The organism is Streptomyces sp. NPDC048566 (assembly GCF_043199735.1).
In the GTDB taxonomy this organism is placed as follows: domain Bacteria; phylum Actinomycetota; class Actinomycetes; order Streptomycetales; family Streptomycetaceae; genus Streptomyces.
The window spans coordinates 1-113,915 of record NZ_JBICWL010000007.1 but is presented as its reverse complement, the minus strand read 5'-3'; the positions used below and the strand labels follow the sequence as shown (position 1 = coordinate 113,915).

The 113,915-nt window shown below is 75.2% G+C and carries 92 protein-coding genes and 1 pseudogene (1 of these 93 running past the window's edge); 48 read left to right on the top strand and 45 right to left on the bottom strand.

Going from position 1 to position 113,915, the window contains the following annotated elements:
- Positions 1-96 carry the 3' end of a GreA/GreB family elongation factor gene (locus tag ACGFS9_RS14385; RefSeq protein ID WP_393253224.1) on the top strand. 306 nt of this gene lie to the left of the window's left edge, so 96 of the gene's 402 nt are visible here — the last part of the coding sequence; the start codon falls outside the window, past its left edge; its stop codon occupies positions 94-96.
- A gap of 160 nt (positions 97-256) precedes the next feature.
- Here ACGFS9_RS14385 and ACGFS9_RS14380 read toward each other — a convergent pair whose 3' ends face one another.
- The 3 genes from ACGFS9_RS14380 to ACGFS9_RS14370 form a co-directional block, all read right to left on the bottom strand.
- Positions 257-535 carry a hypothetical protein gene (locus ACGFS9_RS14380; RefSeq protein ID WP_393253222.1) on the bottom strand — a complete coding sequence of 93 codons (279 nt, stop codon included), beginning with the start codon at positions 533-535 and terminating at the stop codon, positions 257-259.
- Positions 536-596: 61 nt separating this feature from the next.
- Positions 597-3,167: an ATP-dependent Clp protease ATP-binding subunit gene (locus tag ACGFS9_RS14375; RefSeq protein ID WP_393253220.1), complete on the bottom strand. Its 2,571-nt coding sequence runs from the start codon at positions 3,165-3,167 to the stop codon at positions 597-599.
- A gap of 270 nt (positions 3,168-3,437) precedes the next feature.
- Complete coding sequence (locus ACGFS9_RS14370) at positions 3,438-3,611, bottom strand: hypothetical protein (protein ID WP_393253219.1); 174 nt, start codon at positions 3,609-3,611, stop codon at positions 3,438-3,440.
- Positions 3,612-3,810: 199 nt separating this feature from the next.
- On the opposite strand from ACGFS9_RS14370, the gene ACGFS9_RS14365 reads away from it, so the two are divergent.
- Positions 3,811-4,200: an NUDIX domain-containing protein gene (locus ACGFS9_RS14365; RefSeq protein WP_393253217.1), complete on the top strand. Its 390-nt coding sequence runs from the start codon at positions 3,811-3,813 to the stop codon at positions 4,198-4,200.
- Between the two features lie 42 nt (positions 4,201-4,242).
- On the opposite strand, the gene ACGFS9_RS14360 is transcribed toward ACGFS9_RS14365, so the two are convergent.
- Complete coding sequence (locus tag ACGFS9_RS14360) at positions 4,243-4,734, bottom strand: PaaI family thioesterase (protein WP_393253216.1); 492 nt, start codon at positions 4,732-4,734, stop codon at positions 4,243-4,245.
- A gap of 99 nt (positions 4,735-4,833) precedes the next feature.
- On the opposite strand from ACGFS9_RS14360, the gene ACGFS9_RS14355 reads away from it, so the two are divergent.
- The 4 genes from ACGFS9_RS14355 (at position 4,834) to ACGFS9_RS14340 (ending at position 8,472) form a co-directional block, all read left to right on the top strand.
- Complete coding sequence (locus ACGFS9_RS14355; RefSeq protein WP_393253215.1) at positions 4,834-5,331, top strand: winged helix-turn-helix transcriptional regulator; 498 nt, start codon at positions 4,834-4,836, stop codon at positions 5,329-5,331.
- 88 nt (positions 5,332-5,419) lie between these two features.
- The gene (locus ACGFS9_RS14350; protein WP_393253214.1) at positions 5,420-6,799 is read left to right on the top strand and encodes a diacylglycerol/lipid kinase family protein; all 1,380 of its coding nucleotides are present in this window, start codon (positions 5,420-5,422) and stop codon (positions 6,797-6,799) included.
- Positions 6,800-7,034: 235 nt separating this feature from the next.
- Positions 7,035-7,826: a polysaccharide deacetylase family protein gene (locus tag ACGFS9_RS14345; protein WP_393253212.1), complete on the top strand. Its 792-nt coding sequence runs from the start codon at positions 7,035-7,037 to the stop codon at positions 7,824-7,826.
- 205 nt (positions 7,827-8,031) lie between these two features.
- Positions 8,032-8,472 carry an SRPBCC family protein gene (locus ACGFS9_RS14340; protein WP_393253211.1) on the top strand — a complete coding sequence of 147 codons (441 nt, stop codon included), beginning with the start codon at positions 8,032-8,034 and terminating at the stop codon, positions 8,470-8,472.
- Positions 8,473-8,620: 148 nt separating this feature from the next.
- Here ACGFS9_RS14340 and ACGFS9_RS14335 read toward each other — a convergent pair whose 3' ends face one another.
- From ACGFS9_RS14335 to ACGFS9_RS14310, 6 genes are all read right to left on the bottom strand, one after another.
- Positions 8,621-9,814, bottom strand: coding sequence for a glycoside hydrolase family 6 protein (locus tag ACGFS9_RS14335; RefSeq protein ID WP_393253209.1), 1,194 nt, complete (start codon positions 9,812-9,814; stop codon positions 8,621-8,623).
- Positions 9,815-10,322: 508 nt separating this feature from the next.
- The gene (locus ACGFS9_RS14330) at positions 10,323-11,477 is read right to left on the bottom strand and encodes an XdhC family protein (RefSeq protein WP_393253207.1); all 1,155 of its coding nucleotides are present in this window, start codon (positions 11,475-11,477) and stop codon (positions 10,323-10,325) included.
- A gap of 42 nt (positions 11,478-11,519) precedes the next feature.
- Positions 11,520-12,977: an NCS2 family permease gene (locus tag ACGFS9_RS14325; RefSeq protein ID WP_393253205.1), complete on the bottom strand. Its 1,458-nt coding sequence runs from the start codon at positions 12,975-12,977 to the stop codon at positions 11,520-11,522.
- 274 nt (positions 12,978-13,251) lie between these two features.
- The gene (locus ACGFS9_RS14320; protein WP_393253203.1) at positions 13,252-15,639 is read right to left on the bottom strand and encodes a xanthine dehydrogenase family protein molybdopterin-binding subunit; all 2,388 of its coding nucleotides are present in this window, start codon (positions 15,637-15,639) and stop codon (positions 13,252-13,254) included.
- Between the two features lie 2 nt (positions 15,640-15,641).
- A complete protein-coding gene (locus ACGFS9_RS14315) occupies positions 15,642-16,244 on the bottom strand; it encodes a (2Fe-2S)-binding protein (RefSeq protein ID WP_393253202.1) in 603 nt (200 codons plus the stop codon).
- Complete coding sequence (locus ACGFS9_RS14310) at positions 16,244-17,134, bottom strand: FAD binding domain-containing protein (protein WP_393253200.1); 891 nt, start codon at positions 17,132-17,134, stop codon at positions 16,244-16,246. The genes ACGFS9_RS14315 and ACGFS9_RS14310 overlap by 1 nt, the downstream gene beginning before the upstream one ends.
- Before the next feature lie 457 nt (positions 17,135-17,591).
- Between ACGFS9_RS14310 and ACGFS9_RS14305 the strand changes: the two genes are divergently transcribed.
- Together ACGFS9_RS14305 and ACGFS9_RS14300 are read left to right on the top strand one after the other, a co-directional pair.
- Entirely contained in the window at positions 17,592-19,265 is a 1,674-nt protein-coding gene (locus ACGFS9_RS14305; RefSeq protein WP_393253199.1) for a PucR family transcriptional regulator, read from the top strand.
- 137 nt (positions 19,266-19,402) lie between these two features.
- Positions 19,403-20,176, top strand: a complete 774-nt coding sequence (locus tag ACGFS9_RS14300) for a hypothetical protein (RefSeq protein WP_393253197.1) — start codon at positions 19,403-19,405, stop codon at positions 20,174-20,176.
- A gap of 482 nt (positions 20,177-20,658) precedes the next feature.
- Here ACGFS9_RS14300 and ACGFS9_RS14295 read toward each other — a convergent pair whose 3' ends face one another.
- Positions 20,659-21,468 carry a GntR family transcriptional regulator gene (locus tag ACGFS9_RS14295; protein WP_393253464.1) on the bottom strand — a complete coding sequence of 270 codons (810 nt, stop codon included), beginning with the start codon at positions 21,466-21,468 and terminating at the stop codon, positions 20,659-20,661.
- Positions 21,469-22,029: 561 nt separating this feature from the next.
- Here ACGFS9_RS14295 and ACGFS9_RS14290 point away from each other — a divergent pair.
- Together ACGFS9_RS14290 and ACGFS9_RS14285 are read left to right on the top strand one after the other, a co-directional pair.
- Positions 22,030-22,800, top strand: coding sequence for a (2Fe-2S)-binding protein (locus ACGFS9_RS14290; RefSeq protein WP_393253463.1), 771 nt, complete (start codon positions 22,030-22,032; stop codon positions 22,798-22,800).
- A 315-nt stretch (positions 22,801-23,115) separates the two neighbouring features.
- Positions 23,116-24,153 (top strand): DUF2637 domain-containing protein, encoded by a 1,038-nt coding sequence (locus ACGFS9_RS14285; protein WP_393253196.1) that lies wholly within the window; start codon positions 23,116-23,118, stop codon positions 24,151-24,153.
- 49 nt (positions 24,154-24,202) lie between these two features.
- Here ACGFS9_RS14285 and ACGFS9_RS14280 read toward each other — a convergent pair whose 3' ends face one another.
- The 3 genes from ACGFS9_RS14280 to ACGFS9_RS14270 form a co-directional block, all read right to left on the bottom strand.
- Positions 24,203-24,616: an ATP-binding protein gene (locus tag ACGFS9_RS14280; protein ID WP_393253461.1), complete on the bottom strand. Its 414-nt coding sequence runs from the start codon at positions 24,614-24,616 to the stop codon at positions 24,203-24,205.
- Positions 24,617-25,607: 991 nt separating this feature from the next.
- The gene (locus ACGFS9_RS14275; RefSeq protein ID WP_393253194.1) at positions 25,608-27,350 is read right to left on the bottom strand and encodes a pyruvate dehydrogenase; all 1,743 of its coding nucleotides are present in this window, start codon (positions 27,348-27,350) and stop codon (positions 25,608-25,610) included.
- 97 nt (positions 27,351-27,447) lie between these two features.
- Positions 27,448-28,437 (bottom strand): protein phosphatase 2C domain-containing protein, encoded by a 990-nt coding sequence (locus tag ACGFS9_RS14270; RefSeq protein WP_393253192.1) that lies wholly within the window; start codon positions 28,435-28,437, stop codon positions 27,448-27,450.
- 1,596 nt (positions 28,438-30,033) lie between these two features.
- Between ACGFS9_RS14270 and ACGFS9_RS14265 the strand changes: the two genes are divergently transcribed.
- Entirely contained in the window at positions 30,034-31,014 is a 981-nt protein-coding gene (locus ACGFS9_RS14265; RefSeq protein ID WP_393253190.1) for a helix-turn-helix transcriptional regulator, read from the top strand.
- Between the two features lie 36 nt (positions 31,015-31,050).
- Positions 31,051-31,533, top strand: coding sequence for a DUF456 domain-containing protein (locus ACGFS9_RS14260; RefSeq protein ID WP_393253188.1), 483 nt, complete (start codon positions 31,051-31,053; stop codon positions 31,531-31,533).
- Between the two features lie 84 nt (positions 31,534-31,617).
- On the opposite strand, the gene ACGFS9_RS14255 is transcribed toward ACGFS9_RS14260, so the two are convergent.
- Positions 31,618-32,895, bottom strand: a complete 1,278-nt coding sequence (locus ACGFS9_RS14255; RefSeq protein WP_393253186.1) for an SGNH/GDSL hydrolase family protein — start codon at positions 32,893-32,895, stop codon at positions 31,618-31,620.
- Between the two features lie 156 nt (positions 32,896-33,051).
- Between ACGFS9_RS14255 and ACGFS9_RS14250 the strand changes: the two genes are divergently transcribed.
- The 3 genes from ACGFS9_RS14250 (at position 33,052) to ACGFS9_RS14240 (ending at position 34,930) form a co-directional block, all read left to right on the top strand.
- Positions 33,052-33,420 carry a PPOX class F420-dependent oxidoreductase gene (locus ACGFS9_RS14250; RefSeq protein WP_393253184.1) on the top strand — a complete coding sequence of 123 codons (369 nt, stop codon included), beginning with the start codon at positions 33,052-33,054 and terminating at the stop codon, positions 33,418-33,420.
- A gap of 95 nt (positions 33,421-33,515) precedes the next feature.
- Entirely contained in the window at positions 33,516-34,256 is a 741-nt protein-coding gene (locus tag ACGFS9_RS14245) for a Type 1 glutamine amidotransferase-like domain-containing protein (protein ID WP_393253183.1), read from the top strand.
- Between the two features lie 110 nt (positions 34,257-34,366).
- On the top strand, positions 34,367-34,930 hold the full coding sequence (locus ACGFS9_RS14240; RefSeq protein WP_393253181.1) for a GNAT family N-acetyltransferase: 564 nt from the start codon (positions 34,367-34,369) through the stop codon (positions 34,928-34,930).
- Between the two features lie 19 nt (positions 34,931-34,949).
- Here the strand turns inward: ACGFS9_RS14240 and ACGFS9_RS14235 are convergent, their stop codons facing one another.
- The 4 genes from ACGFS9_RS14235 to ACGFS9_RS14220 form a co-directional block, all read right to left on the bottom strand.
- Positions 34,950-36,383 (bottom strand): bifunctional transcriptional activator/DNA repair enzyme AdaA, encoded by a 1,434-nt coding sequence (locus tag ACGFS9_RS14235; protein WP_393253460.1) that lies wholly within the window; start codon positions 36,381-36,383, stop codon positions 34,950-34,952.
- 257 nt (positions 36,384-36,640) lie between these two features.
- The gene (gene rsgA / locus ACGFS9_RS14230; RefSeq protein ID WP_393253179.1) at positions 36,641-37,744 is read right to left on the bottom strand and encodes a ribosome small subunit-dependent GTPase A; all 1,104 of its coding nucleotides are present in this window, start codon (positions 37,742-37,744) and stop codon (positions 36,641-36,643) included.
- A gap of 420 nt (positions 37,745-38,164) precedes the next feature.
- A complete protein-coding gene (locus ACGFS9_RS14225; RefSeq protein ID WP_393253178.1) occupies positions 38,165-39,652 on the bottom strand; it encodes a cellulose binding domain-containing protein in 1,488 nt (495 codons plus the stop codon).
- 280 nt (positions 39,653-39,932) lie between these two features.
- The gene (locus tag ACGFS9_RS14220) at positions 39,933-41,255 is read right to left on the bottom strand and encodes a radical SAM protein (protein WP_393253177.1); all 1,323 of its coding nucleotides are present in this window, start codon (positions 41,253-41,255) and stop codon (positions 39,933-39,935) included.
- Between the two features lie 340 nt (positions 41,256-41,595).
- Here ACGFS9_RS14220 and ACGFS9_RS14215 point away from each other — a divergent pair, with 340 nt between their 5' ends.
- Positions 41,596-42,444 carry an alpha/beta fold hydrolase gene (locus ACGFS9_RS14215; protein ID WP_393253176.1) on the top strand — a complete coding sequence of 283 codons (849 nt, stop codon included), beginning with the start codon at positions 41,596-41,598 and terminating at the stop codon, positions 42,442-42,444.
- Positions 42,445-42,529: 85 nt separating this feature from the next.
- Here ACGFS9_RS14215 and ACGFS9_RS14210 read toward each other — a convergent pair whose 3' ends face one another.
- Positions 42,530-43,537 (bottom strand): hydroxyacid dehydrogenase, encoded by a 1,008-nt coding sequence (locus ACGFS9_RS14210; protein ID WP_393253174.1) that lies wholly within the window; start codon positions 43,535-43,537, stop codon positions 42,530-42,532.
- Positions 43,538-43,776: 239 nt separating this feature from the next.
- On the opposite strand from ACGFS9_RS14210, the gene ACGFS9_RS14205 reads away from it, so the two are divergent.
- From ACGFS9_RS14205 to ACGFS9_RS14195, 3 genes are all read left to right on the top strand, one after another.
- Complete coding sequence (locus ACGFS9_RS14205) at positions 43,777-45,027, top strand: FAD-binding protein (protein WP_393253172.1); 1,251 nt, start codon at positions 43,777-43,779, stop codon at positions 45,025-45,027.
- 546 nt (positions 45,028-45,573) lie between these two features.
- A complete protein-coding gene (locus ACGFS9_RS14200) occupies positions 45,574-46,443 on the top strand; it encodes an alpha/beta fold hydrolase (protein ID WP_393253170.1) in 870 nt (289 codons plus the stop codon).
- Positions 46,444-46,504: 61 nt separating this feature from the next.
- On the top strand, positions 46,505-46,999 hold the full coding sequence (locus tag ACGFS9_RS14195) for a hypothetical protein (protein WP_393253168.1): 495 nt from the start codon (positions 46,505-46,507) through the stop codon (positions 46,997-46,999).
- Here ACGFS9_RS14195 and ACGFS9_RS14190 read toward each other — a convergent pair.
- Together ACGFS9_RS14190 and ACGFS9_RS14185 are read right to left on the bottom strand one after the other, a co-directional pair.
- Positions 46,925-48,793: a DUF2264 domain-containing protein gene (locus ACGFS9_RS14190; protein ID WP_393253167.1), complete on the bottom strand. Its 1,869-nt coding sequence runs from the start codon at positions 48,791-48,793 to the stop codon at positions 46,925-46,927. The two genes, ACGFS9_RS14195 and ACGFS9_RS14190, sit on opposite strands and share 75 nt — an antisense overlap.
- Positions 48,794-48,992: 199 nt before the next feature.
- On the bottom strand, positions 48,993-49,595 hold the full coding sequence (locus ACGFS9_RS14185; protein WP_393253166.1) for a nitroreductase family protein: 603 nt from the start codon (positions 49,593-49,595) through the stop codon (positions 48,993-48,995).
- A 228-nt stretch (positions 49,596-49,823) separates the two neighbouring features.
- On the opposite strand from ACGFS9_RS14185, the gene mmuM reads away from it, so the two are divergent.
- Positions 49,824-50,777, top strand: a complete 954-nt coding sequence (gene mmuM / locus ACGFS9_RS14180) for a homocysteine S-methyltransferase (RefSeq protein ID WP_393253164.1) — start codon at positions 49,824-49,826, stop codon at positions 50,775-50,777.
- Positions 50,778-50,942: 165 nt separating this feature from the next.
- Here the strand turns inward: mmuM and ACGFS9_RS14175 are convergent, their stop codons facing one another.
- A complete protein-coding gene (locus ACGFS9_RS14175) occupies positions 50,943-52,643 on the bottom strand; it encodes a carboxylesterase/lipase family protein (RefSeq protein ID WP_393253163.1) in 1,701 nt (566 codons plus the stop codon).
- A 292-nt stretch (positions 52,644-52,935) separates the two neighbouring features.
- Between ACGFS9_RS14175 and ACGFS9_RS14170 the strand changes: the two genes are divergently transcribed.
- Positions 52,936-53,349, top strand: coding sequence for a VOC family protein (locus ACGFS9_RS14170; RefSeq protein ID WP_393253162.1), 414 nt, complete (start codon positions 52,936-52,938; stop codon positions 53,347-53,349).
- A gap of 57 nt (positions 53,350-53,406) precedes the next feature.
- Here ACGFS9_RS14170 and ACGFS9_RS14165 read toward each other — a convergent pair whose 3' ends face one another.
- Together ACGFS9_RS14165 and ACGFS9_RS14160 are read right to left on the bottom strand one after the other, a co-directional pair.
- On the bottom strand, positions 53,407-54,204 hold the full coding sequence (locus ACGFS9_RS14165) for a helix-turn-helix domain-containing protein (protein ID WP_393253161.1): 798 nt from the start codon (positions 54,202-54,204) through the stop codon (positions 53,407-53,409).
- Between the two features lie 401 nt (positions 54,205-54,605).
- Positions 54,606-55,775 carry a YihY/virulence factor BrkB family protein gene (locus ACGFS9_RS14160; RefSeq protein ID WP_393253160.1) on the bottom strand — a complete coding sequence of 390 codons (1,170 nt, stop codon included), beginning with the start codon at positions 55,773-55,775 and terminating at the stop codon, positions 54,606-54,608.
- Between the two features lie 17 nt (positions 55,776-55,792).
- On the opposite strand from ACGFS9_RS14160, the gene ACGFS9_RS14155 reads away from it, so the two are divergent.
- The 15 genes from ACGFS9_RS14155 to ACGFS9_RS14085 all read left to right on the top strand — a co-directional run bounded on the left by ACGFS9_RS14155 (position 55,793) and on the right by ACGFS9_RS14085 (position 71,357).
- On the top strand, positions 55,793-57,427 hold the full coding sequence (locus ACGFS9_RS14155) for an acyl-CoA dehydrogenase family protein (protein WP_393253159.1): 1,635 nt from the start codon (positions 55,793-55,795) through the stop codon (positions 57,425-57,427).
- A gap of 315 nt (positions 57,428-57,742) precedes the next feature.
- Positions 57,743-58,978, top strand: coding sequence for a GAF domain-containing protein (locus ACGFS9_RS14150; RefSeq protein ID WP_393253158.1), 1,236 nt, complete (start codon positions 57,743-57,745; stop codon positions 58,976-58,978).
- Between the two features lie 241 nt (positions 58,979-59,219).
- Complete coding sequence (locus ACGFS9_RS14145) at positions 59,220-60,566, top strand: hypothetical protein (RefSeq protein ID WP_393253157.1); 1,347 nt, start codon at positions 59,220-59,222, stop codon at positions 60,564-60,566.
- Between the two features lie 261 nt (positions 60,567-60,827).
- A complete protein-coding gene (locus ACGFS9_RS14140; protein WP_393253156.1) occupies positions 60,828-61,403 on the top strand; it encodes a GNAT family N-acetyltransferase in 576 nt (191 codons plus the stop codon).
- A 408-nt stretch (positions 61,404-61,811) separates the two neighbouring features.
- Entirely contained in the window at positions 61,812-61,895 is an 84-nt protein-coding gene (locus ACGFS9_RS14135) for a putative leader peptide (RefSeq protein ID WP_309486338.1), read from the top strand.
- A gap of 135 nt (positions 61,896-62,030) precedes the next feature.
- Positions 62,031-63,725, top strand: a complete 1,695-nt coding sequence (locus tag ACGFS9_RS14130; RefSeq protein WP_393253155.1) for a nitrite/sulfite reductase — start codon at positions 62,031-62,033, stop codon at positions 63,723-63,725.
- On the top strand, positions 63,722-63,901 hold the full coding sequence (locus ACGFS9_RS14125) for a hypothetical protein (protein ID WP_393253154.1): 180 nt from the start codon (positions 63,722-63,724) through the stop codon (positions 63,899-63,901). The genes ACGFS9_RS14130 and ACGFS9_RS14125 overlap by 4 nt, the downstream gene beginning before the upstream one ends.
- Positions 63,898-64,617: a phosphoadenylyl-sulfate reductase gene (locus ACGFS9_RS14120; RefSeq protein ID WP_393253153.1), complete on the top strand. Its 720-nt coding sequence runs from the start codon at positions 63,898-63,900 to the stop codon at positions 64,615-64,617. Before ACGFS9_RS14125 ends, ACGFS9_RS14120 begins: the two co-directional genes overlap by 4 nt.
- Positions 64,618-64,676: 59 nt before the next feature.
- A complete protein-coding gene (gene cysC / locus ACGFS9_RS14115) occupies positions 64,677-65,213 on the top strand; it encodes an adenylyl-sulfate kinase (RefSeq protein WP_393253458.1) in 537 nt (178 codons plus the stop codon).
- Positions 65,210-66,148, top strand: a complete 939-nt coding sequence (gene cysD, locus ACGFS9_RS14110) for a sulfate adenylyltransferase subunit CysD (RefSeq protein ID WP_393253152.1) — start codon at positions 65,210-65,212, stop codon at positions 66,146-66,148. Before cysC ends, cysD begins: the two co-directional genes overlap by 4 nt.
- Before the next feature lie 2 nt (positions 66,149-66,150).
- A complete protein-coding gene (locus ACGFS9_RS14105; protein ID WP_393253150.1) occupies positions 66,151-67,506 on the top strand; it encodes a sulfate adenylyltransferase subunit 1 in 1,356 nt (451 codons plus the stop codon).
- Between the two features lie 253 nt (positions 67,507-67,759).
- Entirely contained in the window at positions 67,760-68,881 is a 1,122-nt protein-coding gene (locus ACGFS9_RS14100; protein WP_393253148.1) for an aliphatic sulfonate ABC transporter substrate-binding protein, read from the top strand.
- Between the two features lie 35 nt (positions 68,882-68,916).
- Positions 68,917-69,705 (top strand): ABC transporter ATP-binding protein, encoded by a 789-nt coding sequence (locus ACGFS9_RS14095; protein ID WP_393253147.1) that lies wholly within the window; start codon positions 68,917-68,919, stop codon positions 69,703-69,705.
- The gene (locus tag ACGFS9_RS14090) at positions 69,692-70,603 is read left to right on the top strand and encodes an ABC transporter permease (protein WP_393253145.1); all 912 of its coding nucleotides are present in this window, start codon (positions 69,692-69,694) and stop codon (positions 70,601-70,603) included. The genes ACGFS9_RS14095 and ACGFS9_RS14090 overlap by 14 nt, the downstream gene beginning before the upstream one ends.
- Before the next feature lie 7 nt (positions 70,604-70,610).
- Entirely contained in the window at positions 70,611-71,357 is a 747-nt protein-coding gene (locus ACGFS9_RS14085) for a sirohydrochlorin chelatase (protein WP_393253143.1), read from the top strand.
- 118 nt (positions 71,358-71,475) lie between these two features.
- On the opposite strand, the gene ACGFS9_RS14080 is transcribed toward ACGFS9_RS14085, so the two are convergent.
- Together ACGFS9_RS14080 and ACGFS9_RS14075 are read right to left on the bottom strand one after the other, a co-directional pair.
- Positions 71,476-71,847 (bottom strand): DUF4440 domain-containing protein, encoded by a 372-nt coding sequence (locus ACGFS9_RS14080; protein ID WP_393253141.1) that lies wholly within the window; start codon positions 71,845-71,847, stop codon positions 71,476-71,478.
- Positions 71,840-72,388 (bottom strand): DUF1697 domain-containing protein, encoded by a 549-nt coding sequence (locus ACGFS9_RS14075; protein WP_393253140.1) that lies wholly within the window; start codon positions 72,386-72,388, stop codon positions 71,840-71,842. The genes ACGFS9_RS14080 and ACGFS9_RS14075 overlap by 8 nt, the downstream gene beginning before the upstream one ends.
- A 544-nt stretch (positions 72,389-72,932) precedes the next feature.
- Here ACGFS9_RS14075 and ACGFS9_RS14070 point away from each other — a divergent pair.
- Positions 72,933-75,206 (top strand): MMPL family transporter, encoded by a 2,274-nt coding sequence (locus ACGFS9_RS14070; protein ID WP_393253138.1) that lies wholly within the window; start codon positions 72,933-72,935, stop codon positions 75,204-75,206.
- 57 nt (positions 75,207-75,263) lie between these two features.
- On the opposite strand, the gene ACGFS9_RS14065 is transcribed toward ACGFS9_RS14070, so the two are convergent.
- Positions 75,264-76,358, bottom strand: coding sequence for a CDP-alcohol phosphatidyltransferase family protein (locus ACGFS9_RS14065; protein WP_393253136.1), 1,095 nt, complete (start codon positions 76,356-76,358; stop codon positions 75,264-75,266).
- A gap of 584 nt (positions 76,359-76,942) precedes the next feature.
- Here ACGFS9_RS14065 and ACGFS9_RS14060 point away from each other — a divergent pair.
- On the top strand, positions 76,943-77,806 hold the full coding sequence (locus ACGFS9_RS14060) for a phosphotransferase enzyme family protein (protein ID WP_393253135.1): 864 nt from the start codon (positions 76,943-76,945) through the stop codon (positions 77,804-77,806).
- A 64-nt stretch (positions 77,807-77,870) separates the two neighbouring features.
- Here ACGFS9_RS14060 and ACGFS9_RS14055 read toward each other — a convergent pair whose 3' ends face one another.
- The 4 genes from ACGFS9_RS14055 to ACGFS9_RS14040 form a co-directional block, all read right to left on the bottom strand.
- Complete coding sequence (locus ACGFS9_RS14055) at positions 77,871-78,590, bottom strand: 3'-5' exonuclease (protein WP_393253133.1); 720 nt, start codon at positions 78,588-78,590, stop codon at positions 77,871-77,873.
- A 112-nt stretch (positions 78,591-78,702) separates the two neighbouring features.
- Positions 78,703-79,941, bottom strand: coding sequence for an SAV2148 family HEPN domain-containing protein (locus tag ACGFS9_RS14050; RefSeq protein WP_393253131.1), 1,239 nt, complete (start codon positions 79,939-79,941; stop codon positions 78,703-78,705).
- Positions 79,942-80,089: 148 nt separating this feature from the next.
- Positions 80,090-81,406: a copper amine oxidase gene (locus ACGFS9_RS14045; RefSeq protein ID WP_393253129.1), complete on the bottom strand. Its 1,317-nt coding sequence runs from the start codon at positions 81,404-81,406 to the stop codon at positions 80,090-80,092.
- A gap of 62 nt (positions 81,407-81,468) precedes the next feature.
- On the bottom strand, positions 81,469-82,284 hold the full coding sequence (locus ACGFS9_RS14040; protein ID WP_393253127.1) for a Tat pathway signal sequence domain protein: 816 nt from the start codon (positions 82,282-82,284) through the stop codon (positions 81,469-81,471).
- Between the two features lie 179 nt (positions 82,285-82,463).
- On the opposite strand from ACGFS9_RS14040, the gene glgX reads away from it, so the two are divergent.
- A complete protein-coding gene (gene glgX / locus ACGFS9_RS14035) occupies positions 82,464-84,572 on the top strand; it encodes a glycogen debranching protein GlgX (RefSeq protein ID WP_393253125.1) in 2,109 nt (702 codons plus the stop codon).
- A 198-nt stretch (positions 84,573-84,770) separates the two neighbouring features.
- Positions 84,771-87,230, top strand: a complete 2,460-nt coding sequence (gene treY, locus ACGFS9_RS14030; RefSeq protein ID WP_393253123.1) for a malto-oligosyltrehalose synthase — start codon at positions 84,771-84,773, stop codon at positions 87,228-87,230.
- Here the strand turns inward: treY and ACGFS9_RS14025 are convergent.
- A complete protein-coding gene (locus ACGFS9_RS14025) occupies positions 87,190-88,563 on the bottom strand; it encodes a cytochrome P450 (RefSeq protein ID WP_393253121.1) in 1,374 nt (457 codons plus the stop codon). The genes treY and ACGFS9_RS14025 overlap by 41 nt on opposite strands.
- A gap of 389 nt (positions 88,564-88,952) precedes the next feature.
- On the opposite strand from ACGFS9_RS14025, the gene ACGFS9_RS14020 reads away from it, so the two are divergent.
- Complete coding sequence (locus ACGFS9_RS14020; protein ID WP_393253119.1) at positions 88,953-90,203, top strand: M14 family zinc carboxypeptidase; 1,251 nt, start codon at positions 88,953-88,955, stop codon at positions 90,201-90,203.
- Positions 90,204-90,234: 31 nt separating this feature from the next.
- Here ACGFS9_RS14020 and ACGFS9_RS14015 read toward each other — a convergent pair whose 3' ends face one another.
- Entirely contained in the window at positions 90,235-91,563 is a 1,329-nt protein-coding gene (locus tag ACGFS9_RS14015) for a M14 family zinc carboxypeptidase (protein ID WP_393253117.1), read from the bottom strand.
- A gap of 227 nt (positions 91,564-91,790) precedes the next feature.
- The gene (locus tag ACGFS9_RS14010) at positions 91,791-92,342 is read right to left on the bottom strand and encodes an FHA domain-containing protein (protein ID WP_393253115.1); all 552 of its coding nucleotides are present in this window, start codon (positions 92,340-92,342) and stop codon (positions 91,791-91,793) included.
- 185 nt (positions 92,343-92,527) lie between these two features.
- Here ACGFS9_RS14010 and treZ point away from each other — a divergent pair, with 185 nt between their 5' ends.
- Positions 92,528-94,273, top strand: coding sequence for a malto-oligosyltrehalose trehalohydrolase (gene treZ / locus ACGFS9_RS14005; protein ID WP_393253113.1), 1,746 nt, complete (start codon positions 92,528-92,530; stop codon positions 94,271-94,273).
- A gap of 280 nt (positions 94,274-94,553) precedes the next feature.
- On the opposite strand, the gene ACGFS9_RS14000 is transcribed toward treZ, so the two are convergent.
- The 5 genes from ACGFS9_RS14000 to ACGFS9_RS13980 all read right to left on the bottom strand — a co-directional run bounded on the left by ACGFS9_RS14000 (position 94,554) and on the right by ACGFS9_RS13980 (position 101,647).
- Positions 94,554-95,495, bottom strand: coding sequence for an aminoglycoside phosphotransferase family protein (locus tag ACGFS9_RS14000; protein WP_393253111.1), 942 nt, complete (start codon positions 95,493-95,495; stop codon positions 94,554-94,556).
- 63 nt (positions 95,496-95,558) lie between these two features.
- A complete protein-coding gene (locus ACGFS9_RS13995) occupies positions 95,559-96,683 on the bottom strand; it encodes a M24 family metallopeptidase (RefSeq protein ID WP_393253110.1) in 1,125 nt (374 codons plus the stop codon).
- A 259-nt stretch (positions 96,684-96,942) separates the two neighbouring features.
- A complete protein-coding gene (locus ACGFS9_RS13990; protein ID WP_393253109.1) occupies positions 96,943-97,587 on the bottom strand; it encodes a PDZ domain-containing protein in 645 nt (214 codons plus the stop codon).
- Between the two features lie 538 nt (positions 97,588-98,125).
- Positions 98,126-100,303 (bottom strand): germacradienol/geosmin synthase Cyc2, encoded by a 2,178-nt coding sequence (gene cyc2, locus ACGFS9_RS13985; protein WP_393253107.1) that lies wholly within the window; start codon positions 100,301-100,303, stop codon positions 98,126-98,128.
- Between the two features lie 147 nt (positions 100,304-100,450).
- The gene (locus ACGFS9_RS13980; protein ID WP_393253106.1) at positions 100,451-101,647 is read right to left on the bottom strand and encodes a damage-control phosphatase ARMT1 family protein; all 1,197 of its coding nucleotides are present in this window, start codon (positions 101,645-101,647) and stop codon (positions 100,451-100,453) included.
- A gap of 211 nt (positions 101,648-101,858) precedes the next feature.
- Here ACGFS9_RS13980 and ACGFS9_RS13975 point away from each other — a divergent pair, with 211 nt between their 5' ends.
- A complete protein-coding gene (locus ACGFS9_RS13975) occupies positions 101,859-102,827 on the top strand; it encodes a lytic polysaccharide monooxygenase (RefSeq protein WP_393253104.1) in 969 nt (322 codons plus the stop codon).
- Positions 102,828-103,112: 285 nt separating this feature from the next.
- On the opposite strand, the gene ACGFS9_RS13970 is transcribed toward ACGFS9_RS13975, so the two are convergent.
- A complete protein-coding gene (locus tag ACGFS9_RS13970; RefSeq protein ID WP_393253102.1) occupies positions 103,113-104,546 on the bottom strand; it encodes a YhgE/Pip domain-containing protein in 1,434 nt (477 codons plus the stop codon).
- 705 nt (positions 104,547-105,251) lie between these two features.
- Here ACGFS9_RS13970 and ACGFS9_RS13965 point away from each other — a divergent pair.
- A pseudogene (locus ACGFS9_RS13965) lies at positions 105,252-106,244 on the top strand (YbhN family protein); the annotation flags it as partial.
- Between the two features lie 433 nt (positions 106,245-106,677).
- On the opposite strand, the gene msrB reads toward ACGFS9_RS13965, so the two are convergent.
- From msrB to ACGFS9_RS13945, 4 genes are all read right to left on the bottom strand, one after another.
- A complete protein-coding gene (gene msrB / locus ACGFS9_RS13960) occupies positions 106,678-107,085 on the bottom strand; it encodes a peptide-methionine (R)-S-oxide reductase MsrB (RefSeq protein WP_393253456.1) in 408 nt (135 codons plus the stop codon).
- A gap of 46 nt (positions 107,086-107,131) precedes the next feature.
- The gene (gene murC / locus ACGFS9_RS13955) at positions 107,132-108,520 is read right to left on the bottom strand and encodes a UDP-N-acetylmuramate--L-alanine ligase (protein WP_393253100.1); all 1,389 of its coding nucleotides are present in this window, start codon (positions 108,518-108,520) and stop codon (positions 107,132-107,134) included.
- Between the two features lie 140 nt (positions 108,521-108,660).
- The gene (locus tag ACGFS9_RS13950; protein ID WP_393253099.1) at positions 108,661-109,134 is read right to left on the bottom strand and encodes an indole-3-glycerol phosphate synthase; all 474 of its coding nucleotides are present in this window, start codon (positions 109,132-109,134) and stop codon (positions 108,661-108,663) included.
- 115 nt (positions 109,135-109,249) lie between these two features.
- Complete coding sequence (locus tag ACGFS9_RS13945; RefSeq protein WP_393253097.1) at positions 109,250-110,059, bottom strand: pyrimidine reductase family protein; 810 nt, start codon at positions 110,057-110,059, stop codon at positions 109,250-109,252.
- Between ACGFS9_RS13945 and zapE the strand changes: the two genes are divergently transcribed.
- The 4 genes from zapE to ACGFS9_RS13925 all read left to right on the top strand — a co-directional run.
- Positions 110,058-111,206 carry a cell division protein ZapE gene (gene zapE / locus ACGFS9_RS13940; RefSeq protein ID WP_393253096.1) on the top strand — a complete coding sequence of 383 codons (1,149 nt, stop codon included), beginning with the start codon at positions 110,058-110,060 and terminating at the stop codon, positions 111,204-111,206. The two genes, ACGFS9_RS13945 and zapE, sit on opposite strands and share 2 nt — an antisense overlap.
- Before the next feature lie 189 nt (positions 111,207-111,395).
- Positions 111,396-111,734, top strand: a complete 339-nt coding sequence (locus ACGFS9_RS13935; protein WP_393253094.1) for a hypothetical protein — start codon at positions 111,396-111,398, stop codon at positions 111,732-111,734.
- 256 nt (positions 111,735-111,990) lie between these two features.
- Positions 111,991-113,505, top strand: coding sequence for a SulP family inorganic anion transporter (locus ACGFS9_RS13930; protein WP_393253092.1), 1,515 nt, complete (start codon positions 111,991-111,993; stop codon positions 113,503-113,505).
- A gap of 174 nt (positions 113,506-113,679) precedes the next feature.
- The coding region (locus ACGFS9_RS13925; protein ID WP_393253090.1) for an SPFH domain-containing protein at positions 113,680-113,915 on the top strand (236 nt) is incomplete at its 3' end.

Sequence of the window (113,915 nt, the reverse complement as noted above, 5' to 3'; positions counted from 1 at the left end):
CCCGGCGACGCGGTGACCTTCGACGCCCCGGACGGGGAGGAGAGCGCGGTCGTGGTGTCCCTGGGCGACGGGCCCCCGCCCGCGGGCGGGGCGTGATCCGGCGGGGCGTCCCCGCAGGGCGCCGCCCGGCGCGGGGCATCCGCGCCGGGCGGCGCCCTGCCGGAGGCGTGCCGACCGGTCGCCCGGGCCGCACGCGCGCGTCCGGCGGACCGGCGCGGGACGCACCCCGCCGGCCCGCCGGACGGCAGGCGCCTGTTCAGCGCTCGTAGCGGGTGGGCGGGAACGGGGCGCGGGCCCGCCGGTTGATCCTGCCGGACGGCGTCTCACCGCCGGCCACCTCGCGGTCGATCTCCTCGCGCTCCTGCCGGTAGACGGTCTCGGCGTCCTCGGCGGGACCGCCCGCCAGACCCATCTCGCGCCGGTCGCGCTCCGTGCGCGCCTGGAGCGCGTCCTGGTCGACCCTGCGGGGCATGCCTCTGCCGTGGCCGTGCTCCGGATCGCCTTCGACAGCTCGGTTGGACTTGTGGTGCGCCATGCGCAGCCTCCTCAGATGGACCGCCCGGGAGGGGGCGTCTCCCCGGGCACGCCGTGCGCCGTCAGGAGTCCTCCGTCCCGTCGTGTGCCGCGCCGTCCCGCTCGCCGGCCGGCTCCTCGTTCCCGTCGTTGCCGGGCTCCCCGCTCCGGGCGCCCTCGCCCTTGCGCACGGTGCAGTGGAGGGAGTCGTCCCGGACGTCGGCGACGATCGTGTCGCCGGGGTCGGCCTCGCCCCCGAGCAGCAGGTCCGCGATGCGGTTGTCGAGTTCGGTCTGGATGGTGCGCCGCAGCGGCCGTGCGCCGAACGCGGGTTGGTGCCCGTGGGCGACCAGCAGCTTCCTGGCCGCGTCGGTCACCTCCAGCCGCATGCCCTGGGCGTGCACCCTGCGCTCGCTCTGGCCGAGCAGGTGGTCGACGATCTCGCCGAGGTCGTCCTCGGACAGGCCGTGGAAGATGATGATGTCGTCGATGCGGTTGAGGAACTCCGGCAGGAACCGGCTCCGCAACTCGTCCATCAGCACGTCCTTCAGCTCGGAGACGTCCCCCTGGTGATCGAGGATCAGGTGGGCACCGAGGTTCGACGTCATGATCACGACGCAGTGGCGGAAGTCGACGGTGCGGCCCTGGCCGTCGGTGAGCCGTCCGTCGTCGAGGATCTGGAGCAGCGTGTTGAAGACGTCCGGGTGCGCCTTCTCGACCTCGTCGAACAGGACGACGCCGTACGGCTGCCGGCGCACCTTCTCGGTGAGCTGGCCGGCCTCGTCGTAGCCGACGTAGCCGGGCGGCGCGCCGACCAGACGCGCCACCGTGTGCTTCTCCTGGAACTCGCTCATGTCGAAGCGGGTCATGCGGTTCTCGTCGCCGAAGAGGAGTTCCGCGAGGGTCTTGGCCAGTTCCGTCTTGCCGACGCCGGTGGGGCCGAGGAAGAGGAAGGAGCCCACGGGCCGGTTGGGGTCGCCCATGCCGGCGCGGTTGCGGCGCACCGCCCGCGACACGGCGGTGACCGCCTCGTCCTGGCCGACGATGCGCGCGTGCATCTCCTCCTCCAGCTTGAGGAGCTTCTCCTTCTCGCTGGCCGTGAGCTGCGAGACGGGGATGCCGGTGCGCCGGGAGACGATGTCGGCGATGTCGCGGGCGGTCACGGAGACCACGCCGGCCCGGCGCTCCTCGATACCGGCGAGTTCGCCCTCGGCCTCGGTGATCCGCTGCTTGAGCTGTCCGGCCCGCTCGAAGTCCTCCGCGGCGACGGACTGATCGCGTTCCCGGCGCAGCTTGGCGATGCGGTCCTCGCGTTCGGCGACCTCGGTGGAGCGGCCGGAGCTGCGCAGCCGGACGCGCGCGCCCGCCTGGTCCATCACGTCGATCGCCTTGTCGGGCAGGAACCGGTCGCTGATGTAGCGGTCGGACAGCTCGGCCGCGGCGGCGAGCGCGCCGTCCGCGAAGCGGACCTGGTGGTGGGCCTCGTAGGCGTCGCGCAGGCCCTCCAGGATCTGCACGGTCTCCTCGACGGTCGGTTCGGGGACCATCACCGGCTGGAAGCGCCGTTCGAGCGCGGCGTCCTTCTCGACGTACTTGCGGTACTCGTCGATGGTCGTGGCGCCGACGACGTGCAGTTCGCCGCGGGCGAGGGCGGGCTTGAGCATGTTGCCCGCGTCCATCGAACCCTCCCCGGAGGCGCCCGCGCCGACCACGGTGTGGAGTTCGTCGATGAAGAGGATGATCCCGCCGTCCGACTCCCGTACGTCCTCGATGACCTTCTTCAGGCGTTCCTCGAACTGACCGCGGTACTGGGCGCCGGCCACCATGGCGGACAGGTCGAGCGAGACGACCCGCTTGTCCTTCAGGGTGCCGGGCACGTCGCCGGAGACGACGCGCTGGGCGAGGCCCTCGACGATGGCGGTCTTGCCGACGCCGGGTTCGCCGATGAGGACGGGGTTGTTCTTGGAGCGGCGGGAGAGGACCTCGACGGTCTGCTCGATCTCCTCGGCGCGGCCGACGACCGGGTCGAGTCTCCCCGCGCGGGCCTCCTCCGTCAGGTCCCGTCCGTACTCGTCCAGGGTCGTCGCGGGGGTGTCGGGCTCGGCGGGGCGGCTCTCCCGGTGGGCGGCGCGTTCCGTGAGGCCGGCCAGTTTCTCCGCGTCCCGGCCCTCGGCGCGCAGCATCCCGGCCGCGCCGGTGTCGGCGTCCCCGAGCAGGGCGCCGAGGATGTGCTCGGGGCCGATGTAGGAGACTCCGGCGGCCTGCGAGCGGGCGTAGGCGGCGGCGAGGGTGCGCTTGGCGGCGGGGGTCAGGCCCGGCTCGGACGAGGGCTCGCTGGTCTCCCGCGGCAGGACAGCGGCCAGCTGCCCGGCGAGGTCGTCGGGGTCGACGCCCGCCTGGTCCAGCAGGGAACGCGACGGTTCCACCCGGGTGGCGGCCCACAGCAGGTGCTCCGTGTCGAGGTCGGAGGTGCCGTTCTCCATGGCGCGCCGTGCGGCCAGGCTGAGCAGTTCCTGCGACGACTCGGTCAGCAGGCGCCCGATCGGCACGCGCTGCACCGCCGGCGGCGACGAGGCGGGAGACATTCCGAAGAAGCGGTTCAGCAGTTCTCCGAAGGGGTCGGACGATCCGAAACCGTACGTCGACATCGACATGAGCAGCTCCCGGAGCGGCGGCGAGTACCCTCCAGCTTTTCGCGGGGCCCATGCCTCCGCAACCGGAGCGATGGGGCGGCGGCGAGCGGCCCGCCCGCCCGCCCCCGCGGCCCGGAACACCGGCCCTCGCAGGCGTGAACTCCGCACGATGATCGGCGTGTTGCTGTGGCGGTGGACCGCGTGCCGCGCCGCCAAGACCGTTCCCCCCGGCTCCCGCGCCGGTCCACGGATCGAGCGCGACCACGGCCCCGCGGGTGCGCGCCGGGAACGTCAGGGGCTGCCGGTGCCCGGCGAACCGGGCGCGTCCGCGGGCCCGGCCGCCCGCTCCCCGGGGGCGGCGGGGAGGTCGTCGGTCGGCAGCCCCACGGCGACGCTCACCGCGGCCCCGAGCAGCACCGCCCCGGTGAGCCGCGGCACCGCGTCCAGGAGGAGCTTCGTCCTCACGCCCGGCAAACGTCAGCCCCGCCGCCGGGGCTGGGCCCGGCGGCGGGGAGCGCTCCGGGGCGCTCCCCGTCGCAACGGAGCGTGGAGGTCTGCGGAAAGCCGCCCGCACCGCGTGAAGCGACCCGCGCCGGGTAGGTACGGGTCACCCCGACGGGAGCGGCCCGGAGGGTCGCACGGCGACGGAAGGAACGGTTGGGCCATGGCGCTGGAGCAGACCGCCCGGGACACGGTGGAGGCGGTCGTCGTGGACGACGGCCGGCTGCTGCTCGTCGACGCATCGGGGGGCCGGCGGCTGCCGTCGGGCCCTCCCGAGCTCGCCGAGCGGCCCCAGGCCACGGCGGCCCGCGTGGTCTACGAGCTGACGGGCTACCTCGTGGACGGCTTCTCGCTGCTGGAGCCGGAGGGCGAGGAGCCGTCGGGCCCGGTCGCGGGCCGCTCGACCGTGGTGTGCCGGCTGCTGAGCGACACGCCCTCGCCCGAGGCCCGGCTCACCGCCGAGCAGGTGCACTGGACCCCGTTCGCGCAGGCCGTGGACGCCGGGCTGCCGGCCGGGGTGCCGGAGTACCTGGAGGGCCGGACCTCCCTTTAGCCCCCGTCCGGCAGGGGCCGTCGGACCGCGCCGGACCCTCGCTCAGGCGGTCACCGGGAACAGCAGGCAGCTGCTGGTGGTGTGGGCGAGCAACCGGTCGTCCTCGTCGAGGAGTTCGGCCTGCGCGAGCGCCGTGCGCCGGCCGCTGCTGAGCACGGTGCCGACGGCACGGACCCTGCCGGTGTCCACGGTGACCGGCCGCAGGAACTTCACGCTCAGGTCCAGCGAGGTGTACCCGGTGGCCGGGGGCAGCACGGACTGCACGGCGCAGCCCGCCGCCGAGTCGAGCAGCGTGGCGTAGACGCCGCCGTGGACGCTGCCGATCGGGTTGTAGTGCTCCTCGCCGGGGACCAGGGCGAAGACCGCGCGGCCGTGGTCGACCTCTTCGAGGGTCATGCCGAGGGTGGCCGCGATCGGCGGCGCGGGGAGGCGGCCGGCCTGCACCTCGCGCAGGAACTCCAGGCCGCTGTACCGCCCCACGGCGGCGGCGGAGACGGCCGGGTCCTCCCAGTCGTACGTGCGTGACCTGCCCACGGTTGCTCCCCGCTCGCTCGCTCCACCTGTCTTCTGTTTTCGAAGCTAGCCAGGTCGGGACCTGGCTGTCAATGGCGGAGCCAGCCTACGATGGGGCCCATGACGTGGCTCGACACCAGCACCGAGAACTGCACGGTCCGGCGGACGCTCGACCTGATCGGCGAGAAGTGGTCGATGCTCGTCCTGCGGGACGCCATGAACGGCGTACGGCGCTTCGACGACTTCCGGCGGCACGTCGGGCTCTCCGAGAGCGTGCTGGCCGACCGGCTGCGCAAGCTCGTCGCGGCCGGAATCCTCGACACGGTCCCCTACAGCGAGCCCGGCAGCCGGACCCGCCACGAGTACCGGCTCACCCGCAAGGGCTGGGAGCTGTGGCCCGCCATGATCGCGCTGAAGCAGTGGGGCGACCGGCACACGGCGGACCCGGAGGGCCCGCCGCTGGAGGTCGTGCACGACGGATGCGGCGAGGAGGTCCGCGCGGCGGTCGTCTGCGGGGCGGGGCACGGCGAGCTGGTGCCCCCGCAGGCACGCACCCGGCCCGGCCCCTCCGCGCGGCTCGCGGACCCCGTGCCACCGAAGGCGGCGCAGCGGCGGTGAGCGCACCGGACCGGGTCCACCCGACCGGCGGGGCGCTTCCTCTCGTACCGTGAGCGCAGTGCGCCGGCGACCGAGTGGTGGAGGAACGATGGGGACGGACACCAGGCCGCCGGCCCGGAAGCGGTGGGCCGCGCGGGCGGCCCTGGCCGCGGCGGCCCTGGCGGTCGCCGTGCCGCTGGTCACCGGTGGGCTCCGCGGGGTGCTGCTCATGGTCGCCGCAGTCGTCGGGATGGCCGTGGCCGCGGCCGCCCTGTGGTGGACCCTCTCCCGCCGGGGCCCGGCCCGCTGGATCGCCGGCCTGCTGGCGGTCGCCGTGCCGCTGGGGATCATCGTGGTGCTCGCGGTCACCCTGCTGTGGACGCTGCTGCTGTCGCCGGTGCTGTGGGTCGTCGCGGTGTGGTGCGGCCGGTACGCGCTGCGCGGCACCCGCGGCCGGGTCCGCCCGATGAAGGAGTACCGCACGCCGCGGCCGAAGCGGCCGTTCCTCCTGATGAACCCCCGCTCCGGCGGAGGCAAGGTCGAGCGCTTCGGCCTCGTGGAGAAGGCGGAGCGGCTCGGCGCGCGGGTCGTGCTGCTCGACCCGCGCGCCGAGCAGGACGTGACCGTGCTGGCCCGGCAGGCGGTCGCGGACGGTGCGGACCTGCTGGGCGTCGCCGGCGGCGACGGGACACAGGCCCTGGTCGCGGCCGCGGCGGCCGAGCACGGACTGCCGTTCCTGGTGATCTCCGCGGGCACCCGCAACCACTTCGCGCTGGACCTCGGGCTCGACCGGGACGACCCCTCGACCTGCCTCGACGCCCTGACGCACGGCGTCGAGCTGCGCGTCGACCTCGGCTTCGCGGGCGACCACCCCTTCGTCAACAACGCCTCGTTCGGGGCCTACGCGGCGGTCGTCCAGGACCCCGCGTACCGCGACGACAAGATCGGCACCTCGCTCCAGCTCCTCCCCGACCTGCTGACGCGTCAGCGCGGGCCCCGGCTGACCGCGGAGGCGGGCGGGACGACGCTCGACGCACCGCAGGCGCTGCTGGTGAGCAACAATCCCTACCGGACCAACGACCCGGCCGGCCTAGGCCGCCGCGAACGGCTCGACTCGGGGCGGCTCGGCATCCTCGGCGTCAAGGTCGACAGCGCCGTCGAGGCCGCCGCCCTGCTGCTCGCCCCCGACCCGGACGGCCTCGCGGTGCTCACCGCGCGGGAGGTGGTCGTCGGCGCCGACAGCGACGAGCTGGAGGTGGGCGTCGACGGCGAGGCCATGATGCTGCCGACACCGGTGCGGTGCCGCATCGAGGCGGGCGCCCTGCGCGTGCGCGTCCCGAGGAAGCGGCCCGGCGTCCCCGACGTCCAACCCGCCCTGGACTGGCGGCGGCTGCTGTCGCTGGCCCTGCTCGTCGGCCGCACGGCCGGCGTACGGCGGCCGGGGCACAAGTCGCCGCCGGGCCCGGACACCCTCCGCAAGCTCGTCTGACCCTCGCCCGCGCCCGGCACCGGAGCCCGGAACGCCGGCCGGTACCGCGCCCGCCCGACGCCTGCGCACCCCCGGTTCGCCGCGCCCGGCTCCACCACCGGCGCGGACGGCGCGGACGGCGCGGACGGGCCGAGAGAAGCACGTCACCGCAGGTCACGACCGGTCGGCGCGGCCTTCCGGGGATCGACGAAGTCGACTATACATACCGTGTATACACGTCATGTACAGTCACGCCATGCCTTCTCTGCGCTCGAAGACGACCAAACCCCTGCCCGGGTTCCGTGCCGTGGCCACGCTCTCGGCGGCGCTCGCGCTGGCCCTCCCGCTGACCGGATGCACGACCCTGCACACCACCGCGCCGAGCGCCGCCCGGGCCGGCGCGGGCGACGGGACCGCGCCCGCGGGGTTCGGGGCCGTCGACTGCCGGAAGGCCAAGTGCATCGCGCTGACCTTCGACGCGGGCCCCAGCGAGCACTCGGCCCGGCTCCTCGACATCCTCGCGCAGAAGAAGGTCCCGGCGACGTTCTTCCTGCTCGGCAAGCGGCACATGGAGAAGTACCCGGACCTGGTGCGGCGCATGGAGGCGGAGGGCCACGAGGTGGCCAGCCACACCTGGGACCACAGAATCCTGACCCGGATTCCGCCGGAGGAGATACGCGAGGAACTGCGCCGCCCGAACGAGGAGATCGAGCGACTCATCGGCCGCAGGCCGACGCTCATGCGCCCGCCGCAGGGCCGCACCGACGACACCGTGCACCGGATCGCGCGGGAGGAGGGGCTCGCGGAGGTCCTGTGGAGCGTGACCGCGAAGGACTACGCGACGAACGACTCGGCCCTGATACGGCGACGCGTCCTCCAGCAGTCCTCCCGGGACGGGATCATCCTGCTGCACGACCTCTACCCCGGCACGGTGCCGGCGGTGCCCGGCATCATCGACGCGCTCAAGGAGCGGGGCTACGTGTTCGTCACCGTGCCCCAGCTCCTCGCACCGGGCAGGGCCCGGCCCGGCACCGTGTACCGGCCGTGACGGCACGGGACCGGAGCCCGCACCACGTCGAGCCGGCGGCCGGCGACGGCCGAGCGGTCCGCGCCGGCGCGCCCCTCCGGCCCCGCCCCGCGCGCGACGCCCTCGGCCCGACGCCCTCCGCAGCGGCGTCCGCCGCCGCCCGGACCCGCCGGGCGCGCCCGTCCCGGAGCGCGGACGGCGCGCCGTCCCCCCGTAGGCTCGCCCCATGGTCCTCTTCGTCCTGGAGCGCTCCTCCCGGCACTCCGTCCCCGAGAGCTGGCGCCGGCTCACCGACTGGCCCCGGCACGCGGACGTCGTCCCGCTCACCCGGGTCACCGTGCGGACCCCTCCCCCGACCGGACCGGGCACCGTGTTCGTGGCACGGTCGGGGATCGGGCCGCTGGCGTTCGACGACCCGATGGAGGTCACCGAGTGGCGGCCGCCGCGGGCCGACGGACCGGCGCGGTGCCGGCTGGAGAAGCGCGGCACGGTCGTCACCGGATGGGCCGAGATCGAGGTCCACCCGGCGGCGGCCGGCGGTTCGCGGGTGATCTGGCGGGAGGACGTGACCGTACGCGGACTGCCCGGCCTCGCCGACCGCCCGTTGGGGTGGTCGGCGCGCTGGATGTTCGGCCGGGCGGCCGACGCGCTGCTGCGCCGGGAGTGAGGCGGCGCCCGCGGCGTGCGGGTGCCGTGCCCCCGGACCGCGTCGGCTCCGCCGCCCGCGCGGCAGGGCGCCGGCCCGGCGGGCGGCGCCGCCAAGGGCCTCGGAACGGCGCCGCCCGCCGGCCGCGGCGCACCGGGCCGATGGTGCGTCACCTCAGCGGTGTGATGGGCGGGTTGGCGAACCGGACGAGTTCCAGGGCCTGTTGTGGGAACCACTCCCCCGCGGCCGGGTCGACCGTCCCGCGCTCGGGGTCCTGCGGGCCCGGCGTGCCGCGCAGGCAGAGCCCGTCCGACTCGCCCGGCGTCTTGATCCACAACCGGGCGTCCTGCAGGGGGTCGCGCGTGCGCAGCGTCGGCCGCGCGCCCAGACCGCGGTCCGGCGGGTTGCACCAGTCCTGCGCGTCCGTGTACGTGCCGGCGGGCGGGGTCCAGGGGCCCCGGCCGTTGCGGCTGGAGTCGGTGACGAAGTGCTTCATGTGCGAGGGGGGCGTGTGCACGTGCGCGTCGAGCCATGCCTGCGCCTCGGCCCGCGGTGTGCCCTGGCTCGGGCACTCGGCCGCGTCTCCTCCGTCGCCGACGTAGGCCAGGCAGGACGAGATCAGCTTGCCGTACCAGGAGTCGGCCTCGTCGGTGTGGTAGTTCGAGGCGTTGGTGTAGAAGCCGGAGGCCCGGCCCACGCCCCCCTTGACCAGGCGCGGCACGATGGAGTCGACGGTGTGCCAGCCGGGGTGCCCGGTGTCGAGGTAGACCCGCGTGCCCGGCAGCGGTTCCAGCGCGTCGACCGCGTAGTTGACCTCGGCGTAGCGTGCCGCGGTCTTCGTGCCCTGCGCGTCGTCCTGCCCGCAGTCGGACGGCAGCAGGGCGAGGGCGTCGGGTTCGAGGACGACGATCGTGTCGCCGTGGCCGATCCCCCGCGCCACGGCGTCGATCCATTCCTGGTACTCCGCGGTGTCGGCGGCCCCGCCCGCCGAGTAGTTGGAGCAGTCCCGGCCGGGGATGTCGTAGAGCGCGATCACCGCGGTCGCGTGCGCGCGGCCCGCGTCCCGCACCACGGCGCGGGCCTGCCGCTCCACCTCGGCCGGCGTCTGGTCGCCGAACCACACGGCCTGCGGGGTGTTCACCATGGCCAGGATGCCCGCCGCGTCGCGCAGCCGGCCGGACCGGGCGAGGTCGAGCGCCTGGCGGTAGGCCGCGGGGTTGGCGTCCGGGACGTACAGCGCGGTGCCGTGGCCTCCGCCGCCCGCGGGCGGCACGGCCTGCTCGGCGTGCGCAGGGGGGACGCCGAGCAGCGCGGCGGCGCCCAGCGACAGGGCCGCGAGCCATGTGGGGGTACGTCGTCTCATGCGGATTCCACTCCTGGGTCGCAACGGTCACGAGGGACTTGCGGGAGCGCTCCCACAGGAGACTCGCCGAGCGACATGGCTACGTCAATACACGGGGCGCAACCGAGGCGAGGCGACCGGCGGCGGCTCGGCACGGGCCGCGATGGAGAGGGAGCCCGGCAGGGCGCACGGAGCGCCGGGGCGGGGGCGGGAGCGTGTCCGAGGCGCCACGGTCGCCGCGGGCCGAGGGAGCGCGCCCCGGCACCGGCGGGCGCCGCCGCCCGGACATCGAAAGGGACGTGAGCCGGCCCCGGGCCGCGAGCACCGCCGAGGTCGAACACAGAGCCCTGCACGCCAAGCGGAGGCACGCACGCCACGACCGGACGCGGCACCTGGGCCCGGGACGGGGGGCGGGAGGGTCGTCCGGGGCACGCGAGCTGTTGTGGGCCGGGGGGCAACCCGGGCACGGGGGTCGTTGGGGGCCGGAGCGCCGTCGGCGGCCGAGGGGGCTCCGGGGTGCCTGTGCCGGTCAGGCCACCGAGCCGATGCGGCGGGCCGGGGCCCCGGCCGGGTCGTGGTGGATCGGGGTGTGGGCGCCGGTCAGCGACGTGCCGCTGCCGCCGCGCCGGTTGGCCACGATCTCCGCGGCGATGGAGAGGGCCGTCTCCTCGGGGGTGCGCGCTCCGAGGTCCAGGCCGATGGGCGACCTGAGGCGGGCCAGTTCCAGTTCGGTGACGCCGACCTCGCGCAGCCGCTCGTTGCGGTCGAGGTGCGTCCGCCGGGAGCCCATGGCGCCGACGTAGGCCACCGGGAGCCGCAGGGCCAGCCGGAGCAGCGGCACGTCGAACTTGGCGTCGTGGGTGAGGACGCACAGGACGGTCCGCGCGTCGACGTCGGTGCGCTCCAGGTAGCGGTGCGGCCAGTCCACGACGATCTCGTCGGCGTCGGGGAAGCGCGCCCGGGTGGCGAACACCGGGCGGGCGTCGCACACGGTCACGCGGTAGCCGAGGAACGCGCCGACGCGCACCAGCGCCGAGGCGAAGTCGATGGCCCCGAAGACGATCATGCGGGGCGGCGGCACGGAGGACTCCACCAGGACGGTGAGCGGCGCTCCGCAACGGGAGCCCTGCTCTCCGATCTCCAGGACGCCGGTACGGCCCGCGTCGAGCTGGGCCGCCGTCTCGGCCACCACCGTGCGGTCGAGTTCGGGGTGGCCGCCGAAGCCGCCCTCGTGCGAGCCGTCGGACCGGACGACGATCGCGCGCCCCGTCAGGTCGGCGGGTCCGCTCACCACGCGGGCGACCGCCGCCGCCTCGCCGTCCGCGACCGCGGCCAGCGCCGTGGCGAACAGCGCGCGCCGCGCGGTGTCCCGGGCGCGGACCGGGGTGACGAGGATGTCGATGACGCCTCCGCAGGTCAGTCCGACCGCGAAGGCGTCGTCGTCGCTGTAGCCGAAGCGTTCGAGGACGGTGCCGCCGTCCTCCAGGGCCTGCCGGCACAGCTCGTAGACCGCTCCCTCCACGCAACCGCCGGAGACCGAGCCGACGGCCGTGCCCTCGGCGTCGACCGCGAGGGCGGCGCCCGGCTGGCGGGGCGCGCTGCCCCCGACGGCCACCACGGTGGCGACGGCGAAGTCGCGGCCCTGCTCGACCCACCGGTGCAGCTCGTCGGCGATGTCCAGCATCTCGGTCTCCTTAACAGCGGTTGCGTGGAGCGAGCCGGAGCGTCAGTGGACGCCCATCCAGCTCTCGATCGGGTTGAGCGCGAAGTACACGAAGAAGATCACCGTCAGGCCCCACATGAAGGCCCCGATCTCCCGCGCCTTGCCCTGGGCGACCTTGATGGCCGTGTAGCTGATCACACCGGCCGCCACGCCGGCGGTGATCGAGTAGGTGAACGGCATGATCACCACGGTCAGGAAGACGGGGATCGCGGTGGCGCGGTCGGCCCAGTCGACGTGCCGGGCGTTCATCATCATCATCGCCCCGATGACCACCAGGGCCGCCGCGGCGACCTCGCCGGGCACGATGGCGGTGAGCGGGGTGAAGAAGAGGCAGGCCGCGAAGAACAGGCCGGTGACCACGGAGGACAGGCCGGTGCGGGCCCCCTCGCCGACGCCGGTGGCGGACTCGACGAAGACCGTCTGGCCGGAGGCGCCGGCGACGCCGCCGACCGCTCCGCCCGCGCCGTCGATGAACAGCGCCTTCGACAGTCCGGGCATCCGGCCCTGGGCGTCCGCCAGCCGGGCCTCGGTGCCGACGCCGATGATGGTGGCCATCGCGTCGAAGAAGCCGGCGAGCACCAGGGTGAAGACGATCATGCCGACCGTCATGGCGCCGACCTGGCCCCAGCCGCCGAACTCGACCTTCCCGAAGAGCGAGAAGTCCGGCATGGAGACCGCGCTGCCGTGCAGCTCGGGGGCACCGCTGGCCCACTGCTTCGGGTCGATGACGCCGCTGACGCTGAGCAGGACGGAGACGACCGTGCCGGTGACGATGCCGATGAGGATCGCGCCGGAGACGCCGCGCGCCTGGAGCATGAAGATCAGCAGCAGGGTGGCGGCGAAGAGCAGGACCGGCCAGCCGGCGAGTTCACCGGTGGCGCCGAGACTGACCGGGGTCGCCTTGCCGGGGTGCACGAAGCCGGCCTTGACCAGACCGATCAGCGCGATGAACAGGCCGATGCCCATGGTGATGGCGTGCTTGAGGGCCAGCGGGATCGCGTTCATGATCATCTCGCGCAGGCCGGTGACGACCAGCAGCATGATGACCGCGCCGTACATCACGCACATGCCCATGGCCTGCGGCCAGGTCATCTGCGGCGCGACCTGCGAGGAGAGCACCCCGGACACGGAGAGCCCGGCGGCCAGCGCCAGCGGCACCTTCCCGACGAATCCCATGAGGAGCGTGGTGAAGGCCGCCGCGAACGCCGTCGCGGTGATCAGCGCCTTCTGGCCGAGCACGTCCCCCGCCGCGTCCTTGCCGGACAGGATGAGGGGGTTGAGCAGCAGGATGTACGCCATCGCCATGAAGGTGGTGACGCCGCCGCGCACCTCGCGCGCGATCGAGCTTCCCCGCTGGGATATGTGAAAGTACCGGTCGAGCCAGGACCGTCCGGCCGGAACGCGGCTGCCCGCGCCCGCGTCCGTCGCGACGGTCTTCGGCTCCAGTGACTGCTGGGTCATGTGGGCCTACTCCCAAGGTTCAAAGGGGCACCCGCGACAGCCGACGTGACGGCTGTGGGAACCGCCGTGGCGGTTGCGGGATTTGGGAAGGTGCTTCGGCCGCACGACCCGGGGGACGGCCCGAGGCGAACGAGAAGGACTCTGGTGCGGTACGTGTCTGTGCTGTGCTGCTCTCTGACGGCTCCCGGCCCCGCGAGCGGTGCGGTGCCGGGACTCCGGGCGGCGTGGTGACCTGTGACGTTCCCGGGCGCCGCCCGGAGAGTTGCGGCCGGTGCTACACGGTGCCCGTGAGGTGTTCGGGGCGGACCGGTGTCCGGTTGAGCTCCAGCCCCGTCGCGTTCCGGATCGCCGCGAGGACGGCCGGAGTGGACGACAGGGTCGGCGCCTCGCCGATGCCGCGCAGCCCGTACGGGGCGTGGTCGTCGGCGAGTTCGAGCACGTCGACGGGGATGGTCGGCGTGTCGAGGATGGTGGGGATGAGGTAGTCCGTGAAGGAGGGGTTGCGCACCTTCGCGGTCTTGGGGTCGACGATGATCTCCTCCATGACCGCCACGCCCAGGCCCTGGGTGGTGCCACCCTGGATCTGGCCGATGACGGACAGCGGGTTCAGCGCCTTGCCGACGTCCTGGGCGCAGGCCAGTTCGATGACCTTGACCAGGCCGAGTTCGGTGTCCACCTCCACGACGGCGCGGTGCGCGGCGAAGGAGTACTGGACGTGGCCGTTGCCCTGGCCGGTGCGCAGGTCGAAGGCCTCGGTGGGGCGGTGCCGCCACTCGGCCTCGATCTCGATCGCCTCGCCCTCCAGCACGTCCGCCAGGTCGGCGAGGACCTCGCCGCCGTCGGTGACGACCTTGCCGCCCTCCAGCAGGAGTTCGGCGGTGGCCCAGGCGGGGTGGTAGGTGCCGAACCTGCGGCGGCCGAGTTCGAGGACCTTCTCGCGGACCAGCTCGCAGGAGTTCTTCACCGCGCCGCCGGTGACGTAGGTCTGCCGCGAGGCGGACGTCGAACCGGCGCTGCCCACCTGGGTGTCGGCGGGGTGGATGGTGACCTGTGTGACGCCCAGTTCGGTGCGGGCGATCTGCGCGTGGACGGTGACGCCGCCCTGGCCGACCTCGGCCATCGCGGTGTGCACGGTGGCCACCGGCTCGCCGCCGACCACCTCCATGCGGACCTTGGCGGTGGAGTAGTCGTCGAAGCCCTCGGAGAAGCCGACGTTCTTGATGCCGACGGCGTAGCCGACGCCGCGGACGACGCCCTCGCCGTGCGTGGTGTTGGACAGGCCGCCGGGCAGCTGCCGGACGTCGGCCTGCTCGCCGGCGGTGAGCCACTGCTGCTCGGGCGGCAGCGGCATCGCCTTGACGCGGCGCAGGAGTTCGGCGACCGGGGCCGGCGAGTCGACGACCTGGCCGGTCGGCAGGAGCGTGCCCTGTTCCATGGCGTTGAGCTGGCGGAACGCGACCCGGTCCATGCCCACCTTGTCGGCGAGCCGGTCCATCTGGGCCTCGTAGGCGAAGCACGCCTGGACGGCGCCGAAGCCGCGCATCGCGCCGCAGGGCGGGTTGTTGGTGTAGAGCGCGATCGCCTCGATGTCCACGTTCTCGACCACGTACGGGCCGACGCTGAGCGAGGAGGCGTTGCCGACGACGGCGGGCGAGGCCGAGGCGTACGCGCCGCCGTCCAGGACGATCCGCGCCCTCATGTGGGTGAGCTTGCCGTCCTTGGTGGCCCCGTGCTCGTAGTAGAGCTTCGCGGGGTGGCGGTGGACGTGCCCGAAGAAGGACTCGAAGCGGTTGTAGACGATCTTCACGGGCTTGCCGGTGCGCAGGGCCAGCAGGCAGGCGTGGATCTGCATCGACAGGTCCTCGCGTCCGCCGAAGGCGCCGCCGACGCCGGACAGCGTCATGCGGACCTTGTCCTCGGGCAGGCCGAGGACGGGGGCGATCTGCTTGAGGTCGGAGTGCAGCCACTGGGTGGCGACGTAGAGGTCCACACCGCCGTCCTCGGCGGGCACGGCGAGGCCGGACTCCGGTCCGAGGAAGGCCTGGTCCTGCATGCCGAAGGTGTACTCGCCGCTGACGACGAAGTCGGCCCTGCCGGCGGCCTCCTCCACGTCGCCGCGCACGATCGGCTGCCGGTGGACGATGTTGGGGTGCGGTACGTGGCCGATGTGGTGGTCGTCGCGGTTCTCGTGGACGAGGATCGCGTCGGGCGCGGTCGCGGACGCCTCGTCCGTGATCACCGGCAGCTCCCGGTAGTCCACCTTGATCTTGGCGGCGGCGCGGCGCGCGGTCTCCGGGTGGTCGGCGGCGACGATCGCGACGGGCTCGCCGTGGTGGCGCACCTTGCCGTGCGCGAGGACCGGGGTGTCCTGGATCTCCAGACCGTAGTTCTTCACCGCGGTGGGCAGGTCGTCGTAGGTGAGGACGGCGTAGACGCCGGGCTGCGCGAGGGCCTCGGAGGTGTCGATGGAGACGATCTCGGCGTGCGCGACGGTGGAGCGCAGGATCTGCCCCCACAGCATGTCCTCGTGCCACATGTCGGAGGAGTACGCGAACTCTCCGGTGACCTTGAGGGTGCCGTCGGGGCGCAGCGTCGACTCCCCGATGCCGCCCTTGGTCTGGGAGCCCTGGGTGAGGTTCGTGGGCGTTCCGGTCGTACCCATGGTCAGACCTCCTCGGTCTGCCGGGCGGCCGCGAGGCGGACCGCGTCCATGATCTTCTCGTAGCCGGTGCAGCGGCACAGGTTGCCCGAGAGCGCCTCGCGGATGTCGGCGTCGGTCGGGTTCGGCGTGCGCTCCAGCATCTCGTCCGCCGCGACCAGCAGGCCCGGGGTGCAGAAGCCGCACTGGACGGCGCCGGCGTCGATGAACGCCTGCTGGATCGGGGAGAGTTCGGTGCCCTCGCCGGTCTGCGAGTCCTGGCCCTTGGCGGCCCAGCCCTTGGCCGCGTCCGGCGAGGTGCCCTCGCCGGTCCCGCCGCCGCAGGCGCCGGTGGCGCACCCGCCGTGCTCCGCGCGCTGCCGGGCGAAGTCGGCGAGCCCCTCGACGGTGACGACCTCGCGGCCCTCGACCTGTCCGGCGGCGACCAGGCAGGAGCACACCGGCACGCCGTCCAGACGGACGGTGCAGGAACCGCATTCGCCCTGCTCGCAGGCGTTCTTGGAGCCGGGCAGGCCCATCCGCTCGCGCAGCACGTACAGGAGGCTCTCGCCCTCCCAGACGTCGTCGGCTTCCTGCCGGCGTCCGTTGACCGTGAAATTGACACGCATTACGCGACTCCCTCCGTGCCGGCGGCGCCGCCGCGGTACGACTCCCAGGTCCAGGTCAGAGTGCGGCGGGCCATGATGCCCACCGCGTGGCGGCGGTAGCTCGCGGTGCCGCGGACGTCGTCGATCGGGTTGCAGGCCGCGGAGCACAGGTCCGCGAACTGCTTGGCGACCGACGGGGTGATGATCTTCCCGTTGTCCCAGAAGCCGCCCTCGTCGAGCGCGGCGTTCAGGAACTCCTCGGCCGCCTGGGCGCGGACCGGGGTCGGGGCCGCGGAGCCGATGCCGGTGCGGACGGTCCGGGTCTCGGGGTGCAGGGCGAGTCCGAAGGCGCACACGGCGATCACCATGGCGTTGCGGGTGCCGACCTTCGAGTACTGCTGCGGGCCGTCCGCCTTCCTGACGTGCACGGCCCGGATCAGCTCGTCGGGTTCGAGCGCGTTGCGCTTCACGCCCGTGTAGAACGCGTCGATCGGGATCAGCCGCGATCCGCGGACGGAGGCGACCTCCACCTCGGCGCCTGCCGCGAGGAGGGCGGGGTGGGCGTCGCCGGCCGGGGAGGCGGTGCCGAGGTTGCCGCCCACTCCGCCGCGGTTGCGGATCTGCGGGGAGGCGACCGTGTGCGAGGCGAGCGCCAGGCCGGGCAGTTCGGCGCGCAGGTTCTCCATGATGTGGGTATACGGAACGGAGGCGCCCAGGCGCACGCTCTCCTCGCCGACCTCCCATTCGCTCAGCTCGCCGATGCGGTTGAGGTCGAGCAGGTACTCGGGCCTGCGGTGGTCGAAGTTGATCTCGACCATCACGTCGGTGCCACCCGCGATCGGCACAGCCGTGGGGTGCTCGGCCTTGGCGGCGAGCGCCTCCTCCCAGCTGGCGGGGCGAAGGAAGTCCATGAGTGGCTCTCTTCATTCGTGTCGTCGGTCGTTCTGATCAAGCCAGATCGTGTGCGGGCGGCCCGGCTCGTTCATGAGGTGTTAACGCGGAGTGAGGCCAGTACACAGCGCTGTCGCGCACGGGGGTCAGTCACCGAAACCATGAAGGAGTTGGCTGGCCAGCGCGCGCATCTTGTAGATTCGTATGAACGGAGGCCATCGGTTACCTCCTCGGTTTCCTCTGGAAACAGAGAGCACGGCCTCCCGGAAACAGAGGGCGCGGCGCGCCGGACACGGTGGGCACGGCACCGCGGAGACGGGGTGCCGGGCTCGCGGGCGCCGCGGCCGGCGGCCCCGGGAACGGTCGCGCCGGCACCCGGCGGCGCGGCCGGGGTCCGCGCCGGACAGGGCACCCGTTCGCGGGAACCACACCCACGCTTCATCGTAGATTTCGAGACAAAGAACGGCGGCGACGAGAATGCGGCTGCGCGCACTGCTGGACACCGACGCGCTGGGCCTGCGGCTGCTCGGCGGCGAGGACGAGCTCGACCGCACCGTCCGCGGCGTGATGACCACGGACCTGAAGGACCCCAGCCGGTACCTGTCGGGCGGCGAGCTGGTGCTGACCGGGCTCGCCTGGCGGCACGACGCCAGCGACTCCGAGCCCTTCGTCCGCATCCTCGCGAGCGCCGGGGTGGCGGGGCTGGCGGCCGGCGAGGCGGAGCTCGGCGACATCCCCGACGACCTGGTCCTCGCCTGCGCCCGGCACCGTCTCCCCCTGTTCGCCGTCAACGAGTCCGTCGCGTTCGCCACGATCACCGAGCACGTGGTGCGCCAGGTGTCCGGCGAGCGGGCCGGCGACCTGGCCGCGGTGGTCGACCGGCACCGCCGGATGATGACGTCGGGCCCGGCCGGCGGCGGCCCCGACGTGGTGCTCGACCTGCTGGGCACGGACCTGGACCTGCGCGCCTGGGTGCTGTCCCCCGCCGGGCGGACCGTGGCGGGCTCGAAGGCCGCGGGAGGTGAGCCGCCCGCGCAGACCTGTGCCGGGCTGGCCGCCGAACACCTCGCGGCGTCCCGCACCGGGCGCCGCGGACCGCACCGGGTCACGGTCGGCCGGACGACGTACTCGCTGTTCCCGATCCGCTCCTCGGTGCGGGCCGCGACCGCCTCGCGGGACGTCCGCGAGACGGTGCTCTCCGACTGGCTGCTGGCCGTCGAGGCGGACGCCGGGGACTGGCCCGAGGAGCGGCTGGACCTGCTCCAGGGCGTCACCCAGCTGATCGCGGTGGAGCGGGACCGGCGGGACGCGGCCCGCACCGTGCGCCGGCGGCTCGCCCAGGAGGTCCTGGAACTGGTGCAGACGGGTGCGGCGCCCGCGGAGATCGCGGCGCGGCTGCGGGTCGCGGCGCCGGTGCTGCTGCCAGGTCTGGGCGCGGCCCCGCACTGGCAGGTGGTGGTGGCCCGGGTCGAGTGGGAGGGCGGCGACGTGGAGGGCGGTCCGGTCGCGCAGTCGCTGCTGGAGGAGATCCTCGTGGACCCGCTGTCCCAGGGGCCGGAACATTCCGACCGGATTGCCGTCGCCCACACGGGTGACGAGGCGATCGCGCTGGTCCCCCTTCCGGCGGTGTCGGCGGACGACGACGGCTCCGGCTCGGGTCTGCACGCCGACCGGCTGCTGGAGACCGTCCGGGCCCCGCTGTCGGCCGGCCTGAGCGACGACGGGCGGCTCACCCTGGGCGTGAGCGCGGCCGTGCACTCGGCCGAGGGCCTGCGCGGCGCCCTGGAGGAGGCACGGCACGCCCGCCGGGTCGCGGCGGCCAGGCCGGGTCCGGTGTGCGCGGCCGGTCACCAGGAGCTGGCCTCGCACGTCCTGCTGCTCCCCTTCGTGCCGGACGACGTGCGGCGGGCCTTCACCGCCCGCCTGCTCGATCCGCTGCGCGAGTACGACGGCCGGCACCGCGCGGAGCTGATCCCCACCCTGGAGGCGTTCCTCGACTGCGACGGCTCCTGGACGCGCTGCGCGGCCCGGCTGCACCTGCACGTCAATACGCTGCGCTACCGGGTCGGCCGGATCGAGCAGTTGACGAGCCGTGATCTGTCGCGCCTGGAGGACAAGTTGGACTTCTTCCTGGCCCTGCGGATGAGCTGACGCGCGGCGGGCCCCCGGGTGCACCGGTGCGCCCCGCCACTTTGTGAAATCCTTCACCCACCCTCTTGGCCGGGCCCGCCGATTCGTGCTGAGATGCCACCACTCAACAGCTCAATGGTGTGCTCGGGGAGGGCAACGTGGCGCATACCGCCATGTCTGGTTCCGGAACGACTGCAGGGGACGATCCACTCCAGACCGCGGTATGGCGGCTGCGTTCGCGCGCCTGCTGGGCCGACGCGGCGGCACTGCTCCCACCGCTGTCGGCGGCGGCCGCGCTCCAGCGGGCCTCGCTGCTCGTCGAACGCTGCCTCTACACCGAGCAGGGGTGGGCCGAGGCCGAGGACGCCCTGCGCGCCGCCGAGGCCCGGGCGCGGAGCGACGAGGAGCGAGGGGCCGCCGCCTGCGAACGGGGCCAACTCGCCTATGCGGCGACCCTGCTGGGCGTCCGCGACCGGGCCGACGAGGCGCGCGCGGCGCTGGGCCGGGCCGCCGCGCTGATCGCGCCGGGCGCACCGGCGCGGGCGCTGCTGGACTTCCGGCGCGGGCTGCTGGCGGAGAACCTCGCCCGGGCGCCGCAGGCGGCCCGGGCGGCGTACCGGCGGGCGCACGCGGGCGCGACGTCCCAGGGCGATCCGCTGCTGCTGTCCTGCACCTGGCGGCATCTGGCCGGGCTCGCGCTGCGCGAGGGCGAGTTGGCGGAGGCCCGGCACGGTTTCGCCGAGTCCCTGCGCATCCGGGAGGAGCTGGGCTACCTCGTGGGGACCGCCCCGGCGCTGGCCTCGCTCGCGGACGCGGAGACCGAGCCGGAGTCGTCCCGGCTGCGCGCGGAGGCGGGTCGGCTGTTCCGGCTGCTCGGCGGGGTGCCCACCTGGCTGGCGGACCAGCTGGCACCACCCGCGGCGACGGCCTGACCGGGCTGTCGCCGCCCGCCGGAGCGGCCGGCGTGGCCGTTCGCCGGACACCGGCGGCGCGGTCCCGGCCGGTGCCGCACGGGCGGATCCGGCCGCGCCTCCCCTCTCCGGTCCGCAGCGCGTGAGCGCGGGCGCACGGCGTCTCCCCGAACCGCGAGGGGTTCGCGACCGCGGGCACGGACCGGACGGCGACCGGACCGGGGGACGCCGCGGTGCGGGAGGCCGGGAGGACCCCGGCCGCCGCGGCCACGTCACCGCGCGGCGCGTACCGGTCGGGGTCGCGCCGCGGACGCGGGCCCGCCCGGGCGCGCGGGGACGCCGCTCACGGGATGCCTCTCCCGGGCCCCGACCGGGAAGCTTCGCGGGCTCGCGGCGCCCGGCACGGCACCTCGCCGCGGCGTCGCGCCAGCCGTACGTCCCACACGCGGGCGACGCTTCGCCACGCGATGCACCGCCCCGGGCGCCGCTCGCGGTACGCCCCTCTAGAGCGCCCCGGCGAAGTGCTCCCGCACCAGGTCCTGGACGACCCCGAGGTCGCCGGCGATCAACGCGTCGAGCAGCGCGGTGTGTTCGGCGGCGTCCGCCACGAGGTCGGCCCGGCCGCTCGAGAGGGGTCCGCCGACGAGCGGCCACTGCGCGCGCCGGTGCAGGTCGTCGGCGATGCGGACCAGTTGGGCGTTGTCCGCGAGGGCGAGGACGGCGCGGTGGAAGGCGCGGTCGGTCTCCGCGTAGGTCGCCCGGCATCCCGAGGACGCGGCCCGGACGGTGGCCTCGGCCAGCGGGCGCAGCTCGGCCCAGCGGTCGGCGGGCACGGTCCGGGCGAGCCGGAGCATCACGGGGACCTCGATCAGCCCGCGGATCTCGGCGAGTTCGGCCAGTTCCCGGGTGCCGCGTTCGACGACGCGGAAGCCGCGGTTGGGGACGACCTCGACGGCGCCTTCCAGCGCGAGTTGCTGCATGGCCTCGCGCACGGGCGTCGCGGAGACCCCGAGGCGCTCCCCGAGGGCGGGCGCCGAGTACACCTCTCCGGGCGCGAGCTCGCCGGCGACGAGCGCGGTGCGCAACGCGTCGAGGACCTGCCCGCGGACGGAGGCGCGCTGCACGGCGGGCCGGTCGCCGATGCCGGGCGCGGAGCCGCCGGCCGGCGCGCAGGATCGGGCGTACTGCCTGCCGCCGTCGCCGTGCTCGTCCTGCGCCGTCGAGCGGGCACCCCTCCCCCGCGCCCCGGGGCCGGTGCCCTGCGCGGGGACGGCGGGCGGGGAGCCGGGGCGGGGCGGGCGCGGGCCGGACACCTCGTCGCGGACGGGCTCGCCGGGTCGGTGTTCGCCGCACGCGTGTCCGCGGTGCGCGGGTTCGCCGTGGGTGTGCTCGCCGCGGGCCGAGGGGCCGGTGCCGTGGCGCTGCGCGTCGGCCCCGTCGCCGGGGACGACGGACGGGACGGCGGCGCGCGGTGCGCCGGGGCGGTCCCCTCCCGCGGCCCGCGGCTGGGCGGGAACGGGGAAGGCCGCGGCCTCCGGGGCACCGGCGCCGGGCCGGCCGGGGACGGCGCGGGGACCGGCCTGCTCCACGGCTCCTCCTCCGGCTCGGCGCCGCACGGGCCGCCACGCCCCGTCGCGACGGTTGTCACTTGTCCGTCCAGCACGATAGGCGCACATCGCCTCAGTTCAAATACGCACCAGTCGGGGTAAGGTAAGCCTTACCTGCCTACGATCGTGAAGCGATGGTTCCGCATGCCCGCTCCCGCCGCGCCCGCCCCGGCCCGCGAGGCCGCCCCGACCGGCCCCCGGACGCCCTGCGCCACCGCATCCCCGGCGACGGACGCCTACCGCCGGCTGGCCGGGGCGCTGCCGGGCATGCGGGTGACCGAGACGGCCGAGGGGGAGCCGCTGCCCCGGGGTGCCGGCTGGGTGCACGCCGCCCGGCTCGCGGAGGGCGGACCCGAGCTCGACGCGTTCCTCGCCTGGGACGAGGCCCAGGTGATCCGGGACCACGGACGGCGGCCGCGCCCCGACGTCACGGCGACCTTCGGGCTGCACCGGTACGCCTGGCCGGCCTGCCTGCTCATCACCGCGCCGTGGTTCCTGCTGCGCCGGGTCCCCCGGATACCCGTGGAGCACGTCGCCCACCACCGCGAGTCCGGGGCCTTCGCCGTCCGCGTCACCGCCTTCGCCTGCCTGCCCGGCGACCCGGCCGCCGGGCTGCCGGGCGCGCGGGTCGTCCCGGACGAGGAGGCGCTGCGCGCCGAGGTCCGGGCCGCGGCGGCCGAGCACCTGGAACCGGTGCTCGGCGGGTTCGGGCCGCGGACGCGCCGGCGCGGCCGGGCCCTGTGGGGCCTGGCGACGGACGAGATCGTCGAGGGGCTCTGGCACGTCGCCCGGCTGTTCGACGAGGAGGCCCGGGGCCGGCGCGAGCTGGAGCTGCTGCTGCCCGGCGCGACCCGGCCGTACGTCGGCTCGGCGGCGTTCCGGGACCTGGCCGGCCCCGCCGGCCGGCCGCTGCCCACCCGCGACCGGGCGAGCTGCTGCCTGTTCTACACGGTGGACCCCGAGGGCACCTGCCCGACCTGTCCCCGCACCTGCGACGCCGAGCGTGTCGGCAAGTCGACCGTCGCCGGGGCGAGTTGAGGCACCCCGGGGCGGGACGCACCCCGCACGCACCCTAGGATCGGCATCGCCCGTACGCGCCGTGGGGACGGCACCCGGATCACGAGTGCTTCACATTTCCCCCACACACCTCGGGAACTATCCGCCGAACCACCCGTACGGGTAATCTTATTCGCACTCAACTCCCGTCCCTCGCGCGGCAGTTCGAGCAGAACGTCGCCCTGCGCAATCCCTTGCACTCCCTTGGCGGCCTCTTGCCCCGAAAACCCCTGAGGGTCGACGTGATTGGGCCACTATGGCGGGCGTTACGCCCTATCCCAATGCAAGGGACCCCAGATGAGACTGACCGACATATCGCTGAACTGGCTGCTTCCAGGCGCCGTTCTGCTCCTGGGCCTGCTGGCGGCGGTGGCGGTGCTCGCGCGCGGCAAGCGGTCCCGGGACACGAGCAGTGACGACTCCTGGGAACGCAGCGAGGAGCGCCGCAGGCGTAAGGAGGCCGTCTACGGCTCGGCCTCCTATGTGCTGTTGTTCTGCTGCGCCGCCGTCGCGGCGGCGCTCTCCTTCCACGGCCTGGTCGGCTTCGGCCAGCAGAACCTGGGCCTGTCCGACGGCTGGGAGTACCTCGTCCCGTTCGGCCTGGACGGCGCGGCCATGTTCTGCTCCGTGCTCGCCGTGCGCGAGGCCAGCCACGGCGACGCGGCTCTCGGCTCCCGCATACTCGTGTGGACGTTCGCGGGTGCCGCGGCCTGGTTCAACTGGGTCCACGCCCCCCGCGGCATGGACCACGCCGGCGCGCCGCAGTTCTTCGCGGGCATGTCCCTGTCGGCCGCGGTGCTGTTCGACCGCGCGCTGAAGCAGACCCGTCGGGCCGCGCTGCGCGAACAGGGCCTGGTGCCGCGTCCGCTGCCGCAGATCCGTATCGTCCGCTGGCTGCGGGCCCCCCGCGAGACGTACAGCGCCTGGTCGCTGATGCTCCTGGAGAACGTCCGCAGCCTGGACGAGGCGGTCGAGGAGGTGCGCGAGGACCGGCGTCAGAAGGAGCAGAACCGTCTGCGCCGCCGGAACGAGGAGCGGGTCGAACGGGCCCACCTCAAGGCTCTGAGCCGTGGCCACCGCGGCTTCGCGGGGCGCGGTGGCGGCCGGGAACTGGAGACGGCGACCGTGGAGCGCGCGCCCGCCGCGGGCTCCGCGGAGCCTGCCATATCCACCGCGGAGCAGCTGCCCGTGCGCTCGCGGCCCTCCCTCACCCCGGTTCGCAAGAACGCTGAGCCGATCACCGTCGACCTCACCACGGAGGACGACACGATGGCCCTGCCGCGGCTCGACTCCCTGGAGCGCAAGCTCAAGGATCTGGAGCAGCAGTTCGGCTGACGCACGGTCCGGTCCGGCCGGACCGACAGGACGACGGCGGCGCGGTGTCCTACACCGCGCCGCCGTCCAGTTCGAACCACACCGATTTGCCCACGCCGTGCGCCCGTACGCCCCACGCGTCCGCGAGCGACTGGACGAGGACCAGGCCCCTGCCGTGCGTGCCGTCGCCGGCGTCCGGCACCCGCAGCCGCGGCCTGCGTCCCACGAAGTCCCGCACCTCCACCCGGAGCCGGTGCGCCCCGACCGTCGCCGTCAGGACGGCGTCGTGGTCGGTGTGGACGAGGGCGTTGGTGACGAGTTCGCTGGTCAGCAACTCGGCTATGTCGGAGCGTCCGGGCCGCCCCCAGTGGCATAACAGCTCTCTGAGCGCCTTGCGCACCTCGGGGACCGCGCGCAGGTCCGCCCTGACGAGCCGGCGTCTGAGCTGGGTGGTGTCCGGCCGGTCCGACGCCCCGCCGGACATGTCGTCCGCCGGATCGGTGGAGGAGGTCCCCCCGGCCGTCGGAGTGCCGCCGCTTGCCTGCCTCTTCATGACCCCCGCCTGCGTGCCGATGTCGGATCCCCCCTGCTCGAACACGTTCACGGGATCCATGCCCCGACAGGAACGTGCCAGTCATGCCGAGCGGCCCGACCGCGGGCGCGCGGTCGCGGGCGCGCCGCACCCCCTGCCCGGGACCGGCGGTCGCCCGCGCAGCCGCTCCGCGGCCGAGGGTCCGCGCGCGGGGCCGCCCCGGTGCGCACCGCGACGGGCAACGGGCGCGGGCCGGCGTCGGGCGTGCCGGACGGAGGGCCGGGGGCACCGGTGCCGGTGGCGTGGACCTGTGGCATGTTCCGGCTGAGCCGGTCGGCTGCGGGACCTCGCCGGTGCGGCCCGCCCGCCGGGCCGGGTCCGTGGCGGGCCGGGTGGGAAACCCCTGGTCCCGGCCGTGGCCGGCGCCGGGACCGGACGGCTCCGGGGCCCGCGGACCCGCGCGGGCCCCGGGGTGGCCGGCCGTGCGGGCACCGGGCCGTCGCGGGCGCCCGGGGGAACGGCGCGGTGGGGCGCCGGGCGGGAGCTCCCGCCGGATCCCGCCCGCCCCGCGCGCGCCGGCGACGGGGCGACCGGGGGCGCTCCGGAGCGTCCGAGCCGGGTACCGGCGGACGCGCCCCGGGTCCGCCGGCACCGCCGCGGGCCGGGCGCCCGGGAGACGGGCCGCTGACGCGGGGTCGGCCGATCCGCCGACGCACGACTGCCGAACCCGCCGTAGCCGATGCGGGCCCGGTACGCGCGCGGGGTCGGCGGCGCCGGTGCCGTGACCGGAAGGGTGCGCCGGACGGCTCGCGGCGTCCGGTGCGGTGCATCGCACGGCGGCGCGTCTCCCGCGTACGGGATGCACTCGGGTGATGCGACAACGCGGCGAGGTGCCGTGCCGGGCGTCGCGAGACGGTGAACCGGTCCGGTCAGGGCCGTACAACTAGGGCCGGGGCACGTTGCGCAGATTGGAGCGGGCCATCTGGAGCATGCGCCCGACGCCGCCGTCCAGCACGATCTTCGAGGCCGAGAGGGCGAAGCCGGTCACCATGTCCGCGCTGATCTTCGGCGGGATGGACAGCGCGTTCGGGTCGGTGACGACGTCGACGAGGGCGGGCCCCTTGTGCGCGAAGGCGTCCCGCAGCGCCCCGGCCAGCTGCTTCGGCTTCTCCACCCGGACCCCGTACGCGCCGCAGGCCCGCGCGACGGCCGCGAAGTCCGGGTTCTTGTTGGTGGTGCCGTAGGAGGGCAGCCCGGCGACGAGCATCTCCAACTCGACCATCCCCAGCGCCGAGTTGTCGAACAGGACCACCTTCACCGGAAGGTCGTGCTGGACGAGGGTGAGGAAGTCGCCCATCAGCATGGAGAAGCCGCCGTCGCCGGACATCGAGATCACCTGCCGGTCCCGGTCGGTGAACTGGGCGCCGATGGCCATCGGCAGCGCGTTCGCCATCGAGCCGTGCGAGAACGAGCCGATCACGCGGCGGCTGCCGTTGGGAGAGATGTAGCGCGCCGCCCAGACGTTGCACATACCGGTGTCGACCGTGAAGACGGCGTCGTCGTCGGCGAGTTCGTCGAGCACCGAGGCGACGTACTCGGGATGGATCGGGACGTGCCGGTCGACCTTGCGGGTGTAGGCGCTCACGACGCCTTCCAGTGCCTCGGCGTGCTTCTTCAGCATCGCGTCGAGGAAGCGCCGGTTGCCCTTGGGCCGCACCCTCGGGATCAGACAGCGCAGCGTCTCCTTCACGTCGCCCCACACCGCGAGGTCCAGCCGGGAGCGCCGCCCCAGGTGCTCGGGGCGGACGTCGACCTGGACGATCGTGACGTCGTCGGGGAGGAACGCGTTGTAGGGGAAGTCGGTGCCCAGCAGGATCAGCAGATCGCACTCGTGGGTGGCCTCGTAGGCGGCGCCGTAGCCGAGCAGTCCGCTCATGCCGACGTCGAACGGATTGTCGTACTGGATCCACTCCTTGCCGCGCAACGCGTGCCCGACCGGGGACTTGATCTTCTCGGCGAACTCCATGACCTCGGCGTGCGCCCCCGCCGTGCCGCTGCCGCAGAAGAGGGTGACCTTCCGGGCGTCGTCGATCATCGCGACGAGTTCGTCGATCTCGCGGTCGCCGGGCCGGACGCCGGGCCGCGAGGTGATGAGGGCGGTCTCGACCGTCCTGTCCGGGGCGGGCCGGGCGGCGACGTCGCCGGGGAGCGCGACGACGCCGACGCCGGACCGCCCGACCGCGTGCTGGATGGCCGTCTGGAGCACCCGCGGCATCTGCTGGGGGCTGGAGATCAGCTCGCTGTAGTGGCTGCACTCGCCGAACAGCCGGTCGGGATGGGTCTCCTGGAAGTAGCCGAGGCCGATCTCGCCGGAGGGGATCTGCGAGGCGAGCGCCAGCACGGGGGCCATGGAGCGGTGCGCGTCGTAGAGGCCGTTGATCAGGTGGAGGTTGCCCGGCCCGCAGGAGCCGGCGCAGGCCGCGAGCTTCCCGGTGATCTGGGCCTCGGCGCCCGCGGCGAACGCGGCCGTCTCCTCATGGCGGACGTGGACCCAGTCGATGGCCGGGTTGCGCCGGACCGCGTCCACCACCGGGTTGAGGCTGTCGCCGACCACTCCGTACAGCCGCTCGACGCCCGCACGGACGAGGATGTCGACGAACTGCTCGGCGACGTTCTGCTTGGCCATGCTCAGCGCACCTCTTCGTGGTCCTCGAAGCCGATCGGGCGTCCGGGTCCCCTCCCCTCGCCCGTCCCCTGGCTCCATGAATCCACACCGTGCGCGGTTACGCCTCCCAGACGGCCGCGGCGGTCCTGTCGTCCGCGTACCCCTTGACCCTGACCTGGCTGTCCGCGAGGAACGCGGCGAGACCGGGCGGTTCCCGGCGGGACCACCGCGTCGTCAGGTGCTCGGCCAGTTCCGGTTCGCCGCGCAGCGGTTCCGCCAGCCCGCCCGTGCACAGCAGGAGCGTGTCACCCGGGCGGGCGATCGAGGCCCGGAAGCGGAACGGGGCGCGCGGCGGCCGGGGAGCGGGCTCGTAGGGGCTCGGGGGCGTCGTGATCCCGAGGTCCATGGTGAGCCGGTCGCCCTCCGCGGTCTCGTGCGGCCCGGACCCGAAGCCCAGCACGGCCTCCCCGCCGGCGTCGGCGGGCCGGGGTTCGATGTCCTGCCACTCGCCGTCCCGCAGCCGGAACAGGCCGCCGGGTCCCACGCCGAAGAAGACCCGGGTCCGGCACTCGGGGTCGGCGGGCAGCAGCAGGCAGCGCAGGCCGGCGGTGTACTCCTCCGGCTCGACGCCCTGCTCCGCCGCGCCGGCCCGCAGTTTGCCGAGGCTGCGGTCGGTGAGGCGGTGCAGGCCGGACTTCAGATCGCCGCGCCGAGCGCCGCGGATGTCCTCGGCCAGCCGCGCGTGGCTGCGTCCGACGGCCCCCGCGATCCACCGGCACGCCTCGACCGCGGCCCGGTGCGCCCGCGGCGCGGCCCGGGTGCCGGTCGCCATCGCGACCAGGACGAGGGCCTGTTCTCCGGTGCCGAAGCGGGCGGTCAGCAGGGCGTCCCGCCGCGGCTCGCCCCGGTAGCGGGCGGAGTCCCCGCGGACCGAGACGGCGCGCAGGGTGCTCGTCCCGCACCGGGCGCCGTCGAGCACCGTGTCGGCCACCAGGTCCTCGAGCGCGTCCGGGTCGGCGGGCGGGAGCGCCGTCGGTTCGGCGTCGTAGGTGGGCGGCCGGGATCCGACGTGACCGACGGCGGGCGGCTGCGGAGGGACGCCGAGCACGGGCTCCCGGGGCTCTGCGGGAGCCGCGTCCTGCGGCGCGGGGGCAGCCCGGGGCGGCCGGAACGCTCCGGTGGTACGGGGAAGACCGGCGGGCCCGGGCGGCACGGCGTCCGACGGGGCACCGGCGGCCGGGGCCGCCGGGGGCGGGTCGGCCGGTACGGGGCCGGTGGGCGTCGGCCGGACGGGCGCGGGGCCGGACCGGGGTGCCGCGGGAGGGGCGGAGGGCGGAGCGGCCGGGGGTGCGCCGGGCGGCGCCGGAGCGTGTGGCGCACCCGCGGGAGCCCGGCCGGGCGAGGCCGGCGCGGCGGGCGGGCCGGCCGGAGGCGGAGCGGTCGGAGGCGGAGCGGTCGGTGCCGGAGGTGCGGCGGGCGGCGGTGAGGCGGCCCGGCCGGCGGGGACCTGCCCGGAGGACGGCTCGCCGGGGCCTCCCGGCGCGGCGGAGGGGGCCGAGGGCTGCCCGGCGGGCGGGCCCTGGACGGTCTCCCGCGGATCGGCGGGCCCGCGCCCCTCGCCGCCCGGGCGAGCGGCGGGGCCGGCGGTGTCCGGTGCGGGGGCGGGGCCGCCGCGCTCCCGGCCGCCCGGGACCGGGGGAGGCGTGGCGGGCGCGGGCGGCGCGCTCGCCGGTCGCGGTGGCGGGTCCGAAGCGGCGGAGGACTGTCCGGGAACGCCGGGCGACCGGCCGTCCGGAGCGGGCCGGGGCTCGCCGGGCGCCCCGGGCGCGGGACCGGCGGAGACGGTGGGCGGCTGCGCGGGCGGGGCCTCGCCTCGCGGCGCGGGCCCCCATGCGGAGCCCGGTGCGGGGGCCGCCGCGGAGCCCGGCACCGGTGCCGGGCCGCCGGGCCCGGTGACCGGAGCGGCCGGCGGACCGTCCGCGGCGGGAACCGGCCGGCCTCCGCGGCCCGGCCCCGGCGCCGCGGAGTCGCGGTCCAGGGTCCCGGCGGCCGACGCGAACCGGTCGTCCAGGGAGTCCGCCGCCCCGGCGGGCCCCGTGTCCTCGGTGGAGTCGTCGTACAACTCCCCCCACCATGCGTCCTCGTGACCGGTGGGCTTCTCCCCCTGCTGGCTCATGCCGGTAATTGTCCACCGCCCCGGCCCCTCGAAAACGGGGCATCCGGAAAAACCGGCCGCGGTGCGGTCCGTCGAACGGCGTGTCGAGCGAGGGCTCGAACGGGCGTACGCGGGCGGGAGCCGCGCCGCCGCCGGGCGGTCCCCTCCTCACGGGAGAACGGGCCGGTGGCGGCCGGCGCATCGCCGTCGAGCGCCCGGCGGGCGTTCGGCACCCCGCGCGGCCGGTCCCCGCCCCGGATCGCCGCCCGGAACGGTGGGAGGCGCGGGGGGCGCGGCCCGGCCGGCCGACTCCCCTCTGCCGCCCGCCCGTTCGCCCAGCGCGACGCCCGATCCCCGGCGCCCCGCCCCGCTCGGGCCGTGCGGCCGTCCGGGCTCCGTTCCCCGGCGGCGGGCCTCCGCGGGACGGGAGCTTGTCAGAGGGGCGGGGGGTGTGGCGATGATGGGCGGGGGCGGATTCGCGCCGTGGCCGTTTTCCGCCAGGGCGCCGCCGACCGGCCGGAACGCATCCTTGGGAGGGGACGTCGCCGCATGCTCGGAGCGATAGGGCTGGACGAGAACCACGAGTCGGCGTACCGGGCGCTGGTCTCCGTGGGCGCCGCCGACGTACCCGATCTCGCGCGCCGGCTCACCCTCGGCGAGTACGACACGGAGCGCGCGCTGCGCATCCTGGAACGGCACGGCCTGGCCGCGCAGTCCTCCGCCCGGCCCGGCCGCTGGGTCGCCGCGCCCCCGGGGGTCGCGCTCGGCGCGCTGCTCACCCAGCAGCGCCACGAACTGGAGAAGGCCGAGCTGGCCGCCGCGCTGCTCGCCGAGGAGTACCGGGCCACCGCGGCCGAGCCGGCCGTGCACGACCTGGTGGAGGTGGTGATCGGCGCGGCGGCGGTCGCCCAGCGGTTCCTGCAGCTCCAGCTGGGCGCGACACGGGAGGTCTGCGCCCTGGTCACCGGGAAGCCGCTGGTGGTGTCCGGGGCGGACAACGAGGCGGAGGAGCAGGCGGCGAACCGGGGGGTGCGCTACCGCGTCGTCGTCGAACGGTCCGTCCTCGACCTGCCGACGGGCGTCGCGGAGCTGTCCGCGGCCCTCGGCCGCGAGGAGCGGGTGCGCGTCGCCGACCGGGTGCCCACCAAGCTGATCGTCGCCGACGGGATGCTGGCGATGGTGCCGCTCACCTCGCACACCGCGGAGCCCGCCGCCCTGGTGGTGCACGCGAGCGGGCTCCTGGAGCTGCTGTCGGGGCTGTTCGAGTCGGTGTGGCGGGACGCGCTGCCGCTGCGGCTGAGCAGCCGGGGCGTACGGGAGCAGGAACCCGACGGTCCCGACGGCGCCGATCTGGAGATCCTCTCGCTGCTGCTGGCCGGGTTGACCGACGCCAGTGTCGCCAAACAGCTCGACCTCGGGCTGCGGACGGTGCAGCGCCGGGTGAAGCGCCTGATGGAGCTGACCGGTGTGGCGACCCGGCTCCAGCTGGGCTGGCACGCCTACGAGCGGGGCTGGGTGGCCCGGGGCTGATCTGCGCGTCCGGGCCCGCTCGGGCAGGCTGGGCAGATGGGAGTGTGGGAACTCCTGCTGGTCGGCGTGGTGATCCTGCTCGGCCTGGCCGGAGTACTGGTGCCCGGTCTGCCGGGCTCGTGGCTCGTGTGGGCCGCGGTGCTGTGGTGGGCGCTGTCCGATCCGCGGGCCCTGTCCTGGGCGGTCCTCGTCGGCGCGACCGCGGTCCTGCTGCTGGCGCAGGCCGTCCGGTTCGTGCTGCCGCCGCGCCGGCTGCGGGAGGGCGGCGCCACCACCCGGATGGCGGTGTACGCCGGCGGCGGAGCGCTCGTGGGCTTCGTCCTGCTGCCCGTGCTGGGCGCGATCCCGGGATTCGTGGGCGGGGCCTACCTGGGCGAACGGCTGCGGCTCGGCGGCCGGGGCGAGGCGTGGACGTCGGTGCGGACCGCGATGCGCGCGGGCGGCTGGAGCGTGCTGACGGAGTTGTTCGCGTGTCTGCTGATCCTCGGGGCGTGGCTGGGTGCCGTGTTCGGAGGCTGAGGCGGCGGCCGGCGCGGCGGGATCCGGGGGCGGCCGGGCGGGGCGCGCCGCCGGGCCACCGGCCGCCCCCCGGCGAGCCCGGGCCTACCGGCGGGGTGCCGCCGCGGGCGCGAGCAGCCCGGCCAGGTCGACGGTGTCGGCGAGGGCGCGCATGCCGGCGTCGTTGAAGTGCAGATGGTCGCCCGGGTCGTAGCCGGGGCGGATGCGCTCGGGGTGGGCCGGGTCGCGCACCGCGGCGTCGAAGTCCACGACGGCGTCGAAGACGCGTCCGGCGCGGATGGCGCGGTTGACGGCGAGCCGCACCGCCTCCCGGGCCGCCGTGTGCGCGGGGTGCCCGCCGAAGGGGGTGATCGTGGCGCCGACGACCCGGACGGAGCGCGCGTGGGCGCGGCGCACGAGGAGCCGGTAGGCGTTCTCCAGGTCCCGGGGGTCCGACACCGGCGGGCTGCCCTTGATGTCGTTCACGCCCTCCAGGAGGATCACCGTGCGGACGCCCGCGCGGGAGAGGACGTCGGCGTCCAGGCGGGTCAGCGCGCTCGGACCGCGCCCCGCGCGCAGCACCCGGTTCCCGGAGATCCCCGCGTTCAGGACACCGGGCCGGCGCCCGGCGGGCAGGCTCCGCAACCGGTCGGCGAGGCGGTCGGGCCAGCGGTGGTCGGCGCCGAACGAGGAACCGATGCCGTCGGTGATCGAGTCGCCGAGGGCGACCACGCTGCCGGCGCCCGGAGGGCCGAGCACGTCGACCCCGGTCACGTAGTACCAGTGGGCGGCGGTGGCCGTGTACGCGGAGCCGCTCGCGTCGCCGGTGTGGTCCCCGCCGCGGGCGACGTAGTTGGTCCGCAGCGCCGAGCGGTGGTAGGTCGCGGGGCCGGAGTCCCCGGGGGTGTGCACGGACACGAGCAGGTCGGTGTCGGCGGGGACGCGCAGGCGGACGGGGTCGCTGACGATGTCGCGGCCCGCGGGGAGGGTGACCGAGCGGGCCCCGCCGAAGGTGACCGCGCGGACGCTGCCGGCCGCCGCGGCCGGGCCCGCGTGCGCGCCGGGGCGGCGCAGCGCCAGGGTGACGGCGCCGAGCCGGAGCGGCGCGCCGCCCAGCCGGTTGGACAGCCGGACCCGGGCGGCCCGGCCGCCGACGCTGGTGTGCACGACGTTGCGGACGGAGGCTCCGGGCAGTGCGGGTGCCGTGCCGGAGGGGGCGGCCTCCCAGGTGCCCCGCCAGGCTTCGGGGACGCCGGACGCACCGGCCGTCCCCGGCGCCGCGACCGGTCGGGAGCCGGCCTCGGCGGTCACGCCGGGCGAGGCGAGGACGAGGGTCGCCGCGAGCGGGACGAGCAGGCGCCTGAGCATGATCGCGCGAGTCATGGGCGATGGCTTCCCGCGCCCCCGGGCCGCGCAACGCCCCCTCACACCAATGGCGGCGGGCAGCGGCAGGACGGCCGCTGCCCCGCGGGCACTCCCCGTGCGGACGGGGAGGCGGAATCCGCTGCGTCCGCGACGGGCGCGTGTTTGGCTGCTGCCATGACCCGATTCACCGAGGCGGAACGCGCGTACCTGAGGTCGCAACGGCTGGGGCGTCTGGCCACCGTGGACCCGCTCGGGCAGCCGCAGGCCAACCCCGTCGGCTTCTTCCCGCAGGACGACGGGACGATCCTGATCGGCGGATACGCGATGGGAACGACCAAGAAGTGGCGCAATCTGCAGCGGAATCCGAAGGTCGCGCTGGTCGTCGACGACATCGTGAGCGTGGACCCCTGGCGGGTGCGCGGCCTCGACATCCGCGGTGATGCCGAACTCCTCACCGGAGCACACGACTTGGGCCCGCGGTTCAGTGAGGAACTGATCCGTGTCCACCCGCGCCGTATTCACAGTTGGGGCTTGGAGGACTGAACGGCCAAGCGGGCCGAACCCGTTGATCAGGGGCCAACCGGCGACACATCGGCCCAAGATCGCGGGGCCTGTGGACCTTGGTAGGGTCCCGAGCCATGACCGCCACGGAACCCACGATCCTGGCCACCTCGGGTGGTCACCGCGTCGGCGACCGCACCCGGGTGGCCTTCGGCCCGCTCGTCCACCACGCCGTCGACCTGGCCCGGGTGGAGGGCCGCCGCCCCCGCATCCTGTACGTCGGCACGGCGATCGGTGACGCCGAGCACTTCGCGTCGCGGATGACCGAGGCGGCGCGGGTGGCCGGCTTCGACCTCACGCCCCTCCACCTGTTCCCGATGCCGAACGTCGAGGACGTCGAGGGAGCGGTCCTCGGGCACGACGTCGTCTGGGTGATGGGCGGTTCGGCGGCGAACCTGCTCGCCGTGTGGCGGGTCCACGGGCTGGACGCGGTCTTCCGGCGGGCCTGGGAGGCCGGCGTCGTGCTGAGCGGGGTGAGCGCGGGCTCCCTCTGCTGGTTCCGGGGCGGGACGACGGACTCCTTCGGCCCCGAACTCCGCCCGCTCACCGACGGACTGGGCTACCTCCCCTTCGGCAACGGCGTCCACTACGACAGCGACCCGGGCCGCCGCCCCCTGGTCCACCGGCTCGTGGCCGACGGCACGCTTCCCGAGACCCACTGCACCGACGACGGGGTGGGCCTGGTGTACCGGGGCACACGCCTGGCGGAGGCCGTGACGGAGATACCCGGCAAGGCCGCCTACGTCGTCCGGCGCACGGGCGACGCGGCCGAGGAGACCCGGCTCGACACCCGCGAACTGCCCGCGCCCGGTGCCTGAAGGCGGTCCGCGGCCGAACCCCCTGCGCAGGATGCCCCGATGGCACCGGGAGCGCCCCCGCCCCCGGCCGTCGCCACGGGGCGGATGGCCCGGCGGGAGCAGCCGGTGCTGTGTCCGTCCCGGACGGTCCGCGGCTGCGCCCCTGGCGCCCCGCGGACGCCGGAACGCTCGTCGCGGCGGCGCGGGACCCGGACATCCGCCGGTGGAACCTGCTGTACGTGGCGTCCCCCGCGGCGGCCCGCGAGCGGATCGCGCGCATGCACGACCGGTGGCGGCGGGAGACCGGGGCGATCTGGGCCGTCGCGCGGCGGACGGACGACCGGCCCGTCGGGCTCGTCGGCTTCCACGACGTGGATCTCGCGGACGGCAGCGCGGAGATCCTCTCCTGGGTGCTCCCCGAGGCCCGGGGAGCCGGCGTCGTCACCGCGGCGGTACGGCGCGTCGGCAGCCGGGCCCTCGATGATCTCGGACTCCACCGGCTGCGGTTGTGTGCCACTCGGTCGCCAACCCGGCGTCCTGCCGGGTTGGCGGAGCGGGCCGGGTTCGCCCTGGAGGGCACCCTGCGCGAGGCGCTGCGCCACGAGGACGGGCGGCACGACCAGCACCTGCACGCGCTGCTCCGCGGGAACATGCCGCCGGCCGGTGAGCGCACACCGCCGCACACGCGGCCGTGACCGCGCGCCCGGGCCCGGACTACGCCGCCGTCTCCGCCAGGCGCAGGTGCCGGACGGCGTAGGAACGCCAGGGGCGCCAGGTGTCCGGGGCGTGGAGGTCCGGGGGCGCGGTGTCCGGATCGCCGAGGGCGCGGGAGCGGATGACGGCCGCCGTTGCGGCGTCCATTCCGGGCAACGCGAGCAGGACCCGCTCCGCCCGGTCGCGGTCGGCCCCGGGGTCCAGGCACAGCGTTCCGTCGGCGAGTGCCGCCGCCAGGGCTCCGAGAGGGCCGGCCGGTACCGCCCCGGCGAGCACGGCCGCCTCCGGGAAGAGGTGGGTGAGCGGACCGCGGGGGCTGTCGAGCGCCGTTCCGTGGCACGCCACCAGGCGTCCCGCCGCCTCCTCCCCCACCAGGGCGCGCACCGCCAGTTCGTGCGGGTCGGCGGTGCCCGGTGAGCGCAGTCCCGGCCGGGCGGCGACGAGCGGGCCCAGCCGGGCGTCGGCGCCCAGACGCTCGTCGACGGCGTACGGATCGGCGTCGAGGTCGAACAGCCGGCGCAGCCGCTGGACGGCGGTGGTGAGGTCGCGCAGGTCGGTGAGGTGCAGCCGGGCGTCCAGCCAGCCGCCCCGGCGCCCCGCGGGGTCGGACGCGGGGCGTTTCGCCGGCGGCCCGGGCGGCGGCGTCCGCCACGGTGGCCTGCCGGGCCGCTCTTCGACGGCGGCGACACCCGTGCCGTGGGGGAGCCGCAGGGTGCGCCGGTAGGTGCGCTCGCCGGGGGTGCCGGTGACGCTCTCGACGCCCGTCACGGCCTCGGCGGCGAGCAGGTCGAAGACGGCGGTCGCCTGGTAGGGGCCGCGGTGGGCGAGGCGGAGCGGGACGCCGGCGGTGGAGGCCGGTTCGGGGCGCGGGCCGGTGCCGGGCGCGGCGGCGCGCAGTTCGCTGGGTGTCGCGGCGTAGACCGCGCGGATCGTGTCGTTGAACTGGCGCACGCTGGCGAAGCCCGCCGCGAAGGCCAGCTGCGTGATGGGCAGGCCGGTGGTCTGGAGGAGGACGCGGGCGGTGTGCGCCCGCTGGGCGCGGGCGAGGGCGACCGGGCCCGCGCCCACCTCGGCGGTGAGCTGCCGCTGCACCTGGCGGGCGCTGTACCCGAGGCGCGCGGCGAGCCCCGCGACGCCTTCCCGGTCCACCACTCCGTCGCCGATCAGGCGCATGGCACGGCCGACGACGTCGGCCCGGGCGTTCCACTGCGCGGAGCCGGGCACGGCGTCGGGGCGGCAGCGCCGGCAGGCCCGGAATCCGGAGCCCTGTGCGGCGGCGGCCGTCGGGTAGAAGCGGACGTTGCCCCGCTTCGGTGTCACCGCGGGGCAGCTGGGCCGGCAGTAGATGCCGGTCGTCCGCACGGCGAAGAAGAACTCCCCGTCGAAGCGGGCGTCCCGGCTGCGTACGGCCTCGTATCCGGTGTCCTCGTCGATCACCCCTCCAGTGTCATCCGCGCGGGCCGGGTCGGCTGGCGGGAATCGGACACGGCGGTCGTGGTGCGGCCCGGGCACGGGGGCCCGGGCCGCCGGTCGCTCCCCGCGGCGCGACCGGCCCGACCGCATGGGCCGGCTCCGTGCCGGGGAGGCGCGCCGCGATCGTGGTGCGGCCCGGGCCCGCCGCCCGGCGACGATCGGGCCGGGACGCGCCGCCGCGGCCCGGCCGGGGCGGCGCGTCCCGGCCCCGGGCGCCGCTACCGGCGGCCCCGCTTGGCCTCCATCGCGGCGCGGCCCTCGGCCCCCTTGCGCTTCCAGTCCCGGCGGATCTCGGCCCGCAGGCGGGCGTCCGTCTTGGCGACGATCCACTGGTTCTCGCGGATCAGTTTGCGGTAGCTGTCCAGGCGCCGGCCCGGCAGCGCGCCGCTGTCCACGGCGTCGAGCACCGCGCAGCCGGGCTCGGCGAGGTGGGCGCAGTCCTGGAAGCGGCAGTCGGCGGCGAGATCCTCGATCTCGGCGAACACCTGCCCCACACCGGTTTCCGCGTCCCAGAGGCCGACCCCGCGCAGGCCCGGGGTGTCGATGAGGACCCCGCCGCCCGGCAGGACGAGCAGGTTGCGGGTGGTGGTGGTGTGCCGGCCCTTGCCGTCCATGTCGCGGGTGGCCTGCACCTCCATGGCGTCCTCGCCGAGCAGGGCGTTGGCGAGGGTGGACTTCCCCGCTCCGGACTGGCCGAGCAGGACGGCGGTCCCGCCGGACAGGACCGCCGCGAGGACGTCGAGCCCCTCGCCGGTCGCGGCGCTGACGGTGAGGACCGGCACGCCCGGTGCCGCGGCCTCCACGTCCTGGACGAGGTGCCCGAGCGTCGCGGGGGCGGGCACCAGGTCGGCCTTGGTCAGGACGACCACGGGCTGCGCGCCGGACTCCCAGGCCAGCGCGAGGAAGCGTTCGACCCGGCCGAGGTCGAGTTCCACGGCGAGGGACACCGCGACGACCGCGTGGTCGACGTTGGCGGCGAGGATCTGGCCCTCGGACCGCTTGGAGGAGGTGGAGCGTACGAAGGCGGTGCGACGGGGCAGGCACTCCCGCACGTAGCGCGGCCGGCCGGCGGGGTCGACGGCGACCCAGTCGCCGGTGCACACGACCTTCATCGGGTCGTGCGGCGTCACGAACGCGGTGTCCGCGCGCAGGACGCCGTCGGCGGTCGCCACGTCGCACTGGCCGCGGTCGACGCGGATCACCCGTGCGGGCAGGAGGCCCCGGGAGAGATGGGGGGCGAACGCCTCGGCCCAGGCGTCGTCCCAGCCGTAGGGGGCGAGCGGGGAGGCGGACGGGGACGGGAAGGCGGAGCTGGAAGTCAAGGGAGACCCTTCACAAGGGCGGCCCCGGCGCGCGCCCTTCGGCGCGAGGAAGAGGAAAGGTCAGCCGGCGGCCACGGAGGTGGACGTGATGAGCTTCTGGGCGCGGGCGGCGCCCTCGTCGATGACAGCCATCGGTCATACCTCCCTCTGCTGACGTTCCACCAGGGACGCGGCGGCGTTCACCCGTCGCGTCGACGGTCCGACTCTAGGGACACCCCGGCGGCGGCGCCAGTGATTTAAGGGCCCGTCCCCTCCGCGCGAGGACGGAGGCGCGCGGCACCGCGCGGGCGGGCCGGGGCCGGGCGGCGGCGCGCGGCGGCGCCGGTTCCGGGGCGGCGCCGCCGGGGGCGCGCCGCTCCGCGCGCCGCGCGGAGCCGGTGCCCCGCCGCCGGTTCCCCGCCACCGTCCGGGTCCGAGGCGTCAGTGCGGGCTCGCGCAGGGCGTGCCGTCGAGGGTGATGGAAGCGGGTGCCGTGTTCGTGTCGTGCCAGGATCCCAGGAAGCCGACCGTGACCGAACCACCCGCGGGGACGGTCCTGTTGTAGGCGACGGCGGTGGCGCTCACGTGCGCGCCGTGCTGGGCGAGGGTGCCGTCCCACATCTGGGTGACGCGCTGACCGTCGCGGTAGGTCCAGGCGAGCCGCCAGTTGTCGAGCGGTTCGGCGGTGGTGACGGTGACGGCGGCCTGGAAGCCGTCCGGCCACTCGTCGACGAGGGTGTAGGCGGCCTCGCAGCGCGCGGTGCCGGGGGTCGGGGCGGGGTCGGTGTCGACGATCCGGGCGGGCGGTGAGGTCGGCCCCTGGGGTTCGGGGTCGGGGCGGGCGACCGGGGTCGCCCTCGTCCTCGCCGGCTCGGGAGAGACGAGCGCGCCCTCGCCCCGGGTGGTGGCCGGCGGGGAGGAGGGCACCGCCGGGGCGGCCACCGGCTCCTCGGCGACGGCCGCGTCGCCCCGCGGGGCGGGGCCGGGATCGTCGGCGGCGTCGAACGGCATCAGGGAGACGGCGAGCGCGAGGCCGGAGACGGCCAGGGCCGCGACCAGCATGCCGGTGCGGCCGATCCGGGGCGCGGCCTCGCGGTTCTCGGCGATGCCGGTGTCCGCGGCGGCGTCCGCGCGGCCCACGCGCAGACCCGCCTCGGCGGCGCGGCGGCGGCGTTCGAGATAGGCGAGCCCGCCCCAGCCGATCACCCCGCCCGCCAGCGCGGCGGGCAGGCCGCCGCCGTGCGTCCGCAGGCAGGCCGCCGCCTCCGCGCACGCGGCGCAGTGCGCGAGGTGCCGGGAGAGGTCCTCGGGCGTCCCGGCCTCCGGGGAGCGGGTGACGGCGTCGAGGAGGCGGGCGTAGCTGCGGCAGGCCGCGTCCATCGGGGTGTCGAGGTGACTGCGGTGGCAGCGCTCCCTGAACAGCGCGCGCACCTCGCCGAGTTCACCGGCCGCCGCCACCGGGTCCAGGGCGAGGCGGCGGGCCACGGAGGGCAGCGGAAGGGCCTCGACCTCGGCCAGCCAGAGCAGGGCGGCATCGGCCTCCTGGAGGTCGCGGAGCCCGCGCAGCGCGATCGGGCGGCGCAGCGGGGGTCCCGTGTACCGGGCGGCCTGGCCGGAGTTGAGCCAGAGTCTGAGGTCGGGGTCCAGCCGGTGGCCCTGGCCGTGCGCGTCCCATGCCGCGGCGGTGGTGCGCACCGAGGTGAGCAGCAGCGGGATGCGCGGCAGGCCGGGGGTGCGGCGGCTGGTGCCCCGCGCGCGCTCGGCGGCGGCCCGGACCTCGTGGACGCCGTGGGTGAAGGCCTCGGTGGCCAGTTGCGTCGCCGCGGCGGAACCGGAGGTGCACAGGTCGGCGTACGAGAGGACCGCGTCCCAGCACTCCGAGAACAACGCGGCCTCCGCGGCGTCCTGCGGGGTCGGCAGGTCGGGCATCGGGGGCTCCTGCATCCACTGCGTCCGTGTGCAACGTCAGGCAACGCCCAACTCTGCTTACTTCACGGGGGAGTTGGTGACCGTCCCGACAACGGACCCGAGCCTTTCACGGCTCCGACACAACTGACAAGCCGTTCCCTCACATCGGGCGACCGTCCGGTCACGCGCCGAGGCCCCGGACGGCGACCGGGCGGCTCCGCGGCGGGCGCCCCGAGCACACGGCACGGCCCGGACGTACGGGGACGTCCGGGCCGTGCCGTGTGCCGAGGGTGCGGGGCGGTCAGGGCCGGGAGGCGGGCTCCGCCGCGGGCAGGCTGTCCATGAACGAGCTGACCGAGAAGACCGCGCGCCCCGGGCCGGGCTCCCCGTACCCCGGGGGCGACGTGAGGCCGAAGTCGTCCATGGTGGCGCGGTACGCCTCGAGCAGGCGGATGTGGTACTCCAGCGGGGCACCCTGCGGGTTGGCCTTGCCGAGCGGGGTGGTCGGCTCCGGGCACCAGGTGGTGAAGCGGGGCGTGATGCCGTGGGACATGAAGAAGCGCAGCCCCTCGGTCGTCGAGGCGATGGCCTCGTCGACGCTGGTGAAACCGAACGGCTCGGCCATCTCGACGCCCGCCACGAAGTTGGGGATCACGTTGCGCGCGCCGAAGATCTCGGCGGAGTCGAGGATGCGCTTGTGCCACTCGTCGCGGCCGACGTAGCGCTCCTTGCCGGGGCAGTACAGCTCGAACAGCCGGCGGTCCCACACCTCGTAGTTGGGGTGGTAGATCTGCACGCCGTAGTCCTTGAACCGCTGCACGTCGTCGCGGGGCAGCGCCTGGGCCACGACCTTGCCGATCCAGCGTCCCGGGAACCGCTCCTCGATGGCCTTGGCGTAGTGCCCGTAGAAGTCGGCCTCGTCGCGGCCCGCGACGGTCCTGGTGATCGCGCCGCCGGTCAGCGTGTAGGCGGTGGACGCCTTCGCGGTGTCGTACCGGTCGATGATCTCCAGGGCTTCGAGGACCTCCTCCACGTCCTTGACGCCGGTATAGGGGCGGCCCGCCGCCTTGTGCTGGCGCCAGTTGTGGTTGATGTCGCAGTACTGGCACTCCTCCTTGGCGCCGAAGTACTGGCAGACCCGGAAGACCGTGAGGTAGATGAGGTAGCCCCACTGGATGGTGGGCGCCACCTCCATCACGGACTTCCCGTTGGAGAGGGTGTGCCGGTAGTACTCGGGCATCGGCGGCACGCCGACGTCGGAGATCCGCTTCCCGTCGAGGTAGAGCCCGAGGACGCCGTCCCCGTCGGCCGCGACGCGGTAGGGCGAGGACGGGTTGACCCGCACGGAGACGACGGTGCGCCGCAGGTCGTACGGGCCGCCGGTGAGGATGATCTCCTCGGGCGGGCGGCGCAGCGCGGCCTCGCCCAGCTCGGGCAGCGTGCCGTGGTCGAAGGAGAAGATGAAGTACGACTTCGGCTTGACCTCGCCGTTCTCGTTGTCGCTGAGAGCCGAGGCGTCGAAGGCCACACCCCCGCGGAGCAGGTCCTCCTTGAAGACGGCCTCCCGCGGCACGTGCGGGAACCGCTCCATCAGATCCTCGACCAGCGCGGTGCGGCTGCCCATCCCGTTCTCCTCGCTCCCGACCTGCTTCGTCTGTCCTGTTCGACTCCTCACGGTATGCCCCCGCCCCGGCGCCGGCCCGGCCGGGGCCCCTCGCGGCGCGCGACGCGGCCCGGGGCGGGCGGCGGCCGGGCGGTCCGGGCGCCAAAGGAAAGGAGGCGGGCCGGGGTGGGGGACGGCCCGGGCCCGCGCGGCGCCGGGGCCGTCCCCCACCCCGGCCCGGAGCAGGTCCCGCCGGGCCGGGCGAGCGGACGGGCCGGCGGCCCGCTCCCCCGACGGCGCCGGCCTCCGGGTCGGCGGAAGTCGTTTGCCCCGCGGGCCCCGCGCTGCCAGAGTCCGGGCCATGGAGACCTTCGCCGCGTACGACGGGACGGAACTGGCCTACGAGGTGCGCGGGGAGGGCCCTGCCCTGGTGTGCCTGCCGGGCGGTCCCATGCAGGACTGCGCCTACCTCGGGGATCTCGGCGGCCTCGCGGCCCGCCGGCGGCTGATCCTCGCCGATCCGCGGGGCACCGGCGGATCGGCGGTCCCCGAGGACCCGGCCACCTACCGCTGCGACCGTCTCGTGGACGACGTGGAGGCGCTGCGGGGGCACCTCGGCCTGGACCGGCTGGACCTCCTCGCCCACTCCGCGGGCACGAACCTGGCGGCGCTGTACGCCGAACGCCGTCCCGACCGGGTCGGGCGGCTCGCGCTGATCGCCCCCAGCGCCCACGCCGTCGGCGTGGAGGTGAGCGCGGAGGTCCGGCGGGACACGGCGCGGCTGCGGCACGCGGAACCCTGGTTCCCCACGGCGTCCGCAGCGCTGGAGCGGATCATGGCCGGGGAAGGGGACGCCGAGGCGTTCGAAGCGATCGCCCCGTTCTGGTACGGCCGCTGGGACGAGGCGGCCCGGGCGCACCGGGCCGCGGAGGACGGCCACCGGAACGCGGAGGCCGCCCGCCGCTACGGCGACGGGGCGTTCACCCCGGACACCACCCGGGCCGCGCTCGCCCGGCTGACGTGTCCGGTGCTGCTGCTCGCCGGAGAGGTCGACCTGAACTCGCCGCCCGCGGCGGTCGCCGCCCTCGCGGCCGTCTTCCGGGACGCGGAGCTGGTCGTGCAGCCCGGGGCCGGGCACTTCCCGTGGCTGGACGACGCGGAGCGGTTCGTCCGGACGACGGCCGGCTTCCTCGACCGGACGGCCGGGTAGCGGCTCGCGCCCGGCGGAGGGGCGCGGCCGGGTCCGGGGCCCGTCCGCCGGGCGGGCGCGGGGCGCGGGCGGGCGGCCCGGTGCGTCAGGCCGTCCGCGCCAGGTCCGTCGCCTCCACCCGGAACTCCAGCCCGCCGCCGGACAGCAGGCGCTCCAGTTCGCTCAGGACCGTCGCGCCGAGCCGGGCGACCTCGTTGCCCTGGGAGCCGGCGACGTGCGGGGTCAGCACGGCGTTCGGGAGGTCGAACAGCGGTGAGTCCGCCGGGAGCGGCTCGGGGTCCGTGACGTCGAGGACCGCGCCGATGCGGCCGGACCGCAGCTCCCGCACCAGCGCGCCGTGGTCGACGAGCGAGCCGCGCGCGGTGTTCACGAGCACCGATCCGTCCCGCATGAGGGCGAGTTCGCGGCGGCCGAGGAGATGCCGGGTCTCCGGGGTCCCGGGGGCGTGCAGGGTGACGACGTCGCTGCCGACCAGCAGCGCGTCGAGCGGCAGCAGCGGGACGCCGAGCGCCGCCGCCCCGGCCTCGTCGACGTACGGGTCGGCGAGGCTCACCTCCAGGTCGAATGGGGCCAGGAGCTCGACGAGGCGCCGGCCGACGCGGGAGGCGCCGACGACGCCGACGCGGCGGCGGAAGTTGCCGGCGCGGGGGTGCACGCGACCGCGGGGGAAGGCCCGTTCCTCCCGGAGGCGGTCGCGGCACGCGAAGACGTCCTTGCCCGCGAGCAGGATCATGGCCAGCGTGTACTCGGCGACGGGCAGCGCGTTCGCCGCGGCGGCCGACGACACGAGCACGCCGCGGTCCCACAGCGCCGGCGTGCCAAACCCCTTCACGGAACCCGCGGCGTGCAGCACGGCCCGCAGTCCGGGAGCCGCGTCCAGCACCGCGGCGTCGAGGACGGGACAGCCCCAGCCGGTGATCAGTATCTCGGTGCGGGCCAGCCGGGCGCGGACCCGGGGATCGCCGAAGTCCTCCGCCACCAGGGCGGGATCGACGTCCACCAGCTCGCGCAGCCGGGCGAGCGCCTCGGCGGGGAAGACCCGCGGGACGTTCTCGGCCGTCATGGCGAACATCGCGACGGGACGGTGCGGCACGGCGGGCCCTCCGGTTCGGCCGACGCCGCCGGCGCCGCTCGCGTCGGACGGACACGAGGCCCCGGGGACGTCGCACGGTCTTCGGCGGAGACGGCCCCGCCCTCGTAGCAACCGCTCTCTACGGTAGGGCGCGGGGCGTGAGAGGGTCAACGGAGAGGTACGCCGGACGGGCGGACCGGCGCGGTGGTCCCGCCGGGCGGTCACCACGCGGGCGGCGGGCACCCGGGGAGGAACGCAGGATGACGGGAACGCTGACCAACTGGGCCGGCAACATCACGTACACGGCCGCTCGGCTGCACCGGCCCGCCTCGCTCGGCGCGCTCGCCGCGCTGGTCGCGCGGAGCCCGCGGGTGCGGGTGCTGGGCAGCGGGCACTCCTTCAACGAGATCGCCGAACCGGGCCCCGGCGGGGTGCTGCTGTCGCTGTCCGCGCTGCCGCAGGCGATCGACGTCGACACCGCGGCGCGCACGGTGCGGGTGTCCGGCGGTGTCCGCTACGCCGAACTCGCCCGCGCGGTGCACGCGCGGGGACTGGCGCTGCACAACATGGCGTCCCTGCCGCACATCTCGGTGGCGGGCTCGGTCGCCACCGGCACCCACGGCTCCGGCGTGGCCAACGGACCGCTGGCGTCCGCCGTCCGCGAGATCGACCTGGTCACCGCCGACGGCCGTACGGTGACGATCGGCCGCGGGGACGACCGGTTCGACGGTGCGGTGACCTCTCTCGGCGCCCTCGGCGTGGTCACCGCCCTCACCCTCGACCTGGAGCCGGCCTTCGCGGTGACCCAGCACGTGTTCACCGAACTCCCCCTGGAGGGACTGGACTTCGAGGCGGTCATGTCCAGCGCGTACAGCGTCAGCCTGTTCACGGACTGGCGGCGGCCCGGCTTCCGCCAGGTGTGGCTCAAGCGGCGCACCGACCGGCCGTCGCCGGACTTCCCGTGGGCCGCGCCCGCGACGCGGGCCGTGCATCCGGTGCCGGGCATGCCGGCCGTCAACTGCACCGGGCAGCTCGGGGTGCCGGGCCCCTGGCACGAGCGGCTGCCGCACTTCCGGGCCGAGTTCACCCCGAGCAGCGGTGCGGAGCTCCAGTCCGAGTACCTGCTGGCGCGCGAGGACGCGCCGGCCGCGCTCGGCGCGCTGGACGCGATCCGCGCGACGATCGCGCCGCCGCTGCGGATCTGCGAGGTGCGGACCGTCGCCGCCGACCGCCAGTGGCTGAGCCCGGCGTACGGGCGCGACAGCGTGGCCCTGCACTTCACCTGGGTGGACGACACCGAGGCGGTGCTGCCGGTGGTGCGGCGGGTCGAGCGGGCCCTGGAGCCGTTCGCGCCGCGCCCGCACTGGGGCAAGGTCTTCACCGTGCCGGCCGCGACGCTGCGCCGACGCCATCCGCTGCTGCCCCGGTTCCGGGCGCTGGTGGACGTCCTGGACCCGGCCGGGACGTTCACCAACGCCTTCGTGGCGGACGTCCTGCCTCCGCGCGCCTGAGCGACCGGGCCGCGGTGCCGGGACCGCGGCACCGGACCGAGCCGAACCCGAGCCGGACCGGGGGTCGACGGGCCGGCCCGCGCATCGGCCGGGAGAGGCGTGTCCTTCCCCGGACCCGATGCCCGGCCGCGTGGTCCGGGTCGCGCCGGACGGGGGACGGCAGGGCGTCGGTGCCCGCTGGTGCGGGCCGGTTGTCCTCCCGCCGTGGCCGACTCCGCCCGGAATCGGCCGCGTTCCCCTCCGACTTCCGACACGGCACCGGGCCCGTCCGGCCCGGGCGGACCGGCCTTTCGGGCGGAGCTGCCGCCGTCCCGCGCCGCGGTGGGCGGTGCCGGACATCGGCCGGGGCGGCGCCCGGGCCGGTTCCGCCGGGGGTGCCCGGCAGCGCGGGCGTCATGCCGTGGAGCGGGCCGCCGGCCGCACCTATGATCTGCCGGTGGAGCGGCCGGGACGGCACCGCGCCCGCCCGCGGCGGGACCGGGCGACCGGCCCGCGGACCACGGACCACGGACCACGGACCACCGCACAGGAGCGAGGACGCGAACGATGACCGGACCCGGGCGCCAGAACGGGCGGGCCTCCCACCACACGACGCGCGGCACCGGTCCGGTGCTGCTCGTCGTCCCCGGCGGGGCCGGCCACCCGATGGGGCTCGACGGCCTCACCGAGCGGCTCGCCGAGCGGTTCACCGTGGTGACCTTCGACCCCCTGGGCCTGTCGCGCACCCCCCTGGACGGCCCGGTCGGCGACCAGCGCGTCGAGGACTGGAGCGACGACGCCCACCGCCTCCTCGCCTCCGTCCTCCCGGACGGCGAGTCGGCGTACGTGTTCGGGACCAGTTCGGGCGGGATCGTCGCCCTCGACCTGCTGGCCCGGCACCCGGAACGGCTGCGCCGGGTGGTGGCCCACGAACCGCCGAGTGTCGCGGTGCTCCCGGACGCCCCGGCGCAGCGCGCGATGATCGAGGAGGTGGACGCGCTCTGCCGCACGCGCGGCACCGCGGTCGCCATGGCGCGGCTGGCCGCGGGTCTCGAAGCCGGAGCGCCGGGGAGCGGCCGGAGCCCGGGCGCGGAGCCCGCGGCGCGGGACGGCGAGGAGGCACCCGCCGCACCGGCCGACGGGCCCGCGGAGCACATGGCCGACACCCCGGCGGGCGTCTTCCTGGCGCACGTGCTGCGCCCGTTCGCCACCCGCGATCCGGACCTGGACGTCCTGAGGGCGCGGGCCGGCCGGCTGACCGTGGGTGCGGGCAGCACCTCGCACGGGCAGCTCCCGCACCGCACGGCCGCGGCCCTCGCCGCGGCGACGGCGGCGCCCCTGCTGGAGTTCCCCGGCGGCCACCTCGGCTGCCTGGAGCACCCGGCACGGTTCGCGGACCGGCTCGCGGAGGCGCTGACGGCTCCGACCGGCGGGTGAGCGGGCAGGCCGGCACGGTCCTCCTCCGTTCGAGCGCCCGGTCCCATGATTGTCTGGAGCCATGGAAGTTGTCCTCACGAGCGTCATAGCCGTGCTGGGTACGCTGCTGGGTGCGGCGGCGTCCCACCTCTTTCAGCAGCGCACCGTGGTGCGGACGGAACGCTTCACGCGCGGCGAACGGCTCCGGCAGGAACGCATCGACGCCTACTGCGCGTTCGGCGGGGCGCTGGCGGCCTACCGGCGCAGCCAGCTCGACCACTGGTTCGCGCGGCACGGCGACCGGCGGCGGGAGCCGTCGGAGGTGAGCCTGCTGCACGGTGAGGCGCAGCGGTCGAGGACGGCGGCGATGGAGGCGATGTTCCGCGCCGAACTCCTCACGAACTCCCCCGCGCTGGACGCCCTCGGGCGGCGGGCGCTCAAGGAGGCCGACCGCATATCGAGCGCGACCACACGGCCGGACCTGGACGCGGCGCGGGACGCGTCACGGACGGTGATCTACGACTTCATGGCCGCCTCGCGGGCGCACGTCCCCGGGCTCGGCGGCGCCGGCCGGTAGCTCCCGGTCCTCGCCGTCGGTCGCCCGCGCCGCCGCGGGCACGGCCCCGACGCGGGTGCTCGGCGAGGAGCCGCCGGAGACGGTGAACCGGAAGCGCCGCTCGTCGTCCGGCGCCCAGCTCACCGTGAGGTCGTGACCACCGGGCTCCGCGTCCGCGACCCGCGTCACCCGCACCGACACCAGGCCGGCGAGGGGTTCGGGGTCCGGGTCGGCGGTCAGCCGGACCAGGGCGACGAAGAGGGAGGCGCCGGGGCCGGTGGTCCCGAGGGCCGCGGCGGGTGGCCCGTCGGCCGCCGTCCCCCCGCCCGACAGACCGTGGTCCGGGCGGAGTTCGCCGCGCACGCCGTCCCGCGCCGCCCAGCCGGTGATCCGCACCCCGGTGCCCTCGGCCGCGCCCGCCACCAGGTGGGCCCGCACCTCGACCGCTCCCCGTGCGACGACGAGGCAGGCCACCGTGACACCCGCCGAGACGGTGTGCCGGGACGCCGCCCAGTCCTCTCCGGCGCCGAGCGGCTCGATGCCCGTCCGGCTCGCGTCGCCGCCGACGATCACACTGTTGTCGGGGGCCGGCGAGGGCTCCGTGACGGTCGAGTAGGCGAGCCGCGTGTAGTACGGGTCGTAGCGGGTGTCCTCGCTGCCGTGGTTGTGCAGCCGGACCAGACCGTCCGAACACGTCGACTGGACGAGCCAGTTGGCGGGCGCGACCGGGGTGACCGCGTCGGTGCGCTCGGCGGGGCCCGGCTCCTCGCGCGCCGTCCACACCGCGTGCTCCGGGGGCAGCAGCAGACCGACGAACGCCTTGGCCGCCCAGTACGGCGAGGCGGGGCCGGAGTAGTTCTGGAGCACCGCCTCGTCGGGGCCGCGCCAGCCGAGGGTGAGCAGGCCGCGGTCGTCCACCGCGCCCCGGTCGAGGAAGTAGCGCAGGGCACCCGAGGCCAGGCGCCGGGTCGCGCCCGGTGACAGCGGTGTCCGGCCGGTGAGCGCTCCGAGCCACAGCGGGGCGGTGGCGGCGAACCGGTAGGTCAGCGAGCGGCCCTGCATCATCGGGGCCCCGTCGCCGCCGAACAGCCGCGCCTGGTCGGCGAGATGGTCCTCCAGCCGGCCGCCGTACAGGTCGAGCAGGCGGCTGTCGCCCGCGAGGTGGGCGTGCAGCACCGGGTAGAAGTGCAGCGCCCAGCCGTTGTAGTGGTCGAACCTGCGGCCGTCGCCGTCGGTGTACCAGCCGTCGCCGCGGTACCACTGCTCGACGCGCTCCAGGCCGCGGTCGATCACCGATCGCGCGAGGGCGGGCTCGTGGCCGACCTCGTGGAGGAAGCCGCCGACCGTGACGGGGAACAACTCCCAGTTGTTGGGCCAGGGTTCGGCCGTCAGGGCGTCCCCGAGCCAGGCGGCGGCCCGCTGCCGCACACCGTCCTCCAGGCGGTCCCAGAGCAGGGGGCGGGTGAGCCGGAGCGCGAGGGCGACGGACGCGGCCTCCACCAGCGGCTGACTGCGGTGTGCGATGCGGGGCCAGACGCCCGCCGTTCCGGCGGCGAGCCCGTCCGCGTACCGCTCCAGGACCGTCTCGTCCCGGCGGAAGGCGGCGAGCAGGAAGGTGCGCGCGTAGCCCTCCAGGCCGTCGGAGAGCCGCCCGGAGGCGCTCGTGCGCGTCCCCGGGAGGTGGTAGAGGGCGCCGGTGTCGGTCGCGTAGGGCGCGACGGAGGCGAGCAGGGTGTCGGCGACCGCCTCCCAGTGGGCTCGCGTGCGGCCGGTGTACGGGCTGACGGTCCGGTCCGCCGCGGGCTCGTCGGGCATCGGCGGGCTTCCCTTCTCGGGGGCCGGCGGACGGGGCCGGCTCGGGGACGGGCGTGCGGGGCGACGGGACACCGGTGAGCGGGGACGGCCCCACGGCGGGCTCCCGGGGACGGGGCGCCCCGGGGACGGGACGCTACCGCGTCGCGGCAAGCGCTTTCCAGACCCTGGGGGCCGTCCCCCGTCGAACGCCGCGCCCGGATCAGCCGTGCAGCCCCCAGTGCCCCCGGTGGACGACCTCGGCCGCACCCCGCCGGCGCTCCTCGACGCGGGGGCTCTGCGGGGGAACGTCGTCCGCCCGATGACCGACGGTGATGCCGCCGATCGGCGCGTACTCCTCGGGAATGCCGAACTCGGCTCGGAAGGGCTCCAGTTGCTCGGGCATGATGCCGAAGAAGCAGGCACCCAGGCCCTCGTCGACCGCCGTCAGCAGCATCATCAGCGACGCCATGCCCGTGTCGACGAACCAGTAGGGAGCGGGCCAGCGGGCCTCCGCACGGTCCTCCCAGCCCTTGTCCGGCTCGGCGTAGCGCTCCAGGTAGGCGGCCTTGTGCGCGAGCGGGACGACGACCAGCGGGGCGTCCTGCATGGTCGGCGTCTGCTCCACCCGGGTCGGCACGAAGGGCCAGAACCGGGCGCGGTCGGCCGGCTCCGTCAGCGCGAGGAACGCCCATCCCTGGGAGAACCCGGCGGAGGGCGCGCGCAGCGCGGCGGCGAGGACGCGTTCCACCGTGTCCGGCGTCAGGGGCTTGTCGGAGTAGTGCCGGATCATACGGCGGCGACGAACCACCTCGGAGAATTCCATGGCGGCAGATCCTGCCACCCCCGGCCGCCCCCGGGCAGGGCGCCGGCCGGATCGGCTGGTGCCGTGGCCGGAAGGGTTCGCCGGAGTCACGGCGTCCGGTGCGGTGCATGGCACGGCGGAGCGTCGCCCGCGTACGGGATGTACTCCGGGATGCGGCGACGCGGCGCGGTGCCGTGCCGGGCGTCGCGAGCCCGCGGACCTCCCCGGTCAGGTCTGTAGGGTCGAGGCATGACCAGCGACGCGACCGGCCTGCGGTCCGGCGGCACACCGCGCGGCTTCGCCGAGGCGCTGTCCGGCGGCCCGCTCGTGCTCGACGGCGGCATGTCCAACCAGCTGGAGTCCGCCGGGCACGACCTCGGCGACGCCCTGTGGTCGGCGCGGCTGCTCACGGACCGGCCCGAGGCGGTCGTCGCGGCACACCTCGCCTACTTCGAGGCGGGCGCGGACGTGGCGATCACCGCCAGCTACCAGGCGACGTTCGAGGGCTTCGCGCGGTACGGGGTCCCGCCCGGCCGGGTGGCCGAGCTGCTCGGCCTGAGCGTCGCGTCGGCGCGCGAGGCGGCCCGGCGCGCCCACGCGGAGGGCGTCGCACGGCCCCTGTGGGTGGCCGCGTCGGTCGGCCCGTACGGGGCGATGCTCGCGGACGGTTCCGAGTACCGGGGCCGGTACGGACTCGGCGTCGGCGAGCTGGAGCGGTTCCACCGCCCGCGCCTGGAGGTGCTGGCCGCCGCGGGCCCGGACGTGCTGGCCCTGGAGACGGTCCCGGACGCCGACGAGGCCCGGGCCCTGCTGCGGGGCGTGCGCGGGCTCGGCGTACCGGCGTGGCTGTCGTACAGCGTCGACGGTGACCGCACACGGGCGGGACAGCCCCTGGAGGACGCGTTCGCGCTCGCGGCAGACGTGGACGAGATCGTCGGGGTCGGAGTCAACTGCTGCGCGCCCGGGGACGTGGCCCCCGCGGTCGCCGTGGCGGCCCGGGTCACCGGGAAGCCGGTCGTGGTCTATCCGAACAGCGGCGAGACCTGGGACGCGGCGGCCCGCGCCTGGACCGGCGACTCCTCGTTCGCGGCGGACCGGGTCGGCTCCTGGGAGCGGGCCGGCGCCCGGCTGATCGGCGGCTGCTGCCGGGTGGGCCCGGAGGCGATCGCGGGGATCGCGCGGGCCGTACGGGACACGGCCTAGTCCGGCGGGGCGGGCACGGCACCGGGCCTGGTCACCTTTCCGCCCGTCGCCCGGCCCCGCCGACGACGCGGCGGGTGCCACACGGCGGGCGCCCCGCTGCCGCAAGGCGGCGAGACCGACCGGCGGTGCGGCAGGGTCGCCCGGCGGGTGTCCCCCCGCCGTGGTTCACGCGCGTCCGACACCGCCCGCCTCCGGGCCGCCCCGGGCCTGCGACCTGCGGAAGCGGCGGACGGCCGACAGGGGCGTCGCGATGCGGGTGGCCGCGTTCAGGGGGCGGTGGGCCGGCGCCTCGGAGCGGTCGGGGCCGTCCGCCGGGTCGGCCGGGGGCTCGCCAGGGGGATCGGCGTCCTCCTGCCAGAGGGCGATCTCACGGTCGCGCGGGCCGTGCACGGTGTGCGGCTCGCCGGCCCCGAAGACCCGGACGGGGTGGGAGGAGTCCCAGGCGTCCCATCCGGGATCGCCGTCGACGGCGAAACGCACCCACGCTCCGTGCATCGCGTCGGCCAGTTCCTGCGGGGCCCCCTCGCCCGCGAGCTTCGCCGACTCGGGCACGTCGGGGGTGTCGAAGACGAAGCCCAGTTCGAGCGCGTGGCAGGCGCCGAGGCCGGGGACGTTGGACGGCCAGGCGAACTCGTAGACGTGCGCGGGGGCCCTGCGGTCCCGCGGGCCGGCGTCCCCGGCGGCGGACGGCCGGTCCGTGCGGGCGTCGGCGAGCCGGTGCAGCGGGATGCGCAGGATGTGGTCGGTCACCATCTGCCCGACGAGGTCGGCGGTGCCCGCGTCCGGGTGGAGGGCGCGGTATCCGCGGGGGACCTCGTGGCCGCAGTGGCAGCGCGCCATCGCGCCGGCCAGGGCCACCGGGCCGAGGCGGTCGACACGCTCCAGGAGGCCGCCGGGCACGAGCCAGAGACGGTACTCGTCGCGGGTCCAGCCGAGGAGGAGCCCGACGTCCGCCGCGGCCCCGTCGACGAGCGCCTCCAACGGGTCCCGGGGCACGAGATCGCCGTCGACGACGATGCCGAAGGCGGGGCCCCCGAGCACCGGGCTGCCGAGGCGGCCCACGTCGGCCTGGGTGCGCAGCAGCAGGTCCCGGTCGACCTCGGCGAACGCCTCGGCCGTCGCGGGGATCTTGAGCCGCGCCGCCATCCTGCGGACCATCCGGCGGACCTTGTCGCGGTCGCTCGCCTCGGGCGGCCCGCTCTGCAGGACGGCCCGGGCGAACAGGCCCCGGGCGCGCGGGCTCGCGAGCAGCGCGCCGATGCTGATGGCGCCCGCGGACTCGCCGAAGACGGTCACGCGGTCGGGGTCGCCGCCGAACGCGGGGATCGCGTCCCGCACCCACTCCAGCGCGGCCAGTTGGTCCCGCAGTCCGGGATTGGCCGGGGCGTCCGGGAAGAGTCCGTACCCCTCCACGCCCAGACGGTAGTTGAACGACACGAAGACCACGCCGTCGCGGGCGAACGCGTGCCCGTCGTAGACGGGGACGGCCGAGGAGCCCCGGGTCAGCGCGCCGCCGTGGATCCACACCATGACGGGGAGCCGCGCCGCGGGGTCCGGGGCCGGTGTCCACACGTTCAGGTTCAGGCAGTCGTCGCCGGGGACGCAGGGGTCGGACAGCAGACGTCCGAAGGCCTCGGAGTACGGGGGCTTCGGCGGCGTCGGCCCGAACGCCGCCGCGTCCCGCACGCCGTCCCAGGGCTCGGGCGGCACGGGCGGACGGAAGCGGTGCGGGCCGACGGGCGCGGCGGCGTACGGGATGCCCCGGAAGACCGCGATCCCCCGCTCGTACCGGCCGCGCACCCGCCCGTGCGGGGTGGCGGCCACCGGGCCGTCCGTCTCCGTCGATTCCACCGCGCCCACCGCCATCCGGGACCAGCTCCTCGTCGTCGCACGTCGTAAGGATCAGAGCATCACATCGCGCCCCGGTATTCCTGCCGACGGCCCCCGTTCGGCCGATACCGCGACCCGCCCGGGACGGCTGCTCGGGGCGGGGCGCCCCGACGGCCCCGCGATGCCCCCGGGGCCGCACCACGGGCGCCCGAACGCCGGGGCGACCACGCGGCACCCGCCGCCGTCCGCCCGGCTGCCGGTCCGCCCCCTCTCCCGGCCGTCCGATTCGTTCAAGACCGGCTTCCGGCACGCTGCCTACCGTGGGCGCATGACTCCTCGATTCGATGTGATCGGCCTGGTCGTCTCCGACATGGCCGCCTCGCTCGCCTTCTACCGCCGGCTCGGGCTCGACTTCCCCGCGGACGCCGAGGCCCAACCGCACGTCGAGGCCGCGCTGCCCGGCGGGACGCGCCTCGCCCTGGACACGGAGGAGACCGTGCGGTCCTTCCATCCCGGCTGGCGGCCTCCCTCGGGCGGCGGCCGGACGTCACTGGCCTTCCACTGCGGCCAACCGGCCGAGGTCGACGTCGTCTACGACGACCTGGTCGCCGCCGGCCACCACGGGGAGCTGAAACCGTGGGACGCCTTCTGGGGCATGCGCTACGCCGTCGTGCACGACCCGGACGGCAACGGTGTGGACCTCTTCGCCCCGCTGCCCGAAGGTCCCGCCACCACCCCGTAGCAGGCCCGGGAGCCGGAGTGCCCGGCCCGCCCCGGGCGGCGGCTCCGGGGCCGGCCGCTATCGGCGCACGACCAGCTCACCGAGCGTCGCTCCGGCCAACTCCCTGACGTCCCGGGCCAGGTGGGCCTGGTCGGCGAAGCCGGCTCGCAGGGCCGTATCGGCGAACGGCACACCGTCGCGGGCCAGGGCGAGTGCGCGCTGAAGACGCAGGACGCGGGCCAGGGTCTTGGGGCCGTATCCGAAGGCCGTGACGGAGCGCCGGTGCAACTGCCTTGCTCCCAGGCCGAGTTGGTCGGCGACGCGGGCGACGGGGCATCCCCGGCCGAGCGCGGTGACGACCTCGGCGAGCAGGGGATCGGGCCGTTCGCAGTCCGCGGCCCGGTGCAGGGCGATGTCCTCCAGGGCGGTGACGGGGTCGGCGGCGCGGTCGACCCGGCCGGTCAGCCGGCGCACTTCGGCCGCGGGCCACAGTTCGGCCAACTCCACCCGTCGGTTGCGGAGTTCGCAGGCCGGTACGCCCAGGTAGGTGGGTGCCGTGCCGGGGTGGAAGCGGATGCCGGCCCAGCCTCCGGCCGGCGATTCGGCGGGACGGTGGGGACCGGTGTCGGGACCGGCCACCAGCAGGCGGCCCTGGGTCCACAGCAGGTCCATGCACCCGTCCGGCAGCACGGTGGCGACCGGGACGGGGGCGGGAGCCACGGCTCCGGGCGCGGAGCCGGAGGGGCCGGGGTGGTCCGGTCCCCCGGTACGGCGGCCCGCGGTCCCGGGGCCGCTCCCCGATCCCAGGGCCTCGGCCGCCGGAAGACGGCGCCACATGACCGCGCCCGGCAGCCGGGAGGCCCGTTCCGCGTACATGGGTGCCAGGCTACGCCGGGCCGCGGCGCCGTTCACGGCGGCCGTTCCCGGACCCCCGGGACGGGGCGGCGCGGGGGCCCCGTGCGCAGGCCGACACCCCGCCGACCACGCGCGGCCCTCGCGCCAGGCACAGGGCGACGGCGCCGCGGCGGCCGGCTCGGGGCAGGGACGGGAAGGCGCGGGGAAGGCCCGCCGCCACGGCAGGCGGCGGGCAGCAAGCAGCGAGCGTCGGCAGGCGGCAGGGCGGCAGGGCGGCAGGGCGGCAGGGCGGCAGGGCGGCAGGGGAGCGTCGGCCGGACCGGGGCGGGCACGGTGGCGGGCTGAGCGCGTGCGGGGCTCTCCGGGGCGCGCCGAGAAGCGACGGGACGGGCGCCGGCGGTGGGCCGGACCGGGGAGGCGCCTCAGTCGGCGGAGGGAGGCCGCTCGGCGTCCTTCTCGGGGCGGTGGCCGTGGTGGGTGTTGCGCGTGTGGGTGCGCAGCCGCGAGGTCACGTCCTCGGGGGGCAGGAAGCGCGACCAGCGTTCCGGGAACTCGGAGGGCATGTCGGGATCGTCCGGATCGGAGTCGTAGGACCGGGTCGCGGCGACGCGGGCGACGTACTCGGCGGCCTGGACCTCGCGCAGCCGCTCGTTGGCGGCGCGCGCCGCGGCGGTGGCCGCGGCCGGCCAGACCCGGTCGATGGCGGCGTTCACGGCGGCGCCGACCAGGACCGCGAAGGCGGACACGCCGATCCACAGCAGGACGGCGACGGGCGCCGCGAGCGAGCCGTAGATGGTGGGACCCTCGACCGTGTTGGTGAGGTAGATGCGCAGCAGGAAGCTGCCGAGCACCCACATGGCCAGGGCGACCAGGGCTCCCGGCACGTCCTCCACCCACGGTGAGCGCACGGGCACGGAGACGTGGTAGAGCGTGGTCAGGAACACGACCGACAGGACGATGACGACCGGCCAGTACAGGACCTGCACGACCGTCTCCGACCAGGGCACCACGTTCACCACGGCGTCCGGCCCGGCCACCATCAGCGGCAGCGCGATGGAGCCGATCAGCAGCGCCACGATGAACAGCAGGAACGACATCACCCGGGTCTTCACGATGCCGCGGGTGCCGTCCAGGCCGTACATCACGGTGATGGTGTCGATGAAGACGTTGACCGCGCGCGAACCCGACCAGAGGGCGAAGAGGAAGCCGAGGGAGATGATGTCGGGCCGGCCGCCCTTCATCACGTCGTGCAGGATCGGCTCGGCGATCTGGTGCACGCCCTTCTCGGTGAGGACCGTGCGGGACGCCTCCAGCAGGTTGGACTCCAGGCTGGCGATGGTGGCGGCGCCGGTCCAGTCGTCCACGTAGCCGAGCAGCCCGATCAGGCTGAGCAGCAGCGGGGGCACGGACAGGAGCGTGAAGAAGGCGGCCTCGGCCGCCAGTCCAAGGATCCGGTACTCCATGCACGAGTTGACGGTGTCCTTGAGCAGCAGCCAGGCGGTCCTGCGCTTCGAAACGTTCCGGTACAGCGCGCGTGCGCGGTGGAACCGGCCCGGACGGGGCCGTTCAGGTGTTTCTTTTGCCTGGTGCACGTCCTTACCGTATCCGTATGGCAGCCAGCACCCACACCGTGACCAACCAGGCTCCGCCCCTGGTCGGATATGACGTATTCGCCGCCGACCGGGCCCTCACGGAGGCGGTCGAGCGGCACCTCGACCCAGGGCTCCTCGACGAGGCCCGCGACGAACTGTCCGCGCTCGGCCGGTCCTCCGGTTCCGCCCAGGTACAGGAGTGGGGTGCGCTGGCCAACGAGAACCCGCCCAGGCTGCGCACCCACGACCGGTACGGCAACCGGATCGACCAGGTCGACTTCCATCCGTCCTGGCACCGGCTCCTCGGCAAGGGCGTGTCGGCGGGCCTGACCGCCGCGTGGAACCGCCCGGGAGGGCACCTGCGGCGGGCCGCGGGGTTCGTCGTCTGGTCGCAGGCCGAGGCGGGCAACGGCTGCCCGCTGTCGATGACGCACGCGGCGGTCCCCGCGCTGCGCACCGACCCGGCGCTCGCCGCGGAGTGGGAGCCGCGGCTGACGTCCACCGTCTACGACCAGGAGCTGCGGCCCGCCTCCCGGAAGCCCGGCGCGATCTTCGGTATGGGCATGACCGAGAAGCAGGGCGGCAGCGACGTACGGGCCAACACCACCGAGGCACGGCCGCTCTCCGAGGACGGGACGTACGGGCTGACCGGGCACAAGTGGTTCTGCTCGGCGCCGATGTCGGACGGCTTCCTGGTCCTGGCGCAGGCGCCGGGCGGGCTGACGTGCTTCCTGGTGCCGCGGGTGCTGGAGGACGACACCCGCAACGTCTTCCGCATCCAGCGGCTCAAGGACAAGCTGGGCAACCGCTCCAACGCGTCGAGCGAGGTCGAGTTCGACGGGACCTGGGCGCGCCGGGTGGGCGACGAGGGCCGCGGGGTGCGGACCATCATCGAGATGGTCGCGGCGACCCGGCTGGACTGCGTGCTCGGTTCGGCCGGGCTGATGCGGCAGGCCGTCGCACAGGCGGTCCACCACTGCACGTACCGCGAGGCGTTCGGCGGCCGGCTCCTCGACAAGCCGCTGATGCGCAACGTGCTCGCCGATCTGGCGCTGGAGTCGGAGGCGGCGACCGCGCTGGCGATGCGGCTGGCCGCGGCCTACGACGACGGCGGCGAGCAGGAGCGGGCGTTCCTGCGGCTCGCGGTGCCCGCCGCGAAGTACTGGGTGACCAAGCGGTGCACGCCGGTCGCCGCGGAGGCGCTGGAGTGCCTGGGCGGCAACGGCTACGTCGAGGAGTCGGGCATGCCGCGGCTGCTCCGCGAATCGCCGCTCAACTCCGTCTGGGAGGGCGCGGGCAACGTGCAGGCGCTGGACGTGCTGCGGGCGCTGCAACGGGAGCCGGGCGCTCTGGACGCCTATCTGCGGGAGGTGGGGCAGGCGCGCGGCGCGGACCACCGGCTGGACGGGGCCATCAAGAACCTGCTGGCCGAACTCGCCGACCTGGAGGGGGTCGAGGGCCGGGCGCGCCGGCTGGTGGAGCGGGTCGCGACGGTGCTCCAGGGGTCGCTGCTGGTCCGGTACGCGCCGCCGGAGGTGGCGGACGCGTTCTGCGCGTCGCGGCTGGGCGGGGACTGGGGCTCGGCGTTCGGCACGCTGCCGCACAGTCTGGATCTGGCCGGCGTGGTGGAGCGGGCCCGGCCGGTGGCCTGAGGGTCCCGGCGCGGGGATGGTGCTGCGCCGACACGGCACCACCCCCGCTGTCGCCCCGTTCAGGAGCCCGGGCGCCGCTCGGGCGGCGTCGCTGTCAGTTTCGAGGAACCTTGTGACCGTTGGCGAGAGTTGCAGACCGTTGCATTCCTTTGCGCACCTTGTGCGAAGTCCGCGCGGGCCGGGCCGGGAGCAGGCACGATGTGGGAGGACGGCGGCGTCGTGGCTCGTCCGCGGTCCTCGTTCCGGGAGTGCCCTGTGAAGACCACATCGTTTCGCCCCGGCCCGCCCGCGTCGCCGGCCGCTTCCGCTCCGCCGGTGCCGGCGAAGGGCGGCTGGACCGCGCCGGTCACGGGCGGGCGCGCCCTGTTCGCGCCCCGCCCGGTGATCGACCGGTCCTGGCAGCGGATGAGACGACTGGGCATCGATCCCGAACAGGGAACGGACAGCGCCCGACTGCCGTCGGACGAACTCGAACACCGGCGGTCGTCCGGTGTCCTGGCGCAGGTGCTGCCGACGCTCAGCGCCGGACTGGGCGCGGTCGCCGACGCCTCGTGGCAGATCATGGTGGTCGCGGACCCGGAGGGCCGGGTGCTCTGGCGCGAGGGCAACGCGGGCGTGCTGCGCCGGGCCGACGCCGTCTGCCTGTCCGAGGGCGCCGACTGGAGCGAGGACACCACCGGCACCAACGCCATCGGCACGGCCCTGAGCGTCGGCGCCCCGGTCCAGGTGCACGCGGCCGAGCACTTCGTGCGGGCGCTGCACGAGTGGACCTGCGCCGCCGCCCCGGTCCGCGATCCGCGCGACGGCCGCCTGCTCGGCGTCGTCGACGTGACCGGCCCGGACACCACGTTCCACCCGGCCACGCTCACCCTGGTCGACACGGTGTCCCGGCTGGCCGAGAGCGAGCTGCGCACCCGCCACCTCAGGGCGATCGAGCGGCTGCGGGCGGTCGCCGCGCCCCTGCTGTCGCGGCTGCCCGGCAGGGCTCTGGTGGTGGACACGCACGGCTGGCTCGCCGCCGTGACCGGGATGCCGCCCCTCGACCGGGTGCCGCTGCCGGACGGCTTCGGCGCGGGCCGGGCCTGGCTGCCCACCCTCGGGGCGTGTGTCGCCGAGCCCATGCCGGGGGGCTGGCTGCTGCGTGTCACCGAGGCGGAGGAGCCCGGCGGTCCCGGACGGATCGTCCTCGACCTCGCCGACCCGCGCCGCCCGCGCGTCACCGTCGCGGGAGCGGCGGGCAGCTGGTCCCAGGCGCTGAGCCCGCGCCACGCCGAGTTGCTCTACGTCCTCGCGGTGCACCGGCCCGGGCGCAGCGCGGCGCAGCTCGCGGTCGACCTGTTCGGCGACCCGACCCGCACGGTGACGGTCCGTGCCGAACTGTCCCGCGTCCGGCGCCGGCTCACCGGGCTCCTGGACCACCGGCCCTACCGGTTCCGCGAGGAGGTGGAGGTGGAGGTGCTGCTGCCCGGCGACCCGCTCGACCTGCTGCCGCACTCCACGGCCCCGGCGGTGCTCGGGGCCCGGACGGCGGCGGGACGAGAGCGGGCGTGACCGCGCCGGACGCCGCCGGCGGGCCGAGCGTCCGCGGGCGGGGAGCGCGCCATCGGGCGGGGGCCGTGGCGGCCACCGGGTGGACGGAAGGGTAGGCGGTGTACGTATTCGGTGAGCGTCTTCCGCCGTCTTCGTCCTGGCCCGGCAAATGCTGCCGTAGCATCCCCTTCACAGGCCACCCCACCGGTCTCTCCGTCAACGCCCTCGGCGGAACAGGCAGTTGGCCTAGTCGGGAGGACGCATGAAGCAGCGCGGCAGGCATCGTCGCCGCAGAAGAGGCCAGGCGCTGCGCGCCACCCTGGCCGGGACCGCGCTCGCGCTCACCGCGGCGGCCACCCTGATCAGCACCTCACAGGCGACCGGCAGCAACAGTCCGGGCGGCCTCACCGAACTGCGGGCGGGCCCGGCCGCCCGGCACCTGCGGCTGCACGAGAACCCCGCCTCCCGGGAATCCCTCGACACGCTGAGCGGCAGCATGGGCGGCAACGTCGGCGTCGAGGGCGTCCTCGCCGACGCCGACCGCACGATGCGCGGCACCGGCGACTGCTCCGGGCGCGAGCGGTCCGCGCTGCCCGTCGAACCGGCGGCGACCCGCGCGTACTGCTGGGACGGGGCGGACGCGCGCACCCGGGCGTGGCAGCCGCGCTCGGTGACCACCTCGGGCGACGCGGAGGCCACCGGGCGCTGGGGAACCCGCAAGGTGATCCTCGCGGGCTGGACCCGCGGTGCGGACACGACCGCCTCCACGGGCCGCGACGCGGGCTTCGCCCGGGTCGCGTTCGTCGACGCCACCGACCCGGACGCGCTCCGCTACCGGTGGGTGCTGCTCGTCGCGCCGAGCGCGGGAGGCAAGGACTTCACCGCGGTCCGCGCGGGCCTCGGCGGCATGGTCTGGTACCGGGACAAGCTGATCGTGACCGCGGCGCACGGCAAGGGCCTGCTCGTGTTCGACCTGCACCGGGTACTGCGCGCCGGTGTCGCCGGCGCCGCCGTCGGCAGCACCGGCGACGGCGGCTTCTCGGCGGCCGGCTACCGGTACGTGATGCCCGCCGTGGGCTCCTACGACCCGGAGGGCGGTTCCTGCGGTCGCCCCGGGGCGGCCCCCTGTATCGGCTCGCTCTCCCTGGACCGTACGACCGCCCCGGCCAGCCTGGTGGCCACCGAGGCCGCGACCGACCGGGCGGAACGCACCCGCGTCTGGCGCTACCCCTTCGACACCGCCCCGTACCGGACGGGCCTGCGTGCCGACGCCCGGGGCCGCGTGGACGCCGTCGAGGCCTACGCCACGAAGGGCACGGGGATCTCGGGCGTCCTGTCGCACCGGGCCGCGGGAGCGCGTGAGTCCCGGTGGTACGTGGGCCGGCCGGCCGGGAGCGGCGCCCGGCACGCCGAGCTGTGGCGGCAGGACGTGGACGGGGCGCGGGCGGCCACCTGCACCGCGGACCAGTCGCACGCCTGCTGGGGTCTCGGGCCGGGCGCGCTCTCCTACTGGCCGCAGACCGGCGAGCTGTGGTCGATGACCGACCCGGCGGCACGGCGGGTGCTGTTCGCGGTGCCGCTGTCGTCGGTCGACGCGTCCGTCGGCTAAGGGCCGTCCCGTCATCCCCGGTGGATCGGCGCACGGCGTCGGACGCGGTGCGTCGCACGACGGAGGGCCGCCCTCGTACCGTGCCGTGGCCGTCGTCGTGCGCCCGTCGGGGACGACGGGACAGCCCTCGGGCCGCGACACCCGGCGTCCGGGGGACGGGGGTGGACGCACCTCGGTGGCCCGGCGGGCGCTCCGCCGGGGCCCGTCCCGGGTCCGGGCCCCTTTTGGATGGGCGGGCGCCCGCGTGGTTCCCTGACCGGCATGAGCAACGTCAGCGTGACCACCTGGTCCCTGGAGCAGACGGCACCGACCGACCTGCTCCCCGCGCCGGCGCCCGACGGCGACGTCCGCATCGTCCGCGCCGAGGTCCCCTCCCCGGAGTTCAGCCGCTTCCTGTACGCCTCCGTCGGCGGCGACATCCGCTGGACCGACCGGCTGTCCTGGACGTACGCCCAGTGGCAGGAGGTCCTCGACAAGCCGGGCGTGGAGACCTGGGTCGCCTACGACCGGGGGACCCCGGCGGGCTACGTCGAGTTGGGCGCACAGGACGACGGTGTCGTCGAGGTCGTCTACTTCGGGCTGCTGCCCGCCTTCCGCGGGCGCCGCATCGGCGGTCATCTGCTGTCCTACGGGGCGGCCCGCGCCTGGGACCTGGCCGGGCGGTGGCCGGGGCGGGCCGAGACGAAGCGGGTCTGGCTGCACACGTGCAGCAAGGACGGGGAGCACGCGATGGACAACTACCTGCGCCGCGGCTTCAAGCTCTTCGAGACCAGGGTCGAGGAGGAGCGGGAGGTGGCCACACCGGGGCCGTGGCCCGGGGCGGCCCGCACCGCCTGAGCCTCCGCGTCCCGGTACGCGGGCCCCGCCCGCGTGCCGCCGCGCCGGGACACGGGCCGGGGCGGCAGGGGACGCGGGCCGAGGGGGCACAGGGGACGCCGGCCGGGGCGGCAGGGGACGCGGTGGCCGCTCGCTCCGCCTCGCGCCCCTCCCCCACCGCCCCGGCCGTCCCCTCCCTCCGCCCGGCCGCCCTCCACCGCGCCCGCGTTCCCGCGCCCGCGTTCCTCGCTCCCCCACCGACGGGGCCGCCCGCCCCGCCCCAACTCACGCAACCGCACCAGCCCTCCCGCCTCGGTAGACGGGCCGGCGCTGTGACCGGCGACACGTTCATCTCGCGATGCGGGACAGGTATGTCCACATGATGGATAACGGTGGACTGGCCCGAGATGCGCGTGACACGCTTCCGTCATGTCTGGAACTGGGATTGCCTTGGTGAGTCGGCGGCACGTCGACCTCGGCCGCATGTCCAGCGCCATCTGTCCGGCGAGCTGATCAGCCCAGCAGCGCCGACTTCTCCCCCCTTTCGCACTCCCCGCGCCGTAGCGCGCCGTACCCCTGTACGGGCGCGTCCGCGCAGGTCGGAGTCGTGGACAGCCCTGTCCCGCAGTCTCAAAGGACGTAATCGCCATGGCCGCCACCCCGCAGAGTCCCGACGCCGCGCCCCGCCGCAAGGTGAGCCGCCACCGCGGCGAGGGCCAGTGGGCCGTGGGTCACTTCACCCCGCTCAACGGCAACGAGCAGCTCAAGAAGGACGACGACGGTCTCAATGTGCGGACACGCATTGAGACGATCTACTCCAAGCGCGGCTTCGACTCCATCGACCCCGGCGACCTGCGCGGCCGGATGCGCTGGTGGGGCCTCTACACCCAGCGCAAGCCCGGGATCGACGGCGGCAAGACGGCGATCCTGGAGCCGGAGGAGCTGGACGACACGCACTTCATGCTGCGCGTCCGGATCGACGGCGGCCGGCTGACCACCCGTCAGCTGCGCGTCATCGGCGAGATCTCCCAGGAGTTCGCGCGCGGCACCGCCGACCTCACCGACCGGCAGAACGTGCAGTACCACTGGATCCGCATCGAGGACGTCCCGGAGATCTGGGAGCGCCTGGAGGCCGTCGGCCTGTCCACGACCGAGGCCTGCGGCGACACGCCCCGCGTGATCCTGGGATCGCCCGTCGCCGGCATCGCCGAGGACGAGATCATCGACGGCACCCCCGCCGTCGACGAGATCCAGCGCCGCGTCATCGGCAACAAGGACTTCTCCAACCTCCCCCGCAAGTTCAAGTCCGCGATCTCCGGATCGCCGCTGCTCGACGTCGCGCACGAGATCAACGACGTGTCCTTCGTCGGAGTGCGCCACCCCGAGCACGGCCCCGGCTTCGACCTGTGGGTCGGCGGCGGCCTCTCCACCAACCCCAAGATCGGCCAACGGCTGGGCGCCTGGGTCCCGCTGGAGGACGTCCCGGACGTCTACGAGGGCGTCATCTCGATCTTCCGTGACTACGGCTACCGCCGGCTGCGCACCCGCGCCCGCCTGAAGTTCCTGGTCGCCGACTGGGGGGTGGAGAAGTTCCGCCGGGTCCTGGAGGACGAGTACCTCGGACGGAAGCTGGTCGACGGCCCCGCCCCCGAGCAGCCCGTCGCCCGCTGGCGCGACCACGTCGGGGTGCACCGGCAGAAGGACGGCCGCTACTACGTGGGCTTCGCGCCGCGCGTCGGCCGGGTCGACGGCGCGACCCTGACGAAGATCGCCGATCTGGCCGAGGCGCACGGCTCGGGCCGGCTGCGCACCACCGTCGAGCAGAAGATGGTGGTGCTCGACGTGGACGAGTCGCGGATCGACTCGCTCGTCGAGGGCCTGGAGGCGCTCGACCTCACCGTCCGGCCCTCGTCGTTCCGGCGCGGCACGATGGCCTGCACCGGCATCGAGTACTGCAAGCTCGCGATCGTCGAGACCAAGGCGCGCGGCGCCTCCCTGATCGACGAACTCGAGCGCCGCATCCCCGAGTTCGACGAGCCGATCACGATCAACATCAACGGCTGCCCGAACGCCTGCGCCCGCATCCAGGTCGCGGACATCGGCCTCAAGGGCCAGCTCGTGCTGAACGACCGGGGCGAGCAGGTCGAGGGGTTCCAGGTGCACCTCGGCGGTGCGCTGGGCCTGGAGGCCGGGTTCGGCCGCAAGGTCCGCGGGCTGAAGGTCACCTCGCAGGAGCTCCCCGACTACGTCGAGCGGGTCCTCCTGCGCTTCCAGGCGGAGCGCGAGGACGGCGAGCGCTTCGCGGCCTGGGCCGCCCGCGCCTCCGAGGAGTCGCTGTCATGAGCGAGCGAGCGGCACCGTTCTACTGCCCCTACTGCGGGGACGAGGACCTGCGGCCCAGCGAGGAGGGTCACGGCGCGTGGGAGTGCGCGGCGTGCAACCGGGCTTTCCGGCTGAAGTTCCTCGGGCTGCTGTCCCGGGGCCTGCGGCAGGACGACCGTGGAGGGACGGAGATATGACGGCGGTTCGGCGTGAACGCACGGACGCGGAGCTGAAGGACCTCGCCGAGCGGGCGGGGCGCGAACTGGAGGACGCCTCCGCGCAGGAGATCCTCCGCTGGGCCGCGGAGACCTTCGGCGCGAGGTTCTGCGTCACCTCCTCGATGGAGGACGCGGTCGTCGCCCACCTGGCCTCCCGCGCCCGGGCCGGCGCGGGCCGGGTGGACGTGGTGTTCCTCGACACCGGCTACCACTTCCCGGAGACCATCGGGACGCGGGACGCCGTCGAGGCCGTGATGGACGTCAACGTCATCACGCTCACCCCCCGGCGCACCGTGGCCGAGCAGGACGCCGAGTTCGGGCCGCGGCTGCACGACCGCGACCCCGACCTGTGCTGCGCGATGCGCAAGGTCCAGCCCCTCGAAGAGGGCCTGGCCGGCTACGACGCCTGGGCGACCGGGCTGCGCCGCGACGAGTCCCCGACCCGGGCGAACACCCCGGTCGTCGGCTGGGACGAGAAGCGCCGCAAGGTCAAGATCGCGCCGATCGCCCGCTGGACGCAGGACGACGTCGATGCCTACGTCGCCGAGCACGGAGTCCTCACCAACCCGCTGCTGGCGGACGGCTACGCGTCCGTCGGCTGCGCGCCCTGCACCCGCCGGGTGCAGGCGGGCGAGGACGCGCGCGCGGGCCGCTGGGCCGGCCGCGCGAAGACCGAGTGCGGGCTGCACGGATGACGACGACCACCGACACGGCCGCGCCCGCCGCGGACCCCACGAACTCCCGGGAGCAGCAAGTGACCACCGGAGCCACCGTCTGGCTCACGGGTCTGCCGAGTGCCGGCAAGACCACCATCGCGTACGAACTGGCCGGCCGGCTGCGCGAGGAGGGGCGCCGCGTCGAGGTGCTCGACGGCGACGAGATCCGCGCGTTCCTCTCCGCGGGCCTCGGCTTCTCCCGCGCGGACCGCGACACGAACGTGCGGCGGATCGGCTACCTCGCCGAACTCCTCGCGCGCAACGGCGTCACGGCCCTCGTCCCGGTGATCGCGCCGTACGCGGACAGCCGCGACGCGGTCCGCGACCGCCACGCCGCCGGCGGCACCCCCTACCTGGAGGTGCACGTGGCGACACCGGTCGAGGTCTGCTCGGTGCGCGACGTGAAGGGGCTGTACGCCCGGCAGGCCGCGGGCGAGATCTCGGGGCTGACCGGGGTCGACGACCCCTACGAGGAGCCCGCCTCGCCCGACCTGCGCATCGCCTCGCACACCCAGACCGTGCAGGAGTCCGCGGCCGCGCTGCACGCGCTGCTCACCGAAAGGGGTCTCGCATGACGACCGTCGCCAGCGTCACCGAGAACACCACCGGCAGCCCGTACGCGCTGTCGCACCTGGACGCCCTGGAGTCCGAGGCCGTCCACATCTTCCGCGAGGTGGCCGGCGAGTTCGAGCGGCCGGTGATCCTCTTCTCCGGCGGCAAGGACTCCATCGTCATGCTGCACCTCGCGCTGAAGGCGTTCGCGCCCGCCGCGATCCCCTTCACGCTGCTCCACGTGGACACCGGGCACAACTTCCCCGAGGTCCTCGCCTACCGCGACCGCACGGTGGCCGAGCACGGGCTGCGCCTGCACGTCGCCTCCGTGCAGGACTACATCGACCGCGGTGTGCTGCGCGAGCGCCCCGACGGCACCCGCAACCCGCTGCAGACCCTTCCGCTCACCGAGAGGATCCAGGCGGAGCGCTTCGACGCCGTGTTCGGCGGCGGGCGCCGCGACGAGGAGAAGGCCCGCGCCAAGGAGCGGGTGTTCTCGCTGCGCGACGAGTTCTCCCAGTGGGACCCGCGCCGCCAGCGCCCCGAACTGTGGCAGCTCTACAACGGCCGGCACGCTCCCGGCGAGCACGTGCGCGTGTTCCCGCTGTCCAACTGGACGGAGCTGGACGTGTGGCAGTACATCGCCCGCGAGGGCATCGAGCTGCCGGAGATCTACTTCGCCCACGAGCGCGAGGTCTTCGCGCGGGCCGGCATGTGGCTGACCGCCGGCGAATGGGGCGGCCCGAAGGACGGCGAGAGCGTCGAGAAGCGCCTCGTCCGCTACCGCACCGTCGGTGACATGTCCTGCACCGGCGCCGTCGACTCCGAGGCGACCACCCTGGACGCCGTCATCGCCGAGATCGCCGCCTCCCGGCTCACCGAGCGCGGCGCCACCCGCGCGGACGACAAGGTGTCCGAGGCCGCGATGGAAGACCGCAAGCGCGAGGGGTACTTCTAGACATGACCAGCACCACCGAACCCACCGAACCGCTGTCGGTCGAGCAGTTGTCGTCGACCACCCTGCTGCGCTTCGCGACCGCGGGCTCCGTAGACGACGGCAAGTCCACCCTCGTCGGGCGCCTGCTGCACGACTCCAAGTCGATCCTCACGGACCAGCTGGAGGCCGTCGAGCGCGTCTCGGCCGGTCGCGGCCAGGACACCCCGGACCTCGCCCTGCTCACCGACGGCCTGCGCGCCGAGCGGGAGCAGGGCATCACGATCGACGTCGCCTACCGCTACTTCGCCACGGCGCGCCGCCGGTTCATCCTGGCCGACACCCCCGGGCACGTGCAGTACACCCGGAACATGGTCACCGGCGCCTCCACCGCCGACCTCGCCGTGGTCCTCGTCGACGCCCGCAACGGCGTGATCGAGCAGACCCGCCGGCACGCCGCCGTGGCCGCGCTGCTGCGCGTCCCGCACGTGGTCCTCGCGGTGAACAAGATGGACCTCGTCGGCTACGAGGAGACCGTCTTCGCCGCGATCGCCGAGGAGTTCACGGCGTACGCCACCGAGCTGGGCGTCCCCGAGATCACCGCGATCCCCATCTCGGCGCTGGCCGGCGACAACGTCGTGGAACCCTCCGCGCACATGGACTGGTACGGCGGGCCGACGGTGCTCGAACACCTGGAGACCGTGCCGGTCAGCCACGACCTGGCGCACTGCCACGCGCGGCTGCCCGTGCAGTACGTGATCCGCCCGCAGACCGCGGAGCACCCGGACTACCGGGGCTACGCGGGCCAGATCGCCGCCGGCACCTTCCGGGTCGGCGACAGCGTGACCGTGCTGCCCTCCGGCCGCACCTCCACCGTGTCGGGCATCGACCTGCTGGGCACGCCGGTGGACGCGGCGTGGACCCCGCAGTCGGTGACCCTGCTGCTGGCGGACGACGTCGACATCTCGCGCGGCGACCTGCTGGTGCCGAGCAAGGACGCGCCCGCCACGACGCAGGACGTCGAGGCGACGGTCTGCCACGTGGCCGACGCGCCGCTCACCGTCGGCCACCGGGTGCTGCTCAAGCACGGCACCCGCACGGTCAAGGCCATCGTCAAGGACATCCCCTCCCGGCTCACCCTGGACGACCTGTCGCTGCACCCGCACCCGGGCCGGCTCGTCGCCAACGACATCGGCCGCGTCAAGATCCGTACGGCCGAGCCGCTCCCGCTCGACGCGTACGCCGACTCCCGGCGCACCGGCGCGTTCATCCTCATCGACCCGGCCGACGGCACGACGCTGACGGCGGGCATGGTCGGCGAGTCGTTCGCCGCGCCGCAGCCGGTCAAGGACGGCACCGACGACGAGGGCTGGGACTTCTGACATGAATCCCGCCGACTCCTCCTCCACGTTCGCACGAAAGGGCGCCCTCGCCGGCGGCGGCGCCCTCGGCCGGAGGTCCCACCGAACGGAGTTCGGGGGAGGCCAGGGCGGAGTGGCGCGATGTGCGCGATGACGTACGCGCACTGCCTGCGCGCCCTCACCCCCCGGGCTTCGCGAAGACGAAGACCCGCCGACCTCCCGGCCACGACCTGACAGGTGCGTGACCGCCGGGCCGACGAGAGGAACACCTCCCGTGCCTGCCATCCGTTCGACGAGACGACCCGCCCGGGTGCGCCGCGGGCTCGCCGCCGCCACCGCCCTCCCGCTGCTCGCCCTCGCCGCCTGCGGCTACGGCTCCGAGGCCGGGGACGACACCACGGCGAAGATCGCCGCCGGGGCGGAGAAGACCGACGGCCTCGACTCCGTGAGGATCGGCTACTTCGGCAACCTGACGCACGCCACCGCGCTCGTCGGCAACCAGAAGGGCTTCTTCCAGAAGGAGCTCGGCGCCACCGCCGCGAAGTACCAGGTCTTCAACGCCGGCCCGTCCGAGATCGAGGCCCTCAACTCGGGCTCCATCGACATCGGCTGGATCGGCCCCTCGCCCTCGATCAACGGCTACACGAAGTCGAAGGGCAAGAGCCTGCGCATCGTCGGCGGTTCGGCGTCGGGCGGCGTGAAGCTCGTGGTCGACCCCGAGAAGATCAGGTCCCTGAAGGACGTCAAGGGCAAGAAGATCGCGACGCCGCAGCTCGGGAACACGCAGGACGTCGCGTTCCTCGACTGGGCCGCGCGCCAGGGCTGGAAGGTCGACGCGCAGAGCGGCAAGGGCGACGTCTCGGTCGTCCGCACCGACAACAAGATCACGCCGGACGCCTACAGGTCGGGCTCCGTCGACGGCGCGTGGGTGCCGGAGCCGACCGCGTCCAGGCTGGTCGCCGAGGGCGGCAAGGTGCTCCTCGACGAGCGGGACCTGTGGCCCGGCAGGAAGTTCGTGATCACGAACATCATCGTGTCGCAGAGGTTCCTCACGGAGCACCCGAAGGCGGTCGAGGCGGTCCTGAAGGGGTCCGTCGAGGCCAACAAGTGGATCAACGCCCACCCGGACGAGGCGAAGGCGTCGGCGAACCGGCAGCTGGAGGCGGACTCGGGCAAGGCCCTGCCCGCCGACGTCCTGGACCGGGCCTGGAAGTCCATCCAGATCATCGACGACCCCCTCGCGTCGACCCTGACCACCGAGGCGGACCACGCGGTGCGGGCCGGCCTCCTGGAGAAGCCCGACCTGAAGGGCATCTACGACCTCAGGCTGCTGAACAAGGTGCTCAGGAACGCGGGCGAGAGTCCCGTCGACGACGCCGGCCTCGGCGTCCGCTAAGCCCGTATCCCCACCGTTCCCAGGAGGTGACGACCATGGCCACGACTCTCGCCACGGCCGCGGACGGCGTCGCTGTGACGCGGTACGCCGCCCGTATCGAGCACGTCTCGAAGTCCTTCGCCGGCCCGGCGGGGCCACAGCTCGTCCTGGACGACATCACCCTCGATGTCGCGCCGGGCGAGTTCGTCACCCTCCTGGGGGCCTCGGGGTGCGGCAAGTCCACCCTGCTCAACCTGGTGGCCGGGCTCGACAAGCCCTCCGCCGGCACCATCACCACCGCGGGGCGCCCGGCGCTGATGTTCCAGGAGCACGCCCTGTTCCCCTGGCTCACCGCGGGCAAGAACATCGAACTCGCCCTGCGCCTGCGGGGAGTGGCGAAGGGCGAGCGGCGAGGCCGGGCGGAGGAGCTGCTCGAACTCGTCCGGCTGCGCGGCGCGTACGGCAAGCGGGTGCACGAACTGTCCGGCGGGATGCGCCAGCGCGTGGCGATGGCGCGCGCCCTCGCCCAGGACAGCCGGCTCCTGCTGATGGACGAGCCGTTCGCCGCACTGGACGCGATCACCCGGGACGTCCTGCACGACGAGCTGACCCGGATCTGGCAGGAGACGGGCGTGTCCGTCCTGTTCGTCACGCACAACGTGCGCGAGGCGGTCCGGCTGGCGCAGCGCGTGGTCCTGCTGTCCTCCCGTCCCGGGCGGGTGGCCCGCGAGTGGGAGGTCGGCATCGCACAGCCGCGCCGTATCGAGGACGCCCCCGTGGCGGAACTGTCCGTCGAGATCACCGAAGAACTGCGTGGGGAGATCCGCCGCCATGGCCAGCACTGACACCGGCGCCCGGCCGGCCGGGACCGCCGCCGGGGAGCAGGACTCCCTGGGCGGCCTGGAGGCGGGGCTCGACGCGCTGGAGACCTCGGTCACCCGGCCCAGGTCCCTCGGCGCCACGTTCCGGCAGAAGGTGCTGCCGCCGCTCGTCGCCGCCGTGGTGGTGCTGGCGGCCTGGCAGGCGCTGATCACCTTCCGGATCGTCGACGACCCGACCCGGCTGCCCGCCCCGTCCGACGTGTGGGCCGAGGTCGAGAACGCCTGGCTCCAGGGCACCCTGCTGGACTACATCTGGACCAGCGTGTCGCGCGGTCTGCTCGGATTCCTGTTCGCCCTGGCGATCGGGACGCCGCTCGGGCTGCTCGTGGCGCGGGTGCGGTTCGTGCGCGCCGCGATCGGCCCGATCCTGTCCGGCCTGCAGTCCCTGCCGTCGGTCGCGTGGGTCCCCCCGGCCGTGATCTGGCTCGGGCTGGACAACTCGATGATGTACGCCGTGATCCTGCTCGGCGCCGTGCCGTCGATCGCGAACGGCCTGGTGTCCGGCGTGGACCAGGTGCCGCCGCTCTTCCTCCGGGCCGGCCGCACGATGGGGGCGACCGGGGTGCGCGGCACGTGGCACGTCGTCATGCCGGCCGCGCTGCCCGGCTATCTCGCCGGCCTGAAGCAGGGCTGGGCCTTCTCCTGGCGGTCGCTGATGGCCGCGGAGATCATCGCTTCCTCCCCCGACCTCGGCGTGGGCCTCGGCCAGCTGCTGGAGAACGGCCGCAACGCCAGTTCCATGCCGATGGTCTTCCTCGCCATCTTCCTCATCCTGTTCGTGGGCATCGCCATCGACCTGCTGATCTTCAGTCCGGTGGAGCGGTGGGTGCTGCGCAGCCGCGGACTCCTGGTGAAGGGCTGACACCGTCATGAGCAGGTCGCAGCGTCCCGTCCTCGTCGTCATCGCCCACGGCAGCCGTGATCCGCGGCATGCGGCGACGGTGCACGCCCTGGTACGGCGGCTGCGGGCGCTGCGCCCGGGGCTGCGGGTGGAGACGGGGTTCCTCGACTTCAACGTGCCCTCCGTCCAGGGCGTCCTGGCGTCCCTGGACGCGGAGGGGGTGCGGGACGTGGTGGCGCTGCCGCTGCTGCTGACGCGCGCCTTCCACGCCAAGTCCGACATCCCGGCGGAGCTGCGCGCGGCGCCGTCCCGGATGCGGGTGCGCCAGGCCGACGTGCTCGGCCCGTCGCCCCTGCTGACGGCGGCGCTCGAACGCCGGTTGTACGAGGCCGGGCTGACGCCGGCCGACAAGTCCTCGACCGGGGTCGTGCTGGCCTCGGCGGGGTCCACCGACCCGGAGGCGATCGCGGTGATCGCAGCAATCGCGCGGGAGTGGCGGCACACCGGTTGGTGCGCCGTGCGGCCCGCGTTCGCCTCCGCCGCCCTGCCGCGCACCGAGGACGCCGTGCGCGAGCTGCGGGCGCTGGGCTGTGCCCGCGTCGCCGTCGCCCCGTACGTGCTGGCGCCGGGGTTCCTGCCGGACCGCATCGCGCGGGGCGCGGCGGACGCGGACGTCCTCGGCGACGTGCTCGGGCCCGCGCCCGAGGTGGCGCGGGTGCTGCTGGAACGGTACGACGCGGCCCGCCGGCCGCAGCTCGCCGCGCTCGGCGCCTGACGCGCGCACGGCGGCGCCGGGCACCCCGGCCTCCGCTGCCGGGCGGGTGCGGGCGCCGGCGTGTTCCGCGCCGTCCCGGCGCGCCCGCGGCACGGGTCGGGTCGCGCGGCGGGCGCGGTCAGCGCTCGATCACGCCGTAGGGGGTTCCCTGGTGGAAGTAGAGCAGCCAGCTGTCACCGGAGCGCCGCCACAGGGAACTGCGGTGCGCTCGGCGGCCTTTGTCGTCGGTGTCGAATGTCAGGTGCACGAGGTCGGCGGCGAGCTGGACTCCCCGCATCCGCGAGGTGGTGCTGTGGCCGCCGGTCTCCGTCTCGGCGGCCAGCGCGGCGATGATGGAAGCACGGTCCCAGATGTGCCCGGACGAGCCGAACTCGTAGAAGTCGGGATGGAGCAGCGCGCCGACGAGGTCGGCGGAGCGGCGGACCTCCGGGTCGAGCAGGCGCAGTTCGCCCTCGATGGCGGCCTCGACGGCGGGATTGCGCTCAGACACCGGTCAGCTCCTCCAGTTTGACGACGGTGTTCCAGTTCCGGGTGGTGGCCAGCAGGCCCTTGAGCAGCCGGGGTCTGGCGAGTGCCCCGGCGAGCCGGGAGCGGCCGAGGCCGTCGGGCGCGTACAGGTAGAGGGCGCGGTCGCCCAGGCGGAACTCCTCGGGACGGAACTCCGCGGGCTCGACCGGGGCGAAGCGTGCGGGGTCGACGGCCTCGGAGAAGTAGGTGACGTGGAGCTGCCTGGCCTCCAGCTCGGCGGCGGGGAACGGGCATGCCTCGCGTACCGCCCGCAGATAGCGGTGGTCGCGGACGATGACGCCGACGCCGAACCCGAACCGCTGCTCGATGGCGGCGGAGAGCTCCGCGGCGAGGCTCTCCTCGTCACCGCGGTCGGCGCCGAACACGGCGTTCCCGCTCTGCAGGTGGGTGCGGACGCCGGTGAGGCCGAGCCCCTCCAGCAGGGTGCGCAGCTCGGCCATCGGCACCTTCTTCGCGCCGCCCACGTTGATGCCGCGCAACAGCGCCGCGTACGTCGTCGTCATCCGGACACCATAAGGCGGCCGTCGTGCCCCGTGGGGGTGGGCACGACGGCCGCGGCTCGGGGGCTGCGCGGGCGTGGCCGCGGGCGACGGGCCGGACGCTCTCGTGCCCGGCTCGCGGAGCCCGCCTGCGCGCGGACCGCCGGGCGGGACGCGCGGACCCGGGCGGGTGGGGCGTCCCGGTCTGCGGTGCGCTGCGCTGCGCGGGAGCGAGGTCCCCGACACCGGAAACCCTCGCCGATCGGCGCGCGTGGATCAACATCTTCCAGCAGCTGTGACTTGATCAACAAGCTTGCGAAAGGGTGCGGCGCTCCCCAGCCGCCGGAGGGGACCCGACCACGCGACCCTGACCGGCGCCCCCGAGAACTGCCCTTAGGTGTAGGGGGCTTGCTCCTCCACAGTGCGGAGGAGCGCGCGGTCCGCGGGGAGGAGGCCCGCGGTCCGAGGCTCACCGGGCAGCACGAGGTGACGCTCCCGGCCGGCCCCTACCGTCGAGACAGAGGTGACGGCAGGGGGCTGTCGCCGCAGGCAAGGGGGCAGGCCCGTCATGGGGAACGGACACACACGGGTGCGCGGCGTCGCCGCGCGGGCAGGCGGCTGGAGCGCCCGGCACCGATGGGCGGCGGTCGGCATCTGGGTGCTGTTCGTCGTCCTCGCGATGGGCCTCGGCGCGGCGGCCGGACGCGTCGACGTCAACGAGAGCGACCAGCTGAAGGGCGAGACGCACACCGCCGCGAAGATCATCGAGGACGCCCGCATCGAGGAGCCGGCCGGCGAGTCGGTGCTGGTGCAGTCGAGGGACGCGGGCGGCCGGGCCACCGACCCGGAGTTCCGGGAGGCGGTCGCCGCGGTCGTCGAGGCCGTCGGTGCGACCGGCGAGGTCACCGGGGTGACCTCGCCGTACGACACCGGGACGATCTCCGAGGACGGGCGCAGCGCGCTCGTGCGGTTCGAGATGCGCGGCGACGCCGACACGGCGGGCGAGCGCGTCGCCCCCGTGCTGAAGGCCGTCGCGGGGGTGCAGAAGGACCACGCCGGGCTGCGGATCGAGGAGATCGGCGGCGCGAGCATGATGAAGCAGTACGACGACGCCTTCGGCGACGACTTCCGGAAGGCCGAACTGTCCGCCGTGCCGGTGGCGTTGGGCATCCTGCTGATCGCCTTCGGCGCGCTGGTGGCGGCACTGCTGCCGGTGGCGCTCGCGGTCACCGCCATCATGGCGACGATGGGTCTGATGGGGCTCGTCAGCCATCTGATGCCGATGAGCGACACGGCCAACTCCGTGATGCTTCTGGTGGGGCTGGCCGTCGGCGTCGACTACTGCCTGTTCTACCTGCGGCGGGAGCGCGAGGAGCGCGCGGCGGGGCGGGACGCCGCGACCGCCCTGCGGATCGCCGCCGCGACGAGCGGGCGTGCCGTCATCGTCTCCGGCGTCACCGTGTGCGTGGCGATGGCGGGCATGCTCTTCACCGGGCTGGCCGAGTTCGAGGCGATGGGGCTGGCCTCGCTGATGGTCGTCGCCGTCGCCATGGTCGGCTCCGTCACCGTGCTGCCCGCACTGCTCTCGCTGCTCGGCGAGCGGGTGGAGAAGGGCCGGGTGCCGTTCCTGCGCCGGGCCGGGCGGCGGGGCACCGGCCGGGCCGCCGCCGAGGGAAGCCGGTTCTGGGACGCCGTGCTGCGGGTCGTGCTCGCCCGGCCCGCGATCGCGCTCGTGGTCGCGACCGGCGCCCTGCTGGCGGTGGCCGCTCCGGCCCTCGGCATGAAGACCCAGCAGCTCACCCTGGACCAGGAGTTCGGCGACTCCCTGCCCATCGTGGGCACCTACAACCGCCTCAACGACGCCTTCCCCGGCGGTTCCGAGCCCGCCGAGGTCGTCGTCGAGGCGCGGGACATCGACGCCGCCGACGTACGGTCCGCCCTCGCCGACTTCCGGGAGCAGGCGGTCCGCTCGGGTGCCTCGCGCGGCCCGGTCGACATCACGGTGCACTCCCGCCAGAACGTCGCCCTCGTCTCCGTCCCGCTGGTCGGCGGCTCCGACCAGGACCGGGCGGAGAAGAGCCTGGAACTCCTGCGCGACACGGTGCGGCCCGTGACCCTCGGCAGGGTCGAGGGGGTCCGGGCACCGATCACCGGGCAGGTCGCGGGGTCGCACGACTTCAACACCCAGCTCGTCGGCTCGGTGGCGCCGGTGTTCGCCTTCGTGATCGTGTTCGCCTTCCTGCTGATGCTCGTGTCGTTCCGCTCGCTGACGGTCGCCGTCACCTCGATCGTGCTCAACCTGCTGTCGGTGGCCGCCGCGTACGGCATCCTGGTCGCCGTCTTCCAGCACGGCTGGGGTGCCTCGCTGGTGGGCGCGGAGGGCGTGGGTGCCATCGTGACGTGGCTGCCGCTGTTCCTCTTCGTCATCCTGTTCGGGCTGTCGATGGACTACCACGTGTTCGTGGTCTCGCGTATCCGTGAGGCGCGACTGCGGGGCCGGGACACCAAGGACGCCATCCGGCACGGTGTGGTCACCACGGCGGGTGTCGTCACCAGCGCCGCCGTCATCATGGTCGCCGTCTTCGCGATCTTCGGAACGCTGTCCATGCAGTCCATGAAGCAGATGGGCGTGGGCCTGGCGGCGGCGGTGCTCATCGACGCCACGATCATCCGGGGTGTGCTGCTCCCGGCCGTGATGGCGCTGCTCGGCGAGCGCAACTGGTACCTGCCGGCGTGGCTGCGCCGGATGCCCGACCTGACGCACGACGAGGCCGCGGAGATGTCCGGGCCGGCCACGCCCGCGCCGCCGGCCGGGAAGCCGGAGGAGCGGGTGCGGGCCTGACGGGACACCGGAAGCCGGCTCGCCCGCGCGACCGCGGGCGGGCCGGCCGGGCGCTGCTCAGGCGGCCTGGGTCACCGTGTCACGCTCGAAGGAATCGATGGTGCGCGTGAAGTCCCGGGTGGACAGCAGGAGTTTGTAGATGATGGCGAGCTCGAAGACGAGGAGGAGCACGCCGGAGACGATCGTCGCCCCCATCACCTGGTCGAGCAGCGGGCCGATCATGAAGACGCCCATCTGGAATTCGATGCCGCTCACCAGGTGGGCACGGATGCGGTGCCGCAGCAGAAAGGACCGCAGCCGCAGATAGGCCGGGAAACGCCGGCGGAACTCCTGCTGGAGGTCGATGACCCGGGGCGGGGAGACCGGCTTCGGGTCCTCGGCCGGCTCCTCGGCGGACCGGGTCGCCGGCGGGACCGGAACCCGGCCGGGCAGAGCGGCGGGCGCCGTCGTCCCCGCCTCCGCGGCGGCCCGCGCGCCGGTCTCCTCCGCGTCCTGCTCCACCGCCTGCCGGGCGGCGGACTCCTCGGCCCGGGTCATGTCCTGCTCGATGTCGGCCTCGGGGTTGTCGCGCAGCAGGTCTTCCATGAAGCTCAGCTCGGCCTGGTTCTCCGCACGGCGCGCCGCCCGCATGCGCGACTTGATCTGCTTGCGCATCGTGTGGCGGATCTTGAAGATCTCCAGGGAGTTGATGTAGCGCAGGGTGTCGAGGCCCACCACGGCGAGGGCCAGCCAGATGTACAACGTCTCCCCGGTGCGCTGGTATTGACCGCCCATCAGCGCGATCGCGCAGACGGCCACCCGGATGCGGTCGAAGACGAAGTCGAGCCAGGCGCCGAACACCGAGCCCTGACCGGTGAGCCGCGCGAGCTTGCCGTCCATGCAGTCGAAGATGAAGCTCACGTGGTAGATGACCGCGCCCGCCACGAGCCAGCGCCAGTCGCCGAGCGCGAAGCAGGCCGCCGAGGCCAGCCCGAGGAGGAAGGCGCCCCAGGTGATCTGGTTCGGCGTGACCTTCGTCCGCAGGGCGAGCTGCCGGACCAGCGGGGTGGCGACCGGATCGACGAGCAGCACCGTCCACCAGGCGTCGCGCTTCTTCTCCGTGATGCGGCGTACCTCGGCGAGGGGCGGTATGTCTCGGCGTGTGGATGGCATGGGTCAACTTCCTGGTGTTCGACTGGAATTAACCTCACGCTAGGAATCCCCTTACCCAAGGCACAAGATCCGCTGCGTGCAACCTTTTGAAGGGGGTAACGGTCTCTTTCAACACCGAGTCGACGCATATTCCCGGTGGATCTCGCGTTACCTGAGCGTTACACAAATACCCGACCGTTATCGGATGCGCGCCAGGACTTCACCGTTCGGACGCAACCGTGACGCGGTGCCGCCGGACCCCCCGGGGAGGGTGACGTTCCGCGGGCCTTCGCGGACCCGGCGGACCCGTCCACCCGTCCAGGCGCCTCACCCCCGGACGCGTGATCCAGCGGCCGATGCCTCGGCTTCTCCGCCCCTCCCCGCGCGCCCCCCTCCCCCGCCCGCCCACGCGGCCGCTCGCCCTTTCCCGGCACCACCACCCCGTCGCCCCGTCGACCACCGGACCGCGGGCCGGCCGGCGCCCCGCGGCACCGCGCCGCCGCGTCGGCCTGCGGCAATGCGACACTTGCGGGCGGACGGCGCGGCCCCGGAGCCGTGACGCGAGGGAGCGCGCGGCCCCGCGCGCGGGACGACGGAGGCGGGCGATGGACGAGGCACGGGCGCGGGAGGTACTGGCCGCGGCGGACGTACTGCCGGGGCGGGCGCGGGACGCGACGCTCCTCGCACTCGGGGAGAACGCGGTGTTCGCCGCCGGCGGCCTGGTCGCGAAGGTCGGGCGGGACGCGGAACTACTGGAGCGCGCCCGGCGCGAGCTGGACGTCGCCGGCTGGCTCGCCGCCTCGGACGTGCCCGCGGTGCGGGCCGCCGCGCCCGATCCGCTGCTGGTCGAGGGACATCCCGTGACGGTGTGGCACCGGCTGCCCGAGGCCGTGCGGGCCGCCGAGCCGCGCGACCTGGCCGGCCTGCTGCGGCGGGTGCACGCGCTGCCCACCCCCGCGATCACCCTCCCGCCCCGCGATCTCCTGGGCGGGGTGGAGCGCTGGCTGCGGCTCGCGGGGGACGCCGTCGACCCCGCCGACGCGGCCTTTCTGCGGGAGCGGCGGGACGGTTTCGCCGCGTCCGCCGCCGCGCTCACCCCGCACCTGCCGCCGGGCCCGATCCACGGCGACGCACTGCCGCGCAACGTGCACGTCGGTCCGGCCGGACCCGTCCTGGTCGACCTGGAGACCTTCTCCGCCGACCTGCGCGAGCACGACCTGGTGGTGATGGCGCTGTCCCGCGACCGCTACGGGCTCGCCCCGGCGGCCTACGACGCCTTCGCCGAGGGCTACGGATGGGATGTCCGGACGTGGGAGGGCTGCTCGGTGCTGCGGGGGGCCCGCGAGACCGCGAGCTGCGCCTGGGTCGCCCAGCACGCACCGGCCAACCCCGGCGCGCTGGCCGAGTTCGAACGCCGGGTCGCCTCGCTCCGGGAGGGCGACGAGAGCGTGCGCTGGTACCCCTTCTGACCGGCGGGCCGCCGGCTCCGGGAGGTGGCGGCGCGGGCCCGGCGGCGGCCGGCCGGGGCGCGCCTCAGACGCGCTCGTCCGCCAGGGCCCGCACCGGCCAGGTCCCGTCCACCACGGCGCCGGGCTCGCCCTTGCGGCGCAGGAAGTCCTGGAAGTCGGCCGCCCACTGCGCGTACCACTCGATCTGGCGGCGGTGCAGTTCCGCGGGGCCGAGCGTCGCCACCTTGGGGTGGCGGCCGGCTATCGCACAGGCCAGCCGGGCGGCGGCGAGCGCGTCGGCCGAGGCGTCATGCGCGCCGTCCAGCGGCACGCCGTACTCGGCGCAGACCGCTTCGAGGGTGCGCTTGCCCCGGCGATAGCGGTCCACGGCACGGTCGATCGTGTAGGGGTCGACGACCGGCGCCGGGTCGCCGCCGAGCCGGTCGCGCAGGGACGGCAGTCCGTGGCGCCGCAGTTCGGCGGAGAGCAGGGTGAGGTCGAAGGCGGCGTTGTACGCGACCACCGGGACGCCCGCCTTCCAGTAGCCGGTGAGGACGCCGGCGAGCGCGTCGGCCACCTCGTCGGCCGGGCGGCCCTCGGCGCTCGCCCGCTCGTTGGTGATGCCGTGCACCGCCACCGCGTCGGCCGGGATCTCCACGCCCGGATCGGCCAGCCACTCACGACGCCCGGCCGGCTCGCCGTCCGCGACCTCGATCACGGCGCCCGTCACGATGCGCGCCGCGCGCGGATCGGTCCCGGTCGTCTCCAGGTCGAAGCCGATCAGCAGCTCCCGGTGCCAGCCCATGGGCGGCCCCCCTTCCTCGTGGTGCTTTCCCCCAGTGGTCCCCACCATCGCACGGGCCACTGACAATCCCCGGAGCGCGTCCCTCCGGGATGGGCGGGCGGGGGACCCGCCGTCAGGACACGGGGCGCGAATCGGCCCAGGCCACCTCGAACTCCTCGCGATAGGTCGGGAAAAGGCCCTCTTCCCCCTTGTCGTCCGGTTTGACCACCCGGCTGCCGCCCCGCAGCACCAGCACCGGCGCCTCCATGCCCCGGGTCCGGCGCAGATAGGACTGCACGACGGCGATCCCGTCCGAGCCGTCCCCGTCGACGAGGTAGGCGGTGAAGCGGGGGGTCTCGTCGAAGACCTGGATCGCGAAGGCGTCCGGGTCGCGCAGCCTGGAGCGCACCCGCCGCATGTGCAGGATGTTCATCTCCACCGCCCGGCTCAGCTCACCGCGCTTGATGCCCAGTTCGCGCTCCCGCCGCTTCACGGCGCTGGAGGCGGGGTTCAGGAACAGCAGGCGGACCCGGCAGCCGGACTCCGCGAGGCGGACGAGCCTGCGTCCGGAGAAGTTCTGCACCAGCAGGTTCAGGCCGATGCCGATGGCGTCGAGCCGGCGGGCGCCCCCGAAGAGGTCCTCGGCGGGGAACTGGCGCAGCAGCCGCACCCGGTCGGAGTGCACGCCGACGACGTCCGCGTAGCGGTCGCCGACCAGTTCCTCGACGGCGTCGACGGGCAGCCGGCGCGCGGAGGGCACGTCGCTGCCGGCGCCCAGGATCTCCAGGAGCCTCGCCGCCGCCCGCTCTGCCTGGCCGAGCACGGCCTCGGACAGGGCGCGGTTGCGCGAGACGACGTTCCGGGTCACCTCCAGCTCGTCCAGGGCGAGTTCGACGTCGCGGCGCTCGTCGAGGTACGGCTCGAAGCAGGGCCAGTGCTGCACCACGAGTTCGCGCAGCTGCGGCAGGGTGAGGAAGCTGAGCACGTTGTCGTCGGCCGGATCGAGCAGGTAGCCCTTGCGGCGGCTCACCTCGCGTACGGCGACCGCCCGCTGCACCCACTCCTGCCCGGCGGGTCCGGCGGCGGCGACCACCCAGTCGTCGCCGTGGACCGGTTCGTACACCGGACGCAGGACGGCGGCGACGACCGCGCGCAGCCGCTGTTCGACCAGGTTCAGCCAGATGTAGGCGCGGCCGGCCCGCTGGGCGCGGGTGCGCACCTCCCGCCAGGCGTCGGCGCCCCAGTCCAGTTCCGGTCCGATGGATCCTCTCTCCATCGGCCGTGCCAGGGACACCGCGCCGGGCGGGACATCTGTGGAGTTCCCCTCGTGACCCTCGTCACCAGGAGGAAGCTCCAGCCCTCCCGAGCCCACCCGTGCACCGCCTTCCGCTCCCCCGAGCCATCCCCAGGGGCCGGGCCCCCGACCAACCGGTCTCCGGGGTCGTGCCCCAATCAACGATCAAGGAAGGGTACTCCGGGAGCGGTGGGCGGTGCAGCCCGATGGACAGGCTGTTTCCCAACTACCTCGGTTCCGCTTGGCCGTTCTGGTTCGCCAGCTCCGGCGGAGTGAGCGGATTCATGGCGGTGACGTCGCGCGGGGCGATGGAGAAGCCCTGCCAGTGGACGGGCATGGGCTGCTGGTCCTCGTCGCGGGCGATGTGGTGGAAGCCCACGTTGACCCAGACCACGGGGTGGGTGAGCGTCTGTCCGCCGACCCACTTGTCGACGGACTTCCCGTGTCCGGCACCGCAGTTGCGCAGGTTGTCGCTGGCGAACTGCTCGCACTTGGCGTACTGGGTGAAGTAGACGTCGTGCCGGGTGAAGGAGCGGCCCAGGTACTTGGTCGTCGGGCCCGGCACCAGTTCGTAGGAGCGGGCGTGGTTGTCCTTGTTGCGGCCGGAGTTGCTCACCACCCGCCACCAGCGGGAGTTCTTGGCGTCGCCCGCGAACTCCTTGGTGATCCGGGTGCGCGTGGTCTTCTTGCTGGGTGCCTCGGCGCCGCGGGCGGGCGGGCTGACCGCGGAGTCGTACTGCTCGACCTTGGCCTTGGAGGAGCCGTCGAGGCCGAAGTTGAGCCGCCAGAACACGTTGTGGCTGTGGCTGGTGGCGTAGTCCTTGGCGCCCTTGCCGAGCGGCCAGCCGCGGCCGTCGCCGGCGTCGTAGTCGCCGGGCGAGAGGCTTCCGGTGGCGCCGATGTCCATGGCGAGGGTGCCGTCGTCCTGGAAGCGCCACTCGGTGATGTACTCGTACCAGCCGACCTTGTTGACCGTGTAGACGAGCAGGTCCTTGCCCTGCTTCTGGAAGACCTTGTTGCCGGTGTCGGCCTGCATGCGGTACGCGTGGCCGCGCGAACGGGTCGTGGCGCACAGGCCCTTGACGTTCGCGTGCCGGGGGTCCCACGCCTCGGGCACCTTGACCGTCTTGATGGTGCCGCCGGGGCATTCGGCGGGCGCCATCTCCATCAGCCCCTGCCCGAATCCGGCGCCCGTCAGGTCGCTGTACTCGACCGAGCCGTCGTCGTAGGGGACGTCGATCTGGGCCAGCTTGGCGGTGCTGAGGACCTTGATCGGGCGGGTCTCGCCGGGAGGCTGGTAGGAGACGTCCTCCAGGACGAGCCCGGCCTCGCTCTCGTAGTGCCAGCACATCCGCCAGGTGGTGCCGGTGGCGAGCTTCTGCTCGATCCGGTAGGCGGCGCTGCAGTCGGGGGCCGCGGCCGGGGCGGCCTGGGGCCGGGCGGCGGCCGGACCCGCCGCCGTCGTGGCGCCGGCGGCCAGGGCGAGCACCGAGAGGCCCGCCGCCACCCGGCTGCGGGCACGGCTGTTTCTGTCGACACGCATGAGGAAGCGACTCCTTGCGGAAAACTGTGGTGGTGGGAGTGGAGCGGACGGGCGCCCGGTGGTCAGCCGAGCTTGCCGACCGTGCGGGTGCTCAGGTCGATCACCAGGTCACGGCTGTCGATCCAGGGCCCGTTGCGGACCTTCGGGAACAGGCGCACGCACCGGTGCCTGCCGCAGGCGTCCAGGACGGCGGGCTGCGCCCCGGGGGTGGCGCGGTACACCATGCTGCTGAGCAGGAACTGGCCGGCCGAGGTGAGGTCCTTGCCGGTGGCGTCCCTGTAGTCGGCCTTCAGGCCCGCGCCGAGCGGGTCGGCGATCAGCAGGTCGGCGGCCTGAGTCATCTCGGCCCGGCTGATCGGCGGCTGCACGTCGTGCTGGACGCCGGTGTGCTCCACCCTGCCGGTGTCGAGGTTGACGGTCCGGGTGACGAGCGAGTCGTCCTTGTAGTCGTAGAACCGGACGTCGGCGCGGCGCGGCGCGGCCGGGTCGTCCAGTTCGGAGAGCTCGGGCTCGGCCAGGTCGGCGCCGAGGCGCTGCGGCCCGCGGCCCCCCTCGACGTTCTCGCCCGCGGTCAGGAGGCTCCGGCTCTCCGCGATGTGCTCGACGCGCCGCAGCTCGTCGTCGGTGAGCGGGTCGCGCCCGACACCCTTCGCGCCCTGCGCCGGCGCCCGCTCGACCACACCGGGCCGCACCGCGCCGCCCGGCCCCGCCGCGTCCGCGGCCGGCCGTGCGTCCCCCCGGCCCGCTCCGGTCCCGCCTCTCCCGTCGGCCCCGGCGGAGCCCGGAAGGGTGATTCCGATCATCACGGCCGTGCCGGCCACCGCGATGGCCGCGCCCGCCACCACCTTGCCCAGATGGCGGTGCACTGTCCTGCGCACATGTCCCCCTGCTCCTCCTGTGTCCCCAGGAGTCGTCGAAAGCCCCACCGGTTCGGCATACGGGGTATGCCTGGTCGCGGGGTAAGAGGGAGTTAAGTCATAGGAGGTTCCATCACTTTCGGGGAGACTCGTCTCGGACTCGCCCCCAGGGGCACGGCACTACTGGAAGAGTCATATCCATGCAGGTCTGGCCTGGTGAGGCATATCCACTCGGTGCCACGTACGACGGTGCCGGTACCAATTTCGCGGTCTTCTCGGAGGCCGCCGACCGTATTGAGCTGTGTCTGCTGGACGACGACGGCTCGGAGACGGCCGTGGAGCTGCGCGAGACGGACGCCTTCGTCCGGCACGCCTATCTGCCGGGCGTCATGCCCGGGCAGCGCTACGGCTTCCGGGTGCACGGGCGCTACGCGCCCGAGCACGGGCAGCGCGCCAACTCCGCGAAGCTGCTGCTCGATCCGTACGCGAAGGCGATCTCCGGCTCCGTCACGTGGGGTCAGGAGGTGTACAGCTACCCCTTCGGTTCACCCGACAAGCGCAACGACCTGGACTCCGCGCCGCACACGATGTCGTCCGTCGTGGTGAATCCCTACTTCGACTGGGGCGAGGACCGGCGCCCCCGTACGGAGTACCACCACACGGTGCTCTACGAGGCCCACGTGAAGGGCCTCACGATGCGGCACCCGGCCCTGCCCGAGGAGTTGCGCGGCACCTACGCGGCCCTGGCCCATCCGGCCATCATCGAACATCTGACCGAACTCGGCGTGACGGCACTGGAGCTGATGCCCGTACACCAGTTCGTGAACGATCACCGACTGGTCGACATGGGCCTCAGCAACTACTGGGGCTACAACACGATCGGCTTCTTCGCCCCGCACAACGCCTACGCCTCCTGGGGCGACCGCGGCCAGCAGGTCCTGGAGTTCAAGTCGGCCGTGCGGGCCCTGCACGAGGCGAACATCGAGGTCATCCTCGACGTCGTCTACAACCACACCGCCGAGGGCAACCACCTCGGTCCCACCCTGTCCTTCCGCGGCCTGGACAACGCCTCGTACTACCGGCTGGCCGACGACCCCCGCTACTACATGGACACCACGGGCACCGGCAACTCGCTGCTCATGCGCTCCCCGCACGTGCTCCAGCTCATCATGGACTCGCTGCGCTACTGGGTCACCGAGATGCACGTGGACGGCTTCCGCTTCGACCTCGCCGCCACGCTCGCCCGCCAGTTCCACGAGGTGGACCGGCTGTCGTCGTTCTTCGACCTCGTCCAGCAGGACCCGGTGGTCTCCCAGGTCAAGCTGATCGCCGAACCCTGGGACGTGGGCGAGGGCGGCTACCAGGTGGGCAACTTCCCGCCGCTGTGGACCGAGTGGAACGGCAAGTACCGCGACACCGTGCGCGACCTGTGGCGCGGTGAGCCCCGCACGCTGGCGGAGTTCGCCGGCCGGCTCACCGGCTCCTCCGACCTCTACCAGGACGACGGGCGCCGGCCGCTCGCCTCCATCAACTTCGTCACCTGCCACGACGGCTTCACCCTGAACGACCTCGTCTCGTACAACGACAAGCACAACGACGCCAACGGGGAGGAGAACCGCGACGGCGAGAGCCACAACCGCTCCTGGAACTGCGGGGCCGAGGGCGAGACCGACGACGAGGGCGTGCTGGCCCTGCGCGGCCGGCAGCGGCGCAACTTCATCGCCACGCTGATGCTCTCCCAGGGCGTGCCGATGCTCAGCCACGGCGACGAGTTCGCCCGCTCCCAGGGCGGCAACAACAACGCCTACTGCCAGGACAGCGAGCTGTCCTGGGTGCCGTGGCCCGAGGAGGACTGCGAACTCCTGGACTTCACCCGTGCGATGGTCTGGCTGCGCCGCGACCACCCCGTCTTCCGGCGGCGGCGCTTCTTCCACGGACGGCCCGTCCAGGGGACCCACGACGAGTTGTCGGACATCGCCTGGTTCACGCCCGAGGGCCAGGAGATGACGGAGCACGACTGGGGTTCGGCCACGGCACGGGCCCTGTCCGTGTTCCTCAACGGCAACGCGATCTCCGAGCCGGGCCCGCGCGGGGAGCGCATCGCGGACGACTCCTTCCTGCTGCTGTTCAACGCGTCGCCGAAGTCGCTCGACTTCGTCGTCCCGGTCGACCACGGCCGTCAGTGGCAGGTCGTGGTGGACACCTCCCTGCCCGGGGGCGTGGCCGCGGGCACCGGCGCGAAGGTCGACGCGGGGGACCGGCTGACCCTCGTCGACCGGAGCATGACGGTGCTGCAGCGCCCGGCCTAGGTTCCGCGCCGGGAGCATCCGCACGGCGGCCGGGGACCCGCACGGGTCCCCGGCCGTCCCCGCACAGCGGACCGGCCGCCGGAGGGCCCCGGGACGCCGCCGCACGGGCCGCCCGCGTGCCCGTGCCGCGGCGCGTCCGGACGCCCGGATGCGCGCGGCGGTGACACGAAAGGCGGCAGGACGGGTACGTAACTCCGCATGACACCTGAGCGTCCCGAACCGGCGTCGGCGGACCCGGTGGTCCCCGGCCCGGTGCCCCACGCCCCGCCCACCTCCACGTACCGGCTCCAGCTCCAGCCGGAGTTCCCCTTCGGCCGGGCCGAGGCGGCCGTGCCCTACCTGGCCGCGCTCGGCGTGTCCCACCTGCACCTGTCGCCGGTCCTGGAGGCCGTGCCCGGCTCGGCGCACGGCTACGACGTGGTGGACCACGCGCGGGTGCGCGGGGAACTCGGCGGCGAGGCGGGCCTGCGCTCCCTGGCCCGCACCGCGCGGGACCACGGTCTCGGCCTCGTCGTCGACATCGTGCCGAACCACATGGCGGCCGACCCGCGCCACAACCACGCCCTGCGGGAGGTCCTGCGCGAGGGTCCCCGGTCGCCGTACGCGCGCTGGTTCGACATCGACTGGGACGCGCAGGACGGCCGGGTGCTGCTCCCCGTGCTCGGCGACCGGCTCGGCGCGGAGATCGGCCACCTGAAGGTCGACGGCGACATACTGCGCTACTACGACCACGTGTTCCCACTGCGCGCCGGCACCGGGAAGCTCCCGATGCCCGACCTCCTGGACGCCCAGTGGTACCGCCTCGCCTGGTGGCGGCTGGCCCGCACCGAGCTGAACTACCGGCGGTTCTTCAGCATCTCGGAACTGATCGGGGTCCGGGTCGAGGACCCGGAGGTCTTCGCGGCGACCCACGGCAAGATCCTGGAGCTGCTGGACGAGGGCGTGATCGAGGGGCTGCGCATCGACCACCCGGACGGTCTCGCGGACCCGGACGCCTATCTGCGCCGGCTGCACGAGGCGACCGGCGGCCGGTGGACGGTGGTCGAGAAGATCCTGGCCCGGGACGAACCCCTGCCGCCCTCCTGGCCGGTGGCGGGCACCACCGGGTACGACGCGCTGCACCGGATCGACGGGCTGTTCGCCGATCCGGCGGGAGCGAGCGGGCTGCTCGGCCACTACCGGCGGTTCGCGGCTGCCGAGGCCGATCTCGGCGGCCATTGGGAGACGACCGTGCGGCGCGCCGCGTACCGGGTGGTCACGCACGAACTGGCCACGGAGGTCGAGCGCCTCACCCGTGTCGCGAGCCGGCTGTGCGCGCACTCCCCCGACGCCGCCCTGCGCGACCACGCCCCCTGGGCCCTGCGCGCCGCGCTGCGCGAACTCCTCGTCCGCATGGAGGTGTACCGGCCCTACCCGTCCACGGACGCCTCCCTCGCGGTGACCGAGCGGGCCGCCGAGGAGGCGCGGGACGCCTTCACGGTGCCGGAGGAGGCGCACGCCGTGGACGCCGTGCGCGGCCTGGTGCTCGGCCGGTCCGGTCAGGGGCCCGAGGGCGCCGAGTTCCGGGCCCGCTTCGCGCAGACGTCGTCGGCGCTGCGGGCCAAGTCCGTGGAGGACAGCGCGTTCTACCGCTACGTTCCGCTGCTGTCGGCGAACGAGGTGGGGGGCGACCCGGGCCGTCCCGCGGTGACCCCGGAGGACTTCCACGCCTACTGCGCGCGGATGCAGCGGGACCGGCCTGCCGGTGGCACCGTGCTGTCCACCCACGACACCAAGCGCAGCGCCGACGTGCGGGCCGCCGTCTCCGTCCTCTCGCAGTGCCCGGACCGCTGGTCCGACCTCCTCGGGGAGTTGTCGCGGGAGGAGCCGGGCATGCCCGACCCGCAGGTGGCGTGGGCCGCCTGGCAGACGGTGTTCGGCCTGGGGCCGGCCGGGGAGGACGCCGGGGCGGGGGCGGAAGCCGCCTACCGGGAGCGGGTCGGCGACGCCCTGCTCAAGCACGTCCGGGAGGCCGGGACGCACACCGCCTGGACCGAGCGGGACGCCGCCTACGAGGAGGCGGTGGCCGCGTTCGTGGCGGCGGGGCCCTGCGGGCCCCCGGGGCGCCGCGTGGCGGCCTTCCGCGCAACGCTGGCACCGCACATCCGGGCGAACGTCCTCGGGGCCGCCCTGGTCCATCTGACGATGCCCGGGGTGCCGGACGTGTACCAGGGCACCGAGGGCGAGTACCGGGCCCTGGTGGACCCCGACAACCGCGGGGCGTTCGCCCCCCGGGACCCGTCCGAGGAGAAGGCGGCGCTCACGGCGGCGGCGCTGCGACTGCGGTCCCGGCGGCCGGACGTCTTCGGCGCCGCGGCGGACTACGCGCCGCTGCGCGCCGAGGGCGAGGCGGCCGCGCACTGCCTGGCGTTCACCCGTTCCGGTGAGGTGATCACGGCGGTCACCCGGCTGTCGCTGCGGCTCGCGGAGGCGGGCGGCTGGGGCGAGACCCGGCTGCCGCTGCCCGCGGGGCGGTGGGCCGACGTGCTCGGCCCGGACGACCCGGAGCGGGTGTTCTCCGGCCACGCGCGCGCGGCCGACCTCTTCGGCCGGTCGCCCGCCGTGCTCCTGGAGCGGGTCAGCGCAGCAGGACCGGCAGGGTCCGCGGCGACCGGCTGACCAGGCCCTCCGCCGGGGGCCGGTTCCCCGGAGCCCGGCGGAGGGCCGGCAGGACGTCGAGGAGGGCCCGCACGCCGTGCCGCGCGATCAGCCCGGCGAGCGGGCCGGCCGGGCAGCCGCGCGGCCCCCGGCCGAGGGCGAGCGGGCCGGGATCGGCGCGGAAGGCGTCGTAGCGGTCGGGGTCGGCGAACCGCTGCGGGTCCCGCCCGGCGGCACCGAGCAGGCAGGCCACGGTGGCGCCCGCGGGAATCGGGCCGACGGCGGTCAGGGCGGTGCGCGCGACGACCTGGAGCGGCGGGTCGCGGCGCAGCGACTCGGCCCACGCCGCGTCCGCCGGCCCGGGACGGGCCCGGATCGCGTCCAGTTGGCCCGGGTGGTCGAGGAGGTTGGCCAGGTGGCAGGCGAGGGCCTGCGCGGTGGTGCCGCCGGCGCCCAGCAGGATCGCGGCGACGCCCGTGACCGCCCGGTCGGTGGGCGGTCGTCCGTCGCCTCGCCCGCCCGCCTCGCCGCGACCGTCCCCCCGGCCGCGGGCGGTGCAGAGCGCGGACAGCAGGTCGTCGCCGGGACGGGCGCGGCGCCGGGCGATGTGCGGGGCCAGCAGGGCCGCCAGCGCCGGGTGGTGCCCGCCGCGGTGGTCGAGACCGGCGCGGCACAGGGCGTGGACGCGCGCCGTCTCCTCGTAGGGCAGCCCGAGGGCGGCGACGACCGCCGCGGTGGGCAGCCACTGGCAGAACTCGGCGACGAGGTCGGCCTCCGGGCGGGACGCGAGCCGGCGGGCCAGGACGTACGCGGCGCGTTCGACGCCGGCGGCCAGGGCTGCGGGCACCCGGTCCCGGAACGCCGGGCGGACGAGGGCGAGGGCGCGGTGGTCGGCGCCCGGGCGGCCGTCCGGGCCGGCGAGCGCGGGGCCGGGGCCCGCGGGCGCGAACCGCGGGTCGGCGAGCACGGCGCGCACGTCGGCGTACCGGCTGATCAGCCAGGCGCCGAACGGCTCGTCGTACAGCAGCGGGAAGCGTCCGCGCAGGGTGCGGTAGAGCGGGTACGGGTCACGTCCGGTCCCCGGGTCGAGCAGGCTCGGCGGGGCGGGCGCGGAGCCGGCCGGCGGGGGCGTGTACGGGAGGACGGGCGCGGAGCGGGGCGGCGCCTGGCCGGTGCGGGGCGGCGCCTGGCCGGTGCGGGGCGGCGCCTGGCCGGTGCGGGGCGACGCGGTGACCGGCGGGCCGGGGCATGCTCCCGGGTTCGGTCCGCCGGGCGGGCGCGATCCGGCCGGCGGAAGCGGGTCGGCCCGCGGCGCCGGGGCGGTCTCGCCGGGAAGGCCGTGCGGGCACAGCACAGCGGGCCTCCCTGTCGGGTCTGCGCGCCGGACCCGCGCGCGGGTGCCCCCAGCCGACCACCGGACGCCGTCGCCCGCAGCTCACGTACACCCGTACGGGTGAATCGCCTGGGCGGGTTCCGCCGGGGGCGGGGGCGCCGGTGCGGCCCGCGGCGCCGCTCCTCCGTCCGACCGGCCGGGTCCGGGCCCCGCTCCGTGCAGGCCGGTGGGGCCGCCGGGACCGGTGCGGGCCGCTCCGGGGGCGGGGCGGGGCGGTGTGCGCGGCCGGCGGGCGCCGGGAGCGGGAGAAGTACCGTCCGGTGCCCTCTGGCGCCGCCCCGTCAAATCCTTGACAGTTCTCCAAGGGAACGGAGTACTGCCGAGAGCGGCGCAGGGCGGACGAGTCGGGGGTGAGTCACCTGCCGGAGTTGCGCTACCCGAGTGTGACCGAAATCGTGGCGTCCGCACGGGCGTTGGCGGCTCACCGGCCGGACCTGTGCGTCCTGAGACAAGTGGGCCTGTCGCGCGGCGGGAGGCCGCTCCACCTGCTGTCGGTCGGCCACGCGAGGCGCGCGGTGCTGGTCGTCGCGGGCGCCCACGCGAACGAACCGACCGGTGGCTCGACCCTGCTGCACCTGGCCGAACGCATCGCGGCGCAACGGGAGTTGCGCCAGGACACCGCATGGCACTTCCTGCTGTGCGCGGACCCGGACGGGGCGAGCCTGCACGTGACCCCCGCCCCGCGCAGCCTGTTCGACTACCACCTGGGCTTCTTCCGCCCGGCGGGCCCCGAGCAGCCGGAGTGGTCGCCGTCCGTCCTGCCGCCCGACCGGCTGCCGCCGGAGACCCGGGCGCTGATCCGGGTCATCGACGAGTTGCGGCCCTACCTCCAGGTGACCCTGCACGGCACCGATCTGGGCGGCAGCTGGGTGCAGTTGACCAAGGACGTCCCGGGCCTCGCGGAACCGTTCGCCAAGTCCGCGGCGGAGCTGCACATCCCGGTCGAGACGGCCGCGTCGGACGCGGCGGGGTGGCCGGCCTCCGGGCCGGGAGTGCACGTCATGCCGGCTCCGGGCTCGGACACCGCCTACCCGAGCATGCCGGACGACGCGCGACACAGCACCTGGTACCACGCCCACCGGTACGGCGGGCTGACGGCCGTGGTGGAGGTGCCGATGTGGGCGAGCGACCTGGTGGACGATCCCGCGCCGCACCCGGATCCGGCCGCGGCCCTGCGCGGGCTGGCCCGCCGACTGCTGGCGGACGCCCTCCAGGTGGAGGCGGTGCTCGCCCGGGCCGCGCCCCGGCTGCCGGACCGCGACGGTCCGCTGCTGCGGGCGGCCACGTGGGCGCTGGAGCTGATCCCGGGGCTCGCCGTCGACTGGGCGCGGATGCCCCCGCCGGACATCACGAGGGCCTACGTGGGCAGCGTCGACGCGTTCGGCCGGCGCCTCCCGCTGCGGGCGGCCTCGATGCTGCTGCGCGTCCTGCGGGAGGCCGGGGACGCCGAGGCGCCGCTGCTGCAGGACCTCGTCGCCGCCTGGAGCGACGCCTTCGCCGAGCGGTTCCGGGCGCGCTGGGTGCCGCTGGAGAACCAGGTCGAGCACCAGGCCCGCACCGTCGTCGCGGCGGCCCGCCACGCGCGCGACCGCGCCGCCTGACCGGGCCGCGCGTCCGCGGCGCCCGGCCCCGTCAGTCCCGGCGCACGGGCTCGGGCCGCGGTGTCGCGTGCCGGGCCGGCCGGTCCGCCGGGGGGTGCGGCCGGGTGGGCCGTCCCGCCAGGTCGAACGCGGCGAGCACCACGCGCGCCTGGTACTCGACCTGCCGGGCGACCGGTATCCAGTAGGCGCCGCAGCCGACCCGGTAGTCGGCGCACCACGCGTCGATGAGCCGGTCGAGTTCGGGCAGCACACCGTCGGGGTCGCGCCCGGAGGCGGTCACGAGCTGGTGCAGCAGTCCCGCGGTGCGCAGCGCGAGGCGGCGCCCGGCGAGCCGCAGGGCGGTGAGGCGGGCGGTGTCCAGGAGCGGCAGGGCGCGCGCGCCGGGGACGTGCGCGTCGGGGTCCCAGGAGTCGGCGATGCCGGGGCCGACCAGTAAGTAGTCGTCGACCGGGGCGAGGAGCCGCCCGGCCCCGGGGGTGTCGCGCAGCCGGGGCCGCACGCGGGCCAGGATGCCCGCCAGCCGCTCGGTGTCGCGGCGCAGGGTGTGGCCGACCGGCCGGAGCAGGGCGTCGGGGTCGGCGGGCCGGGTGGGGTCCTCGACGGCGTCGACGCCCCACATGGGCGCCTCGACGATCGCCGTCACGGTGCCGTGCGGCCGCGGGTGGAACCAGGTGGACTCGACGGCCGCCTCCGTGATGGCCGCCGCGAGGTCGCCCGTGTCCGGCGGCGGGACGCGGTACACGGCGGGGCCGAGCGCCGGCCAGTACAGGGTGTCGAACGGGCCGAGTTCGCGCGGGATGCCGAGGCGGGCGGCGCTGTGCGCGACGCGCTGGGCGAGACCGGGGAGGTCGCGGGTCAGTTCGACGAAGGCGCCGCCGACGTCGACGCCGTGCAGCGAGCACTGGAGGAAGGGCCGCAGCTCGTCCTGGAGGTCGAGCAGCGCACGGGTCTCCGGCAGCACGGCGCCGGCCGCCCCCTCGGGCAGCCATTCGGGCTGTTCCAGGAACCCCGGCCGGAAGAAGTGCCGGAAGTAGCGGCCGAGGGTGTACGGGCCGGTCAGCCAGGTCTCGTTGCGGCGGGAGCCGTCGGGGTCCAGGCACAGCAGCAGGTTCCAGGTGGCGTCGGCGCCCTCGGTGAGCCGCGGGTCGGCGAGCGCCCGCTCGGCCAGCCGCAGCGCGGTGGCGCCGCCGACGGGTTCGTTGGCGTGCGGGCCGGCGACGACGAGCGCCTGCCGGCTGCCGTGCCCGACCGAGAGGAGCAACAGCGGCGCCCCCTGGCGGGAGGTGCCCACGCGGCGCAGCCGGACCTCCCCCGGGCGGCGGGCCGCGAGCGCGGCGGCGTGGGCGCCGAGTTCGCGCACGGTCGGGTAGCGGCGCAGAGGCGGCAGGGCACACCTCCCTCGTACGGCACGGTCGGCTCACCTGCTGTGCAGGGTGCACCTACCGTCAGTCACGATCCGGGGGTGCGTCAACACCCGTGCGCGCAGAGGATGCCGAGGGCGAGGCGCTCGGGGTCCGGGTCGCGGCGGCGCGCGGCACGGGCGCGCCGCGGGCTTCGGCCGGGCCCCGGCGGGCGGCCCGGCGCCCGTCAGCCCGCGGCGAGGCGGAACATCATGCGGCCGAAGCCGATCTGGTCGCCGTCGCGGACGACGGAGGCGCCGACGACCCGGCGTCCGTTGACGGTCGTGCCGTTGGTCGAGCCGAGGTCGCGCAGCACCCACACGCCGCCCTGCCTGCTCAGTTCGGCGTGGACGCGGGAGACGGTCTCGTGGTTGAGGCGCAGCCCGCTGGCCGGGTCGCGGCCTATCCGCAGCGGGTACGGGCTGCCCGGTGCGGGCAGTTGGAGCTGCGGGAGGCGCTCGGCCTGCCAGGCCCTGCGCAGCCGGACGGTGAAGCCGGAGACGGCCTCCACGGTCCCGAACACCGCCTTTGACCAGCGGCTCTCGGTGGGCAGGTCGGCGGTGAGCCGGGCCAGGTCCTCCGACCGGCGGGCGGCCAGCGCCAGTTCCATGCGGCGGATGAAGGTGTCGTGCGACAGACGGCCGAGGGCGACACCGTCGCGGAGCGATTTGAGCGCCCGGTCCCGCTCCGCGTCGGACAGCCGCGCGGGGTGCGTGGAGAACTCGAAGGACGACGTCACGTTGGTGATTGTCGGTCAGCGGCGGCGGCGTGTCCAGAAAGCCCGCTCGGAGCGGGCGGGGGCCGGGGGTGGCGGGCCCAATGGGCGACGGGCACGTGGCAAAAGAGTGGATCGGAAAGCGCTTTGATCGCGCGTGCAGCACCATGGACGGACTGGGTCACGCCGAGCCGACGAGGGGGAACTCTGTGCGATTCGAGGTGTGGGCGCCGCAGGCCGACCGGATGACGCTGCACTGCGCGGACGCCGAGAGCGCGATGGAACGCGTTGCGGGCCGGCCGGGCTGGTGGGCGGGAGAGGCGGAGGCGGAGGACGGGACGCGGTACGGCTTCGCCGTCGGCGACGGCCCGGTGCTGCCCGATCCGCGCTCGCGCCGCCAGCCGGACGGCCCCGACGGGCTGAGCGCCGTGGTCGACCACGAGCGGTTCGCGTGGCGCGCCGCGTGGGCGGGGCGCGCGCTGCCCGGCGCGGTCCTCTACGAGCTCCACGTGGGGACGTACACGCCCGAGGGCACGCTCGACGCGGCGGCCGACCGGCTGGACCACCTGGCGGAACTGGGCGTCACCCACGTCGAGTTGATGCCCCTGTGCCCGTTCCCCGGGCGGCACGGCTGGGGGTACGAGGGGGTCGGCCTGTGGGCCGTGCACGAGCCCTACGGCGGGCCGGAGGCGCTGAAGCGCTTCGTGGACCGGGCGCACGAACGGGGCCTCGGCGTCGTGCTGGACGTCGTGCACAACCATCTCGGCCCGTCCGGAAACCACCTGCCCGCGTTCGGGCCGTACTTCACGGACACGCACCAGACGCCCTGGGGTTCGGCGGTGAACCTCGACGCGCCCGGCTCCGACGAGGTGCGCGCCTACCTCGTCGGCAGCGCGCTGGCGTGGCTGCGCGACTACCGGCTCGACGGGCTGCGCCTCGACGCCGTGCACGCGCTGAGGGACACGCGCGCGCTGCACTTCCTGGAGGAGCTGTCGGCGGCGGTGGACACGCTCGCCGGGGAGCTGGGCCGGCCGCTGTTCCTGATCGGGGAGTCGGACCTGAACGACCCGCGGCTCATCACCTCCCGCGAGGAGGGCGGTCTCGGTCTCGACGCCCAGTGGAACGACGACTTCCACCACGCGCTGCACACGACGCTGACCGGCGAGGGGCAGGGCTACTACGCGGACTTCGCGCGGGCCCCGCTCGCGGCGCTGGCCAAGACGCTGACGTCGGGCTTCTTCCACAACGGCAGCTATTCCAGCTTCCGCGGCCGGCACCACGGCAGGCCGATCGACCGGGCCCGGATCTCCGCGCAGCGGCTGCTGGGCTACACGCAGACCCACGACCAGATCGGCAACCGCGCCCAGGGCGACCGGCTGTCGGCCTCCCTGTCCCCCGGGCTGCTGGCCTGCGCGGCGGCACTGACCCTCACCGCGCCGTTCACGCCGATGCTGTTCATGGGCGAGGAGTGGGGCGCGGGCACGCCCTGGCAGTTCTTCACCGACCACACCGACCCCGAACTGGCCGAGGCCGTACGGCGGGGCAGGCGGAGGGAGTTCGCGGCGCACGGCTGGGCCGAGGAGGACGTGCCCGACCCGCAGGACCCGGCGACCCGGGACCGCTCCTGTCTGGACTGGTCGGAGCCGGCCGCGCCGGCCCACGCCCGCCTGCTGGACTGGTACCGCGAGCTGATCGCTCTGCGCCACCGCCAGGCGGACCTGTCCGATCCCGATCTGGCGGCCGTCCGGGTGGCCCACGACCCGGAGGCCCGCTGGCTCGCGGTGCGGCGCGGGGACGTGCGGGTGGCCGTGAACCTGTCGAAGGACCCTGCGGTGATCCCGCTCGGTGTCCGGCGGGGGCGGGTGCTCGCCTCCTGGGACCCGGTCGCGGAGGCGCTCACCGACGGTGTGCTGAACGTGCCCGGCGAGTCGTGCGTGGTCCTCGCCCAGGCGTGACCCGCGGGGCCCGGTCTCCGGGGCCGCGCGGCGGGAGCCCGCGGTACGGAGCCCGCCGGAGCGGAGGCGCGGACGGTCCGCGGCCCCGCTCCGGCCGCTCGGCCGCGTACGGCTGGTGCCGTGACCGGAAGGGTTCGCCGGACGGCTCGCGGCGTGCGGTGCGGTGCAGCGCACGGCGGAGCCTCGCCCGCGTACGGGATGTACCCGGGTGATGCGGCGACGCGGCGCGGTGCCGTGCCGGGCATGGCGAGCCGGTGAACCCTTCCGGTCGGGGCACCGGCTAGGGGCTGTCGTCGGGGCCGTCCCGCAGGTCGGTCACCCGCTCCAGCAGGATCGGCTCCCAGGCGCGGCGCAGCCGGGCCTCCAGGAGCGGGAGGGCGTCGCCGCCGCGGCCCCGCAGGCCGTCGGCGAGGCGCACGACGGTGTCGCAGCGGGCCAGCCACAGGCCGCGCAGGCAGAGGCGGGCGCCGTAGCCGGCGAGGGTGGCGGCCCGGACGGCGGCGGGGGCGCCGACGGCTGCGGCGAGCCGGGCGATGTCCTCGGCAGGATCGCCGACGACGGCCCCGCTCCAGCCGAGCACGCCCCGCACCCGCCCGCCGGCGCCGATCACGAGGTGCTCGCCGACCAGACCTTGGTGGACGAGGTGCCCGGGGCCGGGCTGTGCGGCGAGCTGGTCGGCGGCGGACTCGGCGAGCTGGTCGAACCGTGCCGGGTCGAAGTCCTCCGCGGGCAGCCGTCCGGCCGCGCGGACCGCGGCCGACCGCAGCGTCCGCAGCGATCGCGGGCCGGCCTGCGGCACCCCGAGGGCCGCGGCCCGGCGGACGGGCACCTCCCGCAGTCCGGACAGCACGCCCGCCAGGTCCGCCTCGCCGACGGCGGAGAGGTGGCTCTCCTCGCCGGAGGCGCCGGGCAGCCGGGTGTCGAGCGTGCAGGACAGGCCGGCGGCCCATTCGCCGCGCGCGACGCTCACCGGCACCGGTACCGCGAGGTGCGGGCGCACCAGGTCGCGCAGCGGCAGTTCGCGGCGTTGCCGCAGGGAGGCGTCGCGGTCGCCGGCGAGGCGCAGCACGTGGCGTGCGCCCACCCACCAGGTGAGGGGGCCGCCTTCCCCGGGGGCGGGCCGCACGTCGGGTCCCGGGCTTCTGCCGCCGTCGCCGGCGAGCAGCGAGCGGACGAGGCGCCCGACGCTGTCCGGGGTGGGGGTGGGGGGCGGTTGGCTCATGGTCGCGCCCTTGTCGTCCGGGGGCGGGTGCGAAACGGTCGCCGTGCGGTCGGTGCGTCCACGTCAGCCGACGATCACCATCTCGCGGGAGGTGTTGTTGAGGCGGCGTCCGCCGTCCTCGGTGACCGTGACGATGTCCTCGATGCGGACCCCGAATCGGCCCGGCAGGTAGATGCCGGGCTCGACGGAGAAGCACATGCCGGGCACCAGCGGCCGGGTCTCGCCCTCGACCATGTACGGCGGTTCGTGGGTGGTGACGCCGATGCCGTGTCCGGTGCGGTGGATGAAGTACGCGCCGTATCCGGCGTCGTCGACGACGGCCCGGGCGGCCCGGTCGACGTCCTGGCAGGCGGCTCCGGGGCGGACGGCGGCGAATCCGGCCTCCTGGGCGGCGCGTACGACGTCGTGGACCGCGCGTTCCTCGTCGTCCGGCTCGCCGACGTGGACCGTGCGGGAGGTGTCGGAGCCGTAACCGTCCTTGAGGCCGCCGAAGTCGAGGACGACCGTGTCGCCCTGCCGGATGACCCGATCGTCGGCCTCGTGGTGCGGGTCGGCGCCGTTCGGTCCCGAGGCGACGATGGTGAAGTCGACCTGTTCGTGCCCGAACCGGCGCAGCAGACCGGCGAGGTCGGCGGCGACCTCCGACTCCCGGCGGCCGGCGAAGGCCACCCGGCGGATCTCCTCGAAAGCCGCGTCGGCGGCGGCTCCGGCCGCGGCGAGCCGGTCCAGTTCCGCCGCGTCCTTGACGGCGCGCAGCATCGGCAGCGCGTCGCTCAGCGCGGTGTACCGGGTGCCGGGGAGGCGTTCCATGAGGCCGAGCAGGTGCAGGGCCCAGCCGTTGTCGCTGATGCCGAAGCGGCCGGCGGGGCCGACGAGGGGCGCGGCGGCCGTGTAGGGATCGGTGCCGTCGGTCCAGTCGTGCAGCGTCAGCGCGGGGGCGCCGGCCGACTTGGCCGCGTCGGGCGCCTCCAGCGTGGGCACCACGAGCGCCGGGTCCCGTCCCGCCCGGAGCACCAGGAGGGTGAGCCGCTCGGTCTCGACGGGACGGTATCCGGTGAGCCACACCAGGTCGGGGCCCGGCGCCACCAGAACTCCGTCGAGCCCGGCGTCGGAGGCCGCCTCGGTGGCGCGGGCCATCCGGGCCGCGTAGTCGGCGGCGGTGAACGGCGCGGGTGCGGCGGCGGTCATTGCGTGCCTCCCTGTGTGCGGGGTTCCCCGGGGGCTGTGGGCAGCATCCTGCCCCTCCGGGAGGGTCCGCGCGAGCCGGTCGCGCCGGGTGCCGCGTGCCGGCCGGCCCCGCACCGTGTCCGGGTGCCGGACCGCGTGCGCCCGGCGTGGTCGCCGGCGAGCCGGCGGAGCGTGGCAAGGCGGGGCCGACGGGGTTCCGGACGGCGGCGGGGCCGACGGGCTCGGCTCGTGCCCGGTGGCGACGCCGGCACGGCGGGCGTCAGGTCACGACGCCGGGGACGGCCGTCACGTGCCCGCTGCTGCCGTCCGGGTGCCGGACGCCGAGGGTGAGGCCGCGGCCGGGCTCGGCCGCGGCGACCGCGCGCGCGAGCCCGGCCGCCGAGGCGATCCGGGACCCGCCGACGGCGAACAGCACGTCACCGCGGGCCAGCCCGGCCGTGGAGCCCGGTCCGGGCAGATGCACCGCGACGAGCAGGGCGCCCTGGCCGCGGGCCGCGTCCACGGCCTCGACGCCGAGCGCCGCCCGCCCCGACGTGCCGCTGCTCCTTCCCGGCGCGATCGGGGCTCCGCTGCCGGAGGCGGTCGCCGTCCGGCCGGCGGGCGGTGCCGGGGTGGCCCCCGGCCGCCCCGGCGCGCCGGTGGCCGCGCGCGGCCGTTCCGCGGCGGCGTCCTGCTTCTGGACCGCGGCGAGCCGGCTCATGCCGATGACGGTCGCCCCGACGGTGCCGAGCCCGACCCCCGACAGCACCAGCACCAGCCCGGCGAAGAGGCCGAACAGGAGCGAGGCCACCCGGCCGCCGCGGCGCCGTGCGGCGTGCGGTCGCCGCGCCGCGGGCGCCGGGCGCTCCCCGGCGCCCCGTTCCTGCCCGGGCATCGGCTTCGGTCGCAGCGCGGTCTGTTCCATGGATGGCCTCCGGCGGGTGCTCTGCGGTCGCCTGCGGCTTCTGCCCTACCCACACCGTCGGCGCGCGAAGGTTCCCCAACGAGTGAGACTGGAGTCCGCGACTCCGGGGGATGGCCGCGCCGGCCCGCCGGCCGGAGGCGGAACCGGCCGCCTCGGCCCCTCCGGCCGGCGCCGCGCCCCGCCGGACCCCCGGCGCCGCGCTCCGCACCGGCGGGACGCGCCCCGCGGGCACGCGCACCGCCGGAGGTACGGCCGCCGGGGAGTTGGGCACGGTCGGAGGGACGGCCACCGGGAGGTGCGGGCACCGCCGGAGCCTGGGGAGAGGCCGGAGCCGCGGGCACCGCCGGAGCCGCGTCCGGTCCGCGTGCCGGCCGCGGCAGCGCGTGCTCCTCGGCGGCCGGGCACCGGTTGGCCCCGGCCTTCCCCGGCCCCGGCCTTCCCCGGCCCCTCCGGGAGCGCCGCGGGGGCACGGGTCCGGCACGGCCGGCACCGGCTCAGAGCGTCGCGGGGGCGGGCGTCCCGCGCGGCCGGCGCCGGCTCAGAGCGCCGCGGGCTGCCCGCGCCAGGGGAGCGCCGTTCCGGGCGTGCGGTCGGGCACGAACCCGTGCGCCCGCCGGGCCAGGTCCGCGGCGCCGTAGCGACGGCAGTCCTGGTGCCACTTCAGGATGCCGGCCAGCCAGTTCCGCAGGTCGGCCACATAACCGTCCATGATCCGGCGGACCTCCTCGGAGAGCTTGAAGTCCTCGTAGAGAAGGGGCAGTTCGTGGGCGGCCACGTGCTGGAACTGCTCCATGCGCTGGGTCATCAGGTCGTGGACGACACCGAGTGCGGCCGGATAGTCGCAGCCGAAGAAGTTCTGCACGACGAGGATGCCGTTGTGCACCTCCCCCTCGTACTCGATCTCCTTCTGGTACGAGAACACGTCGTTCAGCAGCATGGCGTAGTCCATGGCCGCGTTCTCCAGGGAGCGGACGGGGCCGCTGCGGTACACCTCCGGCGGGACGGCGGGTCCGTGGCCGAGGCGGCACAGGCCCATGGTCAGCTCGGAGCCGAAGGTGGCCCGGCGCATCTCCAGGTAGTCGATCGGGTCGGGGATGCGGTTCTGGATCTGGTTGGACAGCTCCCACAGCCAGCTCTCGGTCATCACGTCCACCGACGCCCGCACCGTCCGGCGCGCCTGCGGGGCCATCCCCGCGGTGGTGCGCCGCCACAGGTCGATCAGGCCGCGTTCCATGCCGTTGACCGGGACGGGGACGTCCTCGCCGTCGACGGGCATGCAGGCCGACAGGCGCGCGGTGGTCAGCCTGGCGGCGGCCAGGTCGCGGCGGTTGCCGAACAGCAGCGGGTAGTAGTCGTCGCCGTAGGTGCCCCAGGCGAGCCACTGCGAGCTGAGGTCGAGTTCCTCGGGAGTGGCGTCGGGATGGATGCCAGCCGCGCACAGCGGCAGGTCGTAGGCGATGAGCTTGTCCTCGTCCCAGACGCCTTCCTGGAGCATCCCGGTGGCGTGCATCCAGCCGGTGAGACGGGCGCGGGCCCCCGCGAGATGCGGGCTGAGGGTGACCTCGAACGGCATCAGGAAGTCGGGAAGCAGGGAGGGGCCGACCTTGCGGAACGGCACGTGGGTGTAGGCGCGCATCCGCTCGGCGCCGGCCGCCGAGAGCAGCCCCGCGACGTCCGCGGCGGAGGTGCCGAAGCCGGCCACGGCGAAGGGGCGGGGCTCGTCGGTCGCTCCCTGGTTCATGTAGCGGCTGGAGCGCAGGTGCCACGCGTGGCCGCCGGACTGCCAGTCCTGGAGCCCCTGGGTGTAGGCCGCGACGGCGGCCACCTCCGGCGGGGTGAGGCCCTTCTCGGCGGCCAGCGCGGGCACTTCGGTGAGGGCGGTGTGCTCGAACTGGTGGAGCCGCGAGGTGAGGATGTCGTTGACGGTCTCGGCGGCCTCCTGGGTGGTGCAGCCGAAGAAGGTCTCCAGGACGAGCACCCCGTTGCTGAGTTCGCCCTCGTCCTCCACCTCGCGCTGGTAGGAGAAGAGGTCGTTGCGCAGGTGGACGCCGTCCGAGAACGTCTCCATGAGCACGCGCAGCGGCCTGGACCCGGCGACGGATGCCGGGACTTCGGCGGTGGCGTACTCGACGAGGCCCGCGGACCAGGGGGCGCCGCCGACCTTGCGGCGCATCTCGATGTACTCGACGGGGTTGGCGACCCGTCCCTCGTTGATGTTGGACAGCTCCCACATCGACTCGTTGAGCAGATGCTCGGTGGAGACGGCGAACCGCCGGCGCCAGTCCTCGGTCATCGCCGGCACGGTCCGCGCCCACAGGTCGGCGAGGCCGGCCTCGACGGGGTTCTCCGGCTCCGGGACGGGAGCGGACAGGTCGAGCGGCATGAAGAGCGGCAGCCGGTCGAGGTAGGCCCTGCCTCCCTCGCGGTCCTGCGTGCGCTTGAACGTCTCCAGGAAGTGGTCGTCGAAGAAGAACACCCACACGTACCAGTCGGTGATCAGGGACAGGGCGGGTCCGTCGCAGTCGGGGTGGGTGTAGGCGCACAACAGGCCGTAGTCGTGGGCGTCGAGGTCGGACTGCTCCCAGATGCCCGAGCCCTCCAGCATGCCCATCCCCCGGGCCCATTCGACGGTGTGCGCCCGCGCCTCGTCCAGGTGCGGGTTCAGCCGGGCTGCGTACGGCATGTAGAAGTGCGGGAGTTCGAACGGCTGCGTCATGGCCGGGCCCTACCCAGGGCCCCGATCGGGCATCCGCGGGCCGGTGCGTGATCACACCATCGCGTGAAATGGCGCGAAAGACCGCGCGCGAGGCGGCCGTTCGGGGTTCCGGCGCCTCCGGGGGCGGGTTCCGGTGCCCGTCGGCGGTCAGTTCCCCCGGCCGCGCACCTGGACGAGCGCGTGGGTGCCCCGGGTGCGCCAGCGATCGCCGTCGGCGGCGTCCAGGGCCGCCTCGGTCGCGGGGTCGAGTCCGACGACGACGTCCGACTTGAGGGTGCGCAGCGCCGCTACCGGGCCGGGGAAGTACGCGGTGACGTCGGCGAACGCGGTGGTGGCCGGGTACAGCCGGTCACCCACGAGGCGGCGGTAGTTGAGGTCGCCCTTCAGCACGGTCAGGTCGGCGGCGGCGAACTCCCGCCGGAGGTCCGCGGGCATCTCGCCGTACGGGAGCGGCGCACACGAGAAGGGGTGCGCGCGCGGCACGAGCCGGCCCTCCGCGAGGGCGGACCGCAGCCGCCGCCCCGCCTCCGCCGCCGCGCCCCCGGCCGCGGTGAGCCGGTCCAGGGCGTCGAGGACGTCGGCGGTGGTGGCGTCGGAGACGTAGTACGGGGCGGGCTTCAGGTGCAGGACGGCCCGCCCGACCCGGCGGTGCAGCAGCAGGTGGTCGACGAGCAGCAGATCGGGGAGGAGTTCGCGGCCCGCGTTGTCGGCGACCAGGCAGAGGGTGTCCGCGGTGAGCAGGGAGCGCAGCGCCGCGGTGTCGTCGGCGACGAGCCCGCCGCCCTGCCCGGACCCGCCGTCGGCGGTCTGCATCCGGAACCCGAGGTCGGCCCGGTTTCCCCAGAGCGACCCGTGCAGGAGGGCCTGCTCCTGCTCCGGGACGGGTCGGGTCGCGAGGTCGTCGAGCGCGGCGAGTTCCGCGTCCGCCTCGGCGGTCTCCAACTCGGCGAGCTTGAAGGGCCGGAAGGGGTCGACGCCCTGCCAGGGGCCCGGGGAGAAGTAGCCGACCGCTTCGAGGAGCAGCCGGTAGAAGTAGCTCTCGGACCAGAGGAACGGCACCTCGAACCAGGAGCGGCCGTAGTACGCCTCGCCGCCCCAGGCGTCCCAGCGCGCACGGTCCGGTGCCGACGCCGGGAGCGGCTCGATCACGCCCTCGGTGCTGTCGGTGAGCAGGCCGGCGAGCGCGCGGCGCTGCTCGGGTCCGTAGGGCAGGGCCTCCGCCACCTTCCGCAGGAGCGCCGGGTGCCGTTCGGCCAGCACGCTCCAGGGGAACGAGCCGCGCGCCGAGGAGACGACCACCGGGGCGTCGGAGGCGGACGGGGCCGCGGGGTCGGGATCGCGCATGCCGTTCACCGTACCCGCCCGGCGGGACGCGACGCCGGGCGCGGGCCCGCGCCGCGGCGGGGGGCCGTGGACCGGGCGGGGCCCGGAAGGCGCCGGGCCGGCGCCTGAACACACGGCACGGCCGCCCCGTACTTCACGGTGCCCCGCGCGCGGAACCACCGCCTCCCCCGCGGTGGCGCGATCCACACCGACCCACCGAGGAGTCCTCCGGATGACCGCCCACCGCACCGCCACGGCGGCCGTCGTCGCCCTGACGGCTCCGCTGCTCCTGCTGTCGTCCGCGTGCCCGGCGTCGGCGCACGGCGCTCCGACCTCGCCGGTCAGCCGGGTCTTCGCGTGCTCGCCCGAGGGCGGCGCCGCGAACCGGTCCGCCGCGTGCCGGGCGGCCGTGGCCGCGAACGGCGCCCCGTTCACCGCGTGGGACAACCTGCGGGTGGCCGGGGTGAACGGCCGGGACCGCGAGGTGATCCCGGACGGCAGGCTGTGCAGCGGTGGTCTGCCCGCCTACAAGGGGCTCGACCTGGCCCGTGCCGACTTCCCCTCGACCCGGATGACGCCCGGCGCGTCCTTCACCCTCGCGTACAGCTCCACGATCGCCCACACGGGAACGTTCCGGCTCTACCTGACGAAGCCCGGCTACGACCCGAACCGCCCGCTGCGGTGGTCCGACCTGCCGGCGCGGCCGTTCGCCACGGCCACCGACCCGGCCCTCGTCGACGGCGCCTACCGCATCCGGGCGAAGCTGCCCGCCGACCGCACCGGCCGTCAGATGCTGTTCACCGTCTGGCAGAACACCAGCACTCCGGACACCTACTACTCCTGCTCGGACGTGGTGCTCTCCGGTGGACCCGCGGCGTCGACGCCCACCCGGAGCGCGGGCGCGCCGGCGGGCACGGGCACGTCCTCCGGCGGCCGGGGCGCGCACTCCCCCTCGGCGGTGCCCGCCGCGCCCTCGTCGCCGGCGGTGGCGTCGGCCTCGGGCGTGACCTCGGCGCCCGCGTCGTCCGAAGCGGCCTCCTCGGTGACGGCGTCGCCCGCCGCAGCGGCCCGCACCGACGACCTGACGCCCGCCGCGGACTCCACCTCGGGCGGCGGCGCCACGCTGCCGCTGGCCGCGGGAGGCGCGGCGGCGCTGCTGCTGACCGCCGGGGTCGCCGTGACACTGCGCCGCCGGCGCTGACACCGCCCCGGCCGCACCACGTTCCGCTCGTCACCGGCCGCGCCGATCGGCCCGGACGCGATCGCGCCGGCGGACGGCGGTCGCCGGTCCGGACACCGGGTCCGGCCGCCTTCCGGCGGCAGGCGTCCTCGGGGCCCTCGCTCCTTGGGCGACGGAGCGTCAGGCCACGCAGCGCCCCGGAAGGCCGTGGTCGTACCTCCGCGCCGCCCCGCCGGTCGCCGCCGGTCGGCGCCGCGGCACGTGGCCCGACGATCCGTCCGCGGGCGGGGCCGGCGGCGGGTCCGGTCAGGCGGGTGGAGCCGGCCGGTCGGCGGGCACCGGTTGCGGGGTGAGCCGGTGCAGCCCCTTGCGGTCGTAGTAGCGGGTCATCGCGAAGCCGAACAGGACACCGGCCACCGCGCCCACACCGATCATCAGCCAGGCGCGGCTCAGACCGGCGTCGGCCCGCGCGTCGAAGAAGAGGATGGCGCGCACCCCGTCGCTGAGCTGCCGCATGGGCTCGAAGACCGACAGGAAGCGGTAGAAGCCGGGAACGGCCTGCAACGGCACCGTGGCGCCCGAGGACGGCAGTCCCAGCACGATGAACACGAACATCGACACGAGCTGCCCGATGCCGCCGAACGCCGCGTTGATGGCCTGCACGCCCAGCCCCACGGCGAGGCTCGCGCAGTAGGAGTAGATCCACAGCAGCGGCAGGTGGGTGGCGTCCATGCCGAGGACGGCCACGGTCGCCAGCATGATCAGGGAGACCGTCAGCACGGTGATCCCGGCGGTCATGACCATTTTCAGCAGCAGCGTCCGGGTGCGGTCGATGGGGACCGTGGGGCGGCGCGTGTGCCAGGGGCCGATCTCGCTGTCGGCGTACCCGAGGGCGGTGTCGACGCCGACGCTGATGAGGTTGGCGCCGAGGAATCCGGCGAGCACCAGGAGCAGGGTGTAGTAGAAGGCGCTCAGTCCGAGACCGCTGTGCCGGCCGATGGGGTGCCCGACCCGGGTGGCGACCTGGACGGGGTCGGCGAGGAGCAGCCGGGTGGTGGGGTCGGCCTGCGCGGTCGCCGGGGACGCCGTCAGCTGTCTGCCGATGGCGGTCGACGCCTGCCGGGCCGCCGCCGTGGTGATGCGGGCGGCCAGGGAGGAGCCGAGGCTGCCCATGCCGGGGTTGGTCAGCACCGTCAGGGTGGGGCGCGCGGTGGCGTCGGCCGTGGTGAGTGCGGCGAGCGTGTCGGTGAAGTCGCGGGGGACCTCCAGGACGCCGTAGACCTTGCCGGAGGCGAGTTCGTCCCGCGCCTCGGCGGGGGTCAGCCGCCGCCAGTCCACCGAGCCGGAGGTGTCGTCGGAGACGATGGCGGTGGTGACCTGCGTGCCGGCGTTCTGGCGCTGGCCCGGGAGCGGCCTGCCCAGGTCGGCGTTGACCAGACCGATCGGCAGCCGGCGCAGGTTCTCCTCCGGGTTGACGATGCCGCCCATGTAGAGCAGGGACAGCAGCAGGGCGAGCAGACCGGTCAGCACCGCGGGGACGATCCACAGCCGGGGCCGCCGCAGCAGCGGACCGACGCGGGCCCCGCCTTCGCGCGTCCCCGGCCCGGGGTCCGTCCCGCCCGCCCCCTCGCCGGTTCCGTGTCCGGCGGTGCCGGCGCCTTCGCCCGTACCGCCGCCCCGGCCGCCGCCGGAGCTGCCGGGCGTGCCGTCGTCGTTCGGGTGCCTGCTGTCGGCGTCCATGCTTCTCCAGGGGTCCGGGGCGCGCGGCCCGGCCGGCGTGTCCGGGTCCGCAGGTCAGGCCAGGATCGGGGGTTCGCGGGCCGCCCGGCCGCCGACGCGCCGACCGGTCGGCAGGCGGGGCGGGCCGCACCCGCCGCTCCTGCCGTCCGCCGGCGGCACGGCGGGTGGCCCGCCGCCCCGTCACCGACCGGCCGACCCGCCTTCCCGCGCCGGACGCATGCCGGTCACACCGCGGGGGAACGTTTTCTCCGTCCCCGTTGCATCGCCTCGGATTCGTCCGTCCGCGTGCGGGCGTGACGCGGAAGGACGACGTGCGCCGTGTCCCTGCCTCCGCTCGACAGCCCTTCCGCCGCCCCGGCCGTGCCCGGAGCCGCCCCGGCCCGCGCGGCCGTCGCGGCTCCGGCCGCCCCCGACGTCTGCGGGTCGGCCCCGGCGCCGCCGCGGGCCGCCGCACCCGACCCGCCCGCCTCTGCCGTCACCGCGGCCGGGGCCGTCGCGGGCGCCCACGGGCCCGCGTCGCCTGACGGCCCTCTCGTCCCCGGGCCCCGGAGAAGACCCACGCCGTCCTTCGCCCGGCGGACGGCGGGCCGCGGCCCGTCCGCCGCCGCCCGCGGGACGTCCGCGGACGGCGAGGGCCCGTCCGCGCCCGCGGCCCCCGGCGCGGCGGCGTCCGCTCCGCCCGGTGCGGCGGCCGGGCTCCTCGCCCCCGCTCCGGACGGCGCCCCCGCACCGCCGGGCACCCTCGGCCCGGCCCGTCCGGCCCCCCTCTCCGGCCGCACCCGGCTGGTCCTGGCGCTGCTGCCGCTGCTGCTGATCGGGGCGTGGGCCGTACTGGACCGGCGCACGCTGGGGGACGGAGCCGCGCGGCTCGCGGACGCCGACCCGTGGTGGCTGCTGGCCGGGGTCTTCTTCACCACGCTCGGCTGGGTGGCCGCGGCGTGCGTCCGGCAGGGCGCCCTCCCCGAACGCCTGCCCCCGGGGCTGCTGCTGGCCTCCCAGTTCGCCGCCGGCGCCGCCAACCACGTGCTGCCGGCCGGCCTCGGCGCGCACGCCGTCACCCTGCGCCTGCTGCGCCGGCAGGGCGTCCCGACGGCCCGTGCGACCGCCTCGCTCGCCCTGTACTCGCTGGTCAGGCCGCTGGCGAAGCTGCCGGTGCTGATCGTGTTCCTGGTCGCCGTGGAGGACACCCGGCGGCTCGGCCGGCTCGCACCGGACCGCTGGACCCTGCTGCCCGCGGCCGGCGGCGCCGTGCTCGCCCTCGCCGTCGCGCTCGCGCTGCCGGCGCTGGTGCGGCCCGCGCGCGGTCCGGCCCTGCGCTTCCTGCGCACCGCGCTGACCGACGTGAAGGTGCTGCACACCAGGCCGAGCCGCGTCCTCGCCCTGTGGGGCGGGGCCGCGGCGACACCGGTGCTCCAGGGGAGCGTGGTGGCGTCGGTGGGGTTCTCGCTCGGGCTTCCGCTGTCGTGGGCGCAGGTGGTGCTGGCGCTGCTGGTCGCGAGTACGGCCGCGGGCTCGGTGCCGGCGCCGGGCGGGATCGGACCCGTGGACGCCGCCCTGGTGTTCACCATGGTCGCGCTCGGCGCACCGGCGGACCTGGCGACGGCCACGGTGATCGGCTACCGCGTGCTGACGGTCTGGGTGCCGCTGCTGCCCGGCAGCCTCGTCCTGTCCGCGCTGGTGCACCGCGAGGTCCTCTGAAGGGCCCCGTCCGGCCCTGCGATCCGGTCCGCCGCCGGGCCGGCGCGGTTCGTCGCGGCGAGGACCGGCCGGTCGAGCGGGAGCGGGCGGGTCCGTGCGAGCGGCGTGTGCCGCCGAGCGCCCGCGGCCCGGCCCGCGTGACCGGTGGCATCGTCACGCCGCCCCGGGCCCCGGCCCGTCGCGCGCGGACCGCCGTTGTGTGTGTGGGGGGGCCGCCGCGTGGCGGCCGGCCGGGCGCGGGACGCCGAATCGGCCCCCGCGGCCCGGCACACCGCGCGGGGCCGCGCCGACGCCGACCGTCCGCCTGACGACACCGGCGGTCAGCTCCGTGGTTCACCGCGCCCGGTGAGGCTCCGCGGGGCGTGGCCCGGCCGCTGTCGCTGGGCATCCGGGGACGCCCGTGCCCGGGGCGGCGCCGCCCCGGGGTGGACCCTCAGCCCTCGTCCGGCGCCAGCCGCAGCGAGATCGAGTTGATGCAGTACCGCTGGTCGGTCGGCGTGGGATAGCCCTCGCCCTCGAAGACGTGCCCGAGGTGCGATCCGCAGCGGGCGCAGCGCACCTCGGTGCGGACCATGCCGTGCGAACGGTCCTGGACCAGTTCGACGGCCTCGGTGTCCTTCGGGTCGTAGAATGACGGCCAGCCGCAGTGCGACGCGAACTTCTCCCCCGACGTGAACAGCTCGGCGCCGCACGCCCGGCAGGAGTAGACGCCCTTCGTCTTGGTGTCGGTGTACTCACCGGTGAAGGCGGGCTCGGTGCCGGCCTGGCGGAGCACCGTGTACTCGGCCGGGGTCAGCTCCGCGCGCCACTCCTCGTCCGGCTTTTCGACGTCGTACGACATGAAGCTCAACCCCTCACATTCCTGGAGGCCCGCAAGGGGCCCACTGCTACGCGGACAGGCGGGCCAGGATCTCCGGTCCGAGATCCGTCACGTCACCCGCGCCCATGGTGAGAACGAGATCACCGGGCTTGGCCATTCCCGCGACGACGGACGGCACCTCCGCGGTGTCGTGGACCGGGGTCGCGTCGGCGCCGGCGGCCCGGGCGGCCCGGAGGATCAGCTCGCTGGTGACCCCCGGGATCGGGTCCTCGCGGGCCGGGTAGATGTCGAGGACCACGGAGGCGTCGGCCAGGGCCAGGGCCTCGCCCATCTCCTTGCCCAGTTCCTGGGTGCGCGAGAACAGGTGCGGCTGGAAGACGACGAGGATGCGCCCCGAGGTGCCGGCGCGCATGGCCTCCAGGTCGGCCGTCATCTCGGTGGGGTGGTGCGCGTAGGAGTCGACGACCTGGACGCCCGCCGCCTCGCCCTTGAGCTGGAGGCGGCGCTTGACGCCGGTGTAGGAGGCGAGCGCGGGGGCCAGCTCGGTCGCGGGGATGCCCAGGGCGACACCGGCGGCCAGCGCCGCGACCGCGTTGTGCGCGTAGTGCCGGCCGGGGACGGAGACCGGGAAGGTCAGCTCGGCGCCGTCCATCAGGACCGTCACCTCGCTGGTCAGGCCGCGCGGCACGACGGAGAGCACCCGGACGTCCGCGTCGGCGGCGTCGCCGTAGGTCACCACCTTCACGTCGCGGGCCGCGACCCGGCGGGTCAGCTCGCGGGCGCCCTCGTGGTCCGCCGAGATCACCAGCGTGCCGCCCTCGGTGACCCGGTCCACGAAGGTCTCGAAGGACTCGTAGATCTCGTCCATGGAGGCGTAGTTGGCGTGGTGGTCGAGTTCGACGTTGAGGACGATCGCGACGTCGGGCGCGTAGGTGTGGAAGCTGCGGTCGGACTCGTCGGCCTCCGCGACGAAGATGTCGCCGGTGCCGTGCAGGGCGTTCGAGCCGGGCGCGTCGAGGTCGCCGCCGATGGCGTACGACGGGGCCAGGCCCAGCGAGGAGAGGGAGACGGCGAGCATCGACGTGGTCGTCGTCTTGCCGTGCGTGCCCGCGACGGCGATCGGGCGCAGGCCGTCCATCAGGCGGGCGAGGGCGTCCGAGCGGTGGACGACCGGGATGCCCAGCTCGGCGGCGCGGGCCAGCTCCGGGTTGTCCGGGCGGATCGCGGAGGAGACGACGACGCAGCTCGCGTCGGGGGCGAGATGGCCGGCCGCGTGCCCGACGCGGACCGTGACACCGAGCGCGCGCAGCGCCTCGGCGGTGGCGGAGTCCTTCGCGTCGCTGCCCGCGACCCGGGCTCCGCGCTGGGCGAGGATCTTCGCGATGCCCGACATCCCGGCGCCGCCGATGCCGATGAAGTGCGGTCGGTCCATCGCGGTAGGAAGGCCGGGTGCCATGCGTGTTTCTCCCCAAGATCCGGTACGAAGGTGGGCGCGCCCTCCGCGGAGGGCGCGCCCCCAGCCTATGGGGTGCGGCCGGTGCCGCCCGACAAGGGAGAGCGGCGCCGCACGCGCCCCGGCGGTTCGGTGAGCGGGGCTCAGGCCTTGCTGTGCGAGAACAGCTTCAGCACCGGCACGCCCACCTTGTGGCGGGCCTTGGAGGCCCAGTCGCGGTGGAAGAACTCCTCCACGTAGTGCGGGTCGGTCAGCACGATGACCTCGTCGGCCTCCACCTCGTCGACGAGGCCCTTCAGCGCGTCCAGCGGGTGGTCCTCGATGAGCCGCCCCTCGGCCTCGCTGCCGGACGCCCGCAGGGCCACCAGCGACACCTCCAGGGCTCGTTCGCCCTGGCTCGCCGCGGCGTCGCCCTCCGGGGTCTCGCCCTCGCGCGCCGCCTCGTCGATCTCGCCGAGCGCCACGTCGTCGATGGCCCGCAGCAGCCGGTCCGCCTGGTCGCCCCGGGGCTGGAGCAGCACGTGGAAGGCGACCGTCTCGTCACCGTGCAAGGTGGTGACGAACTCCACGTCGGCGGACGTCAGGGCCTTCTCGATCATCAATACGCTTGTGAACACGACAGGCGCCCTTCTCGTCCTTGGGCCGTCCCGGCCCCTGCGGAAACCATCCTGCCCCGTGACCGCACGGGGGCTGCGCGATTTAGTGTGCCCGGCGCGGAACAAACGGAACGTCCTATTCCGTCCGGCTGCGGGAGCGGCGGTAGCGACTGAAGAGGAAACCGGCCTCCTCCAGCAGCGACACCAGTTCGAAGCGGTGCGGCAGCGGTACCGCCGGGCCTCCCGCCACGCGCTGGGCGTCCCCGGCGGTGAGCAGGGGGGACACGGTCAGGCACAGCTCGTCGAGCACGTCGGCCGCGATCAGCCCGCCCAGCAGCCGCGGGCCGCCCTCGGTGAGCAGGCGGGTGTGGCCGAGGTCGGCGAGCGCCCGCACGGCGCGGGCCGGGTCGATCCCGGCGCCGTCCCCGGCGACCACCACGCGGGCGCCCGCCTTCTCCGCCGCCGCGACCCGGTCGGCCGGAGCCGCGGCGCCGGTCAGGATCAGCGTGGGCACCAGCGGCGAGGTGAACAGGGGCAGCGAGAAGTCCAGGTCCAGGCCGGCGGTGACCACCGCGACGGCCGGTGCGGGGGCCTGCCCCGCGGCGGCGCGCAGGCCGGCGAAGGTATCCCGGGCGCGGGCGGGCCGGTACCCCTCCTGGCGTACCGTTTCGGCACCGGCGATCACGACGTCCGCGAGGCCCCTGAGCACCCCGAAGACCCGCATGTCGGCGGCGCAGGAGATGGGCTGGGAGCGCCCGTCGTGCTGGGCGGCGCCGTCCAGCGTGGAGACCATGTTGGCCCGCAGCCACGGACCGCCGGCCGCGGGGTAGGCGTACGTCTCGGCCAGCTCCCCGAGCCCCCACTCGCGGTCCGCCCGCTCCGCCCCGGGAGCCTCGTCACGGGGCTGGGCTGCTGTTTCGTCGGTCACAGGGAACAGGCGTCGCATGACGTGCAGTGTGGCACGGCGCATAGAGTGGGTGACCGTGTCGTCCTCCTCCACCACCGCCTCCGGGACCGACCCGATAACCGAGGCGGCCCCGCTGTCCCTGTGCGCCCGCGAGCCGCACGTGCCCGCCGACCGGCTCGTCGCCGAGATGGTGCCGCCGCCGCGCTTCGACGCGGTCCGCTTCGCCACGTACATCCCGGACCCGAACCAGCCCAGCCAGACCGAGGCGGTGGGCGTGCTGGAGTCCTTCGCCGGCGGGCTCGGCGGGGCGCACGCCGTGGGCGGCGCCAAGCGCAGGCTGTTCGGCTTCGGCAAGGCGCCCCGGACCCCGGCCGGGCCCCGGGGCGTCTACCTGGACGGCGGGTACGGCGTCGGCAAGACCCACCTGCTCGCCTCGCTGTGGCACGCGACCCCGGCGGAGCCGGCCCTCAAGGCGTTCGGCACCTTCGTGGAGCTGACGAACCTGGTCGGGGCGCTCGGCTTCCAGAAGACCGTGCAGACGCTGTCGGGGCACCGCCTGCTGTGCATCGACGAGTTCGAACTCGACGACCCGGGCGACACCGTCCTGGTGTCGACCCTGCTCGGCAAGCTCGTCGAGGCGGGCGTCGCGCTCGCCGCCACCTCGAACACCCTGCCGGGAAAGCTCGGTGAGGGCCGGTTCGCCGCCGCCGACTTCCTGCGGGAGATCCAGGGCCTGTCCGCGCACTTCCGCCCGCTGCGCATCGACGGCGAGGACTACCGGCACCGCGGACTGCCCGAGGCGCCGCCGCCCTTCTCCGAGGACCAGGTCACCCGGGCGGCGTACGCCGCCGAGGGCGCGTCGCTGGACGACTTCCCGCAGCTGCTGGAGCACCTCGCGCGCGTCCACCCCAGCCGCTACGGGGCGCTGACCGACGGGATCGGGGCGGTCTGCCTCACCGACGTCCGGCCCGTGCCCGACCAGTCGACGGCGCTGCGGCTCGTGGTGCTCGCCGACCGGCTGTACGACCGCGAGGTCCCCGTCCTCGCCTCCGGTGAGCCCTTCGACCGGTTGTTCAGCGAGGAGATGCTGAACGGCGGGTACCGCAAGAAGTACTTCCGCGCGATCTCCCGGCTCACGGCGCTGGCCCGCGACGCGAAGGGACTCGTGGAGAAGCCGCAGGGCTGAGACGACGGGTCCCGCACGGCAGCGGGGGGCGGCCCGGTACCCGCGAGCAGCGGATTCGCGCCACGGCCGCCCCTTTTTCGGGCGCTCTGCGGCCGACGGTCCCTTCGGGCGGCTCGGCGGACACCTTCGCCGGTTACGCTACGGAACGGCACCGGCCGTAGCCGTGGGTGACCGGCCGGGAGGGGGCCCATGTTCCGACGTACGACGGTCCGCACCCTGCTCCTGCTGCTCGCCGCCGTCCTGCTGGGCCTCCAGCCGCCGGCTCCGGCCGAGTCGTCCGGCTCCGCGCACCGGGGCGCGTACGTGGCCACGGCCGAGGCGGAGGACCCGCACCAGCAGGGACCGGCGGAGGGCACCCGTCGGCGGGTGCGCGACGAGGATCCCGTCCCCGGCCCGCCCGCTCCGGCACCCGCGGGCACCGACCCGGCCTCCGGCCGCGCGCCGGGCCCGCTGCGCCCCCCGCACCCGAGCACGTCCGGAGCCGCGACCCCGCACTCCCTCGCGGCACTCCAGGTCTTCCGCTGCTGAGCCGGGCACCTCCCCCCACATCCCGCTCGGCAAGCCGACGCGCCCTCGACGGCGCGCCAGGAGGATCCGCCATGCGCTCTCTCGTCGACTCCGATCGCCCGACCGGCCGGTGGCCCGGGGACCTCGTCCCGCCGGACCGGGGCTTCACGCCCCGGCCGCCGTTCGCCGCCCGCCGCACTCCCTGGGCCCCCACCGCCCCCGACCGTCCCGGCCCGCACGGCCGGCGCCCGGTCCACGACGCCCCGCGAGGTGGGCGATGACCGGCCACGACGGCGCCGCGCGCCGCTTCGGGGCGTACCGCCCCGGGAACCTCCCGGCGAGGTTCCCCCATCTGCGCAAGGACCTCGCGGCCTCCGTGGTCGTGTTCCTCGTCGCCCTGCCGCTGTGCGTCGGGGTCGCCGTCGCCTCCGGGGCTCCGGCCGAACTCGGCCTGGTCACCGGCATCGTGGGCGGGATCGTCACCGGCGCGATGCGCGGCAGCAGCCTCCAGGTGTCCGGCCCCGCGGCGGGACTGACCGTGCTCGTCCTGGAAGCGGTGCGCGCCTACGGCCTCGCCACCCTCGGCGTGATCGTGCTCGCCACCGGTCTGCTGCAACTCCTGCTCGGCGCGCTGCGACTGGGGCGCTGGTTCCGGGCCATCTCCCTCGCGGTCGTCGAGGGCATGCTGGCCGGCATCGGGCTCGTGCTGATCGCGGGCCAGTTCTACGCGCTGGCCGGACTGGCCGCACCGGCCTCCGGCGTCGCCAAGCTCACCGGGCTGCCGAGCGCGCTCGCCGACGCCGTGCGCGCGCCGCAGACGCAGGCGTCGCTCGGACTGGGCGCCGGCACGGTCGCGCTGCTCGTGCTGTGGCCGCGGCTGCCGCGCCGGGTGCGGGCGGTCCCCGCCGCGCTCGGGGCCGTGCTCCTGGCCACCCTCGCGGTGCCGGTCCTCGGCCTGCCGGTCGCCACGGTGGAGGTGCGGGGGCCGGCGGGTTCCGTCCAGCCGCCGCCGCTCGACGCGTTCGGTCAGCTGGCGACCGTCGGGCTGCTCGGCACGATCCTCGCCTTCACCCTGATCGCCTCCGCCGAGTCCCTGTTCAGCGCGGCGGCCGTGGACCGGATGCACGACGGCCCGCGGACGGCCTACGACCGGGAGCTGATGGCGCAGGGCGCGGGCAACACGGTGTGCGGCCTCCTCGGGGCGCTGCCGATGACCGCGGTGATCGTGCGCAGCTCCGCGAACGTCCGGGCCGGGGCGCGGACCAGGGCCTCCCGGGTGCTGCACGGCGTCTGGCTGCTGCTGTTCGCGGCGCTGCTGCCGGCCGTGCTCGGCGTCATCCCGCTGCCGGCCCTCGCGGGCGTCCTGGTGCACGCGGGCTGGAAGCTGATTCCGCTGCGCGAGCTCGCGTCGCTCTGGCGCGAGCACCGGGGCGAGGCCGTGGTCCTCGTCGTCACCGCCGTGTCCATCGTGGCCGTCGGCATGTTCGAGGGGGTCCTGACCGGGCTGGCGCTGGCGGTGGCCAAGACGGCGTGGGAGTCCTCGCACGTACGGCTCGACGTCCTGGACGAGGGCGCGAGCGCCGTGCGGGTGCTCCTCTCGGGCAACGCGACCTTCCTGCGCCTGCCGAAGATCCTCGACAGCCTGGAGGCGCTGCCGCGGGACCGGCCCGTCGAGCTGGACCTCTCGGGCCTGCACCACCTCGACCACGCCTGCCGGTCCGCGCTGGAGACCTGGTCGGCCCGGCACGGGGTGGACGGGACGGAACCGGTGCGGGTCGCTCCCGAGAGGTGACGGCCGGCCCGGCCTCCCGGTGCGGGGCCGACCGGTCCCGCACCGCGGGGCCGGACGGCCGGGCCCGACGGCACGGCGGCCTCGCGGCGGAGCCGTCGTAACCTGGACGTGTCAGGCAGGACGGGCGGCCCGCGCGCGAGCCGCCCGCACCGGACGACTCGGAAGGGGGTCGTCATGGTCCAGGAGATCATCGCGGCGATCGCGGTGGCGGGTTCCGCCGGAGTGGTCTATCTCGCGGCCGGCGCCCGGGTCGTCAAACAGTACGAGCGCGGGGTGGTGCTGCGCCTCGGACGGCTCGCGGGAGAGGTCCGGCCGCCCGGCTTCACCATGATCGTCCCGTTCGTGGACCGGCTGCGCAAGGTGAACATCCAGATCGTCACGCTGCCGGTGCCGGCCCAGGAGGGCATCAC

Bases quoted from the DNA above. Each gene is read 5' to 3' on its own strand.
- ACGFS9_RS14145 (WP_393253157.1), top strand. From the start codon at position 59,220: ATGAAGCAGCGCGGCAGGCATCGTCGCCGCAGAAGAGGCCAGGCGCTG.
- ACGFS9_RS14365 (WP_393253217.1), top strand. From the start codon at position 3,811: ATGGCGCTGGAGCAGACCGCCCGGGACACGGTGGAGGCGGTCGTCGTG.
- ACGFS9_RS13975 (WP_393253104.1), top strand. From the start codon at position 101,859: ATGACCGCCCACCGCACCGCCACGGCGGCCGTCGTCGCCCTGACGGCT.
- ACGFS9_RS14330 (WP_393253207.1), bottom strand. From the start codon at position 11,477: ATGCTGGACATCGCCGACGAGCTGCACCGGTGGGTCGAGCAGGGCCGC.
- ACGFS9_RS14340 (WP_393253211.1), top strand. From the start codon at position 8,032: ATGGTCCTCTTCGTCCTGGAGCGCTCCTCCCGGCACTCCGTCCCCGAG.
- ACGFS9_RS14225 (WP_393253178.1), bottom strand. From the start codon at position 39,652: ATGCCCGACCTGCCGACCCCGCAGGACGCCGCGGAGGCCGCGTTGTTC.
- ACGFS9_RS14195 (WP_393253168.1), top strand. From the start codon at position 46,505: ATGGAAGTTGTCCTCACGAGCGTCATAGCCGTGCTGGGTACGCTGCTG.
- ACGFS9_RS14090 (WP_393253145.1), top strand. From the start codon at position 69,692: ATGGCCAGCACTGACACCGGCGCCCGGCCGGCCGGGACCGCCGCCGGG.
- ACGFS9_RS14345 (WP_393253212.1), top strand. From the start codon at position 7,035: ATGCCTTCTCTGCGCTCGAAGACGACCAAACCCCTGCCCGGGTTCCGT.
- ACGFS9_RS14075 (WP_393253140.1), bottom strand. From the start codon at position 72,388: ATGACGACGACGTACGCGGCGCTGTTGCGCGGCATCAACGTGGGCGGC.
- ACGFS9_RS14085 (WP_393253143.1), top strand. From the start codon at position 70,611: ATGAGCAGGTCGCAGCGTCCCGTCCTCGTCGTCATCGCCCACGGCAGC.
- ACGFS9_RS14245 (WP_393253183.1), top strand. From the start codon at position 33,516: ATGACCGCCACGGAACCCACGATCCTGGCCACCTCGGGTGGTCACCGC.
- ACGFS9_RS14250 (WP_393253184.1), top strand. From the start codon at position 33,052: ATGACCCGATTCACCGAGGCGGAACGCGCGTACCTGAGGTCGCAACGG.
- ACGFS9_RS14350 (WP_393253214.1), top strand. From the start codon at position 5,420: ATGGGGACGGACACCAGGCCGCCGGCCCGGAAGCGGTGGGCCGCGCGG.
- ACGFS9_RS14220 (WP_393253177.1), bottom strand. From the start codon at position 41,255: ATGGGCAGCCGCACCGCGCTGGTCGAGGATCTGATGGAGCGGTTCCCG.
- ACGFS9_RS14335 (WP_393253209.1), bottom strand. From the start codon at position 9,814: ATGAGACGACGTACCCCCACATGGCTCGCGGCCCTGTCGCTGGGCGCC.
- treY (WP_393253123.1), top strand. From the start codon at position 84,771: ATGACACCTGAGCGTCCCGAACCGGCGTCGGCGGACCCGGTGGTCCCC.
- ACGFS9_RS14125 (WP_393253154.1), top strand. From the start codon at position 63,722: ATGAGCGAGCGAGCGGCACCGTTCTACTGCCCCTACTGCGGGGACGAG.
- ACGFS9_RS14265 (WP_393253190.1), top strand. From the start codon at position 30,034: ATGCTCGGAGCGATAGGGCTGGACGAGAACCACGAGTCGGCGTACCGG.
- ACGFS9_RS13945 (WP_393253097.1), bottom strand. From the start codon at position 110,059: ATGCGACGCCTGTTCCCTGTGACCGACGAAACAGCAGCCCAGCCCCGT.
- ACGFS9_RS14095 (WP_393253147.1), top strand. From the start codon at position 68,917: ATGGCCACGACTCTCGCCACGGCCGCGGACGGCGTCGCTGTGACGCGG.
- ACGFS9_RS14380 (WP_393253222.1), bottom strand. From the start codon at position 535: ATGGCGCACCACAAGTCCAACCGAGCTGTCGAAGGCGATCCGGAGCAC.
- mmuM (WP_393253164.1), top strand. From the start codon at position 49,824: ATGACCAGCGACGCGACCGGCCTGCGGTCCGGCGGCACACCGCGCGGC.
- ACGFS9_RS14140 (WP_393253156.1), top strand. From the start codon at position 60,828: ATGAGCAACGTCAGCGTGACCACCTGGTCCCTGGAGCAGACGGCACCG.
- ACGFS9_RS13995 (WP_393253110.1), bottom strand. From the start codon at position 96,683: ATGACCGCCGCCGCACCCGCGCCGTTCACCGCCGCCGACTACGCGGCC.
- ACGFS9_RS14260 (WP_393253188.1), top strand. From the start codon at position 31,051: ATGGGAGTGTGGGAACTCCTGCTGGTCGGCGTGGTGATCCTGCTCGGC.
- ACGFS9_RS13980 (WP_393253106.1), bottom strand. From the start codon at position 101,647: ATGCGCGATCCCGACCCCGCGGCCCCGTCCGCCTCCGACGCCCCGGTG.
- cyc2 (WP_393253107.1), bottom strand. From the start codon at position 100,303: ATGACGCAGCCGTTCGAACTCCCGCACTTCTACATGCCGTACGCAGCC.
- ACGFS9_RS14285 (WP_393253196.1), top strand. From the start codon at position 23,116: ATGAGACTGACCGACATATCGCTGAACTGGCTGCTTCCAGGCGCCGTT.
- ACGFS9_RS14375 (WP_393253220.1), bottom strand. From the start codon at position 3,167: ATGTCGATGTCGACGTACGGTTTCGGATCGTCCGACCCCTTCGGAGAA.
- ACGFS9_RS14185 (WP_393253166.1), bottom strand. From the start codon at position 49,595: ATGGAATTCTCCGAGGTGGTTCGTCGCCGCCGTATGATCCGGCACTAC.
- ACGFS9_RS14045 (WP_393253129.1), bottom strand. From the start codon at position 81,406: ATGCGTGTCGACAGAAACAGCCGTGCCCGCAGCCGGGTGGCGGCGGGC.
- ACGFS9_RS14215 (WP_393253176.1), top strand. From the start codon at position 41,596: ATGGAGACCTTCGCCGCGTACGACGGGACGGAACTGGCCTACGAGGTG.
- ACGFS9_RS14135 (WP_309486338.1), top strand. From the start codon at position 61,812: ATGTCTGGAACTGGGATTGCCTTGGTGAGTCGGCGGCACGTCGACCTC.
- ACGFS9_RS14325 (WP_393253205.1), bottom strand. From the start codon at position 12,977: ATGACCCAGCAGTCACTGGAGCCGAAGACCGTCGCGACGGACGCGGGC.
- ACGFS9_RS14320 (WP_393253203.1), bottom strand. From the start codon at position 15,639: ATGGGTACGACCGGAACGCCCACGAACCTCACCCAGGGCTCCCAGACC.
- ACGFS9_RS14130 (WP_393253155.1), top strand. From the start codon at position 62,031: ATGGCCGCCACCCCGCAGAGTCCCGACGCCGCGCCCCGCCGCAAGGTG.
- ACGFS9_RS14275 (WP_393253194.1), bottom strand. From the start codon at position 27,350: ATGGCCAAGCAGAACGTCGCCGAGCAGTTCGTCGACATCCTCGTCCGT.
- ACGFS9_RS14200 (WP_393253170.1), top strand. From the start codon at position 45,574: ATGACCGGACCCGGGCGCCAGAACGGGCGGGCCTCCCACCACACGACG.
- ACGFS9_RS14060 (WP_393253135.1), top strand. From the start codon at position 76,943: ATGGACGAGGCACGGGCGCGGGAGGTACTGGCCGCGGCGGACGTACTG.
- ACGFS9_RS14065 (WP_393253136.1), bottom strand. From the start codon at position 76,358: ATGCCATCCACACGCCGAGACATACCGCCCCTCGCCGAGGTACGCCGC.
- ACGFS9_RS13990 (WP_393253109.1), bottom strand. From the start codon at position 97,587: ATGGAACAGACCGCGCTGCGACCGAAGCCGATGCCCGGGCAGGAACGG.
- ACGFS9_RS14255 (WP_393253186.1), bottom strand. From the start codon at position 32,895: ATGACTCGCGCGATCATGCTCAGGCGCCTGCTCGTCCCGCTCGCGGCG.
- ACGFS9_RS14190 (WP_393253167.1), bottom strand. From the start codon at position 48,793: ATGCCCGACGAGCCCGCGGCGGACCGGACCGTCAGCCCGTACACCGGC.
- ACGFS9_RS14280 (WP_393253461.1), bottom strand. From the start codon at position 24,616: ATGTCCGGCGGGGCGTCGGACCGGCCGGACACCACCCAGCTCAGACGC.
- ACGFS9_RS14000 (WP_393253111.1), bottom strand. From the start codon at position 95,495: ATGAGCCAACCGCCCCCCACCCCCACCCCGGACAGCGTCGGGCGCCTC.
- ACGFS9_RS14310 (WP_393253200.1), bottom strand. From the start codon at position 17,134: ATGGACTTCCTTCGCCCCGCCAGCTGGGAGGAGGCGCTCGCCGCCAAG.
- cysD (WP_393253152.1), top strand. From the start codon at position 65,210: ATGACGACCGTCGCCAGCGTCACCGAGAACACCACCGGCAGCCCGTAC.
- ACGFS9_RS14305 (WP_393253199.1), top strand. From the start codon at position 17,592: ATGCGGCTGCGCGCACTGCTGGACACCGACGCGCTGGGCCTGCGGCTG.
- ACGFS9_RS14055 (WP_393253133.1), bottom strand. From the start codon at position 78,590: ATGGGCTGGCACCGGGAGCTGCTGATCGGCTTCGACCTGGAGACGACC.
- ACGFS9_RS13930 (WP_393253092.1), top strand. From the start codon at position 111,991: ATGACCGGCCACGACGGCGCCGCGCGCCGCTTCGGGGCGTACCGCCCC.
- ACGFS9_RS14315 (WP_393253202.1), bottom strand. From the start codon at position 16,244: ATGCGTGTCAATTTCACGGTCAACGGACGCCGGCAGGAAGCCGACGAC.
- ACGFS9_RS14175 (WP_393253163.1), bottom strand. From the start codon at position 52,643: ATGGCGGTGGGCGCGGTGGAATCGACGGAGACGGACGGCCCGGTGGCC.
- ACGFS9_RS14155 (WP_393253159.1), top strand. From the start codon at position 55,793: ATGGCAGCCAGCACCCACACCGTGACCAACCAGGCTCCGCCCCTGGTC.
- ACGFS9_RS14355 (WP_393253215.1), top strand. From the start codon at position 4,834: ATGACGTGGCTCGACACCAGCACCGAGAACTGCACGGTCCGGCGGACG.
- zapE (WP_393253096.1), top strand. From the start codon at position 110,058: ATGACGTGCAGTGTGGCACGGCGCATAGAGTGGGTGACCGTGTCGTCC.
- ACGFS9_RS14120 (WP_393253153.1), top strand. From the start codon at position 63,898: ATGACGGCGGTTCGGCGTGAACGCACGGACGCGGAGCTGAAGGACCTC.
- ACGFS9_RS14105 (WP_393253150.1), top strand. From the start codon at position 66,151: ATGACCAGCACCACCGAACCCACCGAACCGCTGTCGGTCGAGCAGTTG.
- glgX (WP_393253125.1), top strand. From the start codon at position 82,464: ATGCAGGTCTGGCCTGGTGAGGCATATCCACTCGGTGCCACGTACGAC.
- msrB (WP_393253456.1), bottom strand. From the start codon at position 107,085: ATGTCGTACGACGTCGAAAAGCCGGACGAGGAGTGGCGCGCGGAGCTG.
- ACGFS9_RS13970 (WP_393253102.1), bottom strand. From the start codon at position 104,546: ATGGACGCCGACAGCAGGCACCCGAACGACGACGGCACGCCCGGCAGC.
- ACGFS9_RS14205 (WP_393253172.1), top strand. From the start codon at position 43,777: ATGACGGGAACGCTGACCAACTGGGCCGGCAACATCACGTACACGGCC.
- ACGFS9_RS14165 (WP_393253161.1), bottom strand. From the start codon at position 54,204: ATGTACGCGGAACGGGCCTCCCGGCTGCCGGGCGCGGTCATGTGGCGC.
- murC (WP_393253100.1), bottom strand. From the start codon at position 108,520: ATGGCACCCGGCCTTCCTACCGCGATGGACCGACCGCACTTCATCGGC.
- ACGFS9_RS14290 (WP_393253463.1), top strand. From the start codon at position 22,030: ATGCGGGTGACCGAGACGGCCGAGGGGGAGCCGCTGCCCCGGGGTGCC.
- ACGFS9_RS14070 (WP_393253138.1), top strand. From the start codon at position 72,933: ATGGGGAACGGACACACACGGGTGCGCGGCGTCGCCGCGCGGGCAGGC.
- ACGFS9_RS14170 (WP_393253162.1), top strand. From the start codon at position 52,936: ATGACTCCTCGATTCGATGTGATCGGCCTGGTCGTCTCCGACATGGCC.
- ACGFS9_RS13935 (WP_393253094.1), top strand. From the start codon at position 111,396: ATGTTCCGACGTACGACGGTCCGCACCCTGCTCCTGCTGCTCGCCGCC.